We start from the raw sequence: 112,695 nt of genomic DNA on the forward strand, positions 1-112,695 counted from the left end.
CATCATATCTTTGAATAAGAGGATCTCAACTCATTCAAAGAAGGTGCACAGCATGATAATAGGCGGGTTTATACTCTGTGGAATCATTCTCGTGCTCATTGTCGTCGCAGCCTCTGAAAAAGCAGAATCTGTGTCCAAATTTATCGATAAATAGACACCTATGGAACCTGTAAAGGTTTCTTTTTTTTGATTCGATTTGGTAGAATATAAAGATAGAGTCGAAAAGATGGCAGTTAAGAAAAAGGAGCTGTAACATGCTGCAATTAAGCGATAGTCAGCTTGCAACAATGTGGACTCAAGGGGATTCCAAAGCGTTCAGCCGACTTCTTGAGCTGTATAAGGACAGAATTTACCGGTTAGCCTATCGGATGCTGCGTAACAAATCGGATTCGGAGGATGTCGTACAAGAGACGTTTCTACGGGCGTATCAGCACTCCCATCGCTTTGACGCAAGTAAAAATTTCTCTACTTGGATTTTTAGCATTGGCAAAAATGTGACCATTGATTTTTTGCGTAAAAAGAAGTCGGAGTTGTCCATGGATACCAATCCAAATCCATTTCAAGATGCGCTGCCTTTTTATGATAAGCTGACAAGCCTTGAGAAAACACCTGAACTTCAATTAATTGAGCAAGAAACAGCCGAACAGGTAGAGCTGATGATTCGCGAGCTGCCCGATAAATATAAAACGCTGATCGTGTATAAATACTTTCTAGATATGTCTCTGGAAGACATCAGCAAAGAAGTGAACTTACCGGTTACGACGATCAAAACAAGGCTATTTCGCGGCCGAAATTACATTAAACGTAAATGGGGCTCGCTATTCTTTATGCTGCAAAGCCTGACATCCGTTATCATTTTTTAAACATAATCATTCTAGTAGACAGAGGAGCATCCGAATGAGCACTTCCAAAATTGAAGCACCAAAGATGCCGAAAGAGTTGCCTTCGATATCACTGCCCGATGAAGGGCTGAACTCGGAAGATAGCTTTCACACTGGAATTATAAGCGATTGTACAATGGATAATCAGAAAGCGTCAAAAGTTGCTTTTGATAAAATTATTTTTCGAAATGTCACCTTCACACGAATTGCTATGAAAGACATTGAGTTAACCGACGTCATCTTCGAGAAATGTGATTTATCGAATGTAGATTTCGGAGAAGCTACAATTCACAGAACTGAATTTAGGAATTGCAAAATTATCGGGATGGATATGACAGGAGCAACCATTCGTAATGTGCTGTTCGATTCCTGTTTAGGGGATTATGTTAATTTCCGAATGGCTAATTTCAGACAAGTTGCTTTTGAAGGGTGTTCGCTTTTAAGTGCTGATTTCTATGAGACAACGCTGCAAAAGATGTACTTTGAGACATGTAAGCTGGATCGTGCTCAGTTCACGGGAGCCAAATTGGCTGGAATCGATCTTAGTTCCTGCGATTTCACTAGTCTAGGCGTGGGTGTGGAAGAATTACGCGGCTGCATCATTTCGAGAGGGCAAGCTTCTGTATTCGCAAGTCTTTTTGGGCTTATACTAAAGGAATAAAGGTACTAGTGAAATGAGGGGCAACGGTGAAATTTGGTTTTGATATTGATGATACACTCATTAATTTAAGAGAACATGCTTTTCACATTTATAATCGCAAGCTGAATCAAAATATCGGGTTGGACGTGTTTCAGGCTCTAACTACCATGGAGATTCATGACGCTTTCGGGTTGACGAAAGAAGAGGGAGGGAAGCTCTGGCTGAGCCTCCGCGATGATATTTATTACTCCGACTGTGCTCCATTCCCGCATGCACGTGAGATCTTACACGAGTTAGTTAAGCAGGGCCATGAGGTTTACTATATTACGGCAAGAGCTAAAGAGCATACGGAACGGACGCGAGAGTGGCTTATTAAAAATGATTTTCCCGTTGCGGAAGGTCATTTCTATTGCGGAATGAGTGATTCCGAGAAAGTACATATTATCGAGGACTTGCAATTGGATTATTATTTCGACGATAAGCCGAAAGTGCTTGAAACTTTATCTCAATTGCCAGTGAAAGCTTATGTAAAAGACCGATCCTACAATCAGCATCTCAATTTGCCTCGGATAACTTCTTGGGATCAGTTGTGGGAAGAGCTGAAATCATAATAAGCGGTATAGCTACAAATTGACTGTATCACCCGGTTGTAAGGAAAGTAAATGCTCAATACCTTCAGATGCTAACTGCTTAAGCAGGGCATCTGTTTCTTTTTTTGGAGCATGGACTAGAAGCTTATGTTTGCTGCGTAACAATTGCGTCATCTTGCGCACATCAGGCAACCCTTGATGGATCTTGTATCGAACCATTTTCAATTGACAGCCGCGTTCTTCATCGCTCATCGTTAGAAGCCGTTGTGCTCTTGTTCCCATAGCGACGTGTCCGGTTAAAAGAATGCTGTTCGTCATGTTTGTACGAAATTGCTCGTAGTACCATTGAGATTTGGGAGATTGCATCATACCATCACTTGTGAACCAGATAGCTGCCCGTGAATTGGCCATATCCTCATGGAATAATCGTTCACGTTGACCCTCATTGTGGATGAATTCAAAGGATCCATTACTTAAAGCCTCTGTAAGGATACGTTCCATACCTGGTTTCAACCAATCGGCGTGTTGCAGCATTAGCTCCATAGCCTGAATGAGCTCATATTCGGCCCGTATCGGCGTTGCCGGGAAACGCTGACGCATAAGCAGGAGCAGGTCTTGCCCTCTACCGCAAACAGGAACAGGCAGCAGCAGCTGACCACCTTCATTTAAAATCTCCTCAGCCGCAGTGAAAAGCTTCTCCAGCTTCTCGTTTTGGTATTCGATATCGGTGCTATAAGCGGCATCAATAATTGCTGCATCTAGAGGAATGCCTCCAGTGATGATGTCCTCTGGTACATCTGTGCCCAGAAGCAGGGCATCTTCGCTGTAATCTCCGGAAAAAAACAATCGCTTCCCATCAATTTCTAGAAGCATCCATATCGAACCCAGCATATGACCGCTGCGCCCCCAACATATGCGAAGTGTTGAAGAGAACTCAATCCATTGCTGAGGCGGGGCCATGTCTTCGATGAAAGCGTATTGGACTTGAGCGATATCCGCTTCATCGTAGGGCAATTCTCCACCTTGCAGTTTGACATGTTTCTCCCAAGCTGCATAATACCCAGGAAGCTGTTGTGCGGTTAGGCGGGTCGTATATACTTTGCCTGAATAACCTAGCTTGTATAGGGAAGGGATAGCGATTGAGTGATCCTCATGCGCGTGAGAAAGAAATACCGCGTCCAATTCCGCTACCTTGGTCGGGTCGATCAGCGGATATTCTCCGAATCCCTCCCGTTTTACACCACAATCGAGCAAAATGGATGTCTGTTCATTACCTATCCAATAACAGGAGCGGCCGTGCTCGCCAGCGCCGCCCCAGACGTTCAATTGCATCATTCCACATTCCACTTTCTGTTCGTATTCATGTTGTTCACAATAAGCAGCAGCACCGTTGTGAGACCGACGGAAACGACGGCCATCGCCATGCCGAGCGAAATTTGACCTTGTTCAAATTGAGCAAAAATATAGGTGGCCGACGTTTGCATCGACGGCGGAAGCACCATCAGCGAGGCGACTAGCTCTCTAAGCGAGATGGTGAAGGTCATCATCCAGCCGGCGACAATACCCGGCAGCAGCAGTGGCAGGACAATACGTCGGAACACGTACAAGGGCTGCCCGCCGAAGACTTGCCCGGCTTGCCGCAAGGATTCGTCCAACTGGCCGTTACGTGCCTTGACGTATTGGACCGTATACGGCAGGAAGAACACCACGTAAGTGAGGACGACCATGCCGTAGGTATTGTAGAGATGCAGCGGCATCCATGGCGCATTCCATAACATAATGAGTCCAACGACGAGGACCATATCAGGTACTGTGTTCGGCAGCAGGCTGAACATATCAGTTATGCGCTGCGGCAGACGCTTGGCGCGGCCGATCGTTAAGGCGAACCAGGTGCCAAGCGCGGCTGCTAAGCAAGCGGCGAGCAGGGCGAGCCCGAGGCTGTTCAGCAGCGCTTTCATGCTTGGTGAGCCCCATTTCAGCAGCTCGCCGTAATGAAGCAGCGTCAGGTTGTTCCATGCCAGCCCACCTCCGCGGAGCTTCATCAGCGAAGCTGAAATGATGGAGAAATACGGGATGCCAATGGATGCAGCGAGTAACAGAGCTACATAAAGCCAGGCTATCGCTTGCTGCCAGCCGAGATAGAAGGAAACTTTGTCACGGGTGCCTTTGCCGCCGACAAGATTATAAGAATTCCGGCGAACTACTACCGATTGGATGTACCAAAGTACAAGACAAGCCAATAATAATAGGGAAGCTAGCGATGTTGCTTTCCCAAAGTCGACAGGCCAACTAGAGATTGAGGCTTGGATTTCGGTCGTTAACACGAAATACCCGATTCGCCGGCCGAATGTTGCCGGTGTGCCGAATTCAGCCAATGTTTTGACGAAGATTAGCAGTGCGCCCATGATATAGCTGGAGAACACTAGCGGCAGCATGACACGGCGTAGCGAATAAAAGAAGCTAGCCCCGTGAACAGCGGCAGCCTCTTCTTTGTTGCTGCCAATTTGGAGAATTGCATTACGTAAAATTAAGTAGAGAAACGGAAACAAATGAAGGCTCATGATCGTAATCATTCCAAACAAGCTGAAGAACTGGCTGCTAATCCATTGCGCCCCTGGAAAAAATTGCTCAAGATAACCGCGAGGCTGCATAAATAAGATCCATCCCATGGAGCCAATATACGGCGGTGTCATGAAAGGTATGAGCAGCACAATATCGAGCCAACGATGCTTGCGAAGCGGTGTTTTGGCCATGATCCAAGCTAAGGGCAGCGCAAGCAGCGTACAACCAACCACGACCCATATACCGAGCATTAAAGAGTGACTGAATACACCAGTCAGATCCTTCTCCAACACGACCCGAATGGGTGCCAATAAATCGAGTGAGCCATTCACCCAAATACTTTTGAACGATACAAATAAAAGAGGAAGGACGACCAGCATTGCTAGAAGCAGCAATGCCAGAAACGTCCCCGTACGTTTGAATACCATTTAATCGTCATCCCCGTCCGGAGCTTACTTTTTGAACAATTGCGTAAATTTCTGTGTCACGCCGGCTTGATTATCATTCATCCAATTCCAGTCAACCTTAATGGCAGGAATGTCTTTCGCGCTTACTCTTCCTTGTACTTGGATATCACTGCGCCCGGAAAGCAGGTAGGAGTCAGTAACCATTTTTTGTGCTTCGTCAGAAAGTAGGTATTCAATAAATGCCTTAGATGCATCTACATTTTTACTGGACTTCATAATCATGGCAGGGCGTGGTGAGATGACTGTACCACTTGCAGGATAAATTAAATCAATTGGCTCGCCTTTTGCTTTGGAGGCATATGTCATGTAGTCAACGCTTGCCATTACGATGCTTTTAGCACCGGAAATAACAGGATCCATAGCTTCTTGGTTTGCACCTGCAATAATAGCGCCATTAGCTTTCACTTTACCAAACAAGTCCCAAGCAGAATCACCGTTTTTATTCGCGTAGCCTGTCATGAAATCAAGTGCTGAACCAGACTGAGCAGGATCCGGAATATTCACTTTATCTTTCCATTCTGGTTTGGTTAGATCGCTCCACTCTTTTGGAGGGTTAGTAACCGTCTTGGTGTTGTAAGCAATACCTAGTGCAGACAGGCTGTAGCTGAAATAATTTCCATCTTTATCGGAATAATCCGTAATCAACTTATCGGCATTTTTAGCTTCTTTGAAAGGTAGAGTTAATCCGCTTTTTGTCATACCGATTGCTGAAGGAAGGGAAGCTAAGACAACTACGTCAACAACAGGATTTGCTTTCTCAGCTTCCATACGAGCTAAAATTTTACCTGTTGTGCCTTGGAACATTTCAACTTCCACACCTGTTTTGGCTTTAAAGCCTTTTTGGATATTGGTAGCTAGATCAGCCGGGCCTGCACTGTAAACAACAATTTTTCCGCTAAGCTTCTTTGCCTCAGGCGTTGGTGCCACTGTTGCAGCAGCCGTTGAAGCAGTTGGCGCAGCTGGAGTAGCCGTAGATGGGCTTGAATTGGAGGTTTTGCTTGCTGTGCCGCAGCCAGTTAAGCTAACACCTAATAGAACGGACATCAAAGCTATGGTACTCATTTGAAAGTTTTTCTTCATTTTCGTTTTCATTTTACATACACCCTCTCAATTTTGGTTGATGTCAACTCACTACAATTCATGAATCTGTTCTTTTGAAATATAAAGGTTTACATTTTCACCTATTGCCAACCGTGATGGATGATAGGCCATCCAAACTTCCTTTTCACCAACATCTACACTGATTTCATAGCGCTCGCCGATATAGCTGACAGCTTGTACTACCCCTGAATACACAAGGTCTTGTTCCGTCAAGCGTTCCCAATGGATATGTTCAGGGCGAATGAGTCGCTTGTCCGTCTCCAACCAGTTGGTCTTACCGATAAAACGGGCTGTAAACGGGTGGGTAGGCTTACGATAAATGGCCTCAGGTGTGTCTTTTTGCAAAATGACCCCGCTTTGCATGACGACAATTTCATCCGACATGGACATGGCTTCGATCTGGTCGTGTGTTACATAAATGGCCGTGAAGCCAATATTTCGTACCAGATTCATAAGTTCGATACGCATTTCTTCGCGCAATAGAGCGTCTAAAGCACTCATGGGCTCATCGAATAAGACAAGCTGTGGACGAACCACAATGGCCCGGGCAAGTGCGACCCGCTGTTGTTGGCCGCCGGACAGTTGGTGGGGATATCGCTTTTCCATTCCCATAAGTTGAACCAAGTCAATAGCTTCCATTGCACGTTGATGCCAATTTGTTGTATCGCCTTTTGCCTTGAGTCCAAAAGCAACATTCTCCAAGACCGTCAAATGCGGCCAAAGGGCAAAATCCTGAAACACCATACCAAAATCTCTTTGATGAACCGGGCGGTTAATTCTGCGGCTCTTGGAGAAGAGACAAACATCTCCCAAATGAATCTCACCTTGATCTGGAGACTCTAGACCTGCAATGATTCGGAGCAATGTTGTCTTACCGCACCCAGATGGTCCTAACAAAGTTGTAAATTTCCCTTTGGCAAGGGTTAGTTGAATGTCCTTGAGCGCCGGCGAGGCGCCGAAGGATTTGTTGATACCGTGAAGTTGTAAAGTCATCTCAAGCTTCCTTCCGTTCTTAGGAACAATCTTAGTTTAGGCGAGCAAAATTAGCGGAGTGTCAACTTAAGGTAAATCTATTGTTAAGTTTTTGTTGGGAAACTATTATTCTCCATAGATTTTTTCTATAATGATTTTGCAGGCCATGATGGATAAGGAGAGTTTCGCAATGAACTGGAATTTAATTAAGCTGCAAATCGTAGAGCTACTGGATAAACACAAACGAATTACCACAGTTGCCGATCAATTAGGGTTGAAGCAGCCGACGGTTTCCTTTCATATGAAAAGCTTGGAGCAAGAGTTAGGCGTAGGTTTATTTTATTCAAAAGCAGGAAAAGTGCATTTGACAGAAGCGGGACAATCCTTGAACCACTATGCAAAGAAGATTAATGCGTTGGCTCAAGAAGCGGAGAGAGTTGTGAAGGAGTTTGATGAGAGAGGCAGCGGACATTTGAAGATTGGAGCAAGTTACGTGCCTGGCACGTATGTGCTTCCGAGCATTTTAAGTGGTTTCTCTAAACTTTATCCGCAAATTTCAATTTCGCTTACTATCAGGACCTCTCCTGTCATTCAAGAAATGCTTTTGAATCATGAAATCGATATTGGCATTATGTCGGCGGAGCCCTTTCAGTGGGCGCCCCTGATCGGGGAAACGTTATGTGAGGACGAGCTGGTTTTCTTTTTTAACCCGAAACATCGCTTGGCGAGGCAACCTAATCTTCATCCAGAGGTATTAAAGGACGTTCCTTTTATTTTGCATGGACAAGAGTCTAGCACGCGCACCATGACATTAAAATGGGCCAAAAGCTTAGGCATAGAACTGAAACCCGTCATGGAGATGGACTCCTTGGAGGCCATCAAGCAAGCGGTCTTAACCGGCGACAGCGTCTCGATTATTTCAAAGATGGCGATTGCAAAAGAGATGCAGCGAGAAGAGCTGGTGTATCGTGAAATCCCCCAAAATCCCTTTAAACGTTATATCTATTTCACATACAACGAAGATCGGATTCGGTCCTCATTCTTTGATAGTTTTTTCCAGTACTTGCGTGATTCTGTCCAGAGTGAGTAAATTCTTTTACAAAAAAGACACGTTCAGCTGACAATCCAATGACAAAACTTCTTTATGCTCTTGTCTGAGAGGGAAACCTTTCCAAAAACGTAGAGGAGTTGAAATAATGTTTAAGAAAAAGGCATTAAAGTTGGTCATGGCTGCACTCGTAGGAACAAGTGCATTAGTTGGATTTGGGGGTGCCCCTCAATCTGCATCGGCTGCAAGCAACATGGTTCCGGATTATGAGGTCAAGCTTCTTCTTAATCCGAGTGCCGTTCTTGGGTCGGACTTCAAGCTAACAAGCACCGTGAGATCAGCTTTTGGCATGCCGGAAACCGTAACGAAAATGAATGTTCAATTTCTCGACACGAATGCTGAAGATATTTACAACAATGGATGGAGTCCGAGAATTCGCAAAACAGAAGGCGAGAACGATTTCGAACTTAGTTATAAAAAACGTTATGCTATCACAGGTAATGATATCAATGGCGCGTTAACTTTAGCTAACCAAGAGGGCTTCAATTCAGGGGATACAGGATATGAAGCTCAAGTTGAATGGGGTTACCAAAAGAAAACCTTGAGTATTACTCGTACGAAAAGTGGCAGCAAATCAGGTTATAGCGGTATGGATCTTCCTAACCAAGCTGATTCACGCAGTCTTCTTATCAACAATGCTCCTGATAAATTTAATAACTGGGTCTCAAGCGGATGGGGGACTAGTAAACTGTCTTCCTCTCGTATTTATGGCCCTGTACTTGCCAAACGTTCGATTGGTACTTGGAGCGGTCAGCAACTATACATCGAAGTATGGCCAATTCGGAATGCAGCAGGCACAGGGACAGAATATGTTGTAGAAGCATCTTTCAAAACAACTAGTCAATCGACAGCTTCAGCCAAGCATGATGAACTCATTACGTATTTGCAAGGTAAAGGATGGTTTCTAGCTCAAGATTCTTTGAAAACTCAGCTGATTATGGATCGTTACTAATCATTTAAAACTATGATAAATCATGGGAGATGAAGAAATGATTCATATGAGAAAAACGTCTAAGACGATCTTAGCGACTACGGCTGCAGCTATTCTTTTGACGGGTGGAATGATTTCGCCTAAATTAGCTTCCGCTGCGAATGGAACACCAAGCTATGAAGTCAAACTTAATCTGGCGCCAAGCATTGTTGTTGATTCGAGCCATAACTTAGTGAGCAGTGTGCGTAACCAATTCTCAACAGGTTCCTCGGCCAAAAGCTATCGTGTCCAATACATGGATACTGCCGGACGCACGATGGATGGTCAAGGTTGGAGTGATCGAATCCGTAAGAGAAGTGACGAGAGCACGCATCAGCTCCAATTTAAGAAGAGATATCCGGTAACCGGCGGGGATATTAACGCTGCGTTAACGACAGCAGCCAGTGAGGGGTTGGATAGCTCAGCATCCGGGTTTGAGTTTCAAGTTGACTGGACGCTTAATAAACAAACATTAAGTGTACAATATGAAAAAGACTTAACGGTGTCCGGCTATAGCGGTAGTGGATTGAATGCACCTAATTTGACCACATCTCGCTCCATTTCTGTTGCCAATGCGCCGGCCAAATTTACGAATTGGACTAGCGCGGGCTGGGGAACTGCACAGTTAAACAACTCGGTAGTTTACGGGCCTATCGATTTCAAACGGTATAAGGGAGACTTCGATGATCTAGAATTAGACATTGAAATCTGGACCATTTTAAATGCAGATAAAACAGGTACAGAAGACATCGTAGAAGCCTCATTTAAAACAGATAGTTTAAGCGAAGCAACGAGTGCACGAACTGATTTAATAAATTTGCTTCGTACAAAAGGCTGGTTAGTGGAGTCCGATATTCTTAAAACAAGCTTGATTATGGAACGTTATGCACCAGTGGCACCAACCCAAGATACCACTGCCCCATCCGTCCCAACAGGCTTAACAGCTTCAGCAGCTTCCAGTACCCAAGTAATACTGGGGTGGACGGCCTCTTCTGATAATGTTGGCGTTACAAGTTATGAAGTTTATCGCAATGGTGCTTTGGTTGGTTCAGCCAACTCCAACACGTACACTGACACAGGTTTAACTGCCTCAACATCATACACATATACGGTTATTGCAAAGGATGCGGCCGGTAACAAGTCGATCGCAAGTAATGCAGTCAGTGCAACTACACTTGCTGATGGTGGCACTGGAACAGGCGCACTTTACTACAACGTGAATGGAAGTGCTGTATCGTATATTGAAGCTGAGAAATTCACTGCTAAAAACGGGACATTCATTGAAGCAGCTTGCTCTGCCTGTTCAGGGGCAGTGAATATGGAAACGCCTAATGGCTCCGGCGATAGTGAAACGAACTACATTAAATATGATCTTGAGGTCACAAATGGTGGTTCATTCTATATCTTCTTACTTTCACAAGGACCTGATGGCAGTTCAGACAGCTTTAATGTGGCGGTTGATGCTGGCAGCAGCAAACAAGTAACAACAGGAAGCTCCAGTTGGGCTTGGAAAAAACCTAGCAGTTCAATTTCATTATCAACAGGTTCACACACGCTTTATATTAAAGTGAGGGAAGATGGGGCTAAAGTAGATAAAATTGCCATTAGCAAATCAAGCAGCACACCATCTGGTCTGGGTGGCACTGCCCTTGTACCTTCCTATCAATAATACATGTAAACTCCTGAGCCACCTTCTTTGAAGGTGGTTTTATTTATGTTGGCTCTGCATATGGCCACTATCCCCGTGACTCAGATCATGTGTATGTGTGTGCCGATTTGGAGAAACAAAGTCCGCTTAAATGAGTGAAAATAGAAATGTTCCTTGCGGTGAGGTTCCTGCGATAGCAAAATTCATCAAGATATGTTTGCAAATGTTTGGCTCCAAGACCATGGAAGGTTTGGTTAATCCAGCTGCTAGCTTGTTTGGCAATTCCGAGCAATGGACGAAGACGTTGTGGAGTGTAGAAACCAGTAATAATTTCGACATTCTGTGTGTCAGTTTCAATATGCTGTTTGCGAAATGTATGAATTTCGTTACGAGAAATATGCCTTTCCTTAGGGGAAGAAAGCTGGACATGTTTGATTTTGATGTAGCTTGAGTCGCACGATTCACTACTTGATGAACCTACGAGAAGAAGGTGCTCTTGTGGGTGCCTATGGACAGAAGGATTGAATGGGCGGCCATAAATGGCAGAATGAATACGAACGGAGCCTGAGAGGGGACTCTGTGTGTCGGAGTTTTGAATAAAGGACCGAATCTTATGTAAGATTAGCCAAGCGGTTTTGTAAGTAACCTGAATGAGATTGGAAAGACTCATAGCTGTAGTTCCCTGATCGGTACGGGAGACGAGGAATATGGCTAACAGCCATTTGCGCAGCTCGGTTCGGCTACCTTCCATAATGGTTCCTGAGATTAGAGAGGCTTGATAACGACAATCGCTGCATTCGTATAAAGGATGTTTACGAGTTTTGGTTATATAGGCATGCCGATGGCTGCACTTTGGGCAGATAAAGCCTTCAGGCCATCTCATGTGAAAAATATATTGCGCGCAAAGATCTTCAGTGGAGAAACGACTCTTAAACTGCTCGAAAGACATATGAGAAAAATCCATCCAGCCCTCCCTGAAATGAAAGAATTAAGAACTTATGTTCCTATTCAGATAATATCAAACATATGTTCTTCTTGCAATACATTTTTGGAAATAATTATATGTTAAATCATTTTTATACTTCTGAGTGAATGGGATAGTGCCCATAGCATATGAACATTGGAACAGTAGAGGGGGGGCGGGATTCAGCGGGAAAGAGGACAGCTCCTAGGCTTCTTTTTCACTCCATGTCCGCATAAGGTAGTACTAATGACAAGCGGTGCAAGGGGGGAATGGGATGCTGCAAAGGCGACGGTGGAGAAGCAGACCTACAGGGAAATCAAGCCGCAAAAAGGTGCTGTTAATCAGTCTTCTCATCTTTGTCTTATTTTGTGTGCAGTTTTTTATCTATGTTGAACACAATCTTAGACCACCACTGATGAACTTGGCGAAAGTTCGAATTAAGCAGATTGCCACACAGGCAATCAATAGCGCCATTGCGGATCATGTGGCAGGGAATACGAAAGCAGAGCAGCTTATTGATTGGAAGATGGATAAAAACGGAAAAATAACAGGTTTCATGTTAAATTATAATGAACATATGCGCATCACGTCAGATACGATAAAAACCGTGCAAGGCGAGCTTGATCATTTACAATCCATCTCTGAGCATATTCCAGTTGGGCAAGCGATGAACAGTGCGATTCTCGCTTCGTTTGGTCCTGATATTCCGATTAGGCTGCTGCCGGTTGGCAATGTGAAAGTTGATTTAAACACGCGCTCCCAAAATGCAGGGATTAATATGGTGATGTTTGAAGTTTATGTCCGCATTATTGCTGAAGTATCAGTTATTATCCCCTTTGACTCAGATACAGAGATTGTAGAAACGGAGATACCAATTTCATACTCCCTTGTAGTAGGGGATGTTCCAACTTATTATTACGATAACAAAGGCAATCCTGTAGGAGGGAGTAAGGACGCAGGACTGCCCAGCTTATCGCTTCCGCAGGTTCCGAATGTCGGAACAACGGTACCAAAGGGAGACGCAATTCAATCACAAGAAACGATACAAAAAGAGCCGACTCCATAAGGGAGCGGCTTATTTTCTTCTTTTATTTCGATCTTCGCGTTCCCATTTTCGGAGAGAAGGGTAAGGGTCGAAGCTCCATTCCGTTAACCCATTATCCCGATAAAGACCAAAATGGAGATGTGGCGGAAATTTCCCTGACGTTCCAGGTTTTCCGTAACCCGAGCTGCCAACCCAACCGATGGTTTGCCCGGGTTTGACAATATCATTTTCTTTGAGACTTTTTTGAAAGCCGGAAAGATGGGCGTAGTAATGATATATATTGTTCACATCGCGAATCCCAATCCGCCAACCGCCGTATGGATTCCAACCTTTGACTTCTACTATACCGTAGCAAGTGCTTCTGACAGGCACTCCATGCCGAGCAAATAAATCCGTTCCTTCATGAGAGCGGTGCCCTCCCCAGCCGCGGCTGTCTCCCCAAGTGCTACGATAAGAGTAGTCCGCGCTCACTGGAAGTGGGAAGGCATGTTCTCCAAGGTCGAGTGTGCCAAGTGTGTTATAAATAGTAGCGAATTGTTTGATGCGCTCGACGCTGCGTGAGTTTTGATAATAATTCCATAAGTTAATGAGTAAATTTTCCTCTTTCGTTCCGTTTCTGCTCATGAGAAAGGCCATTGAAGCTAATAAATCCAGATCGTTGTTTCGTTCTGCGATCCCATCCCCCGAGCCATCTCGTCCGTAGCCGTGAAAAAAGGAAATGCTTTTTGGATTCGTATCCTGTTGGTCTGGATTCAGCATGCCGGCCCAATCCGACTCAGGGAAGTAGATGCTTGTAATTCCTTTGTGCACAGGCCTTTTCTTAGCAATATTCATTGTTCTTTCATATTGATCTACAGCAGCTAAGTAAGCCCAAGGGATATCAGAAATTATACTCGTTTTCTCAAATAGTTCTTTCCGCTCAGCGTTCAGGTTGGGGTTAACCTTTGACGGAGCTGGGGCATAAGACTGTTCAGATGCAGCAGCTTGGGAAGCCGCCATACGTGAGTGAGTCCCTGATTCGGCTACTGATAGGAGGAGGCAACAAGCTAGAACCCGCGCCCAAAAAGGTTTGCTTTTCATCACTATCATCCTTCCTGAAATGTTAGTTCTTAGGATGTACTCTTCTGTCGATGTTTATCCTTACAACTTTCGTATTCAACCATTTTTTGCTATGATGCCTGTATGAGGTGAGAAGGGTGAGCTTTAATCACAGGGAAGAGCATGTTGACGATGGGATGTTGTTAATTCAGGCGAACTTGGATGATATGAATCCAGAGTGGGTTTCTTATATTATGGACAAGCTCTTCGATGTTGGAGCTAATGATGTCTATGTGGTACCGATTATTATGAAAAAAGGGCGGCCAGGCATTATGTTGAATGTGCTGGTTGAAGCGGCACGACTTTCTTCCATAGAAGACGTAATCTTTAGCGAAACAACGACCCTGGGCATTCGATATATGCACGCTTCCTGCCATAGATTAGGTAGAGAATTCGAGCAAGTGGATACCAAATGGGGATTGTTAACGGTAAAAGTAGGTTATCACCAAGGTAAATTGGTGCAGTATGCCCCTGAATTTAAAGAATGTGAACGGATAGCCAAAGAGTATCAAGTGCCGTTGAAATTGGTCTATGAAGAAGTTAGAATGCAGTTTATGCTGCAGCACAAAAAAGCCTCCTCCTAAAATTTAGGAAGAGGCTTTTTGCTATTATTGATGATCGTGCGTATGCGGGTGATGATGATCATGATCATGGTGGTGATGGTGATCGTCATGAGAATGGCCATGTGAGTGGTTATGTTCATGCGCGATGTGCTCATGACCGACTTGCCATTTGCCAATGAAAGGATCCACTTTACCGACCACGACACGAAGCACGTTAGGTTGATTAGGCAAATCCCTTGTGCCTGCCCCGTATCCGATGGTGTCTACGATCATAGGCGGAAAGCTTTTGGAGAACTCGTCCACTATTCCGGAAATAATACCAGCGCCAGTTGGCGTGGTCATCTCAAGGCTATGGTTCGTTGAAGCGATAGGTAAACCACGCATCATTTCCAAGGTTGCCGGAGCAGGAACCGGGTATGTGCCATGATCAATATGAATGATTCCTGAGCCTAATGGTACAGGGGATGCGAAGATGCGCTCGATTTGCAAAGAGTCGATAGCCAAGGCTACACCCACGATGTCGACAATGGAGTCGATAGCTCCGACTTCGTGGAAATGCACTTTTTCAACTGGAATTCCGTGGATTTTCGCTTCAGCGATGCCAATTTTCTCAAAGATGGCTAAGCTGAGCGATGTGACACGATCATTAAATCCAGCTCCTTGAATGACTTTGACAATTTCTGAGTAATGACGATGTTTCTTAGGCGGGAACTCCGGATCTAGGATGACGTCCAATTTAAGTGCGGAAATTCCACGCTTAATTACACGCTTCCATTCCAGGACATACGGTTCAAGCTTAATTTTGGTTAGCTCGCTTTCAATATAAGCCCGGTCTGCCCCTGCATCAACCAAAGCGCCAAGTGTCATATCGCCGCTGATTCCGGAGAAGCAGTCCAAATATAGAATACGCATGGTACGAATCTCACGCTCGTTTCGACATATTTTTGTTAATGAGCCCTGCATAATAGCCGGCTCCAAAGCCGTTGTCAATGTTTACGACAGAGATACCAGGTGAACAACTGTTTAACATGGACAAGAGCGGAGCCACGCCTGCAAGGTGTGCGCCATACCCGATGCTCGTCGGCACAGCGACGACAGGTTTGGATACGAGCCCGCCAAGCACGCTGGCGAGCGCGCCCTCCATGCCGGCAACGACCACAATCGCGTTAGCACCGCGAATAAGTTCCAGCCGGCGAAAGAGCCGGTGAATGCCGGCTACACCAACGTCGAAAACGCGTTCGACGTGGCTGCCCAGGCATTCTGCCGTAAGAGCAGCCTCCTCCGCCACGGGGAGGTCGGAGGTCCCTGCGCACACGACGGCGATGTAGCCGTCGTGGACTTTCAACATCGGTCGCTTGAACCAAGTGAGCGCCCTGGCTGTTTCGTGGTAGGTGACACCTTCCACGGCAGCAATAACATGGGCGGCTTTGACTGCGTCGACCCGCGTAGCCAGCACGCGGTCGGTGTGTTCCATGAGCCGCCGAAAGATGGCCTCGATCTGCTCGGCGGTTTTGCCTTCCCCGAAAATAACCTCGGGGAAGCCAGTGCGCTTCTCGCGATCGATGTCCAGCTGGGCAAATCCGAGATCAAGGTTGCCGGGGCCTTCGCCGCCGCCTTCCTTGATGATTTGCCTTTTGGCTTCTTCGACGTCCAGATCGCCCGTCTGTACGAGCTTCAAAATCTTTTCCAAGTCCATCATAAGGATGCTTCTTTCACCTTTTCTTTGGTTTCCTTAGACAGCACTTCGTTCATGCTGCCAGTTCGGTAGCCTTGCAGATCCAGCGTTACGTAAGTAAAGCCGAGCTTACTGAACTTTTCATAGATTGCGTCGCGATGCTCCACCACTTTATGTATTTCATCCGGCATAACTTCGATCCGGGCAATTTTCTCATGGTGACGTACGCGTACTTGATATAAACCAAGCTGTGAAAGGAAGTACTCGCCCTCGTCCAGTTGGTCAATCTTCCACTTCTCAATTTGTGTTCCGTAGGGGATACGGGAGGACAGGCAAGCAAAAGACGGTTTATTCCAAGTGCGTAAACCTAACTCTTTGGAAAGCTGTCTGATTTCATCTTTGGTCATCCCAGCCTCTTGTAGCGTACTGCGGACGCCCTGTTCGTTCTTGGCTTGCAGCCCCGGTCTGTAATCACCGAGATCGTCCATATTGGAACCATCCAGAATATAGGGATAACCTAATTCTTTGGCTAATTGCTGCAGATGTGAATAAAGACCCGTTTTGCAATGGTAGCAGCGGTCCGGATTATTGGCAACAAAATTGGCATTCTCCAATTCTTTGACCTCTGTTTTGTACAGGGGGACACCAATTTGTTCAGCAAGCTCGACGGCTGCATCGAATTCCCGTGACGGGAATGTTTCGGATGCGGCTGTGACGGCCAGAACTTGATCACCGAGCTCTTGCTGTGCACGCTTAAGGACAAATGTGCTGTCTACTCCGCCGGAAAAGGCGATCAATACTCGGCCCATGCCTCTTAAAATCTCGCCAAGCTTGCGATCCTTCTCTCGCGTTACTTCTTGTATGCTCATGTTTCTTTCCTCCCATACAGCCTATATGTAAATAGCTGAGCTGTTTTGGTCCATCTAGATAAGTGTATCACAACTGGCTGGCAAAGTGGATTGTTTTGTCAGGCATTCATGATATAATAACAACATTGAGAAACCAAATAAAAGGCGGGAAATATAATGCCTACAAAACCATTAGAGAGAAAACCAGACTGGTTAAAAATTAATCTGAAAACAGATGAAAATTTCAAAGAAATTAAATCAATGATGCGTTCGAAGACGCTGCATACGGTCTGTGAAGAAGCTAAATGCCCAAACATTCATGAGTGCTGGGCGAATCGAACGGCTACGTTCATGATTTTGGGTGACATCTGTACGCGTGCGTGCCGTTTTTGCGCTGTGAAAACAGGGCTGCCTACGGAGCTCGATCTGCAAGAGCCTGAACGCGTGGCTGACGCTGCTTTACAAATGGGGCTGCGCCATTGCGTTGTAACTTCTGTTGCACGCGATGATTTGCAAGATGGCGGCGCGATGATCTTCGCGGAAACCATCAAAGCGATTCGCCGCAAGCTGCCACTTTGCACGGTAGAAGTGCTGATTCCGGATTTCTTGGGCCGTGAAGAATCTTTGGTTACGGTTCTTGAAGCGAAGCCGGATATTCTAAATCACAATATGGAGACCGTAGAACGCATGTCAGACCGCGTCCGCTCCAAGGCGAAATATCGCCGTTCATTGGAGCTGCTTCAACGTTCCAAACGCATAGCCCCAAGCATCCCAACCAAATCCAGCGTCATGATTGGCGTAGGGGAGGAATGGGACGAGTTGTTGCAGACGATGGACGATTTGCGTGCCGTCGATTGCGATATTATGACGATTGGGCAGTATTTGCAGCCGTCGACAACTCACCTGGCGGTGTCCAAATACTACACACCTGAGCAATTTGCTCTTCTAAAAGAAGAAGGCATGAAGCGCGGATTCAAACACGTTGAGTCTGGGCCATTGGTGCGCAGCTCCTACCATGCCCATGAACAGGTTAAATCCGCTTCGAACGTTTAGAACACGACCGAGTCATAGAAAGGAGAGCTTCCTACCATCATGATTCATATTGCCAATAAAACATACGAGCTCGTTACCGACCATAAAAATGGCTGGAACTTTGAAGTATTCAAAGAACGCTTCAGCGAAGTTTTAGAGCGTTATGATTATATTGTTGGCGATTGGGGATACAGCCAATTAAGGCTGAGAGGTTTCTTCAAGGAAATCCACCCCAAAGCAACGAAGGAAACCTCCATTGCCGCACTTCAGGATTACTTGAATGAATATTGCAACTTTGGTTGCGCGTATTTCATTATTGAAAAAGTAAATGGAAACAAGCAGCAACAGCAGGTTCCTTCTGAGCCATCGACGACTACGTCATAGAAGTTAAGTGAGCAGTTAATTAAAAAGACGCCATTCCCACTCGCAAGAGGAAGGAAGGCGTCTTTTTTTGGCTTATTTTAACTCTAATCCTACAAAAGCTTCGCGAACCCTGTTCCAGAAAGGGAAAGGACGGAATCTGGCAAACTTTACTTTGACATGGGAAGCAACGCGGCAGCGAATAGAAACGACATCGTTGCGCTGCATGTACTTATGATCAAGGGAAAGCAGCATATTCTGATGTGCTTTGGGATAAATATCACAGTGATGGTGCGCTGGCAAAATCATGGACGAGCCTAAAGTTCGGTAGACTCTATTGTTGATTGAAGCAATCTCTGCAACCTGAATGGCTTCCAAAGAAGGATGCACCATGGCACCGCCTAAGCTTTTGTTGTAAGCCGTACTCCCCGCCGGCGAGGATATGCAGATGCCGTCACCACGGAACATCTCGAACATTTCGTCGTTGATGTGCAGACGTGCAACGAGCGATACTTCAATGCCCCGCAGCGTAAATTCGTTGAGAGCCAGATGCGTCTCCACGCCATTTTCAGTCGTGATTTCGATCTCGACAACGGGATACTGGACAACATGAAGGTCCTCAGGGGTGCTCACATTGAACACGAGTGAAGCTAGATGATCTAATTCGTGCGGCTTCCAGTCTGCGAAAAAGCCAAGATGTCCGGTATGAAGCCCGACGAAAGCAATGTGATCCAGTCGATGTACATAATTGTGAAAGGCTTGCAGCATCGTCCCATCTCCACCAATGGAAAGGACAATGTCGGGATTCTCTTCATCCCTTGGCATACCTTGTTCAGCGGCGAGCGCGTGGAACCGTGCAGTCAGCTCCTTGGAGATATCATCGCCTCGTTCAATGACGTTGTATTTCAATCGTTTTCCTCCTATTGAAGCGTGCAGTATTTGTCAATTTCTTGCAGGATAGATTCAGGTGTATGCCGAAATTTGGCAGCGACACGATAGGAATCGTTGCTGAAATTTGTCACCCTTATGATCTCGCCATAAGCGGTAATGGGGTGGGGAAACCCTGATAGTAAAAAGCTGAATTCCAGAAATAAGGGATAAAAAAGCCGATTTGTCGTAACAAAAGAAAGACCCCCTGCACTGATATCAAGCAGCTGTCCGGAGAAAGCGACGCCCTTGCGTGCGGATAAGCCGCGAATGCCGACAATTTGAAGGGTAATGGGTGTTCGAAGGGAGATCTTGGCCCGGTTGTGCTGTCGGTTCTGATGCTGCTGAATCTCTTCGGGAATAGATAGCGTGAGGTAACAAATTGCTTTTTTTAACTCAAGTTGAAGTAACTCCACGTGCGTATAGTATAAAATTCCACGGTCTTTAAAAGAAAATTCAATAAAAGAAACATGTTCAAGTTTGTCGAATGGAAACACGCCCACGAGCTCTAAACAAACTGTGAAGGAATCTTCTCCAATTTTATCAATGTAGAAATTATCTTCATAGCAAAAAGGCTGTCCATCTTTGGACTCACCGACAACAATCAAATGACAATCGGAGTTCGGTGCGATATATGCCAATTCTAGTGCCTTATTCCAATCCATAGCATCACCAAGTGGTTAGATTTGCATTCATGAACGCATACACATACCGTAAGTTCTCTTTTCATAATAATTTATAAAAGAAAATAAGAAAAGCCCCAAAAGGGGCTTAATAGAGGGATTCATACATTTATTGCCATGATAATGTGCTCGTTACGAGTGAAAGCTCAAAAGAATGGGCAAAATTTGTCGAAATGGGTCGAACGCGAATAGAAAAGTGAGGCCCATGGACGAGATGTCCGGGTATGCTTGCTTTATAGCTCTGCACGTGCTCAATCAGTTCGCCTGATGACTCCATCGGGATGTTTTTTTGTTCCCATTTTTCACCATTGTCCTCGTAATAAATGATCTCTACCGCTGTATCCTGCGGCCAAATAGATCCGAAATAAATCTGCGCGCTCACTTCTTTGGTTGTTGGTTTGATTTCACTTAAAGGCACTTCCGTAGATAATTTGGCAGAACGGTCATCGATCCCAATGATTTTTACTTGATACCAGTTATTACGGATGAACTGCTTATAATCGGCAACCTTCGTCGCAACCTCATAATGATTAGCCACAAATAAGCGTGCTCGATCCGCTGTCGGCAAATAGGTCTCTTCCGTATAATCCTGTACCATGCGGTGTGTGTTATAAACAGGGCTGAGCGATTGGATAGAGCGTTTCATCCGGCTAATCCATTGATGAGGGAGACTTCCTTGGTTGTAATACAAGGGAATAATTTCTTTCTCCAGAATGTGATAAATGGACTGGGTATTTTCTTTCTCCTGCACAGCCCAATCGGCCGTACCTGTTGAACCAATCGCCCAACCGTTCGTTCCGTTGTAGCCTTCCTCCCACCAACCATCCAGCACGCTAAAATTAAGAACACCGTTCATTGCCGCTTTTTGTCCGCTAGTTCCGCTGGCTTCAAGGGGTCTTCGAGGGTTATTCAGCCAGACGTCTACACCCTGTACGAGATAGCGAGCCATATTGATGTCATAGTTTTCGAGCATTACGACTTTACCTTCGAATTCTTTCATTTTCGAAACACGGTAAATTTCACGGATAAGCTCTTGGCCGGGATAATCGGCAGGGTGAGCTTTGCCGGCAAAAATGAACTGGACCGGCCGTTCAGGGTCATTAATTAATTTCTTAAGCCGGTACAAATCGTTAAAAATCAGATTAGCCCGCTTGTAGGTGGCAAACCGTCTCGCGAATCCGATGGTTAAAGCTTTTGGATTCAAATAATGTCTAACTTCTTCAATCCGCTGCTCGGATTCTCCATTGCGCCTGCGCTGCTCCATCAAATTCTGGCGAGCGAAGCTCACTAAATCATCTTTCAATTGCTGGTGCACTTTCCAGATGGATTCATCGGGGATGACCTCCACTTGCTGCCATTGGTGCTTGTTGGCTTGCTCTTCTCGCCATGTGCCGGGCAGGAAGCGGTCCAGCAGTTCTTTCCAGCTTGAAGCTGTCCAGGTTTCCAAATGAACACCATTCGTTATGGAACCGATTGGGACTTCGCTAGCGTCAATGTGTCCATGAAATTCTTTGAACATTTCACGGGATACTTGACCATGCAGCTTACTGACGCCATTGCGGAGTCCGGCCGTATTCATGGCCAAATGCGTCATATTAAATTGACCTGTATGATGGTCAAGTCCGAGTGCTATAATCGCCTGCTTATGGCGTGACAGCTCATTGAACAGCGGTCCTAGATAATGCTCCAACATCCCGATCGAGAACGTGTCATGGCCCGCAGGAACTGGTGTATGTGTGGTAAAGACGGTAGCCGAGCGGACAGTTTCGACGGCCACGTGAAAAGGCAGACCAAGATGCAGCAGATCTTTTAAACGCTCCAAAGTAAGGAAAGCTGCGTGACCTTCGTTAATGTGGTACACATTGGGGTAAATGCCAAGCGCACGAAGCGCTTTGACGCCGCCAATGCCGAGCACGATTTCTTGCGCAATTCGTGTATCCTGATTCCCGCCGTATAGCTGTGCGGTCAGTTCTTTATCAGCGTGCTGATTGGCTTCATGATCGGCGTCGAGTAAATAAATCCGATTGCGTCCGACCTGCACCTGCCATATTTGCAAGGTGATGGCCCGGCCCGGCATATCAATCGAAACGGTGAGCGGTGCGCCTTGGTGAAGAACCGGCGCAATCGGAAGTTTGGCAAAGTCATAATCGTATAAGTGGCTTTGTTGTCCGCCTGAAGCATCGATTTTTTGCGTGAAGTAGCCTTTTTTATAAAGAAGGCCAACACCAACTAAGGGAATGCCCAAGTCGCTGGCTGATTTCGCGTGATCGCCTGCCAAAATGCCAAGGCCTCCCGAATAGATCGGCAATGATTCATGGAAGCCGAATTCGGCGGAGAAATAGGCGACTTTGACGTAGCCTCGATCTCCGTGTTTTTCTTGAAACCAGGTGGGTCCGTTTAAATAAGCGTCGAACCTGTCGATCACCTGTTGATACCGGGTTAGGAATTCCACATTATGACTTAAAGCATCAAGTTTAGCATCGTCCAATTCATATAGGAGACGAACGGGATTATGGCCGGTTTGAGCCCATTTGACAGGATCCATTTGTGCAAAAAGTTGCAGCGCATCATAGTTCCAACTAAACCATAGATTAATGGCCAGCTCGGATAAACGTTCAATCGCAGTAGGCAATGTTTTGGCTACACGGAGGACGGAGTTTTGCATACGGTATGTTCACTCCCTTTTATCATCATGATTGTAATTATCATTGTCATGGTAATTACCCCTATTATCTTGTTCCACCAACTTTTTCATACACGAGTCTAAGTAAGGAATATGCAGCAAAGAGCCCCGCAATGACAGTAAAAGCAGCCAAGATAACGGTTCCGCTCATAGGGAGCAGGAGCCTGAGATAGCTGAGTACGGGAGATGTTGGATCATACTGCGGCATGAAAACCGTTTTGGCGTCTCGGAAGACCTGCAAAGGCTCCCAAAAAATAATCACAATAGCTGCGGAAAGCAAGGCATGGATGAAACGGGAGATTAAAAAAGGCATATAGCGCAAGTTGGTATGACTTAAAAGACTTACGATCTGCGCATGTACCGACAATCCTCCCCATGACAAAATGAACGCTCCAATGGCAACTTTGCTGGAAAGCGCCAGTGCAGCAGGAGCATTGCCAGCAGCTTTGGCCCCGATCGTCACCTCGAATAGACCGTTCATGACGGCTTGTGACAATTCAAGGGGAAGTCCGGTAAAGCGCAAGAGGGAATCGATGAGCATGTATATGGCATTCATGACCTTAGCTTGAGTTAAGACTTCCAAGGCAACGGAGAAGAAGACAACAAGTCCACCTACAACGAAAATTAAATTTACCGATTGAAGGACGGATTGGCTGAGAAGCGTACCGATGGATCTTCCATCGGACATGCGGGCATCATGCATGGATTCAAAAGCGCGCTTCCATATCCAGCCTTGGCTGGCGCTCTTCTGCTTGGTAGGGCGGCTCTTCTTGCCATGGAATCGCATCATCAATCCAATCATGAGAGAGCCTCCGTAGTGAGCTACTGCCAGAATGATAGCGAGTGAGGCGTCATGGAAGAAGCCTATTGAAACAGCTCCAATCAAAAAGATGGGATCAGAGCTTGTTGTAAATGCGACGAGCCGTTCGCCTTCCTCGCGGTTTACGAGCTTTTGGGTCCATAGCTGGCCCGTCAATTTGGCGCCGACAGGATAACCAGCTGCGAAGCCCATAGCCACGACGAAGCCGCCGATGCCCGGGATACGGAAGACGGGGCGCATCATCGGATCCAGCAGTGTGCCGAAGAAGTGAACGATACCGAAGCCAAGCATAATTTCGGAGATGACGAAGAAGGGAAAGAGTGCGGGAAAGAGCACGTCCCACCAAATGGAAACACCGCGCAAGGCTGCTTGAAGTCCGGCATGAGGGAAGGCAAATAAGCATAGAATAATGGCAATAACAACAAAGGCCATAAGTAGCGCCGCGGTAAAGTTTCTTTTCTCCATGGAACTCTACACCTCCTCCTCAACTATATGAAGGAAATGGGACAGACATGCCGGCCTAAAAAACTTAGACTTTGGTACTGTTATGTAAATGTATTTATGGTAAAATAGGACTAGTAATAGTCTTATATCCTAGGCCGCGGGAGTGATTCAAATGACAAGTGTCATCGTCGGTTTGGTCGTTTGTATGTTCGTGTTTGTCATTCGAGAAACGCTCATGCATGCAGGGGATGAGGATGTAGAAAATTATTAAGTCATTACGATCAGAGAGGTTCTCACCATGTCAGAGCAAGAACGCAATACGCTGTATGAATTGATGGGGGGAGCAGAGACGGTTCGCCGGATTGTGGAAGCATTTTATCCTAGAGTGCTGAAGAATCCTTTGTTGGCGCCTCTGTTCCCTTCGGATATTGAGCCCGTTATGGATAAACAATATATGTTTTTAAGTCAATTTTTTGGGGGTCCAACGCTGTATTCCGATGTCCATGGACACCCTATGATGAGAGGAAGGCACATGCCTTTTCCTATCACAGTGGAACGTGCAGACGCATGGTTAGGCTGTATGGCCGGAGCTATGGAGGAAGTGGGTTTGCCGCAGGATCTACGGGAATTTTTACTGCAACGCTTGAAAGGTTCCGCTTATCATTTTGTGAATACACCTGAAGAAGAATAGTTCTTCTTTCCTATACTTTCCAGAGAAGAGGCGGGGTTTCAAGATGGTTGAACCTTTGTATGAGATTTCAGTGAAATGTACGTATTGCGACAATTCCTTCAAATCCATGAAGGTTCGTCCGAGTTTCAAAAAAGCGAGCAAAACAGACGCGGATTTCTGCGTACACTATAAGGGCATCAACCCTGATTACTATATCGTGAGGATTTGTCCTTACTGCGGTTATGCGCATACGGAAAACTTTTCAGATAAGTGGAAGTCAGCGCAACGTGAAGCCTTTCACGAGAAGATTGCGAAAAACTGGACGATGCGCAGCTTTGGCGGCGAACGAACGTGGGAAACTACCCTGCAGGGTTACAAGCTGGCGCTGGTCAGCGCGCAAATTAAAGAAGAGAAATCCCGCGTTGTAGCAGGACTTCTTCACCACTTGGCGTGGCTATACAGAACTAAAGGCGATTGGGAGCAAGAGAAGCGGTTCTTGGCTTTTGCCTTGGAAGCGTATGTGCACGTATATGAAAATGAAGGCATGGAGCTCAATAATGCAAGGCTAATGTTTCTGATGGGGGAACTCAACCGCAGATTGGGCCGTTTCAGTGACGCAGTCAAATGGTTTTCTCGCATTATTAACGACCGTAAAATCATGGACGCTGCGATGATTCGAGCAAGCCGCGAACAATGGATTGTAACTCGCGAGGATATGCTCGCCATCCGTATGGAACTGCCGGACGAAATGAAACAAGCTACTTAATAGCTCGAATAAAAAATGAGATGAACGCTTGCCTATGTGATTGGCGATTGCTTGATTGCGATCCCTTGCATAGTTAAGCGTTCATTTTTTGATCAAGCACTTGAAGTTCCTTGTAGTGGGTGAACCGATTTTTTCCTTGACGTTTGGATTCATAGAGGGCTTGATCGGCTTCATAGATCAATTGAGTTAATTCAGCCTGGGGCGATTTAGCGGTAGAAATGCCAATAGAAATCGTAATAGGTGTTGCGACGTTTTGGTTTTTATGAAGGAACGATTGGGCAGCCATAAAGCATAGGCGTTGGGCATATAAACTAAGTTTAATCGGATCAGTCTCTGAACTGAGAAGAATGAACTCTTCCCCGCCGTATCTGGCGAGATAATCCTCTTCGCGGATATGGTGCCGAAGAACATGGCTGATTTCTCTCAGGAGTTGATCACCTTCCAGATGCCCGAAGAGATCATTATATTGTTTGAAATTATCCAAATCGATCATCATGATAGACATTTGCCTTCGATGGAGGGCGTTGTTGGCAATAGGCATAAAACTACGCAGATTAGGAAGTTTGGTTAAGCTGTCTTGATTGGCTTGCAGCTCCATCTGGCGTTGTAAGCGCCAACTTTTATTCTCATCATTAACCATAATGATAAGCGTGATGAAAGTAGCGGACATGATAGCCAGCATGAAAAGCTGATCACCGACATAAGGCCAGGACAATCGGCTTATGAGCAATCCATGAATCAGGAGGCGCAAGAGAAAGACATACGAGCATATTTGGAGACCGTGTCGAATAGGAATGTCCAAGAAGCCATTGCGGTATTCTTTATTATGAAACAGGGAGCTTATTAGTGCAGGGGCGAGCAAATCTTGTGCGATGTTGAACCAGGCATGATTTTCATGTGAAATGAGGCTGAAGCCCGTCGGTAAGACGGTTGAAAGAAGGGCAATCGGCATTCCGTAACGTAAGCCGGCCATGAAGATAGGCAAGGAGCGTAAATCTATGAGACCGAGCGGCTCAGGCAGAGGTTCGAGCATCATGATGATACAAGCAAGACCGGTGAGCAAAGGCGCAAGAAGCTGCTCGAAGGAATCGGTCAGCATCTTGCTTCGTACTTTCATAGCCACGTAATTCAGTGTGACTAGCGTGCATGCACTTGTCAAAGGAACGAGATACTCATTCATAGGAACTCTTTCTACTCCTTGCGCTTGAAAGCTACGATTGTTTCGTTCTTATAGCGGTGTCCGCCAATAAATAATCGCGGTCTGTGTCAATGAGCGTCAGCTTGTTGTGACAGCAAGGAAACACAAGCAGCTTTTTTTTACCTTCGTGAATGGATTTCAGTTCGTGGATTTTCAGCGGCAGCAGCACATTGGAGCTATGGCAAAACGGACATTCGGCCACATAAACGTCCTTCATTACAATGTCATAAGGCCAAGTGTTGGCAAAAGGAAACAACACAGCTTACTTCGATTCCGGTTCGCTTGTTTCCGAAGTGGAAGATTTCGCGAGCTCTGCTAATTTTTGAAGTAAAATATGTTGTGGCATATGCATGAGATGTTCCAAAGGTACTTTAAGCTGCTCAGCCAACTTGACGGCTGTTTCTGGAGAAATTTGTAACGGTTTCATTATTGTTATCACACCATCCCGTTCCGATTTTTTTGCAGGAACTTTATTTTATTGAATCATACTTCTTACCTATAAGCAATGAGGAAGATTACGATGATTGCTCCTGATAGACCGTTTATGATTTAATAAAAGCAGGAAAGGAAAGGTGATAGCTTTGCTTCATTTACCTCTTAATCAAACGTGGAATTTAGAAACTTTTTTTCCTGGTGGAAGTGAGTCTCCTGCATTCGCAGCACATCTGAAGGAGCTTCAAGCTTCGATTGCGGCTTTCCAAGAGCAGGTGCGGAACACACCATCCCCACAGCAAGCAGCAGAAACGGATGGTCTTGCGAAGCTGGTTGAATTGTTTCAGAGTAATTTGAAAAATATTCACGAGGCTGATTCTTTTGTAGGCTGTCTGCTTGCCGATAATCAGAAGGATAAGAAAGCGCCTGTATTGAATGGACAGGTCAAAAGCTTATACGCTGAGCATCTGTCGTCACTTACACATTTTGACCAAGTGCTTACAGGTATTCCGGACGCGGTGTGGTCAGAGATTTTGAAGAAAGAACCGTTCCAAGCGATCGCATTTCCGCTTCATGAACGTCGTGCGTTGGCACAAGAAAAGCTGTCGCCGGAGCAAGAAGCATTAATCAATGATTTAGCCGTAGACGGCTATCATGGGTGGGGCGACTTGTATAATTCTACCGTAGGTCAATTCCGTATGCCTGTGGAGGTTGACGGAGAAACGGTTGAGCTTTCTGCCGGCCAAGCGTTTAATAAGCTGCACACAGAGAACCGTGAAGAACGGCTTGCTTTGTTTGACAGTTGGGAAAAGGCCTGGACAGACAAGGAAGATTACTGCGCAGAAGCGCTGAACCATCTGGCCGGATTCCGCCTTCAAGTGTACAAATACAGAGGCTGGAACAGCATACATAAAGAGCCGCTCGCGATTAATCGCATGGAAGAGAAGACGCTGAATGTCATGTGGGAAGTCATCGACCGCAACAAAGCGATCTTCGTCGACTATTTGAACCGCAAAGCGAAGCTGCTTGGCGTTGAGAAATTGGCGTGGGTGGATGTCGATGCACCGCTGGGCGACTCCTCGAAGAAAATTTCATACGATGAAGGCGCAAGCCTCATTATCGAGCAGTTCGAGCGCTTCAGTCCGAAGCTGGCAGCCTTCTCGGAGCAAGCCTTCGAGAATCGCTGGATTGAAGCTGAGGACCGCGCTGGGAAGCGCCCAGGCGGCTTCTGTACATCGTTCCCTGTCGCGGGAGAGACAAGGATCTTCATGACGTATGGCGGCACGCTGAACAACGTCTCAACGCTTGCGCATGAGCTTGGCCACGGCTACCATCAGCATGTTATGACGGATATGCCGGCCCTCGCGCAAGAGTACGCCATGAACGTGGCGGAAACCGCGTCTACGTTCGCGGAAATGATCGTTGCGGACGCTGTTGTGAAGAGCGCATTGACCGATGAAGAGCGTATTATTTTGCTTGAAGATAAAATCCAGCGGGCGATCGCTTTCTTCATGAATATTCATGCGAGATTCATTTTTGAAACGAACTTCTATGCCGAGCGTCGTCAAGGACTCGTAAGCGTGGAGCGTCTGAATGAGCTGATGGTAGACGCGCAGAAGGTTGCCTACCAAGATGCGCTGAGCAGCTATCATCCGCATTTCTGGGCGGCTAAATTGCATTTCTATGCAACGGATGTGCCTTTCTACAACTTCCCATACACTTTCGGCTATATGTTTAGCGCCGGTATTTATGCGAGAGCAGTGCAAGAAGGCGCGGCTTTCGAAGATAAGTACATCTCTCTGCTGAGAGATACGGGCAGCATGAACGTGGAAGAGCTTGCGCAGAAGCACCTTGGTGTTGATCTGACTGAGCCGGACTTCTGGCAAAGCGCTGTGGACATGGCGATTCAAGATGTGAAGGAATTCATGCGGCTGACAGAAGCGAAAGTTCAGGTTTAAAAGAAAAAGGGATGCCCTGGAAGTAGATCGTATCTACGCCAGGGCATCCCTTTTGTGTATATAAGATTAATCTTACAGCTTGAACACTTGAATGGTTTGCTGCAATTGGGTGACAACTCGCGTCATTTCCTCAGCCTGAGAGACAATGCCTTGGACGGTAGAGATCTGTTCGTTCATGGATGCCGAAACCTCTTGTGTTCCTGCAGCAGATTCCTCCGTGATTGCCGAGATGTTCTCCATGGCAGCAGCAATTTGCTCGGAGCTGACTAGCATTTGTTCGCTTTCTTCGGCAAAGCGGTTAATTTCTTCCGAGATAAAACCAACGCTATCGACAATCTGAGCGAAGACAGTTTCCGTTTGATCGATAAGTACGGTTTGCTTTTTAACGACATCTTCGTTGACTTGAATGCTGCGAATAGCTTCCTGAATACCTTGCTCAATGCTCTTGACGAAGCCAAACACTTCACGAGTAAGAGACGTGGATTCCTCAGCAAGCTTGCGCACCTCTTGTGCGACGACTGCAAAACCTCGGCCGTGCTCGCCGGCTCTGGCGGCTTCAATGGAAGCGTTAAGCGATAGCAGGTTCGTTTGCTCAGCAATCTCCGAAATGGAGCGGGTTACGTTGGTAATACCAGCCGCTTGACGAGCCAACATGTCAATGGTTTCGGAGACCTGCTGTGTGACTTCCACATTTCGCTTCATGCCGACGCCTTGGCTTTCAACGGATGTACGCCCCTTCTCAACCAGCGTCATCATCTGATCGGAGCGATCTTTCATTTCTTTCGCGGAACCTGCGTAATTGACAATCTTCACTTCTATGTCTTTGGTCGTAATCGATACACCGGATACTTCTTCTGAAATTTGACCGGCACCGGCAGCTAGCTCATGGGCCGAAATACTCACTTGTTCCAGGACCGTACGAAAGTTTTCATTCTTGGAGTAAATATCGCGGCTGGTTTGGAAAACTTGCTTGGATATGGATCCTGTATCGCGAAGAATATCACGCAGTTTGTCGATCATTTTGTTGAAAGACTGGCCAAGTTGACCTAGTGTATCGTCGGACGTTACCGTTACCTTTTGAGAAAAGTCGCCTTTGGAAATGTTGAGTGCAATGCGGGACAGGTCGGCCACAGGTTCTGTCAATTGGTTTTCAAACCATCTAATGAAAGGGTAGCTTAACGCAAGGAGTAAAATTAGGAAAATAATTCCTAGTAAGCGATTCCATTCTGATGATATTGTAAGGACTAGCAGAAATACACAGTTTAAACCTATTAACCCGTAGCAGCCTAACTGTAATTTCTTTCTGAAAGATAAAGTTGACATTTTATCCAAATTGACCGACTCCCTTGCGAAATTTGTTATGTATGCAGGAATAATGGACTATGTTTGAAAATTATAACATTGAATCTGGAAATATTCTACACAAATTCGACAAATATCGTTCGGATTCGATGAATACAAGTAGTATATATAAAGGGTGAATTAAGAATAGTAGAAATTTTAAGAATATTAAAATAAATTGTTGAAATTTGTAAATTATGTCGATATAATAGGTCTACAGTCGTAATTTACATAATAAGTAAAATTTAAAAACTTAAGGGGGAAGATGATGAGTTTGGATCAAATATCACTTGCAAGACAAATCGATTTGGTGTTTAGAAGGATTAAAGATGAGCTATCGCATGTAAGTTCAGGTACAGTGTTTGTGCACATCAGGAATAATGAAATTGGCAAATTTGGCGTGAAGCATCTCCCGTTCGAAAGCAAGGACGGCGTACTTCCAGAAATTAAGGTCAAAGGTCTCACGGAGATTCAGTATCAATCTTTTCGTCAGATGGCGCTTGAATCGTTGAAGCGTAAGAAAAGTTGGACACATGGAGAAATTTACTTTGATTTCACGGTTAGGCAAGGAATATTGTCGGCAAGCATTACTTTTGAAACCAATTATAATATGGCTAGCATGGCCAAGACGATTTAGCACTTATCCTATAATAGAAACACCCCCGGTCGCATGGATGACCGGGGGTGTTTGCTGTTTTTGATAGTTAACCGCGATTTCTGCTGCGATACAAGACATAGATAAACAATGGAGCTCCAATGGCAGCTGTGAACACGCCGGCTGGAATATCGAGTGGTTTGAATACGAATCGTCCCGCTAGATCGGCAAGAAGTAGGAGTAAGGAACCAGTTAACGCGGAAACGGGAATCAGCGATCCGAAGCTGGGTCCTACCAACTTACGGGCGATATGTGGAGCCATGAGACCGATGAAATTAATGGCTCCTCCGAATGCGACAGCGGCGCCAGAAAGGGCTACGCTCAAAATGATGAGCAGAAAACGCTGGCGTTGCACGCTGCTGCCCACATTGCGGGCGATGTCTTCGCCTAGGGATTGCACCGTAATATGACGCGCATATAAGAAGATGATCGGGATCAGCACCGATACCCAAGGTAGAAGCGGGTAGACCGCCTTTTGCCAAGAGACGCCGTAGATGCTCCCAGTCATAAAGGTTAGCGACTGATTCGCAAGAATGATAGGTCCGGATATCATCATCAAATAAGAGAGCGCGCTCATCGCGGCTGTGAATCCTGTGCCGATCAGGACAAGGCGAAGCGGGGTAATCCCATTTTTCCATGAGAGGGAGTAGACCAGCAAAGTAGCGATGAAGGCGCCGAGAATGGCGGCAACAGGCAGCCAGTGAATACTGATTTTATCCGAGAAAAAGAAGAAAAACGAAACCGCTCCGAGTGTAGCTCCACCCGTGGAACCAATCGTATCCGGCGAGGTTAACGGGTTTCGCACAATCCCTTGCAGGATGGAACCGGCAACACCCAGGGATGCGCCGATTAACACAGCGACAATCACCCGAGGCAAACGCAAGGATCGGACAATCATGTTGCTGGGATCCGTCCCATAGCCGAAAACGGCACGTACAACCTCAACTGGCTTGATATAAATACTGCCGATTCCTGTGCTTAAGATCATGACAATAATGACTGCTAGAAGCAAGATCAGTGATACAAGGAGAGATTTCTTGCTGACTCTATAGGAAAAACCTTTGTTTCGAAACGTCATATGTCGATTGGAATGACTCATTTCAGCAGCCCCCCTTTGCGAGCGATGTAGATGAAGAAGGGAACTCCGAGAATGGCTGTTGTTACGCCAACATGAACTTCCTTCGGCATAACGATGAAACGGGCGATGACATCAGCGCCAACGAGCAGGATGCCGCCTAGAATGGCACTGTAAGGAATAACCCAGCGATAATCGATGCCTACAAGGAATCGGACGATATGCGGGATGATGATCCCGACAAAAACAATCGGGCCAGCTACAGCGACGGAGCCCCCTGCCAATACGACGATAACGACTGCGGTAATAAATTTTACATAAATCGTGCGTTGTCCCAGCCCTTTGGCCACATCGTCCCCCATGGACAGGATGTTGATGTGCGGCGCAAGTAAAAATGCTCCTACCCAGGCAATTAAGATATAAGGATAAACCGATTGGAGCATGGCCATGGTTCTTCCTTCAACCGATCCAACAAGCCAGTAAAGGACTTGGTCAAACGCTTTACCATTTCCTAGCAAAATGCCTTGGGTCAGCGAAGCGAAAAAGGCTGTCATCGCTGAGCCCGCCAGCGTAATCTTCATCGGCGTTAAGCCATCTCTGCCTAAGGAGCCGAGTCCATAGACGAGGGCCGAGCTCACAGCAGCGCCTAGAAATGCGATCCATGTGAACTGTGTCAGACTAGATACATTGAAAAATCCAACAGACAACACGATGGCAAAGGCTGCGCCTGAGTTAATGCCAAAAATACTTGGCGACGCAAGTGGATTTCGTGTCATTGCTTGCATAAGCGCCCCTGCAACAGCCAGGCTTCCACCTACGAGTGCGGCGATTAACGCTCTTGGTATTCGAACGGTCTGAATAATGATGGATTCGTTCGAAGGATTCATTAAATGGTCAAATGATTGCATGACCTGTGTCCAAGTATAGCTATGTAGACCGAATCTGACGCTGCAAACCATCATCCCGGCAAGCACGATAAGGGCTGCCAGCAGTCCAATACCTTTGTACAAAGGATATAGACGTTCGTTATTTGAAGAATTCATAGATAAGTGCCTGCTTCCTTATTAGATGCTTCGTTTATTTTAAAGAGAAAGGCAGGGGAAGTCAACGATTTTGAGAATCATTATCAATTTCGATTGACAGAACCCGCGGAAGCGAGTACCATGTACGTTAGATAATGATAATCGTTATCACATCATCAATTGAACGTGTGGAGGGAACATAGTAAGATGTTTGGGAAAAAAAGACAGTTAAAAAGAGCTTGGGCTCTTGTTGCCATTATGTTTGTTGTATCTATTGTTTTAGCAGCATGTGGAGAAAAGCCTAGCGCTCAGCCAGCAGCATCCGCATCTGCAGCACCGCAAGAAGCCGCTAAGTCCGATGCTCCTCGTACGATTAAGCATGCGATGGGGGAAACCGCTGTACCTGCGCAGCCGAAGCGTGTAGTTATTTTGACGAATGAAGGAACAGAAGCTCTTCTCGCTCTTGGCGTTAAACCGGTGGGTGCCGTTGAATCCTACTACGGAAATCCATGGTTTGATCATATCAAAGCCGATATGCAAGGTGTAACAACGGTTGGTGGAGAATCACAGCCAAACCTGGAGTTGATTGCATCCTTGAAACCGGATCTAATCATCGGTAACAAAATGCGTCATGAGAAAGTGTACGACCAACTTAAAGCAATTGCTCCAACGGTTTATTCGGAGACATTACGCGGTGAGTGGAAAAGTAACTTTGCCCTGTATGCTGAAGCGCTTAACAAGAAAGCAGAAGGCGACAAAATTATTGGCGACTTCGACAAACGCATTAACGATTTCAAAAGCAAAGCCGGCGATAAGCTGAAAGAGAAAGTCGCTGTTGTCCGCTTCATGGGCGGTAAAACGCGTTATTACTATGGAAATATGTTCACAGGTGTAATTTTCCAACAAATTGGATTCCCGCGTTCGGATCCGAAAAGCGATGAGAAATCATTTGAGGATATTACCAAAGAGCGTTTGACGGAATTGGATGCTGCGGACCGCGTGTTCTACTTTACATATGAGCTTGGCGATGGTAAAGGAACGAAGCAAGAGCAGGAATGGATGAATGATCCGCTTTGGAAGAACCTCAAAGTTGTGAAAGAAAATAAATTGGTAAAAGTGAACGATGCAACATGGAATACAGCTGGTGGTGTGAAAGCAGCTAATCTCATGCTTGATGATCTGTACAAGATCTATGATGTAAAACCTTAATGACTGAGGGGACTGCTTCTTGCGAGCAGTCCTCTTTCGATTCCGGACGCAAAAAGGAGGGCCTCATATCAGTTGCTACTGATAGTGAAGCCCTCACTTGCTTAAGTAAGGGAGAGATGTTATCTGCTAAATCTGTTAGCGCTGCCGCCTGCCAGCTGTTGTTCAGCAATTTGAACGAGGCGACGTGTGATGCTGCCCCCAATGGAGCCTGTATCACGGGACGTCATGTAGCCATAGTAACCGTCTTGAGGAATCTGGATACCTAGTTCTTGAGCAACTTCGTATTTCATTTGATCCAAAGCTGCTGTAGCTTGTGGAACAACTAAAGAGTTGCTGCTGCGAGATTGTCCTGCCATCTGATATCACCTCCAGTAATAGGTAGTATAATCTCTTTTGTAAAATATACTCATCAAATTTACTGGAAATTTTAGGTAACATTTTAGGGGTGGAAAAGCAGGATTGGACAGTCTTTGTTATAATAAGAAAAGCAATGGGAGATCGGAGGCGAAATCATGTTTGAACTATCTGTAAAGGGCTGGTCCCTTGATAAAGACTTGCAAATCATACAGGCGGATGTCCGCATGGCGGTGGACGACAGCGTTATTATTGAAGAGCCGCTATGCGTCGATGTGGGGCTCCCTGCGCTGCTGTACAGTGCACTCAGTGATACGGAGCCGAATCGCTTTGCACCGCCGGATCAATGGGAGCAAATGCCCTTTTTTGTTTGCGGCTGCGGAGACCCGGAGTGCAGGGGATTTTCATTTGTCGTGCATCATTTGCCGGAGGAGCAAATTCAGCTGATCTCGGTTGAAGAGCGAACAAACGGTACATACCGCGAGCTTGAGACCCACAACATACCTGCTGATCACTACAGGAAAGAGGTCCTGGAGATCGGAGAAACCTATTTGGCATTCATCAAAGGGTTGGACTATAGGCCCTATTTTGCAGATACGGTGAAAGTAGTTGAAGGGCTGGTACATCAATTACATCAACAACGACGGAGTGAATAGGATGGCAGCAGTAAAATATTATGTCGTTTGGGTGGGGCATAAGCCAGGGATCTATCGATCGTGGGCAGATTGTCAGGCGCAGACCAAAGGATTCCCGCAAGCGAGATTTAAATCATATGAGTCCGAAGCGGAGGCGCGTCAAGCTTTGGAGAAAGGCTGGCAGAAATCGCTGAATTTCGGAGGAAAGCCTGGCGCGTCGTCATCTTCTGCTTCCGGCAATAAGTCGGCGACCCCTGAAACAGCTCCGGAAGTGGACTATGACAGTCTGTCCGTGGATGTGGGTTGCTCCGGGAATCCGGGGATTGTGGAGTACAAGGGAGTCGATACGCGGACGGGGGAAATTCTTTTTTACCAAGGTCCCATTTCCAAGGGTACGAATAATTTGGGCGAGTTCTTAGCGATCGTGCATGGTCTGGCTTATTTGCAAAAGCAAGGCAGCAACAAAACCATTTATACGGATTCGGTCACAGCTCTAAGCTGGATTCGCAAAAAGGAAGTTTCGACCAATTTGGTTCGGGACGCTTCTACAGAAGAAATTTGGACGCTGGTTGACCGGGCGCTGAAATGGCTTCGGACGAATAGCTACACGAATAAGATCGTGAAATGGGACACGAAAAAGTGGGGAGAAATCAAGGCTGATTTTGGCAGAAAATAAACCCTTGCTTTTACATTGACGCGTCAGTACACTAAAGGAAGAATTTTGACGAAAAGTGTGATATGATAGATTCATTGTTTTTACAAAAGAATTGTAATCTAGGAGGAATAGAGAATGGCTCATCCAAAACAGCGTAGCGACATGATTAAAAAAGGATTCGACCGCGCTCCACACCGCAGTTTGTTGCGTGCAGCCGGCGTTAAAGAGGAAGATTTCGGCAAGCCGTTCATTGCGGTTTGTAACTCTTATATAGACATTATCCCTGGGCATGTCCATTTGCAAGAATTCGGTAAGCTGGTGAAAGAAGCGATCCGTGAAGCAGGCGGCGTTCCTTTCGAGTTCAACACGATTGGTGTTGACGATGGTATCGCAATGGGTCATATCGGTATGCGTTATTCCCTGCCAAGCCGTGAAATTATTGCGGACTCCTTGGAAACCGTCGTAAACGCGCACTGGTTCGATGGTCTTATCTGTATTCCTAACTGTGATAAAATTACGCCGGGTATGATCATGGGCGCGCTTCGCGTTAACATCCCTACGATGTTAGTCAGCGGTGGCCCAATGAAAGCCGGTAAAGATAAAAACGGCAAATCCATTTCCTTGTCCTCCGTTTTCGAGGGCGTAGGTGCTTTCCAAGCAGGTAAATTGGATGAAGCTGGTCTGGAAGAGCTTGAGCAATACGGTTGTCCGACTTGCGGATCCTGTTCCGGTATGTTCACAGCGAACTCCATGAACTGTTTGGCAGAAGGTCTAGGTCTTGCTATGCCAGGTAATGGTACGATCTTGGCTGTTGCTGAAGAGCGTAAGCAATTCGTGAAAGACTGTGCGAAACAATTGATGACATTGATCGAGAAAGACATTAAACCGCGTGATATCGTAACAATTGAAGCGATTGACAACGCGTTTGCACTGGATATGGCGATGGGCGGTTCCACGAATACGGTTCTTCACACATTGGCTATCGCTGCAGAAGCTGGTATCGAATACCCGATTGCCCGTATTAATGAAGTGGCAGAGCGTGTTCCTCATCTTGCCAAAATCGCTCCGGCTTCCGATTATCACATTGAAGATGTGCATTTAGCCGGCGGCGTTAGCGCGGTTATTAACGAGCTTTTGAAAAAGCCAGGCGCTTTCGATGGCGATCGTCTTTCCGTTACTGCACAAACGATTCGTGAAAACGTAGCTGGTTGTGAAATTCAGAATACGGACGTTATTCGTCCGTTAAGCAACCCGCACAGCGAAAGAGGCGGACTGGCTGTTCTGTTCGGTAACCTTGCTCCAGAGGGCAGTATCGTTAAAGTCGGAGCGGTAGACAAATCCGTAGGTGGGCGTCACGTAGGTCCTGCGATCTGCTTTGATTCCCAAGACGAGGCGCTTTACGGCATTGCCAATGGCAAAGTGAAAGAAGGCCACGTTGTTGTAATCCGCTATGAAGGGCCTAAAGGCGGACCTGGTATGCCGGAAATGCTAGCTCCAACGTCCCAAATCGTTGGTATGGGTCTGGGCGCGAAAGTTGCCTTGATTACAGACGGACGTTTCTCAGGGGCATCCCGCGGTATCTCCATCGGTCACATGTCTCCTGAGGCTGCTGAAGGCGGACCACTTGCATTCGTTCATGACGGCGACATTATCGATGTCGATATGGATGGCCGCAAAATCAATTTGCAAGTCAGCGATGAAGAGTTGGCTAAGCGCCGCGAAAGCTGGAAAGAGTTCCAACCGAAAATTAAAACCGGATATTTGGCGCGTTACACGAAAATGGTAACGAACGCGAGTGCCGGAGCTATTCTGAAATGGTAAAATAATAAACGGCCAGGGCTTATAAGCTCTGGCCGTTTTTATATGCTTTTTAGAAAAAGAAATGCATAAACAGCAAGGAACCGGTCAATACCGTAATCGCGACAACGATGGAAAGCGTAAGCACGAAACGGGCTTTAAAGATGGATAACAGCATCAGCGTGCTTTTGACATCGATCATTGGGCCGAAGACGAGAAATGCCAGCAGAGAGCCTGGAGAGAACGTTTTGGCGAATGAGGCGGCCACGAAAGCATCTGTTGTGGAGCATAACGAAAGTAAGTAGGCAAAACCCATCATAAAGACATGAGAGACGAAAGTCCCTTGGCCGATGGCGGATAAGCTGTCTTGGGCGACGAAGGTTTGAATTAATGCGGTTAGGAAAGCGCCGAGCATTAGGTACTTGCTCATTTCATACAGCTCAGATGTGCCGTGGCTGAGCATGGTGGCAATTCGGCTGTCACCGTGAGAGTGGTTGTGGCCGTGTTCGTGGTGATGAGCATGATCATGCGTATGGACATGGTCATGATGATGATCGTGACTGTGACCGTTATGTTCATGCACGTGGATGTGCTCTGCCGTATGCCCGCTATTGGCGTGGCGCAGCGGACTGCTTTTCAGAAAGCGGGTTAAGAGGAGACCGACAACGAGCGCAACACCGAAGGTGAGCCCCATGCGTGAATAAGCCATTTCCGGCGCGCTGCGGAAAGCCATGAAGGTAGACGCGAACACGATCGGATTCAGAATCGGTCCGACGAGTATGAAAATAACGGCGATGTACACAGGCATTCCTTTGCGCATAAGCCGGCGAACGAATGGTATCATGCCGCACTCACAGAGCGGGAACATAATACCCAGCACACAGGCAAACAGGATGCCGCCAAGCGGGTGCTTGGGTGTCATACGCCGGATGAACGCTTCCGGGATGAAGTTTTCAACGACGGTGGAGAGCAGGACCCCCATGAACATAAACGGCAGGGCGTCGAGGAAAATGTCCATAAAAGCAGCAAATACATGCTTAATATCTTTCAGGATCGGCGCCATCGGCGGAAGCTCTCTCGTCGTAAGAATGAGGATGAGAAGACATGCGCAAATCACCGTGGAGATGGGAAGACTCCACCGGTATAGTGTTGATGACAATGCAGTGACACCCCTTTGCCCGTTGATGATAGGATCGTATGTTATCTATCCTATGTCCATGCAGGCAAAGATAGGACAAAGACCTTGGTTGACAATGGAAAGTCAAGGTGTATAATTATATAAAATCAATAAGCGATGACAGGAACAAGTACGTTTGTATCCCGTTACTCAGAGAGCCGGTGGTTGGTGCGAACCGGTGTAACGAGCAAACTGAATGGATCCTTGAGCTTGAGGCTGAACACAGATGAAGGTTGCCGGAACCTAGGCCGGAGGAACATCCGAATCTGACAAGTATGCCGAACGGCTGCTCTCCGTTACAAGAGCCTGAAGGTCTATGCGGCAATCTATGCTCATACATGGACAAATTAGGGTGGTACCACGGTCTCTCGTCCCTTGCGGGGAGAGGCCTTTTTGTTGTCTTTTTTGACTGTTAAACGTACAAAAAAAAGCAAATTTTATGAGGAATGTGGAGGGATTTTCACAATGAAACGAGTATTATCAGGCATGCAATCCAGCGGCCAGCTGACAATTGGGAATTATATCGGCGCTCTTCGCAACTATGTGAAGCTGCAGCATTTGCACCGTTGTTATTTTATGGTGGTGGATATGCACGCGATCACGGTGCCGCAGGATCCTGCAGCGTTGAAAGAACAAACGGAGTCCATTGCTGCGCTTTATATTGCGGCGGGGCTAGATCCGAATAAGGCATCCATCTTCCTGCAATCCCATGTTCACGCACATGCGGAGCTCGGCTGGATTATGACGACACTGACGCATATGGGCGAGCTTGAGCGCATGACGCAATTCAAAGATAAATCGGAAGGCAAGGAATCCGTTGGCGCAGGCCTATTTACGTATCCATCGCTTATGGCGGCAGATATTCTCTTGTACAATGCCGATTTGATCCCGGTTGGGGACGATCAGAAGCAGCATTTGGAGCTTACTCGCGATCTGGCTAACCGCTTTAACAACCGTTTTGGCGATATGTTCGTGATGCCGCAGCCTTATATGCCGGAGATTGGCGCAAGAATCATGTCCTTGGACGACGCTTCCAAGAAGATGAGCAAAAGTAGTCCAAATGCTGGAAGCTACATTGCCATGCTCGATGACCCGTCTGTCATCCGTAAGAAACTTAGCCGTGCCGTGACAGATTCTGGCCGTGAAGTGAAATACGATCCGCAGAATAAGCCGGAGGTTAGTAATCTGATCTCGATCTACTCGCATTTTGCTGAGATGAGTGTAGCTGAGATTGAAGCCCGATATGATGGCCAAGGTTATGGTCCGTTCAAAAAGGATTTGGCTGAGCAAATCGTGGCTGTCCTTGAGCCGATTCAACAGCGCTATCAGGAGATTCGCCGTTCCGGTGAGATTTTTGATATTTTGAAAAAAGGTGCGGAAGAGGCTGCTGAAGTCGCTAACGAAACCTTGCTTGAAGTGAAGAAGCGGATGGGCTTCGTAGTCATCTAAAAGAATACGAAAAGAGCTCAAACAGCGGTAATTGCTGTTGAGCTCTTTTTTTGTGCAGCCGTCGTGGTTACGGCCGGGAATTTCTCTTGCGAATCTTTGCTTTAACCGCAAAGCCATAACCGATAAAGCCTAATGCGATTATCGTGCAAACGAGAATCATCCATGGCTGCCGGAGTGCGATAAATAGGGAGATGGAGGCAAGCAGAAGCGTGCCAATTATAGCGAATAAAAGCGCGAGCGGTTTACTCATGAACGTGACCTACTTTCTAGAAGTTTAAACAGTGTCTTCTTATTCTAAACTTTTTTGAGCGCTGTGCATATAAATTCATTTCCTCCACATACTATGTTTGCAAGCTTGCAAATACATCAAAGATCATAGCTGACTGAAAGGAGTCTGATCCTTATGGCACAATCTCGTAACAGCAACACTTTGGCCGTTCCACAAGCTACAGCAGCTCTAAATCAATTGAAATATGAGGTAGCTCAAGAACTGGGCATCCAAATTCCTCAAGATGGTTACATGGGCTATATGGCTACTCGCGATGCAGGTTCAATCGGGGGTAACATCACTCGTCGTCTCGTGCAAATCGCTGAGCAAACGTTGGCTGGCCAATCCGGCTTCCGCAGCTAAGAAGCGATAACCCGTTATTAGTTTTCCCGATTATTGTAATATAAAAGCTCAGAGGCCTAAAAAACCTCTGGGCTTTTTTTCGCGGAAAAGAAAAAGACGCGTCATGGCACGCGCCTCTTTGCTTAATAGAGATCAACTCGAAGTTTCTTTTCCAGTCTGGTGTCGTTGACCCAGCCTACGTAAGAATCGAGCGTTTTGAAATTGTGGTCCATATGGATGACGCCAACGAACGGGTATTGCTTACGGTGGCGATAACGCACATCGGCCCATCTGACTTCGTAACCCCAGCGATGTTCTTTCACTTCCGCACAGGTGAACGATGAGAAATACAGCAAAGCTTGAATATCTTCATGTTTCTTGGAAGCTTCGACGGCTGGATGATCCTCACATCTCACGGTATCCAACCATTTGAGCTTGGAATTTTTAAGCTCGCCCAGCTGGAAAGTACCGTCGGCTCTTCTTTTTACGACATTCCAGACGTAGAGGTTGAATGTTACAATAAGTGTGTACTGATCGCCATGCTGGAAAGTCGGGTCCTTCCGGTAAAGGCCTTTTTCTACAATGTAATGGTCAAGCGTGCGCCAAATGTAGTAAAGGGCGATGATGCCATATAAGGTTGGGAAAACAAGCTTTGGACTAGCCACGTGGAAGGACCACATGAAGATAGCCGCAATGTGGCTCGAAAAGATAAAGGGATCGAAGATATGGATGATGTTCCACGATACCCACTTTTCAGAAAAAGGCCGAATGGCTTGTGTACCATATGTGTTGAAACAATCGCTGAAAACGTGAAAACAAACCGCGATCCCTACCCACATTCCTAGATGCAGCAGAGGGACTCCGTGAAAAAATAAAGCGAGTGCACCAGTGATCAATAGCGTCCAAATCAATAAAGCCGGCAAAGAGTGGGAACGACCGCGATGATTGCGGATGTACGTGGCATTGTTCTTGAAACGAAGCAGCCCGTCCACATCCGGAATCTGTGAACCGATAACGGTTCCGATGAAGACAGCAGTTGTAGCGGCTGAATCCGCGGAAACGCTGGGATCAATCTGCGACAGTCCTGCTAACCCTAAGCCAATAACAAGATGTGTTCCTGTGTCCAAGTGGGTTTCTCCTCCTAAGGTCATTTTCCGTCTTCTTATTAGTTTACCATTTTGGAGTAAAAAATAAATCAGAGGGAGATCTAAAAATGTCTAAAGTTTTTGTAGAGTATGCCATAAATCCCGAATATCGGGACTCTTTTCTCATCTATATGCAGGAGTGGCAAAAGCGGGAAGGGCGTTTGGAGGTATTGGAGGGAACGGACCAGCCAGGACTTTTTGTAGAAATTTGGAGCGAAGTGAGCCGAGATGAATATATCGCTATGAAGGAAGAACGATTGCAGCAAGGCGAAGGGCAGGACAATCTGGCAGCGTGGGAAAAGTGGGTCAAAGGCGGATTAAGCAAGCTGCATATGTGGCATTTTACACCAATTAAATAACAAAAGAAAACCGCTGCCTTGGTTAAGGTTAGCGGTTTATTAAGGTGTGGCATCCGTATTATTTTCTGTTGGCATAGGGATAGTAGTAATTTAATTCCTCGTCAAATGTAATGTAGTCCAGGTTCACCATAAGCAGTAAGTAGCGCATGCCTGTAGCCGGATCGCTGATGATGATATGGTCGCGTCCTGCTGCTTCCAATTTGCCTTTGAAAATTTTGGCATTCCATTGCGAGTTATTTTCGTATGTCATGTAGAGCGTAGCCATTTTGCCAAGATTAAGCCGCAGAATATTCTCGATATAAGATTCTTCCATCGGTAAGCCAGGCACGTTTACACCGGTTTGCAGGCCAGTTCCTGTAGATGGCAGCGTGGAGCCGTTAGGCTGCATAGGAACCATTTTGTTCGTAATTGCTGTTGGAACCGGGTAGGCTGGGTATGGAGTTCCGCTGAATGTTGGCATTTGCGCTTGATTGCCAATTTTGTAAGGGTTATTCAACATAACTGTAAATCCTCCTTGGAGCTTTCCTTGTGGAAGCTTTCTTCTTGTGAAGCATACACCTCATCATATTGTGCATTCGCCTATTTGGTGACTGATTTCCCCGTTCATCTGCAAAATAAAAAAGCTCCAAAAGGGAGCTTAACTCAGTAAAAATTTATATCCGACACCCCAGACGGTTTTAATATATTTCGGTTCTTTTGGGTCGGTTTCTATTTTTTTGCGAAGGTTTGCGATATGTACATCTATGGCGCGCTCGGTAACATAGGAATCGAAACCGCGTACCCGGTTGAGCAGCTCCTCGCGGCTGTAAACACGGCCTTGATTTTGCCATAATAGCTTCATAATCTCGAATTCGGAGAACGTGGTCTCAATTAATTTGTTATGTACAAAAAGACACCGTTTCTCGAGATCCAGGTAGACGATCTGATTGGTTGAGGGCTCGGCTGCGGCAGCAGCGACATGGGCAAAAGCGGTCGAACGGCGCAATAAGGCTTGTACCCGTGCAGCCAATTCTCTCATGGAGAAAGGCTTGCATAAGTAATCATCTGCTCCCGTTTGCAGACCCTTGATTCGGTCGGAAACTTCACTTTTGGCCGAAACCATGAGAATGGGTATAGTCGAAGCTGTTCGGAAGGAAGTGCATAGCTGGATTCCGTCAACATCTGGCAGCATGATATCAAGAACAATGACATCAGGATTGAAATCCCGGAATAAGGTTTCTCCTTGGCGGCCATTCTCCGCCCGCATGACTTGATAACCTTCTTCGTACAAATAAATGGACATCATTTCACCAATGCTTAGATCATCTTCAATAATTAAAACTTTAGACATAAACGTTCCCCTCCTTTTCCTTCAAAAGGCTCGGTGCTCGATATGCCGGACGCAACATTCGATCCTATATGTAACATGTTATCATTATCCATTTTGTGCCGTCCAGTTTTTAGGCAATAATTTCGATTTCTTTTCAAAAAAGAAAAAAGGAAGCTGGATGGTACTTGATGCCTAAAGTTAGGTCAAGTAATCCAGCTTCCTATGGTAGGGTGAGCTTCCAGGAACGAATTCATACGGTTAAATGCTTTCGAACTTGATCTTCGCTCAACTGCTCGGCATGACCTTCGGCGGCAACCGTCCCCCGGTCTATGACATAATAATAATCCGCGATGCTTGTGGCGAACTCCAAGCTTTGCTCGACTAATAAGACGGCTATCTCCCTTCTCCGTTTAATGGATTCGATAATGGCCTCAATCTCCATCACGATGGAAGGTTGGATGCCCTCCATAGGTTCATCCAGCAGCAGGAGTTTCGGACCGGCAGCCAGAGCACGGGCGATTGCCAGCTGCTGCTGCTGCCCGCCGCTGAGGTCTCCCCCTTTGCGGTACAGCATTTGCCGCAGAACGGGGAAGGTGTCAAAGAGGGACTCGGGCAGCTTCTTTCTCCCGTCTGTCGCGGCTTCGAGGCCGAGCAGCAAGTTTTCCTCAACCGATAACTGAGGGAAGATTTCTCGGCCTTGCGGCACATAACCGATGCCCGATTTTGCGCGTTGATCCGGAGGAAGGGCCGTGATGTCCCGCTCGTTATAGTGAATGGAACCGGACTTGGGCTTAACCAGACCCATAATGCTCTTCATGAGCGTTGACTTGCCTACGCCGTTACGTCCCATTAGACAAACGATCTGTCCAGGTTTCACAAGTAAGTTTACTTGGCGAACGACCATACTTTCCCCATAACCGGCCTCGATATTTTGAAGATTAAGCACCGCGCTCCACTCTCCTTCCCAGATAAACCTCAGCAACCCTATCGTCATTCTGGATATCCAGCATCGTGCCCTCGCGAAGGACGGTACCTTCATGAAGCACGGTGACTGTTTTGGCAAATTGGCGAACAAATGCCATGTCATGCTCGACCACAATAATCGTTTGATCCGCTGCGATTTCATGGAGCAGCTCGCCCGTCTTCTCGGTTTCGCTATCCGTCATGCCGGCTGCCGGTTCATCGAGCAGCAGAAGATCAGGCTCCTGCATCAGCAGCATGCCGATTTCGAGCCACTGCTTCTCCCCGTGAGAAAGGGAGCCGGCGCGTTCTTTGGCCTTGCTTTGCAGGCCGATCATAGCAAGTCTTTGGTGCAGACGATCCCGCTGCTCGCTGGTCGTTTTGGCCCAGAGCGCGCTGAGAAGTCCGCGCTTTTGTTTCATGGATAAGGCTAGATTTTCAAATACCGTTAAAGTTGAAAAGACAGAGGGAGCTTGGAATTTGCGTCCAATCCCGAGCTGTGCGATTTGGTGCTCTTGATGTTTGGCTAGATCAATGGTGTCTTTGAAAAAAACTTCACCTAGCGAAGGTTTCACTTTCCCGCAAATGACATCCAGGAGCGTTGTTTTACCGGCCCCGTTGGGCCCGATGAGAAAGCGAAGCTCGCCGTATTCCAAGGAAAAGTCGAGATTGCGCAAGGCTTTAAAGCCGTCGAAGCTGACCTCGAGCCCTTTTACGCTTAATATTTTTGCGCCAGGCACAGGTTGTTGCTCTGCTAATTGTCCAAGCATGGGAGGTTCCTCCTTCTTTTATTCATAAAACAAATGTCTGGCCAGCTTATCTGGCTTCTTGCGAGGAAGAAATCGGCTTAGGCAGCACGGGCTTCTTCCAATTGGATGTGTAATGGGTAATGGTGCCGACAATTCCTTTGGGGAGTAAAAGCACGACAATAATGAACATCGCGCCGAGCATGATAGGCCACCAAGCGGGATAGGCTTCACTGAACGTTGTTTTGGCTGCGTTGGTCACGAGAGCCCCAAGAACGGCGCCTCCGATGGTGGAACGTCCCCCGATAGCGACCCATAACACCATTTCAATAGAGGGAACAATCCCCATCTGAGCGGGGGAAATGATTCCTTCTTGAAGTACGAAGAGCACGCCGGCGAGTCCGGCCAATCCTGCAGAAGCGCAGTATATGAAAACTTTGTACGTAACCGGATTGTAGCCGATGAAACGTACCCGGTTTTCTCCATCGCGGATGGCGGTCAGAATATTTCCCATACGGCTGGTGACGAGCAGGCTGCATAGGATTAGCACGATGGCAACGACAGCTAAGGTGAGATAGAAGAAGAGCAACTTTGTTGACTCTGCTTGCAGGTTTAAGCCTAAAAAGGAGTCGAAATTCGTAAGCCCGTTCGTTCCCCCGGTGTAGCCTTGTTGGCCAACAAATAAGGTCACTGTAATAATGACGAGAGCTTGCGACAGGATGGAAAAAAAGGCGCCTTTTATCCGGTTGCGAAAGGTAAAATAACCTAAAATGAAGGCGACCATCATAGGAATGATGAGGGCCAGCAGAAAAGCTGCGCCTGCCGAATGGAAGGGAATCCAGAACCAAGGCAAGCTTTCGACACCGCTCCAGGACATGAAATCAGGCAGCTCTCCCGGATTCGCGGCTAGTTTCAGATGCATCGCCATACAGTAGGCGCCGAGCCCGAAGTATACGCCATGACCGAGACTCAAGATGCCGGTGTAACCCCAAATCAGATCAATTCCCATGGCAATAATGGCATAGGCGAGAAATTTGCCGAGAAGCGAAAGGCGGAAGTCAGACAAATACAGCGGCGCAAAGGCCAACACGATTAAAAAAACGGTGTAAACCATCAGTTTCAACTTGGATTGTCCGGCGAAAAGCATGGAAGATGCCACATCCTTTCTTCAATCTAAGGATCTTGAACGGATCGTCACAAGTCCCATCGGTTTCCATTGCAAGAAGGCGATGATAAGTGTGAAGACAAGTACTTTGCCAATTGTCGCGCTGGTTGTGTACTCCAACGCGGTATTGAACACGCCAATGCCCAAAGCTCCGGCGACTGTACCAATCAGCTTGCCGATGCCGCCGAGCACAACAACCATGAAGGCGTCAACGATGTAATACGTACCGATCGTTGGTCCAATAGGTCCGACCAAGGTTAGTGCACATCCGGCAATGCCGGCCATTGCAGAGCCAAAAGCGAATGATTGTGCATCTACTCGGCGTGTAGAAATGCCAAGGCAGGCAGCCATTTGGCGGTTCTGCATCACGGCTCTCATCCGTCTTCCGCCTGCTGAGTGATATAAGTACATATAGATCACGAAGATACAGAGCGCGACCAGCGCAATAATGAAGAGGCGCTTGTAAGGCAGCGTGAGGTCCGCTGTAAGTTGGAGTCCGCCTTCCAACCACTCGGGAGCTTTCACCGCGACGTTAGGCGCGCCGAATATGGATCTGGCCAGCTGCTGCAGGGCTAAGCTGACGCCCCATGTGGCAAGCAGGCTATCTAAAGGTCTGCCGTACATGAACCGAATGAGGCAAACTTCCAGCAGCCACCCGACGAGGAAGGCTACAGCGAAGGCGACCCCGAGCGAAACGACGAAGTACCAACCGAAAGCTGAAGCGGGCAGGAATTTCTGGAAGCCATGCTGGACTAGATAGGCCATGTAGGCTCCAATCATAATAAACTCGCCGTGGGCCATATTCATGACATTCATAAGCCCGAATGTAATGGCGAGCCCAATAGCGATCAGGAGCAGGATAGAGCTGAGACTTAGGCCGTTGAATAACTGAAGCAGCAGCAAACTCATGACGATGCTTCCCCCTTAGTGAACCCCGAGTAAAATAATGAAATCCAGGGCTGCCGTCAGGCAGACCTGGTTTCAAGAGCAATCCTATCGGTGAGCCTTATTTCTTCGTTACTTCGCCGCCCCATGGATACGTTTTGAGGAAAGGATCCGGCTTGAGCGGTTGACCGGAATTCCATACTTCTTTAATGAGCCCGTCAGCGCCAATTTGGCCGATACGCGCTGTTTTGGAAATATGCTGATTCTCGCCATCAATGGTGACTTTGCCTTCCGGTGAATTCCATTCGATGCCTTTGGCCGCCGCTTTTACCTTTTCTACATCAAAAGAGCCTGCCTTTTTAACGGCTTCTGCCCATAGGTACACGGCGGTGTAACCAGCTTCGATCGGATCATCCGTTACGCGGTCTTTGCCGTATTTCGCTTTGTAGGCTTCAACGAATTTTTTGTTCTCCGGTGTTTCCGTTGTTTGATAGTAATTCCAAGCGGTGTAGTGTCCATCCAGAACGGAAGCTCCAATACCGCGAACTTCTTCCTCGGCGATACTAACCGACATGGTTGTTAAGTCCTTGGCCGTAATGCCAGCGTCTTTCAATTGCTTGAAGAAAGCTACGTTACTATCGCCATTGAGTGTATTGAAAACAACATCCGGCTTCTCTTTTTTAATTTTGCTAATAATTGTGTTGTAATCGGTGTGACCAAGCGGCGTATACTCTTCCGCGACAAGGGTGCCGCCCTCGGCTTTCAGCTGTTCTTTAATAATTTTGTTGGCTGTTCTTGGGAAAACATAGTCAGAACCGAGGAGGTAGAACTTCTTGCCTTTGTTTTGGAGGAGCCAGGTTACAGCGGGGATAATTTGTTGGTTCGTTGTTGCGCCTACATAGAAAATGTTCGGTGAAGATTCTACGCCTTCATACTGAACCGGATACCACAATAATCCTTTGTTTTGCTCGACGACCGGAAGGACCGCTTTACGGCTGGCTGATGTCCAGCAACCGAAAATCGTCACAACACTGTCTTTCTGCAGTAACTTCTTAGTTTTCTCTGCAAAAGTAGGCCAATCGGATGCGCCGTCTTCAATGACGGGCTTTAGTTTTTTGCCTAAGAGTCCCCCAGCTGCATTAATTTCATCAATCGCCATTAACTCCGCATCTCGTACAGATACTTCACTAATGGACATCGTGCCCGTCAGAGAGTGAAGAATACCAACAGGTACAGTCTCGTCTTTCGATTCCGCTTTGACTTCTGCCGCTTTCGTTGTTGCGGTGGATGCAGTAGGCTCCGACTTTGCACAGCCCGTTGCGACCAACATCAATGCCATGCTTAAAGCGACGGTGAGTTTCCCTTTGTTTCTTATCTCTCTCATTCTTCGTCCCACTCCCTTACTTACAAGATTTGGATTACAAGGCTTATGATAAAGTGGGTAAAAGGATAATGTCAATATTCATGACATATATCGGTTTTCATTTTGTGATCCATGCACAGAATAATGCAAATTCTTTGTGCTTGATATATAAAATGTGGAAATTTATTAGAAAAATCAAGTTGTTTATGTTAATTAATATGACATTAAAGATTTACAAGCATGAAATATCCGAATATAATAAGTGTAAAAGAATCCCATTATTCGGTTTTTGAAGAGGTGATGATGTGCATTTAACCGAACGTGAGAAAGAAAAGCTCCTCATTACAGTAGCTGCAGACTTAGCAAGGCGGCGACTGGCCAGAGGCGTAAAGCTGAATTATCCCGAAAGTATTGCACTAATTACATCTGAAATTATGGAAGGCGCCAGAGATGGCATGACGGTTGCCGAGCTGATGACGTTCGGTACGACCATTTTGAAAGCCGAGCAGGTTATGGAAGGTGTTCCTCAGATGATTCATGACGTACAGGTAGAAGCTACATTTCCCGATGGCACGAAGCTGGTGACGGTTCACCAACCCATTACCTAGCGAAATGGATGAATCGATCGAAAGGGGCGAGAAGATGGTTCCGGGAGAATATCGAATAAACAAAGGCGTTATAGAAATGAATAAAGGCAGACAAACCGTCGAAGTCATCGTCACGAACACAGGGGATCGACCGATTCAGGTGGGCTCCCACTATCACTTTTTTGAAGTGAATCGAGCGTTGGCTTTTCCAAGAGAACTGGCCTTCGGCATGCATCTGGATATTCCGGCGGGGACGGCCGTTCGGTTCGAACCCGGCGAGGAAAAGCCGATTCAGCTTGTCGAGCTTGGCGGAGCCAAATTGTCCTATGGACTCAATAACTTGAGCGAAGGGCCGGCGGTTAAGGACCAGATGTCCAATGAGACGAGAGCTAGATGGCAGGCATGGGAGGGAAAAAGCGTGTGAGTCAAATAGATCGTAAGAGCTACGCGCTGATGTTCGGACCTACGACCGGCGATGCTATTCGGTTGGCGGATACGGAATTGTGGGCGCAAATTGAGCATGATTACACTGTCTATGGGGACGAATGCAAATTTGGCGGTGGGAAGGTCATCCGGGACGGCATGGGACAGTCCAGTGGCGCCACCCGGGATCAAGGCGTGCTCGACACGCTGATCACGAACGCTGTCGTTATCGATCATTGGGGCATTGTGAAAGGCGATATCGGCATCAAAGATGGACATATCGTCGGAATTGGCAAAGCCGGCAACCCCGATATTATGGATGGTGTGCACCCCAATCTGATTGTCGGAGCAAGTACGGAGGTCATTGCTGGCGAAGGTAAAATCGTGACGGCTGGAGGCATTGATGCTCACATTCATTATATATGCCCTCAGCAGATCGAAACGGCGCTGTCCTCCGGTGTGACGACGATGATCGGCGGCGGTACAGGACCGGCAACCGGCACGAATGCGACAACCTGCACGCCTGGCGCCTGGCATATGCAGCGGATGCTGGAAGCTGCTGAAGCGTTCCCGATGAACTTGGGATTCACAGGGAAGGGAAATTCCTCCTTCTTGTCGCCATTAATCGAACAGATTGAAGCTGGCGCCATCGGTTTGAAGCTGCACGAAGATTGGGGAACGACACCGGCGGCCATCGACACGTGCCTGAAGGCAGCCGATCAATATGACGTTCAGGTTGCTATTCATACGGATACATTAAATGAAGCGGGATTTTTGGAGGATACGCTGGCGGCCATCAAAGGCCGTACCATCCACACGTATCATACGGAAGGAGCAGGCGGAGGGCATGCGCCGGATATCATCCGGGCTGCTGCTGAGCTGAATATACTGCCGTCTTCGACTAATCCGACACGCCCTTACACAATTAATACAATTGAAGAGCATTTGGATATGCTGATGGTTTGTCATCATTTGGACAGCCGGATTCCTGAGGATGTGGCTTTTGCCGATTCGCGGATTCGCCCTGAAACGATCGCTGCCGAGGATATTCTGCATGATCTCGGAGTGTTCAGCATGCTGAGCTCGGATTCGCAGGCGATGGGCCGGGTTGGCGAGGTCATCATTCGTACCTGGCAAACGGCGGATAAGATGAAGAAACAGCGGGGGCCGCTCGCTCCGGATACGGAGGAAGGCGACAATTTCCGCATCAAGCGATACATTGCCAAGTATACGATTAACCCTGCGATTACGCATGGCGTTTCGCATTTGGTTGGTTCCATCGAGCCGGGCAAATTCGCGGATCTGGTGGTTTGGAGCCCGATGTTTTTCGGGGTTAAACCCGATTTGGTACTCAAAGGCGGCAGCATTGCCTACGCGCAAATGGGAGATCCCAATGCGTCCATTCCAACACCACAGCCCGTGTTCGGAAGGCCGATGTTTGCGGCTTTCGGCAAAGCTCTGACCCAAAGCTCGATGACGTTCGTTTCTCAAACGGCTTATGACAATGGCATCGCGCAGAGGCTCGGTCTTCAGAAGCGAGTTGAGCCTGTGAAGGGCTGTCGCGAAATTTCGAAGAAAGACATGATTCATAACAACGAGACGCCTTCCATAGAAGTGAACCCAGAGACTTATGAAGTCAAAGTGGATGGCGAAGCCATCACCTGTGAGCCTGCGACGAAGCTTCCGATGGCACAATTATATTTCCTATTTTAAAAATTGTAGGTGATGCTCATGGATGAGGCGCAGCGGGCAACTGCAACGCAGCAAGAAATAGCAGCCCCAAAGTTTCACTGGCTTGCCTACCAGCAGCTTCTAGATTCAGCATTGCCGATTGGGGGATTTTCACATTCCTTCGGCTTGGAAACGCTCGTTCAGCAAGGACGTTTGGAAACCGTCGATGAGCTTGAGGCCTATATCAGCACCATGCTCCTCCACAGCTGGTCATCGTCTGATGCGATGGTGATCAAAGCAGCCTACATTCATATTCCCGAAGGGGATTGGGATCAGCTTTGGGCAATCGATCACATGCTGTACGTGCAACGGGTATCAAGTGAGGCGAGAAGCGGTGTTCAAAAGATGGGACGCAGGCTGCTGCAATTATCCCGGGCTATGTATCCCGAGCTAGATTGGGAGTCATTAGACGAAGCCGTGAAAGACGGGCGCTGCAGTGCCAATCATCCGATGGTACATGGATGGGTGAGCTATCACCTTGGCGTTCCGCTGGATCAAGCGGTGGAAGGATACCTGTACAGCTGTGTAATGACTTGTATCAACAGTGCTCTCAGGCTCATGTCCATGGGGCAAACGCAAGGCCAAATGCTGCTCGCCAAGGTGATTCCGTTGATCGGAAGCCAGTGGCAGCGTGTAGCTCATTTAGATCCTATGGATGCATATACAAATTCACCCTCGGCTGATCTGGCGATGATGCAGCACGAGACCCTCTATTCGCGATTGTTCATGTCTTAAATCAAATTCAAGGAGGAATGACTATGTGTCAAGGACAAGGTCATCATCATCACCATCAATGGGAGAAACCGTCTATCGATCGAAGCCGTCCAATGCGTATTGGTATCGGAGGGCCAGTCGGCTCCGGCAAAACAGCTTTGGTCGAGCGTCTGGCACGCAAACTCAACGACCGTTTCAGTATTGCGGTAATTACGAATGATATCTATACGAAGGAAGATGCGCGGATTCTAATCAGTTCGGAGGCGTTGCCCGAAGATCGTATTATCGGGGTGGAGACCGGAGGATGCCCACATACGGCGATTCGCGAAGATGCTTCCATGAATTTCGAAGCGATTGAAGAGTTGGAGCAGCGTTTTGAGCATCTCGATATCATTTTCATCGAGAGTGGCGGCGATAATTTGGCTGCAGCCTTTAGCCCGGAATTAGTGGATCGCTTCATCTATATTATCGATGTTGCTCAAGGGGAAAAAATTCCTCGCAAAGGCGGGCCAGGCATTATGAGATCCGATATGCTCATCATTAACAAAATCGATTTGGCTCCGTATGTCGGCGCCAGCTTGGAAGTCATGGACTCGGATACGAAAAAAATGCGCGGCGACCGTCCGTATATTTTCTCCAACCTGATGGGCGGCACAGGTCTTGATGATATTGTGACATGGGTGGAGCAGGAGTTCAGCCATGCCTAAGGTGACCGGGGAGATCCAGGCAGCATTTGCGGTACGCAGCGGCTTCACGCAGCTGGTTCACAAATATCACGCCTCCCCGCTTAAAATCGCCAAAACGTTCCGCTATGAGAACGATACGTTCACCGGAGACCAGCCCGTGGAACAACTGGGCGTTTATATGATGGACTGCTCCCCGGGACTGATGTCAGGGGATCATTACGAAATCAACGTGCGCCTTGAAGAGGGCGCACGTGTTTTTCTAACGAACCAGTCGTTCACGAAGGTTCATCCTTCTATAGGGGCGCAAGGAAGCACGCAGCGCCAGTCGCTGCATGTGGAGGCGGGGGCGCTGCTGGAGTACATCCCCGAGCCGCTCATGCTCTACAAAGATGCACAGTTCTTCTCCGAAACGGAGGTGCATCTTGCTCCGGGAGCTGTGTGCATATTCTCTGATGTGCTCTGCCCGGGACGAACGCAGAGGGGAGAGATTTTTCAGTACTCGCGTTATACCAATCGAATGAAGGTTTGGTACGGCACGGAACTGATTTATTATCAGAACCAGAGAATCGAGCCCGGACATATGCAGCTCACAGCCCCAGGGAGTTGGGAGCAGGAAACGCATCTGGGGAATTTGTATATCTTCTCAGATCAGCTTGGGCAGAAGCACCTGGATGGCCTGTTGACTTGCCTGGAGAAGATAAATGACATTAAACAAGTACGCGTCGGTGCCAGCCTCACTTATAAACACGGGATCATTGTCACGGTCATGGGGCGGCATGCCTGGCAATTGCAGCATGTCCTTGCCCAAGCTTGGCAGGAATTACGCCGCAGCTTGCTTGCTTTAACCCCATTAATGGTTAATAAATAAGTTGGAGGAGCCCTGAGGGCTCCTTTTTTTACGTGAGTTTCTCCTCCTACAAGGACGACGAAGTCACTTTTCGCTACCGCGCGATGTGGCGACACCTGCGTTCGTTGGCGGGGAACTGGAATTTTACACAACGAAATGGCTCGGTATGACCGAGAGTGCGGTCTTTTTTCCATTGGGAGAGAATGGCAAGTTTAATTTACACGCATACTGGAAGGAGAATCGACAATATCATGACAACTGCCCCCACTTCATTGTCAAACCGTGTAGGGGTTGGTATGATAAATAAGATTATAATTGAATGAGCTCGGAAGTTCGATATAGAGGAGGGCAAGACGTGGAAAATCAAGCTAGTTACGAAAGCGTTTCTAACGATTCGACACCAGGTTCCGCTCGGAACGAAGCCATAGATGCGGTTAATAAGTCAACATCTGCAGAGCCTGTGACGTTAAAGGATTTTTATCGCCTGGTGAAGCCGGGGATTATTTATTCCAACCTAATGACGGCTTTCGCCGGATATTGGATGGCCGCTCGCTGGGACGTAAGTTGGGCCCATTTATTTTTTACCATGCTCGGAACGGCTCTAGTTATGGCTGGAGGTACGGTGCTGAACAATTACTTGGACCGTGAAATGGACGCCAAAATGGAGCGGACGCAGAACAGAGCGCTGCCTAGTGGAAGACTCGGACCCAATGTCGTGTTATGGTACGGCATAATTCTGGGAACGATCGGACTGGCTGTCCTCTACTTTGGAGCAGCATCCCCACTGGCAACGTTGATCGGGTTAATCGGCTTGTTCCTGTATGTCTGGCTCTACACCGCATGGTTCAAAAGAACCTCCGTCTGGAGTACGTTTGTAGGCGCATTCTCTGGTGCGACGCCACCGGTCATCGGCTACTGCGCAGTTAGCGGTACGGTTGATTTAGGTGCTATCCTGGTGTTCCTCTTCTTATTTCTATGGCAGCCGCCGCATTTCTGGGCGCTGGGCATTCGCCGCATGGAAGAATATCGGGCTGCTGGATTCCCGCTTTTACCGGTCGTCAAAGGATCTTACGTGACTAAGATTTCCATGGTCCGTTATGTGGTCCTGCTCGTTCCGGTTACCGTTATGTTGACCGCTTACGGATATGAAGGATACCTCTTCTTAATTGGCTCCACAATTCTCGGATTAATCTGGGTGTTCATGAGCGTGAAGGGTTTCAAAGCTACAGGTGAAGCTGAAGTTGTATGGGCGAAACGCATGTTTCTTTTCTCGATTATGTATCTAACACTTTTATCGATCCTCATGGTCATTGATACGGTAAAGATTAGCTAGTGAAGGACGGATGACAAGAATGAGTACATTTTTTGAAAAAAATTGGTTCAAGCTGGCGCTGGGCGCTATCTTGATTGCAATGATTGCTTCTTTTGCTTATAAGCTTTGGGTGAACAGCAGCGAACCGGATCAACGCTTGACGGCGATGAAGCAATCTCCATCTTTTCAACTGCAAGACTTGGATGGGAAAACCGTTGCTTCCGCTGATACGGATGGCAAAGTAAGGCTCGTTTATTTCTTCTATTCTTTTTGCCCGGACGTTTGTATGCCGACAACTTTCCTGCTGACGCAAGTCCAGGATGCTTTGAAGAAAAAAGAGCTGTTCGGCACAAAATCCGAAATTATCTCGATCACCGTCGATCCGAACCGGGATACACCGGCTGTTCTGAAGGAGTTCGGAAGCAAGTTTGAGTCCAAGCCTGATCCAAGCGGATGGATGTTCCTCCGTGGGGAAGAAGCGAAGACCCACAAGCTGGCTGAGGACTTCGGCATCATGGTCATCAAGGAGAAGGACGGAAACTTCTCTCACTCCAATGCTATTTTACTTGTTGATAAAAAAGGGAAATTGCGCAATTATTATGATGCAAGCAATCCGGAACTCGATGCGGACCATATTGTCAAAGATGTGGTGACCTTGTCCAAAGAGAAATAAGTTAACGGCATGAACTATTCAAGAGCAGGATCTGGTGAAGGGTAGATAATATACTCCTCCAGGCCTGCTTTTTCTAATTGCTGAATCAGGTATTCCTCAGGCGTTCCCTCGACCCCCGCATATCCTTTACGCGTATAGATTTGCTCGGCATCCGGAAACGTATCCCTCAGCAGAAAGCGTATTTTTTTACCCGAAGAGTCATTATCCGTAAACAAATAAACCTGCTTGTCTCCAGCTTTTTTTCGTAGTTCTTCCAAGGTTTGCGAGCTAGGAGTTCCGAAGGTGCAAAGAATCTGGACGCTATCGTCAACGACGCGCTTTAGGCGGCTTTTGTCGTTTTTGCCTTCTACAATGATTGTGATCGACATGGGCTATCCTCCATCAGGTTTTTTTGTAGTATAACCCGTTTTTGGCACTGATCCAAGGATTCCATTCGACGTTTGCCTAAATAATACGCTGCCATTTCCCGGGAAATGACAGAGATTGACAGCACAAAGACGACTTGCACAGGTCAAGCCGCCATGAACAGGAAGCGTTATGTCGTAACTGGCGCTTTAAACGAGCGCAAGGGTAAAAGCGAAAGTGCCAGCATGAGGATGAAGAAGGCGATGAAATAAGAAGAAATATGGTCGCGAAGCTGCCCAGCCATCATAGGGCCGATAAAAGCGCCAACGGAATAAGAAATCGAGAGCAAAGAAAAGACGCGGCCATACCGACTGCTGCTGGTAATGCTGGCAAGCAAGGCAGCTAATGCGGGATAAATAACACCTTTGGCCATTCCGATCAGGAAGAGGGAAACAGGTAAAGGGATAGGCCACTGAATAGCTAAGCCGAAGAAAACTACAGCTAACGACAAGCTTCCACAGACAGTCCGGATAAATGGCGATACTTTGTTAAGGAACCAGAATGAAATACTTAGCAGAGCGCCCAAGCTGATCAGTGTAAAAAAGACGCCAGAGGTGAGAATGGATTCTCTAGCGGATTCCATCAGCGGCAGCTCAAAGAATAAAATGCCTTGCGAGCAGGAAAGCGCCATTGGAATAAGAAAAAATAGCCAAGGAACGGACGCACCGACAGGAAAGTTGGCCTCTTCATCTGGCATTCCGTGGCCGTGATGATCCAAAACGGGAAGCTTGCCGGCGGATTGGCTCAGCAGCTGCTTCTCTTTGACACCAAAGATAGCCAAGAATCCCGTTATGATCAGAATCCAGCCCAACACGGAAAAAGCGGTTGTAAAACCGATTTTGGCAACCAGGATGGCTCCGGCAGCAGGAGAAACCACGGAAGCTAACGTGTGGATCAGGCCGTTCCCCGCCATCAGCTTACTTTGTTGGATGCGGTCTTTGGCGATGCGTGCCAGCAGTGACAAGCAGGCCGGAGATAAGAAGGCAAGCACAAATCCGCTTATGGAACGAATGTAGAGCAGGTGCCATGGATCTTTTACATTCGATTGAAAAAGTAAGATGATCCCTGCTACAATCAGGCTAAAGACAATGAAAAATTTGCTGCCGTATTTGTCCACGCCATAGCCAGCGATGAGATTGCCAGGCAAGTGCGTGATCGAGTATACGCCCATGATTAGCCCTATAAAGGAAGGAGCGGCCCCTAAGGATAAGGCGAAAGGTGACAGAATCGGGTACTGTGCGTGCAAATCAAAAAAAGCCACAAACATAAATAAGTACAGCCAAAGGGCTGTTCGCATGTGCTCACCACCTTGTTTAGACTTGTCTCTTCTTAAGATGTACGCCGCTCGTCCGATGGATATGACCTTTCCGTATAATTTGACACAATTGGGATGGAGGAAGTTATGGATGCTTATGTGATTCTTTTGCTTGCTTGCGTCGCTGTATTTCTGGTATTCCGGCTCCGTCAGTCCTTTCGCAAAACGAGAGGCAGAGTCGATCAAACGGATGAAATTCAGCGAAAACTGGCGCAGTTAAAGAAAAAAAGGGATGAAGACTAAGGATTCCCTGTAGTATGATAGGGATGGACTTTTGGATAAACAGGAGGGGTTCTTTTGGATCAGTGGATTTCATTCGCACAGGATCGTTGGTATTTACTAGTTGCTGCTATTATTGTTTTATTTATTGTTATCGGGATTGTAAAAACGGTCGTTAAATGGATTGTTGTCCTTGTCGTAGTTGGTGCTCTTGTCGTTTATGGAGCAAGTTATAAGGATAAAATAAAGGATATTGGGACAAGCGTTGTATCCCAGGTTGGCGATGAGGTCAAAGATAAAGCGATCAATGCGTTAACTTCGGAAGCCAAAGAAGCGCAATTCAAAGCAAATCCTGACGGTTCTTTTATCGTTTCAACGAAGAGTCTGAAAGTTGAAGGCAAGGCAGGAAGCGATGAAGTGCAGGTTACTTTTCTAGGCAAAACTTTTAAAATGAATGCGAATGCGGCAGTGAATGCTTTCATTGAGCAAGCGAAGAAAAACGCAGGTTAGTAGAAAAATAAGTAAGGATGGTGAGCAGTCATGACGGATATTACCTGGTTCAAAGCCAATTCAATAAACTTCATATCCATTGTGATTGTGCTCACTTTCGCAGGCTCTGTCCTTCAGGGCTTTTTCCGAGGCGGGTCTGGGTCCGCCAAACATCTGCTCTCCATGCTCGTGGAAGCGGTGGTCGTCATCTTGTCCATGTTTGTTGCGTGGAAAGGTGTGCAGCTCGTATCCCCTTTGCTTCAAACCTGGCTGAAGGGCCAGAATCTGCAGGTGCCATCCGTAGAGATTAGCGCTCTCAAACAAGCGTATTATACGGCTCTGACAAGCATTCGAGATTTCGCGTTATTGCGTTTCGGCGTATTGTTCTTGCTCGGTTACATGATTGTTAAGCAGCTCCTGAACCTGCTAATTGATCCGCTCATCGGACCATGGCTGGTTCATCGTGACCCTTATCGGGAACGCAGCCATTCGTTTATTTCGTCGATTTCCGGTGGCGCCATCGGCTCTGTAGCAGGTTTTGCTCGTGCGCTCATTCTTATTGCCGTTTTGTTCATTTATGTCACTCTATTCCCGCATTCGATGGTCACCCCATATATCGAGTCTTCTCAGATGTATCAAAAAGGGGCGAAGGAAGTCATTTCTCCCTTCACCGGGGATTTCATCGCCGATAAGGTGCCGGTATTTACCCGGGCGGTGGAGCAGGAATTTACGAATATTTTACAGCGAAAATATGAAGTTCTGGATGCGAAAGTCCCAGGCAACATCGTAGATGCGGCCAAAGAAGTCACCTCCAGCGGAACCACGGACGAAGAGAAGGCGAAGCTGCTGTACCAATGGGTGGGCACCCGAGTCCACTACGATTGGGATAAAGTGAAGCTGTATGAAGAACAGCGCATCTGGAAGGAACAGACACCGGAAGATACGTTTAACACCAAGGAAGGCGTTTGTATTGATTATTCCAGGCTATACGCTCAAATGGCAAGGGCTGTAGGGCTGGATGTGAAAGTTGTCACGGGACTTGGCTATGACGGGCAGGGCAGCTATGGACCTCACGCTTGGAACGAAGTGTATCTGAAAGAGTCCAAAATTTGGGTGCCTCTGGATTCCACTTGGGTGGCCAGTGGGGGCAACTGGTTTAATCCGCCGAATTTTGACCAAACGCATATTAGAGATGTTTAATCCTATTTAAGATTAACAAAAGGAAGTAAACCGCCTTCTCACGGACATCCGGGAGGAGGCTTTTTTGTGGTTTTTCTCATCCATTCGTAAATGTGGTAAACTATTAAAAGTGCTATTTTTGAGAACATGAAGGAGTTTGTATGTCTAAATCCATTCAGGAATATCCAATGATTTACTTAGATGCTGGGGACACATTATTAACGATTCCTGCCGCCCAGACCATTTTGAAACAGTACCTGCAATTGCGCGCTGTGGAGCGGGATGAGGATCATATCAGTGAACTGTTTACGGAGGCTTTCCGTCTATTTTATTATGTGAACAAGCAAGATAACTTTATTGTATGTTCTCCGGAGTCAGATCGTGAATTCTGGGTCAACCTATATAAATATGTGCTGCATAAGCTGGGTATCCATGAGGAATGGACAGAGGAAGAGATTTTCAACTGCTGCCACGAGCTGTACGACATTTATACTGCACCTGAGTATTACGAATTGTTTGATGATGTTAAGCCTTTTCTCGAGCGGCTTCAAGCCCAGGGTTTTCGAATAGGAATTATTAGCAATTTTGCACCGACATTGAAAGCTATTTTAGAGGATAAAGGAATTCTGCACTATTTTGATCCTGTCCTCGTGTCTACAGAGGTTGGTCTTGAGAAGCCGGATCCGGCTATTTTCCAACTTGCCCTGGAGCGTGCGGGTGTAGCGGCCAAGGATGTCCTTTATATTGGTGATCACGAAACGAACGATGTGTGGGCGCCGAATCAAGTCGGCATCGATGCGGTTCGCATTATCCGTTACGACTATCATACCGGGGAGGGTATCCGATCCCTGCTAGAGCTTTTTGATGATCAGCAAGCTATTGTGTAAGAAAGGATCTGAGTGTGATGAAACCATCCATAATGGATGATCCAAAGAAAAAAGAAATCACGAAGAAACGGCATTTTTCGTTTCGGATCAATATCTTTTTCTTTATAACGTTCTTATTGTTCTCCGTACTTATCGTGCGTTTGGCCATTTTACAATTCGTGCAAGCCAAAGATTTGAAGGCAGCAGAGAATACAAATACGAATCAGACGAATAAAATTGCACCCATCCGCGGCAACATTTATGATTCTACGAAATCACCTCTTGCCTACACCATTCCAGTGCAGTCCTTATTTTTCCGAATCGAGCCCTCTCAGCAGGATAAAGATGAAGTCATTCGCATGGCGAACAAGCTGAAGACTGACGTTTTTGATAAATACGGCAAACCGGATTCCAAGAAGCTGGAGCCCGCGGATATCGTGCTTGCCATGGATTTGGGGTATGACATCAATAAAAACAAAGTGAAGGATCCGAGTTATTACTGGGTTCCGCGTAAAATCAAAACAGATTTGTCCAAAGAAGAAATCGCCTATTTATTAGAGCACCGGGATGAATTCAAGTGGCTCGAAGTGACAGAAGAAAGCATCCGTACTTACGAATTGGACGACATGGATACGGACGGATCGCCGTCGACCATCGCTCCGCAATTGATTGGCTACCTCAAAAGCTATTCGACTGAAAAGGCCAAAGAGATGTACCAAGATAATGAAAACAGTAAAGAGTATCTCGATACAGAAAATGTTGGCTTTGATGGCATCGAGAGGATGTACCAAGATGAGCTTCGCGGGAAAAATGGTTATAAAATTTACCCCGTTAATGCGGCCATGAAAATTATCGGGCGCGCCACGGTAACGAAGCCGACCAAAGGGAACAATTTGTATCTGTCGATCAACAAAGATATTCAAAAAACGGCGGAGAAGGCGATCGCCGATCAGATTGCTTTTCTACATACACCGTACGCGCGGAATGACGCCTTTATCAAATACGGGGCGAATGCGCAGGCCGGTTATGCGGTAGCTATGGAAGTAGATACGGGGCGCGTCGTTACGATGGCTAACTACCCGGACTACAATACGAATGAATGGACGGGCGGAATTTCGCAAGCAACCTTAGACGAAGTTGGCTCCTATATTGCGAATGGTTCGATTACAACCGCGTACCCGAAATACACAGATAAAGAGCGTCCGAAACATCCGTCTTCCATCGTTTTCATGGGTTCCACGATTAAACCATTGTCCGTTCTGATTGGTTTAACAGAGAAGTTGATTACTCCTTCCAATCAGTACTATTACGATTCAGGTACCTTCACGTTTGGTAAAGCGAATTCGACAAGTTCGATTTCCAACTCAGGGAGAACGGCATATGGCAACTTGGATGCCTCCAGCTCCATCGAACACTCGTCCAATACGTACATGTCGGCCAAAGTCGGCATTCCATTTTATCAGAAATACGGTGGGGAAAATCCTGCTGTAACGGATAAATGGGCGGAATATTTGGCGAAGTTCGGCTTAGGCGTCAAGACGGGGAGCGGCTTGCCTGGCGAAATTGCCGGTTCGAATGACTTCTCCAAGAACGCCAAAAAAGACAGTTATCAATCTGCCATGGTTTATGCTTCATGGGGACAGAATGAGAAAACAACGACGCTGCAGCTCGCGCAGTTTGCCGCAACCCTAGGCAGCCGCGGCAAAAGGATGAAGCCGTTGTTCGTTGACGAGATTCGAAGCTTTGAAGGTGAACTAGTCAAAAAGGTAGAGCCGGAAGTGCTGGAAGATAATACCGCTATGTTTGCCAAAGGGGATTGGAACACCATCATTCATGGGATGAAGAGTGGCGCGGAAGGCATTGATGAACTGCCTTATAACGTGGCTCGGAAGACAGGGACTTCGACACAAGCCGTCTCAGGCGGAACGATCGATAACGCCGTGTTCATCGCCTTCGCGCCGGTCGAGAATCCGAAGCTTGCTGTGGCGGTCGTCGTGCCGGAAGGCGGCTACGGACGTTATGGCGCATCTCCGATTGCGGCAAAAATCTTTCAAGCTTACGATGCAGCCAATGAAGGCATATTGACCAAGCTTGGCGGCGGGAAGAGGCCTTGGTAGAAGCAGAAGCGAGTAAAAAACCTTCAAATCCACTTCATTAGTGGGTCTGAAGGTTTTTTTGTGAGCTTATCTTGGGAATGAGCCAAGTTTTCCAAATTTTAGTGAACTTATTTCCGGGCCGCTGCGTCTGTTTCAGGATACATCCTGACACAGAAGGGGGCCTTACAGTGATGAAATCGCCGATCGCGGATGATCCGAGGAAAAAAGAGCTTGCTCAAAAGAGACATTTTTCGCTGCGGATCAATCTTTTTTTCTTTGTAACCTTTGTCTTATTTTCCATCCTGATCGTGCGATTGGCTATGCTGCAGTTTGTTGAAACGAAAATACATAAAGCCGCAGAGAATAGAAATGGCACACAAACGATACAAATTGCTCCCATTCGCGGCAACATCTATGACTCCTCGAAATCTCCGCTTGCGTATACCATTCCCATGCAATCTTTATTTTTTCGAATTGATCCCAGCGCGCAAAAGTTAGATGAGTTAATTGCTATTGCGGATCGGCTGAAAGCGGATGTTTTCGACAAGTATGCCAAACCAAACTCGAAAAGTCCGACGCCAGAAGAAATCATTTTAGCCATGGACATTGGCTACGATTACCATAAGGCTGAAATTAAGAAACCGAGCTATTACTGGGTTCCACGAAGAATTAAGGCGGATTTATCCAGCGAAGAGATCGCCTACCTTTTAGAACATCGGGATGAATTTAAATGGCTGGACGTAACGGAGGAAAGCATCCGCACCTATGAACTGGATGATGACGGCAACACGACCATTGCCACGCATTTAGTGGGATATACGAACTCTTTTACTTCTCCGACAGCCAAAGAAATCTACAAAGACAGCCCTATGGTCCAGGAATATTTGAGCTCGGAAAATGTAGGATTCGATGGCATTGAACGCATGTATCAGGATGAGCTGCGCGGCAGAAACGGCAGGAAGACATACCCCGTGGACGCCGTTAACAAAATCATTGGGAGAGCCGATGTCACGGCTCCAGTCAAAGGAAATAATTTATATTTGAGCATACATAAAGATATCCAAAAAGCGACAGAACGCATGCTGGAGGAGCATATTCGTTACTTGCGCAGCCCATCGCACGCCAATGATTTGTACTTGAGTGTTGGGATGCAGGCAGCTTCCGGGTTTGCAGTGGCTATGGAAGTGGATACGGGACGCGTGGTTACGATGGCGAACTATCCGGATTACGATGCAAACGCGTGGACCGGCGGCATGTCGGCAAGCGTCTACAAAGAAATCGAGAGCTTTATTCCTAATGGCAGCATTCGAACGGCAAAAGCCAAATATCCAGACGAGAAAGAAAATGCGAAACATCCATCGTCGATTGTGTTCATGGGTTCCACGATTAAGCCTATGTCCGTGTTGATAGGGCTTAAGGAGAATTTTTTCAGCGGGAATGGTTATGTTTATAACGATACGGGGTCGTTTAGTTTTGGTAAAGGAGGCAACAGCACCATCACCAATTCGGGAAAAGCGGCTTACGGGGCGATGGATGCTGCCGGGGCGATTGAACATTCCTCGAACACGTTCATGTCTGAAAAAGTCGGGATTCCATTCTGGGCCAAATACGGCAGGGAGAATCCGGAAGTGACGGCCAAATGGGCGGAATACATGGCGAAATTTGGAATGGGCGTCAAAACAGGCAGCGGCTTACCGGGCGAGCTTGCAGGCTCTAACGATTTTATCAAAAATGCTGTGAAAGACAGTTATCAATCCGCGATGGTTTATGCATCCTGGGGACAAAACGAGAAAACGACAACCTTGCAGCTCGCTCAGTACACCGCTACTTTGGCTAGTCGGGGGAAGCGGATGAAGCCGCTATTTGTAGATGAGATACGCGACTACCAGGGCCAGCTGGTTAGAAAAATAGAGCCCGAAGTACTGGAGGACTTCTCCGCCGAATTTGCTAAAGAGCATTGGAACACCATTATCCACGGGATGAAAAGCGGGGCTGAGGGGATCGAGGAGCTGCCTTTTAATGTGGCGCGCAAAACAGGCACATCCACCCAAAGCGTGTCGGGAGGCTCGGTTGAAAATGCTGTGTTCATCGCCTTTGCACCGGTCGAGAACCCGAAGCTGGCCGTCGCGGTTGTCGTGCCCGAAGGCGGCTTCGGGCGTTATGGCGCCTCTCCGATTGCGGCGAAAATCTTTCAAGCTTATGACGCTGCCAACGACGGCGTTTTGACGAAGCTTGGCGGTGGGAAGCGGCCTTGGTAGGTCCGGGTCGTCTCTTCGCTCACGAGGGAACTACAGTCCCCTATTTGAGCGAAAAGGGCTTTTTTCGCGATTAAGAGGAACTGTGGGGTCTTATTTGTTCGCAAACTCCGCTTTTTCAGGGGAATACATCGAAATAAGGGACTGTAGTTCCCACTAAGACTTCAAATAGTGGGAACTTGGCAAAATAGCGTACCAGAGTTCCCTCTAACTGAGAATTCAAGGAACCAAGACCAAGTAAAAGCACAAAAAAAGAGGCCGCCTCAAAAAGCAGCCTCTTTCCTAACTTCACTGTTGTACCCGAATCCACACCGCCATCTCGCCAACCCCACGATTCCCCCATTGGAAATAGGGAACCGCCTGCAAGGCGACGGGGTCCGCCGATGGCGCCCAGCGACGGTACGACTCTGCCGAAGCCCAAGCCTCAGGCGTCGCATCCCTAAAGCCTTCTGCCTCAATCCTCACTGTGCCACCAAGCGCACTAGTGTCAGCCTCCACTTTCAGTTCTGTTCCACTCTGAAGGCTAAGTGTTGCGAGAGGAGCGCCATTATCGACCTGCTCAACGCAGTACACTAAAGGCCCTCTTTGAATAGCGGCTTTCCCGGCATTGCTGCGGATAAGCGGATTCGCTTGGATGAGGTGTGCCTCCATCGGAAGCAGCCAAGTGACGATGTCACCATCCGTCCAAATGCGATCGATAATCGCATAGCCATTCTCAACCGCGTACGCATCCTCTTTTTCACCGTTGATGAGCAATTGAGGTTGGCTGTCGCACCAGTAAGGCACGCGCAAAGCCAATGTGAACGAGCGTGGCTGAGCCAAACTTAGTTCAAGCGAAGTATCCCCACTCCAAGGCAACGAACTGACTTGTTTCAACCCAACTTGTGTTGCATCGTCCAACGTAATCGTACTTTCGCTGCCGATAAACAAATGGCAGTTGATTCGTCCTGGTTCAGTCGTATAAATATACTCCCCAAGCGAAGAGAGAATCCGCGCCAAGTTGGGAGGGCAGCAAGCGCATCCAAACCATTTCTGACGCTCAGCTTTCACATGACGTTTGCCGGGATTGTTCGCAGAAGCTTGTGGCCAAACCTCCAACGGATTCACATAAAAGAATCGTTTGCCATCCTGACTCATACTGCCGATGATGATGTTATATAGCGCCCGCTCGATCACGTCGGCATACTCGCTCCGCGATTCTAGACGCAGCATACGCTGAGCAAAATACACTAAACCGATGGAAGCGCAAGTCTCGGCATACACCGTATCATTCGGCAAATCATAGTCGAACGAGAACGCCTCCCCATGGTGCGTCGAACCGATGCCTCCCGTGATGTACATTTGCTTCTGCGTCATATTCGCCCAGAGCTTCCTGCATGCGGCAAGCAGCTTCTCGTCCCCGGTCAATCTGGCCAAATCAGCCATGGCCGTGTACATGTAAACGGCTCTAACCGAATGTCCGATAGCCGTATCTTGCTCACGAACAGGCAGATGGCTCTGATTATAAATGCTGCTCAGACTCGGCAAAGGGGTTTCACCTGCGCGATAGATAGAGGTTTTTCCCCTGCGCTCCCACTCCCCATCGAAGAAATCCGGCCGTTGTCCTCGCTCATCGATGAAATAGCAGGCAAGCTGGAGATATTTCTCCTGTTTCGTTACCGTATACAATTTGACCAGCGCCAATTCAATCTCTTGATGCCCGTCATAGCCTCGAATTTTTCCTTCTTCGGGGCCGAATACATCCTGAATATGATCCGCAAAACGGCACATCGCATCCAGCAGCTTCCTTTTCCCTGTAGCCTCAAAATATGCAACGGCAGCTTCAATCATATGGCCTGCACAATACAATTCATGGCACTCGTACAAGTTCGTCCAACGCTTGCCAGGCTCTTTAATCGTAAAGTATGTATTTAAATAACCATCGCTTTGCTGCGCTTGTACGATCAGGTCAATGGTCTCGTCTGCGGTCTGTTCCAATGCTGCATCAGGCTGTTGTTGAAGGGAATAGGCGACAGCCTCGAGCCACTTGGCGAGATCGGAATCCTGAAACACCCAACCGTGATATTCCCCTGTTTCCAGCCCTGCGGCAATTCGGAAATTATGGATGGCATGGCTAGGTTCGGCATCGGGAACACGATCATTCAGGGCTTCCCATTGATAGGGAATGACCGTATTGCGAACAAGACTGACGTAATGATTCCAGAAGTCATCGTTGATTTGGATTTGATTCAAGGACAATTTGTGCTTGGCCTGCAGCAGTGCATTTGACATGAAGCAACCTCCTGAATTTGCGAAATAGGCTTTACTTTCTCCAATTATATGAGGGATACTGGGGAAGAAACAGGTAGAAATGCAACCAGTTATTTATAAAATTTCACACAACTTTTTAAAGGAGACGCCGCCTAATGAAAGAGATATCGTTCGCTGCACCGCCTCTTCCTTATTATTTGGAGAGCGGGTTCAGGGCGTACCAGGCAGGGGACACGCATCCGGATCGCGCAGGGTTAGGGATGTATGATCTTCTTCTCATTACGAAGGGTACGCTACATTTGGGGGAAGAGGAGTTGACGTGGAGCTTGACCGAGGGCCAATACGTGCTGCTGCTTCCGGATAAATATCATTATGCCGTGCGTCCGTGCGAGGCGGAATGTCATTTTTATTGGCTTCATTTTCAAACAAGCAGCCCTTACACGATCAGAGAGAGCAAGCCCTTTCCGCGCAGCGAATTCGTTTTACCTCAAAAAAATGAAATTACCCTTGCTCAACAAGGCGCAGCATCGGACCCCGAGCGGATCCAAGAGCTTTGGCACCAACTCCTACAAATGTCCGTCTCGGAAAGGTCTGTATCGTTCTGGGAAGAGCAGCGCATTTTTACGGAAATTTTGCGTGCGTTAGATATTGGAAGTAAACCTGATGAGCAATCCAAAGTACATAGGTTGGCTGAGCGAATCGAAGCTTATCTTAAGCAGCATTACTCGGCTGATTTGACCAATGAGCGGTTGGCTGACGAGTTCCATTTTCATCCGAATTATTTGAGCCGCTGTATGAAAAGTGTGTATGGCTGCACGCCACTCGAGTATTTGCTTGCCTATCGAATTGAACAATCCAAGCTGCTGCTGCTGAAAACGCAGTGGTCCATTGAGCGCATCTCTGAGGAGGTGGGCTTCCATCATGCCGCTTATTTCTCGAACTGTTTTCGTGCCAAAATAGGTCTCTCACCGCTTGCCTACAGGAAGCAATATATAAGAGGTGGAACCGTTAATCATTCCTGAGCATATGTTGAGGTAAGGAGGAGAACCCTCCTATACGCCAAAAGTTGCATGAGGTAAACTTTTGTGCGTAGAGAAAAGAAAGGTGGGGGACAGCATGAAAACGACGCGATTCACAGCTTCATTAAAAAGACTGATCATTACCTTCATTTTCCTATGATAGACAGCTGAATGCGTACTTTCATCCTATTTCCAGTATGGCGGACGGATATGGTATACTAATGTATCGGTATTCGCGAGAGATAGTTTGATGAATGGTACGGAGGAGTGAGTTTCACCATGTGTGGTATTACGGGTGTGATGTATTTTGAAGATAGAGAACCAACAGTTGCCATGCTGCAGCAAATGACGGATGTGATTGTGCATCGGGGACCGAACGATTCCGGTTTTTGGACGGATAATCGAATTGGTCTCGGCTTTCGCCGGTTGTCCATTATTGATATTCAAGAAGGGCATCAGCCGCTAGCCAATGAGGATGATTCCGTCTGGATCATTTTTAACGGAGAAATTTATAATTACAAAGAGTTACGCGGAATGCTGCAGGAACGCGGGCACCAATTCCGCACGCATAGCGATACGGAGGTTATTGTTCACCTTTATGAGGAGTTCGGAGAGGAATGCGTCAAGCATTTGCGCGGCATGTTCGGATTCGTGATCTGGGACAAGAAAAAGAAGCAGCTGTTCGGAGCGAGAGACCATTTCGGCATTAAGCCGTTTTATTATCATGTCAACGACCGTCAGTTTTTGTTTGGCTCGGAAATTAAGAGCTTGCTCGCTGCGGATGGCATGAACCGGTTGATCCATACGGACAGCTTGCTGAACTATCTGACCTTTCAGTATGTTCCGGAGCCGAACACGATGTTCCACGGCATCCACAAACTGCCGCCGGCCCACTATGTCAAGGTAACCTTCGATGGCGAAATGTCCATACATAAGTATTGGGATCCGATGTTCGAACCTGAGGAACGTCCTTTTGACTATTACGTGGAGCAAATCCGCGAAACGTTGAAGGACTCCGTCAAGCACCACATGGTCAGTGATGTGGAGCGCGGATGCTTCTTGTCCAGCGGGATTGACTCCACGGCCATCGCCACCCACATGCGGAACATTGAACCGATCCGCACGTTCTCCGTTGGCTTCGAAGGCGCCAACAACGAGACGCCAATCGCCGCCCAAACGGCTGCGGCGCTTGGCACAGAGCACTACGACAAAGTCATCACGAAGGATGACTTCTTCAGCACGATGCCGAAGGCGATCTGGCACCAGGACGAGCCTGTTGCCGATCCTTCGGCCATTGCCCTCTACCACGTGGCGCAGCTTGCGCGCGAGCACGTGACGGTTGTGCTGTCCGGCGAAGGCGCGGACGAGCTGTTCGGCGGCTACCGCATCTATCGCGAGCCGCAGTCGCTGCGGCCGATCGATCAGCTGCCGCATTCGATCAAGCGCATGCTGAACCGCTTCGCGCGGATGCTGCCAAGCAGCGTGAAGGGGCGCAACTATGTGTTGCGCGGCACGACGCCGCTGGAGGAGCGCTTCCTTGGTAACGCGAAGATTTTCACAGAGGATATGAAAGCGGAAGTGCTGCGTCTCGATACGGAGATGCTGCGGGCCTATAAGAATCCCGTGCAGATCGCTGGAGACTATTACAACAAGACCAAACATCTTGATCCGGTCAGCCGGATGCAGTATATCGATATGAATCTGTGGATGCCCGGCGATATCCTGATGAAAGCCGATAAAATGACGATGGCGCATTCGCTTGAACTGCGCGTTCCTTTCCTGGATAAGGAGCTGTTCGATGTGGCACGCCGCATCCCGGCGAAATATCGCATTGCCAATGGAACGACCAAATATATTTTCCGCAAAGCGATGGAAGGCATTATCCCGGACCCAATTCTGAACCGTCCGAAGCTGGGTTTCCCTGTACCTTTGCGTCAATGGGTACAAGGTCCGATGGGGGATGTGCTGCTTGAGCAGATCAAAGCCAGCGGAATTGAAGATTATATTAATATGAACACGGTAGAGCGGATGCTTCAGAAGCACCGTAACGGCCAGGGCGATTATGCGCGCCGGATTTGGACGATCTATATTTTTGCCCTCTGGCATATGACTTTTATGGAAGAGCTGCCTAAGAAAGTGCTCGCTGCTTACTAGGTCTATCAAGGACGACAACCGTATAGACAGGAGATGGGGAACGTGGGACTTTATAAGTTAATTGCCCTCGATATGGACGGTACCTTACTGGATGAGGAGAAAAAAATTTCGCCGGAAAATCAATCCGCCATTCGTCAAGCGACGGAGGCTGGCAAAATCGTCATCATGTCGACTGGCCGCGGAGCCATCAGCGCCTTGCCTTACATTCAGGAGCTGGGGCTATCTACGCCTATGGTTATGGTAAATGGCAGTGAAGTATGGGAGTCGCCGGACAAATTGCTTCGGCGGACACTGCTTCCGGTTGAAACCGTGAGCCGATTACATGCGCTCGCTGAGGAGCATGACTGCTGGTGGTGGGCTTACTCTGTCGAAGGTGTCTTCAACCGCGAGCGCGAAGGTCTGGACATCCCGAACGGCGAATGGCTGAAGTTCGGTTTCTTCACGGAAAACGCGGAGAAGCTGCAGCGTATTCGCGAAATTGCAGAGAGCTGGGGAACGCTTGAAATCACCAACTCTCATCCGTCGAACATTGAATTAAACCCGCTTGGGATTAGCAAAGCAAGCGGTGTGGAGGCAGTCTGTCAGCTTCTGGGGATTCAGATGTCGGAAGTGATTGCGATGGGGGACAGCCAGAATGATATCACGATGATTCGTGAAGCGGGTCTTGGCGTTGCCATGGGCAATGCGCAGGATGAAGTCAAACAGATTGCGGATATCACGACGGTGACGAACGAAGAAAGCGCGGTTGCCAAAATCATTCACGCTTATATGCTGTAATTAGCCGGTTTAGCCAGTACAATATCGGACGGAGATGAGCCTATGATCACGTTAGCCTGGAGCTTGGTCATTCTTTTGTTTGTTGTAGGTATGATAGGTGCGGTTTATCCAGTGCTGCCTGGTGTTTTGGCTATCTATGCGGCGTTCTTCCTATATGGCTGGCTGATCAGCTTTGAGCCGTTTGGCTGGGTGTTCTGGACCACGCAGACCCTGATTGTTCTTATTATTATGGTTGCCGATTATGCTGTGAGCGCAATGGGAGTCAAGAAATTCGGGGGTTCGAAGGCGGCTGTGATCGGGAGTACGATTGGCCTTATTGTGGGGCCTTTCGTCATTCCGGCTTTCGGGTTAATCATAGGACCTTTCTTAGGCGCTGTGATTGGTGAAATCATTATCGGCACGAAATGGCAAAATGCGATCAGCGCCGGGATAGGCTCCGTGATCGGTTTCTTTGCCAGCAGTGCTGTCAAAATTGTGCTGCAACTGGCGATGATTGTTCTCTTCTTGATTTGGGTTTTTTAATTGAACATGATGTTGTTTGAATAAAGGATTAGAGAGTAGGAACACATTTGACGAAGGAAACCAAAGATTCTCTTGTAAAAGGGACGCTCATTCTCACCGTAGCCGCGCTCGTAGCGCGGTTTCTCGGCGTTTTTCAGCGTATTCCGCTCGTGCACTTGTTGCACGAGGGGGGAATGGGCAGTTATTCGATAGCTTTTAATTTGTACTCTATTCTTCTTGTTGTGGCGACAGCAGGGATTCCCAGCGCGTTAAGCAAAATGGTATCGGAAAAATATGCGATCGGACGACCTGACGAGGCAGAGCGAATTTATCGCGCAGCTATTTTATTTGCCATCGTCGCTGGCGTATTCATGACCGTGCTGTTATATGTGTTTGCGCCGATTTATGCGGAACAAATATCACACGGGGGACCCGATGCTACGCTGGCAACCCGTGCTATCGCGCCGGCCATGCTGTTCTTCCCGCTTATTGCGATTATGCGCGGTTATTTCCAAGGCCGACAAAACATGATGCCTAACGGAGTCTCGCAAGTGGTGGAACAAGTTTTCAGACTGGTCACCTCGATTGGTCTTGCCTTTATTCTTTTAAATATTAGCTTGGGCTGGGGAGTTGCGGGAGCATCTTTCGGCGGGGTTATGGGCGGAATCGCCGCGCTTGCCGTTATGCTTTACTATGCGATGAAGCTCAAACGCAGGGACGCTCAAAGGCTGAAAGAAAATGTGTCTTCCGCCGCGGCTCATGAAACTGCAGCCGGGCACTCCTCGGCGGCTGCAACAGCACCTGCAAGGTATAGGGACATTTACCGCAGCCTGCTGAAGCTCTCGATCCCGATCGTCATCTTCTCAGTGACGGTTACTTTGGTCTATGCGATCGATACGTCGATCATCATTCCCCTCTTGGAAGGGAAGATCGGCAGCAGCGAGGCGCTTGGTTTGGTCGGGATTATCGGGGGCCGGGCGCAATCTCTGGCGGGTATCCCGATTATTTTGGCGATTGCGCTCAGTCAATCCGTTGTGCCGATCATTTCAGCAGCGTACTCCCGCAAAGATCTGAAACAGGTAGGGCATCAAACAACCAGAGTGCTGCAGCTGTCTATTTTATCGGGCTTGCCTGCGGTGCTCGTTATCGCGATTGCTGCCCGTCCGCTTGATTTCTTCATGTTCGGACATGAAGATACAGCCTATGGGATGAGTCATGGACCTTACATGATCTCCTTGCTGACTTTGGGCGCTATGTTCCAAATTGTCATGCAAACCTCAGGTGCCGTATTAATGGGCATGGGCCGTATGAAACCGCTGATGCTGCATGTTGCTGTTGGTATTGCGGTTAAGCTTGCCGGCAGCTTCTTGCTCGCTCCATGGTTCGGCATCTATGGGATCATTGGTTCCACAGGGCTTTGCTTCATTGCTATGTCATGGCTCAATTTGCGCACGCTGCGCAAAGAAGTGAGCTTCACCATTCTTGGCCGGCGCTTCATCGGTTTAACGATTTCAATTGTGGTCATTGCCGGCTTAGGCTTCGCGGCTGAGTGGTTGACCCACACGTATGTACATCCAACCAGCTTGTACAGGATCAACGAAGGAATCAACGCAATACTTGTTTGCGGCTTCACGGCTGCTTTATACCCGCTGATGCTCATGGCGACGCGTGTGGTTACGAAGGACGATGTCAAGAATTTCCCAGCGCCTGTTCAAAAGCTGATCGGCAAAGCAAGCCGCCTTATCGGACGACGTTCATAGCCTGCGCTGCCAGTATGGCGAGCTCAATGCTATTAAGCCCTTCGCTCATGGCGCGGGTTAAATCAAAGGTCTGCGGCACTTCGATAGGGTGCATATACCCCATTGGCGTTTCAACATCTTGAAACCAGTCGCCAGGTTCCACAGGCAGTAATGGCCGATCCGGCCATACAGTTTCAAGTGTAGGACTATACAAAGGCGAGCTTCCCTTCTTGAGGAAGCAGCCATCCAGCCTCTCCTGATAGAGATGATCAGGGGGGGCTTTTTGTATGGGTGTAAATAAGTGAGGCCAATAGTCAGCGCGTGAACCCGTATGGGGCGTCGATGCAGCGAAGCGGAGTACACCTTGCAGCACTTCTGGCGCTCCGATTAGAACCGCGTAAAGGCCTTTCCCAAGGGCTATGCGTTCAGCTAAGTCGGCAAAATTCTCGAGAATGAGTCCAGCCAGACGAGGCTGGGGGGAGCCGGCTTCGGCGGACGGGGACCAAAAAGGGAAAGCAATTTGATTCAGCTGCATCCAGCCTTGAGCTTTAAAAAGTGTCTTATCTAGAACGGTTTCTCGGAACGTGCCCTTCTGGACAATTCGCTGCTCGATGTAATTTTGTTCATTCACAATAAGAGCAATCGTCAGCGCGGTGGAGTCCGGGTTCGTCCAAAACTCATGCCAGACAGGGACCATCCAGATGGAAATATTGAAATGGGGAAGCAAGTGAAACAGGTTCTTCTCGCGCTTCTTACTTTCGTCATAAAGCAGTAATTGTGGATAAGCATCTTGAAAAATAAGCCCATTTGCGCGTTCCAAAAAAGCAAACAGATGCTCAACTTGATCACTGTCAATAAGGTGCGGCAGGAGATCGCCATGCAGATCGGTCATGTTCCAACCACCGTTGCGGGAGACCATATGTGCTAACAGAGCCCAGTGCAGCTCGGGGTGCTTCTGGTAACAGGCCCAATAGGCCATTGTGCGTGTTACGTTATTACGATTCTCCTCCCGGGTTCGCGCCCGTATGTCCTCCACGATCCGTGTCTCCTCCGCTGTAAGAGGAAATGGCTGAACACCGCCTCGAAGAAGCTCTAATTGTTGGGTGAGCCCCTTTTCAAATCGTTCTGCGATGTTTTTGGATAAAGGGATGATCTCCAACTGTGTTGATCTCATAATAACCTCCTCGACCTCACCTGCATCATCTCCTTATTGTTAGCCCGTTTACTCGCAGGTATGTGAGGATACCGCGCATGTAAAGCTGCTTTTTTCCATAAATGGGGGAAGCACCTGATAATTTAATCCAATTACTGGCATTATTTTATGCATAAAATGAACTAACAGAAGTCAGCGTTGGCGGGGTGATTTACATCAGCATGAACTTGTATGTGGCAAGTTGTCGTCCATGCCCTAAGAAGGCGTCTAAACGGCGAAAAAAAAGGTCCAGGCATAGAACCAAACGTCTAGGCGTCAAGTTTTTGGCGCAGACCTATTTCTTCTATGCCATTTCCGATGGGGAAAAAAGGGAGTATACCAACGAAGATCAGACTCCCGGATACGGGATTCAATCTATTCCAAGTCCGAAGATGATCTCGTATCGACAAGTCTTCGTGAACGGTGTTCTGCAGCCTCGAACGTTATACCATATACGGGAAGGAGCTTTAACTTTAACTTCAGAGGATGTTCCAGAAAAAGGGGTCCCCATCATTGTCCAAAGCGTCCGTATCTATAGATAGCCATTGGGAATTAGGGAAGGGGGTGAAATGATGGCAGCGTCTCTGATTAAACTTTTTGTGACCGCTACAGCTTCCGCGCCGGTTGCTACTGGGGGTACCGTTGAAACAACGGTAGATCCTGCTGTAACAAGATATAGCGCAGTTCTTACAGCAGGTATGATTACGACGGATACAACGATTCCAGCAGCAAGCTTTTTAGATGATAACGGCAATGCGATTACAGACCTTCCAGCACCTCCGACAGACGGTTACTACAACGTATATGTCAACGGTGTGCTGCAAGTGGCTGGATTGTCTACCCTTACAACGGCATCCCTGGTTTTAGCTACGACAGCAACTACAGCTGGTGCACCAGTCGTTCTCGAAGTCTCTGATTTCTCCAATACGACTTCTGATATTACTGTAGAGCCGACAATTTCTGCACCGACAATTACAGTTACTGTATAATACGGAAAACATCCCTCTAGCTTAGGCTAGCAGGGATGTTTTTTTGTTGTACCTGATGTGATCTATTAGTCGTATTGAAGAAGAAATTGGTGATTACAATTCATAATAGTAAATATATAGAAGTTATTTGTTGACAAAAGAAGTGTATGAAGGGTATAGTACACTTAGTGTATGAGTCAATTAATACACACACTATAATTATCCAGATTTACTAAGGAAGTACATAGGAGATGGGTAGATGAACATTACGTTTAACAATCGCGATCCGGTTTATCTGCAGGTTGTCCGACATTTTAAAGAAGAAATGGCAACAGGCAAGTTGGCTGCAGGCCAGGAAATTCCATCTAGACGCGAACTTGCAGGTTTGCTCCAAATTAATCCCAATACGGTACAGAGGGCGTATAAAGAAATGGAGGAGCAACATTTGATAACAACCGCGGGTAATTCCCCTAGTCGGATAACGACGGACAAGCAGGTTTTAAATTCGATTCGTCAAGAGCTTATTCAAGAGGCTGTGGAGGTTTTTATACAATCCATCAAAAAGATTGAACTCCCCACGGATGACCTGCTTCGTTTTGTCAAAGAGAAGTACGAAGCAGAGCGAGCAAGGGAGGTTAAAGAATGATAGAAGTCGATCAAATTGTTAAGAAATATGGGAGAAAAAATGTGCTGGATGAGGTCTCTTTCACAGCGGAAAAGGGAGAAATCACTTGTCTTATTGGCATTAACGGCGTCGGCAAATCGACAATCATGAAAGCCATTATGGGGCTAACTCCCATTGGAAGTGGTCGAATTCGAATTGACGGCCAGCCTGTTAACAAGATGGCCTATGAGAAGGTTGTGTTTATTCCTGATACGTTGACGATGCCTTCTTCTATGAAAATAGGAGATGCCATGCAGTTTATGCAGGACTTCTATACGAACTGGAATGAGAAGCGGGCACAGGATCTGCTAGCTTTTTTTAAATTGAAAAAGGAAGACCGGCTAGGCAGCTTGTCCAAGGGGAATTCGGCGAAAGCGAACTTATTGCTCGGACTCTCCTTGGACGCTGATTACCTGCTCATGGACGAACCTTTCTCGGGGATTGATATGTTCAGCCGTGAGCAGATCGCGGCTGTGTTCACCAGCCATCTGATTGAAGACCGAGGAGTTCTGATAACGACGCATGAAATCCACGATATTGAACATTTGATTGATAAAGTTGTGCTGCTTGAACAAGGCCGGGTGTTGAAACAATTTTATGCGGAGGAAATGCGGTCCAAGGAAGGGAAATCCGTCGTAGATGTTATGAGGGAGGTGTATTTGGCATGAGCAACTTTGGAAAATTGCTGAACTGGGAGATTACCCGTTTTAGCAAATTTTATGGCGCATTGTTTGTTATTACTTTGCTTTTGCAATTATTGGACGTTTGGTTATATACGCATGATTATATGAATAATGCCGAAAGAGCGATGGAGAGCCAATCAATGACTGCTGTCCAATATGTCCAGAATTATAGCAAGGCCAGCTTGAATGGTTATGATAATATCCTATTTGATTGGTCTATTAGTCTATGCGGTGTGACGCTTCTCCTCTATATTTTTCTGATTTGGTATAAGGAATGGGTTGGGAGAAGTACGTTTGCTTACAGGCTGCTTATGCTGCCAACTTCGAGAATGAATGTGTATTTGGCTAAATTGAGCGCCATCCTCTTGTTTGTTTGGGGGCTTGTTGCTTACCAATTCCTACTTATATACGTTCAGATTGCGGCATTCGAAGCTTTGATTCCAAGTGAATTCAGACAAGACTTAACAGTAACGGAAATCATCCGGCAACACCCTTTACTCAAAATCCTGCTTCCCTCGTACTTCAACGAATTTGCTCTGTACTATGGAGCAGGCTTGGTGAGTGTGATCATCTTGTTTACAGCCGTTTTACTGGAACGCAGTTATCGTTTCAAAGGAATTGGAGCGGGTATCCTCTATAGCGGTGTGGCAGCGTTTCTTATCATACTTCCTCAAATCATCTCCGAAGTATGGTTCCCGGATTTCTTTTTTCCAAGCGAACTTATTCTGCTGGAACTTGTGATGGGCATCCTTGTCACTGCTTTTTCAGTATGGTTCAGTTCCTATTTGCTGCATAAAAAAGTAACCGTTTAAGGAGGCGCCCCCGACAATGAAACGTTATTGGATACTTATAGTACTTATTCCATTTAGTGTATTAACGATTAGTATGTATTATGCTGCAGCGTCTCAATTCGACAAACCCGATTATTATCTCAAAACATTGGGAGGCCGCGAAGAGGAAGCTTCTCATTTAACGGTAAAAGGACAATACATATCTGAGCCGATTGCCATACGTTCCTCCGGGAGCGTCTACCCGTACGAAAAGGATTCCTTCTGGGAAAAGATGGATTCATCGTATTTCTACCAAGAAGAACTGAGGGAATTATTTCATGATTACCGCTCTTTTATGAGAGGGAAAAAGAATCCGAATGCTTTTTATGTGGACGAAAAGCAGATTGTCTATGTGAAATATGATTCACGTTTTCATGAAGACGAGGCCCAGTCGAATATAATTGACATTTCTGTGATGGAGAGAGAGAAGAAGAGCAGCGTATCATACGAGGTGAAGCTGCCTAAAGAACAGAATGAATATATCTTTGTAGCGGATGTCTATGTGGAAGACCAGACCATGAAGTTGTTGGTTAATCTTTATCAAAAGTCCGGTAAATATTCGCAGCCTAAGGACTCTAAATATGTCATGTATACCGTGGATCTGGATAAGAAAATCGTAGAAGGAAAGCAGGTAATTGCAACGGGTGTTTCTCAGGATAATACGTTACATACCTTGACGACACTTATATCGTCAAACGAAGTGATGAAGCCGAACCGTTATTTGCTTTTTGACCAGACCTCCTACGCAATAAATGGTGCAAACGATGACTCCGCAGATGGGAAGAAGAAAGACATCGTGAATCGGGAACTTTTGTATTACGATATTTCGAAGGGCCAAATGAAAACCGTTCAAAACGAACTTGTTCATGACCTGCTCATGAACGGAAAACCCGGGGAGCTTAGAATTAATTATATGGGCGACGATGTGTATTTTTCTCCTTCTATGATCAATCGCGGCTTGTTCGTTTTAATTTGACGGAGAGGAAGCTAATGAGCGACGTAAAAATTGATCTGAGAGATTGGCTGAAGGATGGGCCGCAGGGCGGGTTGCAGGTTCAAATGGGACAGATTACCGATAGCCGGCTTTATATGAATGTTTACGGCAGGAGAGCTCCCGGTGTGGCTGTGGTTGATTTAGATACCGGCAAGCTCGTCTATGAAGGCGAGGTTGCGCGTAAAGATGGGTTGAAACTAAGTAATATTATTTTCGATGGCCTGTCTGTAAAGTAGTAAAACCCCCTGACCTTACGAAGGTCAGGGGGTTTGTTATTGGTGAGGGTGCCTGCCCGGCATACCTTCAAGAATCAACTTGCTCATCTTTTTCCGAGTCAGAACCGTAGGGTCGGACCTTCGGCAATCGTCCCGCCCGCTGCATCGATTCTCGAAGCAAATACTCAATATGGCTGTTAACGCTCCGGAACTCATCCTCCGCCCAGCGCTCCAAAGCTTCATAGAGCTTGGGATCGAGTCGGAGCGCGAAGTTTTTCTTAGGAGCCATAGCGGTGTCCGTTTAGTATAGCGAGCCGGTATTAATGACCGGATTCGCTGAGCGGTCCGATACAATGGCTACAAGCAAATTGTTGATCATGGCCGCCTTCCTCTCTTCATCGAGCTGCAAGCCTTCGGCTTCGAGGCGGGCGATGGCCATCTGAACCATGCCGACAGCTCCGTCAACGATCGTTTGGCGGGCGGATAAAATAGCTGAAGCTTGCTGACGCTGAAGCATGGCGCTTGCAATTTCGGTTGAGTAAGCAAGGTGAGTGAGACGAGATTCCATGACCTCGACACCTGCAACCGAGAGACGATGCTGAAGCTCAAGGCTAAGCTCAGCGGCTACTTCATCGGCATTCCCCCGGAGCGAATAACCTTCGCTGTCGAATCGGTCGTAAGGATATTTACTTGCTACATGGCGAAGCGCCGTTTCACTTTGAATTTCGACGAACTTCTCATAGCTATCTACATCAAATAGCGCTTTGTACGTATCTACGACTTTGAACACGACGACGGCGGCGATTTCGATCGGATTGCCCTCGATATCGTTGACTTTCAATTTGACGCTGTTAAAATTGCGAACCCGCAAGGAAATTTTCTTGCGATTTGAAAATGGAACAATGAGCCACAAGCCGCTCTTCCGGATCGTACCTAGATAGCTGCCGAAGAACGTGACGACGGAGGCTTCGTTCGGCTGTACGGCTGTAATGGTCGAAACAAAGATAACGCCAAGTATGATTAAAATGACACCCGGCAAGATACGTTCCTGTGTCAGGAGTAAAACCCCTAATCCTCCGCCAATAATAAATAACAAAATGCCAAGAAATCCATTAATGGACCAAGCTTGTTTTTCCTTCATGTAATCAACATCCTTTCAAGTTGGAGTAGCCATTTCATTTGAATATCTATTTGATATAATTATGATATCACTTTTTACTAATAATGTAAATACAGGCGAAGAGGAAGATGCTGTCATTCGTAAATCTTGACACGCTTTTTGGGGCATGCTATAAGTTAATAAATTCCTAAGCAGTGAGGTGCTCATCATGTTGAAAATTTCCAATGAACAAGCTTTTCAAGAACAAATCTCACAACCGGTATTAACGATCGCTGTATTTAAAGCTACTTGGTGCAAAGACTGCCACTTTATTGAGCCATTCATGCCGGCTGTAGAAGAAGCTTATAAGGGGCGGATTACTTTCGTTGAGCTGGATCGCGACGAAGTGCCGGATTTGTGTGAGCAGCTGAACATTCTCGGTATTCCAAGCTTTATCGCCTTCCGCGACGGCAAAGAGCTTGTTCGTTTCGTCAGCAAATTGCGTAAAACGCGTGAAGAAATTGAGCAGTTCCTTGATCGGGCTCTCGAGGTATCAGGTGCTCTTGCCCCATAAATAGAAGGAAGAGAAACGGCTCTTTTCAGAGTCGTTTTTTTAGTAGATAAGGAAGTAAAAGTTTTTTACTTTTGCTTCGCTCTACCTTGATAAACCCTCTCGTCCTAAAGGACGACGAAGTCGTTTATCCTTGGATATGGCATGAAAATCACAACTTCGCCATGAGTTTGGCCGAATAGCGGTGGTTTCGGAGCTTTGTAACAATTGCGAATGGATTTGCCAACTTTTTAAAGATATAATTGAAAACGAACGAAACGAATATTCGACAAGATCCACAGAAGTCACGACGTAAAAGTAGGTGCAATCATGCAAAAACTGATTCAAAGGCTAGCGAATTTGTCCGCCATCGGCATGTTTCTCATTCTTGCAATGGGGGCCTTGGTTACAAAGGCTGACGCAGGAAGAGGCTGCGGAGACGAGTGGCCGCTATGTCATGGGAAATTCGTCCCGGCGCATACGATATCATCGTTTATCGAATACAGTCATCGACTGGTTGTCGGTATCGTGACGCTAATCCTGATTGCCACATTCATCTTAGTGTTTCGTTATGTTAAACGGAAAGATGCGAAATACTTCATCACTGGAACCGTTGTTATGACGTTGGTACAAGCGGTAATGGGCGCACTCGCCGTCGTTTGGCCGCAATCTTCACTCGTACTGGCGCTTCATTTTGGCTTATCCCTCCTGGCGTTTGCGTTTTCCCTGCTGCTTGCGCTTGTATTCACACCATGGGGCCAATTTCAAAGAGATACAGCCATTCGCAGTTCCTTTAAGGCGATCGTATGGATTACGACGATCTATAGCTATATTGTTGTTTACTTGGGTGCTTTCGTTCGTCATACGGTATCATCAGGCGGGTGTTCAGGCTGGCCGTTGTGCAATGGGCAAGTCATCCCTGAGCTTAGTGGTGCGACGGGCATCGTTTTTACACACCGGATTGCGGCTTTACTGCTATTCCTGTGCATTCTCTTTCTTTACTTTCAGGCAAAACGTTACTACCAGAGCTCAGACAAATTGCGCTTTGGCAGCAAATGGGCACTCATTCTAGTATCCCTGCAAGTTATCAGCGGAGCTGTCGTCACTTGGTCGATGGGGAATGAACTCGCTTATTTGCTAACTGGCATGGTGCATGCGGTAATCGTTGCCGGTATGTTTGGTTTTCTATGTTATTTATGCGTGCTTACGCTATATGATCGCAAAGCATAAGGCCCTGACAGGGCTGACTTCTGGCAATAGGACAGAACGGTTTTGTGGGAGAAGAGGCCTTCTTACTATAGAGAGGGCTATTTCTTTTTATTTATGCCCATACTTACTTCTATTGTTGTTCATCCATAAAGCTTACTAAAAAAGGGGGTGTACCCATGCTGCGAGCATTATTCCATGAACCAGAGCGGGTAGACAGCGGGCTCCTGCTGGAGGCTGGCAATGCAGTACGAGTGTTTATCGAGCATCTGGAATCGAAGGAACATCACCACACGGCCTCAGACTACCCGAAATACCACCGGCAAGCGATCTGGAGTAAAGGGTTCATTGATGCATTAGACGAGCTTGAGCAGAGCAAATACTGCTGCGAGCGTTACGCTGAGCATATCAATAAAATGTTTCTCGAGGATATGAACGCGCAAGAGATGGAAGCCTATCGCCTTTTCGTTTATTTTTTCAAAAATGCCTTCATTCGGCTGTTTTCCATTTTGGACAAATTGGGTACATTCATGAATGATTTATTTGAGCTCAAGACGGAGGTGCTGAAAGCGCGGTATTCGTACTTTACGGTATTGCGCAGGATGCATGAGAAGAAAATTCACGGGGCGTTAGAAGTTCAGCTGTATACGCTCAAAATGGATTATAAATCTCCGCTCGATCGGCTGCGCAATCAACGCAATATGGAGATTCACTATATTAATGCCGAAATGCTGGATGATCTGATGCAAAAGGAGCCGTATCCGGGGGATCGGATTCATGTCGAAAATGTAAAATCAAATGTCGCCGATCTTCAGCAGGGATTTGATATGGTTTGCCGAACCTTAACTATAGCATTCTCTTATATTACGGCTAGTATTGCAAAGGGGTAAGAGGACCATGGAATTAAGAGGCCGAACGGTTCTTATTACAGGCAGTGCGAAAGGACTCGGCAAAATGACCGCCATCACCCTGGCTAGACAAGGGTGTCAGGTGGCTGTCAATTATGTGAATAGTGAAAGGGAAGCCGCTGAGCTTGTCCATCACTTGCAAGATTTTGGTGTTCGCAGTATAGCCGTCCAAGGCGATGTCGCTAAGCGGGAAGACATAACACGCATGGTGGAACAAACAGCGTCACAGCTGGGACCGATCGATATTCTCGTGAATAATGCGGGGCCTTTTTTCCGGGAACGGCGATTTTTTGCTGATTATGGTGTCGATGAAATTGAATATTTAATGCGCGGCAATTTGCTTGGCGTTATGGAACTTGATCAATTGGTTTTACCGATGATGAGGGAGAAGCGGTGGGGGCGGATTATCCATTTTGGATTTGGACGAGCCGCTGAAGCCAGAGGCTGGACACATCGCGCTGTCTACGCGGCAGCGAAGGTAGGCTTAGTCTCCTTCACGAAGACATTGGCTGAAGAAGAAGCCAGCCACGGGATCACCGTGAATATGATTTGCCCAGGCGACATTCGCGGGAAAAATAAAGAGCGCACGATGCAGGAGGCCCGTCTGGAGGTCGACGGCGAAACGCCGGTAGGTAGACCGGGGACCGGCGAGGATGTAGCCAGGGTTATCGAATTCTTATGCTTACCGGCTTCTGATTTCATCACAGGCAACATCATGGATATATCTGGAGGGCTCGACCCCATCCAGCCGCTGCCGCTGCTTAATCAACGCAAATAGATTAGCAAAAAGAGCTTACCATAGTGGTAAGCTCTTTCTTATGATATAGTCGTATTAGAACACTTGCACGACTTCAGTTATACCTTCAACTTCTTCAACAAGTGCACGTTCGATACCGGCTTTCAACGTAATGGTTGAACTCGGGCAGCTTCCACAAGCACCCATCAGTTTCAGCTTCACAATACCATCTTCTACGTCAACGAGATCCACGTCGCCGCCATCGCGTTGTAGAAAAGGACGAAGTTTATCTAAAACCTCAAGGACTTCATCATAAATAGCTTCTTTTGTTTTTTCAGACATTTGATTCATCTCCTTTCTTTTAATATTATATTACAATAATGATTAAATGAAAATGGTTTTCAACTTGAATATATCGACATAAGGTGGAATTTTTATTATGAGACCAATCATAGAGTTTTGCGCCAGCAACATGCACAATGGAACAGAGAAAGTCATGAAAGCACTAGAACAAAATCCCGACTATGATGTCATCGAATACGGCTGTCTTGGTAATTGCGGACAGTGCTACATGGAGCCCTATGCCCTATTGAACGGCGAAATCATTGCCGCAGAGAACGCAGATCAACTTCACGAACTCATTCTTGCTAAGATCAAAGAGATTGAAGCGATGTACGATCTGCTAAGCGATTGAGCCTGAACTTACCCGAAGTGGCGTTTCGATTTCCAGAGAACGCCACTTTTTAGCATACGGGCGATTTTGCCTGTCATCAATGTGCGTTTACCCATGATACCGAACCCGGCTTTTTTACCAAGTGAACCTAATGTACCTCTGAGCTTGATTTCACCCAGCCGCGGCGTTTCACCTTTCCAAATCGCTTGCATGACTTCAGCAATCTGTTTCCCTTGTGCTTGCGCAGCTTGCGCACTTGGTGAGAAAGGCAGGGAAGCACAGTCGCCGACAACGTACACGTCTTTATGATCTGGGATTTGGTGATATTCATTTAACATAATACGCCCTTGACGGTCTTTGGGGACGTTCAGGGCTTCAACAATTGGATTCGGCTGAATGCCTGCTGTCCAAATAGTCGCATCAGTTTGAATGATTTCATCCCCGTTGTACAAATCTCCACCATCCAGACGACATAACGAAACGTTCGGACGAAGCTCGATATGATGCTGGGCCATCCATTCCCGCACATATTGCTGCAGGTTGCTTGGGAAAGCGGACAGCAGACTTGGACCGCGGTCGATGAGTCGAATGTTGAGATCAGACCGGCTTTCTCTTAACTCCGCAGCCATCTCCACACCGCTTAAACCGCCGCCGATAATGGAAACTTGTCCATAAGGCGCGATGTTATTGATGCGTTGGTACGTAGCGCGAGTTTGCGCCAGCGTTTGAATGCTGGAGGAGAACTCTTTGGCACCCATGATGCCATGATAGCTATCTACACAGCCTAGACCAATTACAAGCCAATCATACGTGACAGGTTCTCTATCTTCGAAAAGAATTTCCTTTTTCTCCAAATCCACCGAGGACACTTCTCCGTAAGTCAGCAATAAACGAGGATCATCTGGATAAGCTACTCGAATATGCGTTTCTGCAATTGTCCCTGAAGCAAGTGCGTAATATTCCGTTTTGAGCCCTTGGAAAGGACTCCGATCGATCATTTCCAGTATGGTATCCTCCGGCAAATCTTTCTCCAGCATGTTCAAGGCTATGGTCAGACCGCCATAACCTCCTCCGAGAATCACAAATTTTTTCATAACACTCCGTATCCCTTCTTGACTATTCTCTCTTCTCTAGTATGACTAATACACTTTGATTTCATTATAAAAGGTATCGCGTTCAACGGCTGTACGTCCAGCACCTTGAATTAACCAAACAAGCTCGTCCCTAGTAAGACCTTCAGGGGATAGCGCGCCAGCTGCGTGTGAAATCTTCTCTTTCACGATCGTGCCGTGGGCATCAGAAGCGCCGAAGGTAAAGGAAAGCTGAGTCAATTTCGTACCAATATTAATGAAGTAAGCTTTGATATGAGGGAAATTATCCAGCATTAAACGGCTGATCGCGATGGTTTTCAGCTCGTCCCAAGCAGGTACGCGTCTTTTGAGACCCGCGTTTTTGCTGGCAGGTTGGATGGAGTTCGGAATGAAGACCAAGAAACCGTTCGTTTCGTCTTGCAGTTCGCGTAAAAGCATCATATGTCGGATACGTTCTTCTTTTGTCTCAATCGAGCCGTATAGCATCGTGGCGTGAGTTTTCATGCCAAGCAAGTGGGCATTACGATGAACGTCGAGCCATTCTTCCGAAGAAGCTTTTTCGACTTTCATTTTGGACCGGTAGCGCTCCGTAAGAATCTCGGCTCCGCCACCTGGCAGTGTGGATAGGCCAGCATCCATCAACGTCTTCAAGACATCTCGGTAGCTTAAGCCGCTAATCCGTGAGAAAAATTCAATTTCTGCCGCGGTATGCGCCTTAATGGTCACATCAGGGTAAGCATTTTTCAATTGGCGAATGCAATCAACGTAATATTCAAAAGGCAAATGAGGATTATGCCCTTGGCTAATATGGAACTCTCTGATTTCCGGGTTATAATGTTCAGCTACATACTCTAACATTTGGCTTGGCGTAAGCGTGTATGAACCTTCTTCGCCCTCATCGCGACGGAAATGGCAAAAAGCACAATGCTCCTCACATACATTCGTGAAATACAAACTCATATTTTGCACAAAATAAACCTTGTTTCCGTTCAATCGTGTGTTTACTTTGTTTGCCATTTGACCTATGCTCAAAAGATCGTCCGATTCATACAAAAATAATCCATCCTCCAAGGATAGACGTTGACCGTGTTCAACTTTTTCGGCAATTTCCGCCATCCGTTTGATCGGGTCTGTGGTGATTACACTCATTTTCATTCCTCCTATGAAATCAAAATAAAGCACATAAAGAATCGACGCATCCATCTGCAGATGATTTCATGCGCCTTAGCGGTGTGAGTGGCTCGCCTACCTGTCAGCCAGTTCGGTTCAGGAATTCACACATATAGGGAGCTCTGAGTTGGCTCAAAGACTCTCTAAGTTTTCAATAAACGTACAAACTTTCCTAATCATTATAAACCTCCCTGTGGGAGGGGGCAATATGATGAACATGGACATAAATTGACAATCTAGGAAATCTACAAATTTTGCTATCAAAATTCATAAAAGGTTATTCCCAATATTAACAAATTCCTGTATACTATTGCAATGTGATTACGTAGGGTTAAAAGGTGATTATATCGTGCCAACATATTTCGTGACCGAACTGCAGGAGCGATTAGATATAGCAATCGAACAGCTTCGAGACCAAATGGTGGCTTTAGGCACTGAATATGGTTTCCTGCATCCTGAAGTGCAACAGTGTAGTCGAGAATTGGATCAGTTGATCTTGCAATATTATGCGATGCAACGCAAGCAGTAAGCCTTTGGGAACTTTGCTAGTCATGTATGCGCACCTGCCCTTGAGCAATGCATGGAATAGGAGTATACTTGATAGTAAGCATTACGAAACTTATGGATAATGCCAGTTTTCCACAATGGGAAACATCAAGGAGGGATTTCCGTTATGATTAACATTAGCGAATCTGCGAGTGATAAAATTAAAGAACTTTTGGCTTCGGAAGAATCACCGAACCTGTTCTTGCGACTAGGCGTCAAAGCTGGCGGTTGCAGCGGGTATTCTTACGGAATGGGCTTCGACGATGATCAAAAGGCTGACGATAAAGAATTTACCATTCACGGCGTGAAAGTGGTTGTGGATGAAGAAAGCGCCAAATATCTATACGGTGTCCAAATCGACTTTGAAGACAAGGGCATGGGCGGCGGTTTCACCATCAACAACCCGAATGCAGTAGCATCCTGCGGTTGCGGATCTTCCTTCAAACCAGCGGATTATGAAGGCACACCTGAGCCTTGCGATGATAAGGTTGAGGCTTAATCAATTAAGATGAGAGCGGCTTATAGCTGCTCTTTTTTTTTTGCCCATTTTTGGACAAGCAATGAAAGAATTAATCTTATTTTCATAAAACTTCGTTAGAGAAGGAGTATAATTGAAGAAAGTTCACAATCTTGACGAATTTAGATGGGAGTGATTTTGGTGAAACTGTTCAGAAACTTTTTGCAAGGATTTTTATATGCGTTTATCTCCATTGGCGCTCTTCCGTTCTTATTGGTCAAAATTATCCTCGAATCATTTTCCGGCTAATGGATAGAAGCATTGAGTCTTCTTTTATAATAAGTAAGAAGCAGCGGATCATCTTGCTGCTTCTTTTTTTTGATTTTACGGTGCCACACGATGAGGAACAGGGCGAGGGAACTCTGAGCTTCTCTAGCGCAACCACCAAACCCCCGCGCACTCCGGAAGCTGTATCCACCCTTCTTTAACAACTTGCTGGGCCAGCTCATCACCAAAGAAAAAACGACTCAGCCGCTCCGCCTCCTCCAAGCTGTCAAATTGATAATCCGTCCGAATCCAAGTGTGGGACATCCCAAATTCGTTTTCAAGCAAATCATAGTAAGCACGCAGAAAACTCGGGGGATTAGGGACTGTCGAACCCGTTCCGAAATTCTCGAAAATAATGGCGCAACCTCCAGGGTGCAGCACTCGCTTTATTTCCGCCATCACCTGGCGGATGTTTTCTTGCCAACTTGGAATGTCAGAGCTCCCTAAATAACAGATACTCCAGCCTGATACGATTAAATCGTAGCTATTGTCAGGGACAGGGAGGGCTCGATGGTCAGCCACCTGAATGCTCCAGTTGTGCAAGCCGGCTTTTTGAAGACTACGTGCCGTTACTTGCAACATGGCTTCTGATGCATCGACGGCCAAAATGGATTTGGCCTTAGGGGCAAGTACACGGGTCAATCTGCCAGAGCCAGCCCCTAGATCTAGGATGTCAAGATCTTCAACAGGATGGATGCTTTCGATTACCTCTAAGAGACTCGGCTGCTTAGAAATGAGCAGATCGTAAGTTTCTGCTTCTAGTTTGTAAATTTCATCATGGTTAGGCATAGTTCAAACTCCTTCTTAAGTTACGTTACAAATCCATCGTAAGGATTGACGTAAGGAGAAGGTCAACTATTTATTTAGCGGATTGGGACGGCATAAACTATAGTGAGCAGCTCATTCAGTTGTTTAGACTTGGTGATATACCCGTTTTCGTCAAACCAGCTGAGTAGCGTAGAGCTTGTTGCGTAATACGCATTCAGAATCAGCTGGATGTCATCCGTTCTGCCTTGGCGCTCTAAATCAGCTATGTACTGTACTTTTTGATCATCATTTTCAAACATTAAATCCGTGATGCATATTCGACCGTGGGGTTTCAATACGCGGCGCATTTCGTCTAAAGCCAGTATTTTTTGTTCATCGGAAATATGGTGCAGGGCAAAGCTGGTTACAATGAAATCAAATTGTCCATCCAGATATGGAATAGCAAGAAAGTTCCCCAGCTTAAGTTCCATCTGCGGATGCTTGCGCCCACAGAGCTTCAGCATTTCCTTGGATTGATCAATCCCGGCGATAGGAGTTCCCTTATCCAGAAACTTGCCTGCTAAATTTCCCGTCCCTGTTCCAATATCAAGTCCCCGTTCACCCGCCTTGGGAGCAACCCAATCGATTGTAGTTTGCAGAGCTTTCTCATAATCCTTATATTCTCTATCATTATTGACTACATTGTTGTCATGGGTTATGGCTTGATGGTCGAAATTCCATTTATCATTCCAATTTTTTCTCGTTTCTCTCAATCGTTTGGATCCTTCCGCTAGCAAGAAAATATCATCTAATGGAAGTGTTTGTTGATATTTTAAAAGATCAATCATTGTATCCGTCGTTTCAATAATTTGTTTGAGCTCCAGCCACTGAGAAAAGATGATGGACCGCTGCATTTCCAAATAATACTGCAGTTGTTCGGTATCTTCGTCGCCGGCTAGAGGTAACGCTTTTTTAATATCCTCAATCGTCATCCCGGCTTCTCTCAGCGAAATGATCGTTTGTAACCGCCATACTTCCTTTTCCGTAAATCTTCTATATAAATTGTGTTCTTGCTTGTGGGGAGAAATCAGCCCTTTTTGTTCATAAAAGCGAATGGTTCTTGGAGAAATGTTAAGCTTCTCTGCTAATTCTTTGATTTGCATATTCAATCAGCCCTCCTTTCCTTACTAAACCTTAACCTAAGGGAAAAGTAAAGTGGGACTGAGACGGAGTCCTCATAAGGGGAACCTTTTGCTCACGGAAGAATAGAATAGATTGAAAGAGTACTAGCTTAAACTAGGAAAAGGGGGTGAGTGCATGGTAACTAGACAAGCATTTATCGAGCTGATTGCTCCGATTGCTGTAGAACTTCGTTTGGATCATTCTCCGATCTTCCCTTCTGTTCGTATTGCACAGGCGATTCTGGAGACGGGTGGAAATGTGAATGCGTGGAACAACTTGGTAGGATATAAGGTTGGCAGCGGTGTGCTTACACCTTATTGGACAGGGGACAGAGTATCGGCCTTGACTTGGGAGATGGTAAACGGTGTGCGTTACGATAATGTGCCTAGTGATTTCCGCGCATATCGATCGATCGAATTCTGCTTTCGGGATCAAGATCTCCTCTTCCAGCTGCCCCGATATGTGAATGTAAGGAACGCCAAAAGTTCAGGAGAACAAACACAAGCCTTGCAGAGCAGCGGCTACGCCACAGATATCGCTTACGCCAGTAAGCTGAATAATTTGATACAAACTAATGGATTAACGAGATATGATGAGGAGGTTGTGAAAATGTTGGAACAGCTGCAGGCACAAATTGCTGCCTTACAGACCAGAGTAAGCGCATTAGAAGGACAAGCGGCGCTAAAAGAAGTGCCCGAGTGGGCCAAAGCTGCGGTTGATGCGGCGGTTAAAGCGGGTCTTATTGATACCCCGAGAGACGGAAGTTATGACTTTTACCGCTTGTTAACGGTGCTTCATCGTAAAGGGATTATCTAACATAGCAAAAAAAAAGAGCCGCAAGTGACGGGGATTCATTCCTAGTACACGATGCGGCCTTTAATTTTTACGTTGTCACCATATTTGTCTTTCATAACCTTTGTTTGTTCTAGCATATACGAGTAGATTTCTTTCAAGCGGTTCTTTTTGGGCTTAATCGTTTCTTTGATTTCACCATTCAGTACAATATCGTAGACGATCATGTCTATCACTCCTTTGATTAACTTTCTAATCGTATTATAAACAATGAATATTAACGGGCGATTAAAAATTCTTTTCAAATTTGTGAACTTCGTTAAGGAAATATTAAGTATTACACGGAATTTTACAAATTAAGTGATCAATTTTTTTTATCAGTATACGCATAGTCTAGCATGTGTATAACTTTATACACAATATCCCCCAAGCAATCATACCGTTTAGGGGGGATATCAACAATTTACCCACAGGATATACACAATTTTCTGTGGATAATGGAACAGTTGTTCTATTTTTAACCCCATGATAATATAATTACAAATTATAGAATAAAGGTGATTTCAGTGAGACAAATTAGCGACGAAACATTGATCGACTCTTATTACAAAGCACTGGATTTGAGATTAGAATCAGATTTTGTTGATCTATTGCTCGCCGAAATCCAGAGACGGAACTTGAAGCTGCAAGTCTACATCAAGGATGAAGCTCCGCTCAACTAATGGATTAACAGATACATATCTAAGAGAGTTGATGCTCATAGATTCGGTATCTGAATGGTTAAACTGTGCATACAATCGGGGCAATTGAGCAAATGAAGGCATTCACCACCATGACCCGACAACGTGCCGTCCGAATCGGACATCGAGTACACATCAATCTCCCGATAAGGGGAGTAGGGACCAAGGTAGTCGCTTAGTCTGCCGCCATCACACATGGCATGTGAGCACACGGGGCAGTCGGTGGTTAATTCCTGCAGGCCATTGCAAACCGGACATATAGATGACAAAGGGGTATTCCTCCTAATCCGAAGATTAGGTATAGAATACCCCTTTTTATGTAGAAAGATTATGATTTAAAATTTCAAATTGGAGCTGTGTCCTGGTGAAAGCTTAGCAGTCGGGTCGATATAAACTTTGGCATTATTAATCGCCGTAGGTGCTTCGCCGAAGCCAACAGCAATCAATTTCAATTTGCCCGGATATGTCGTGATATCCCCTGCAGCAAAGATACCTGGAATGTTCGTTTCCATTCTGGAGTCAACAACGATCGAGCCGTTCTCAATGTTAAGTCCCCACTCAGCAATCGGTCCGAGGGAAGATACGAATCCGAAGTTAACGATAACAGCATCCACATCATGCACAGTTTCTTCGCCCGACTTGATATCTTTGAGCGTAACTTGCTCAATGCGGTCGCTGCCTTGAAGCTTCGTAATTTCTGTAGGCGTTACGATGTTTACTTTGGAGTTCATCAGGTTCTCGACACTGTGCTCGTGTGCGCGGAATTTATCGCGACGGTGAATCAGCGTCACTTTCTCAGCAATCGGCTCCAACATAAGCGCCCAGTCTACCGCGGAATCGCCGCCTCCGCTGATCAACACTTTTTGACCGGCAAATGCGTTCAAATCGCTTACGAAATAGTGTAAGTTCTTTTTCTCGTATTGTGCGGCTTCCGGAAGTTCCAAGCGACGCGGTTCGAATGCGCCAACTCCGCCTGTGATAATAACGGCGCGGCTAGTGTGCGTGCCTTTGTCCGTTGTGATTTCGAAAAGACGCTCTTCTTTTTTAACAACTTGATGTACTTTCTCTTCTAGGCAAACATCTATAGGAAAGTGTTTCATTTGAGCTAGTAAGTTATTGACTAAATCTTGCGCCGTTACTTTCGGGAATCCGGCTACGTCATAAATGTACTTCTCAGGGTAAAGAGCGGCAAGCTGTCCACCTAGTTGCGGCATGCTTTCAATAATTTTCACGGACGCATGGCGCATTCCAGCGTAGAAGGATGCGAACATCCCGGCAGGTCCACCACCGATGACAATAATATCAACGATGTCTTGATTAGTTTCTTTCTCGATCATTGTTAAACTCCTCCGATTCATTTCCTTTGATGTGCCATTATTCTCAGAATTGCAAGAATTGCCACAATCATTATTCCATTATAAACGTCTCTTCTAATGAAGGAAACAGAAAAGTGTGAATTCTTTATATAAATCGCTTATAAATATGATAAGTAATGCTTACAATGGTTGGACAGGGCTGAAGCGGCTGTAAGCTTGATTTTAAGCCAAAATAGCACTTGATCTTTACTAATTTAAATTATATTATATCATGAGAATCGGTTTACCATGTTGTGACGAAATTCGTGCTTTTTGATGCATTTTTTGATCATCATAAATCATTGCGTGAGAGAGCAAACTAGAGGCAGTATACGACTTTTGAAACTGTTTGTGTAAATTTTCACAAGATAGAGAAACCATGGGACAATAAAATCGGATATGGAAGTGAGAGAGACATGAGTAGAATACCAAGAATCGTTATTCTAGGAGCCGGTTACGGCGGGATTCTTTCTGCAATTCGATTGCAAAAAGAATTAAATTACAATGAAGCTGATGTAACGCTCGTAAACAAGCATGATTACCATTACATTACCACGCATCTCCATATGCCTGCTGCAGGGACAGATAATCCTGAAAATGCACGCGTGAACATTCTGAAATTGATTGACGAGTTCAAAGTGGATTTCGTGAAATCGACTGTTACTCAAATCCGTCCGCATGAGAAAAAGGTTATTCTCGAAGACGGTACGCTTTCTTACGACTACCTAGTTATCGGTCTTGGCGGCGAAGCTGAAACGTTCGGAATCCCTGGACTTAAAGAATACGCGCTGAATATTCGCAGCATCAACAGTGTTCGCTTCATCCGCGAGCACATTGAGTACCAATTCGCGAAATACAAGCGTGAACCGGATCGCAAAGATTACCTGACATTCGTTATCGGTGGAGCAGGATTTACTGGTATTGAATTCATTGGTGAACTTGCAGACCGTATTCCGCAGCTTTGCAAAGAGTTCGACGTCGATCCTTCCCTCGTGAAGATTTATAATATTGAAGCGGCTCCAACAGCACTGCCAGGTTTTGACCCTGAGCTGGTTGAGTATGCGATGAAAATTTTAACGGACAAAGGCATCACGTTCAAAATCGGCACAGCGATTAAAGAATGCACTCCGGAAGGCGTTCTGATCGCGGGCGATGAGTTTATCAAGGCTGCAACTGTTGTATGGACGGGCGGTATCCGCGGTAACCATATGCTCGATGAGGCAGGATTTGAAACGATGCGCGGCAGAATTAAAGTTGATGAGTACCTGCGTGCTCCTCAATTCGACAATATCTATGTTGTTGGTGACTGTTCCATCGTCATGAACGATGAAGGCCGACCATACCCTCCAACAGCACAAATCGCGATGCAGCAAGGGGAAGCTGTGGCTCATAACCTGATTGCTTCCATTCGCGGTTCGCAAATGAAAACTTTCAAATTCTCCAACAAAGGTACAGTGGCTTCCTTGGGTAAAGGACAAGCCATCGGGATTGTTGGTTCCCGTAAACTCAAAGGTAATGTAGCAGCCATGATGAAAAAAGTGGTTGATATGAGATACCTCTACATTATCGGCGGAATTCCGCTCGTTATTCGTAAAGGGCGTTTCTAGTCATCATTCGTAAACGGGGGGATCGCTATGCGGCACTGCAGTGTCCAAGTAAGAGGACTTCTTACCCGGGATGAACTGGATCGTTACAATGGACTGATTGAAGTCGGTCATTTTCTGGAGACGGAGAAACGTTACGATCATGTAGCAGTTGTACAAAAGGAAATTGATATACTCATTCTTCCAGCCATCGAACGGTTGAAAGAAAAGAGTCGGCAGCGTGATCGTGATACCGAAGCGTATCTCGCACGCAAAGCGCAGATGGAAGCCGAACTTGCCGCTGCGCTCCGCGACGACGATGATGAGGATTAATTGGAGAAAGCTTGTCCTATAGAGGGCGGGCTTTCTTTTTTTACTTGGCAGAATGAAAAAAAGAAGGATAGGCCAGAGGCCCATCCTTCGATGTTCTATAAAATTAAACCGTAATGAGTTTAGTAAACTTCTCAGGTGTAAGCAAGTTACCCACGTAGAAATCACCGAATTCACCGAAACGTGCGCTCACTTCGTCAAAACGCATTTCATAAACGAGCTTTTTGAAATGCAGAGGATCGTCGGAGAACAGCGTTACGCCCCACTCCCAATCATCCAGACCAACAGAACCCGTGATGATTTGTTTCACTTTGCCAGCGTATGTACGGCCAATCATGCCATGGCTGCGCATCATCGTTTTGCGATCGTCCGCAGGGAGCATGTACCAGTTGTCATTGCCTTCGCGACGCTTGTTCATCGGATAGAAGCAGATATGCTTCGCTTTAGGCAGCGTAGGCTTCAAGCGCGCTTGAATCTCTGGATCATCCGCAGGATCGACGCCAGGTTTAGCTAAGTAACTGCTTAATTCAACGATAGAAACATAGGAATATACCGGGATTGTAAAAGCGGCGAAGCTGGATTTATTAAAAGCATTTTCCAAATCATTCAGTTCTTCTAACGTTTCGCGCAATTGCATGAATACAAAGTCAGCTTTTTGTCCAACGATGCTATATACGGCAGTGCTGCCTAATTTATCGTTTTCAATTTGCTGCCATTCGGACAAGAATGTATTCAGCTCTTCCGTTGCATGTTTACGCTCTTGTGGGGTTGCGGCATGCCATGCGTTCCAGTCAATCATCCGGAAATCATGGAGCGCATACCAGCCTTCCAGCGTTTGTACGGCTTCACTCATGGGTGTTCCTCCATTCAAGGCTAATATCCCCTACATTGTATCCAATTCATGGGGAAAGGGCAAATGAACAAAGGGTGAAGTGGGAAATGTTCAATTTGTGTACACTTTACCTGTGCGATCTCGTGGATTACAATGAGAAGAAAGCGGAAGATGAGTTTCATAATTAGGGGGATCAGACATTGCTGCAGATGATTATTGCCACTGTCTTAATGATGGTGTTATTTTTTGGAATCGGTTTTATTTTGAACATGCTGATGAAGACGACATGGTTTCCACTCTATGCGTTCATCGCACTGGTGATTGGCGTTGTGATCTACGGGTCAATGGGGTCGGCCTCTTTTTTATCCAGCGGGGAAAGCTTTACGATCGTTGATATCGTTCCGGCTATCGGCGGATTAGTTGGCGCTATTCTTAGTGGATCAGCAATTAAAACACTGCGTGTCAAAGGCTTCAAAATGTTCTAGTGTAATAATAAAAGGCAAAGCGGGCTACGATAAGGTGAAGTTCTTGAACATGACCTGACGGAGGAGACGACTTTGCCTTTTGCCCATTTAAAAGGGACGATTCTGAATTATGAGATTTCAGGAACCGGCACCCCGATTGTGTTTATCCATCCGCCTCTGTTAACCTCAGAGGCTTTCTTTTATCAACAAAAGCAGTTATCCCCCCATTTCCAGGTGATTACATTTGATATTCGCGGCCATGGGTCCAGCCAAGCATCAGAACGCCCGCTCAGTATGGAGTTAATGGCACGGGATGTTCGCATGCTGCTCGATGAAATCGGGATTGAACAGGCTTATCTCTGCGGGTATTCCACAGGCGGGATGGTCCTTCTGGAAGCGCTTTTAGCTTATCCTGAGCGATTCCTTGGAGGAATCGTGGTGAGCGGCATGTCGGAATTGACCGATGTATATAACAAAATCAGGGTATGGATGGCGTGTAATATGACCGGCCCGGTTATGCTGATGAATCTGTTGAAAAAAGCCATCACGAACGGAAACGCAGACAATCCCACCACTTACCGCCATTTGTATGAAAGCTCGTTGAAAGACTCTTCCAGTGATGTCTGCATGTATTTTAAGCAAACCATTGCCTATTCCTGCACGCATCGACTCCGAAATATCAAGCATCCGATTTTATTAATGTTTGGTGGCAAGGATCGTTCATTTCATCGGTATGCCCATTTGCTTCACCAGAGTCTGCCCTATAGTTCTCTCTATTTCATAAAAGACGCGAAACATGAAATTCCGATCAAAAACGCAGCCAAGATGAATGATCTGATTCGCTTGTGGGTGGAGAGTTTGGAGGATCAGCAAACAGAGCGGGGACAGCTCGATTTGGCCATCGCGAGAAAAATGAACCCTGCCATGTATGGAGAAGACACCCGGGCCAGCGAGGAAGCCGAAGCTTCCCCTGACTGAACCCGGCGTGTGTGAAATAAGTCTCATAAGGGGATGTCCACAGGTCATATTCAGACCTGGAGACAACCCCATTTTCCTTTTATTCAAAATGTTCCAGAACAATTTTACCTATCGTATGGCCTTCCTCAAGCATGGCATGGGCCTTGCGAAGGTTTGCTGCATCGATTGGCGTTAATCGCTGAGTCACTGTGGTGCTTAGTAGTCCGTTATCGACTAGATCGGCTACTTCATTCAGTAGATTGTGCTGTTCGATCATGTCCGATGTTTGAAACATCGCGCGTGTGAACATAAACTCCCAAGCGAACGTGACGCTCTTATTTTTCAGTAGATTCATATTTAGTGGTTGACTAGTTTCTACAATGGAACAGATGATCCCTTGTGGGGCAATTGCGTCCGCCATATTCTGCCAATGCTCAGCTGTGCTGTTTAAGCAGAAAATATAGTTAACATCAGTTAAGCCAAGTGAATTTAATTGCGGCACGAAAGCATCATAATGGTTGATTATATGATCCGCTCCCATTTTCTTCACCCATTGCACAGATTCAGGGCGTGAAGCTGTACCGATGACGGTAAGCCCGGCAAGTTTCGCTAGCTGCGTGGCGATAGAGCCAACTCCCCCAGCAGCGCCAAGGATCAGGACGGTTTTGCCGGCATTATCCTCTTTATTCCGTGATACGCCGAGCCGCTCAAACAGGCCTTCCCAAGCGGTGATGGCTGTTAACGGCAGCGCGGCTGCATCGGCGAAATTCAGCGATTTCGGTTTCCGGCCGGCGATGCGTTCGTCAACGAGATGATACTCGCTGTTGCCGCCAGGGCGAGTGATGCTTCCGGCGTAATAGACCTCGTCCCCTGGCTCAAACAAGGTGCAGTCAGGTCCGGTTTGCTCTACGATACCTGCGACATCCCAACCCAGAACGCGAGCTGAGTCTTCGGTTTTCTCTTTCGGAGCACGCACTTTCGTATCTACGGGATTTACGGAAATGGCTTTGACCTTAATTAATAGATCCTTGCCAGTGGGCACCGGTTTCAGGGCATCAACATGAATAAGGCTTTCAGGATGCTCAATAGGAAGATAACGGAATAATCCTATGGCTTTCATCGTTTCTTGGGAACTCAATATGCTCATCTCCTATGAATGAAAGTTATGATGTTGTCAGTGTAGCCCATTCATTTTAAAATAGGAAGTACGCACATTCGTGTGGTATAGTATCAATTTGTATACTAAGGAGGTGCCAAGGCATTATGCGTGATCGAGAAAGCGGCTATGGCAGCACAGGAGACCGGGAAGGTTGCCCAGTTGAATATACATTGGACGTGATCGGGGGCAAATGGAAGGGCGTGCTGCTCTATCACATGATCGATGGATCCAAAAGATTCAATGAATTCAAACGAATTTGTCCATCCATTTCACAAAGAATGCTGACCTTGCAGCTGCGTGAGCTGGAGGAGGACGGCATTGTCCATCGTGAGGTGTACCACCAAGTGCCGCCGAAAGTGGAGTATTCTTTGACGGAGTTTGGCCAAACCTTGACGCCGATTATTTTGCTAATGAAAGAATGGGGCAAAAAGTATCAACAAAATTCGGAATGTTCCATCGAAAGCTAAGCGGCATGTACAAGGCCAACCCAGCCAGCCGAAAGGTTGGTTTTTTCATTTTAGGTAATATTATCTTTCTCTACTAGATACCAAGCATGTCGATTTTTGTGGTAGACTAATAGAGAGAGAAACCGAGATGCCGGCAAGGTGGCAGGCAATCGGTTGAGCCTAGGCAGGATGGTGCTGTAAACGGATGAGAATGACGAATATGCTGCATTTCACGGAGAATCACAGGTTTTGTGTAGGCCGTGAATTTTCTTTAAGCAGTTTGGATTTTAAAATGTTGGCGATGATGTATCAGCCGATGATCGGTGGTTTGGCAATAAGTCTCTATCAAGCTCTCTATCAGCAGATGAGTGCGGAAAAGGTCGGATTTTCGCCTTTGGAACAGCAGCGTAAGTTATTTCTGCTGCTAGATCTGGAGCAGGGAGAACGAGGCCGGAAGTATTTGATCGAGCAATCCTCCAAGCTTGAGGCGGTTGGCCTCTTGCAGACAACCCGCAAGTTTTTGGCGGATGAAGAAGATTATATTTTTGTCTACACATTGTTCCCACCGCTTGGGCCCAATGAATTTTTCAGGAATCAACATTTGACGCTGCTGCTACGCGATAAGGTCGGTAAGTTCATGCTGCTCTCTCTTCGGGAAGACTTGCTGGCGCCGGAGCCGGAAGAGTGCCGCGAAGCAAGCGAAGAGAATTTATCCGTTCCTTTTTATGACCTGTTCAGGCTGAATACCCAGGTGGTTGACTATGAGTTGGAGCAGGCGTTATATGAAGCATCTGTGAGCAAACAGGGTGAGGCCCGGTTGGATGTCACAACCAAAGGCTTCCAGTATGCGGACATTATCATGAGGTTCCCACGCGGAGCGAGCAACCGGATATTCGTTGAGGCGCTCAAGCATAAGCCTGATCAGATGGCAGCCATTAATATTGTGGCCAAGAAGTATAATCTTTCCTTGCAGGAAACATGCCGGCTGCTCGATGAAGACGGCGTCTTTAGCGAAGATGGCGAGCTGCAGATGGATCTCATGCAGTACAACGCGAATCTCTTTTACAGGCAAAGCAAGAAGCGTGACGAGGAAAGAGAGCGAACCTTGTCCAGAACGGAAGAGACCGGAGCCGAAAACGCGACAGATCAGGCGGAAGAGAAATCCGTGGAGATGGCGTATTATTTGGAAGTGCCACAGCAGCTGCGCGGCGAATGCACGGATCATCAATACAACTACATTATGCGTAACGAGCCGTATACGGCAGTCCTGAAAATGTTTTTTACGCAGGGCTCAATTCCCGACGGCGTACTTAATATATTTGAGAAAATTGATTTGAATTATAAGTTAAACGAAGAAGTCATCAATGTATTGATCCACTTCCTGCACATCGATCGCCGCTCTTGGGCGAAGTCTTCGATAGAAGCGGTCGCCTCGGATATGCTCGGCAAACAAATTGTTACTTACGAGCAGGCCGTAGAGTATGTGCGCGAGAAAATCAGCTACAAACAGAAAGCTGCATCCAAAGTGGAGGCCGCCAAAGCCGGCGGCGGATCTGTAACCAGGGGCCGGCAGGGCAAGACGCAAAAGCCGCATATCCCGATGGTGGTGCAGGATGCAGGCGCTGCAGCTTCTTCCAGATTGACCGAAGAAGAGCTGGAGGCTGCGAGAAGGATGGCTCAGAAGCTGGATGAGCGGTTTAATCGGAAGAGCTGACGAGAGCTAATCTAATAGCAAGAGATCACAGATATAGGAGGTGCCGCAATCATGGAATCGCTGTCGCACATTCTTAAATCCATGCCGAACTCGGAATGGAGACGCAAGGCCGAGGTCAAAATCAAGGCGGTCATGGATGACGCCTTAGTTCATAAGTTTCGCGAGAAGTACCCGTTTGTCGATGATTATGCCGTCAAGATTAACATGAATAAGCTGTACCAATATGTGACCGAGTACAAAACCTGCTCCAATTGCCCAGGCTTGGAGAACTGTCCGAATGATATGACAGGTCACTATACGATGCTAACTGCCGATACGGATAACGATAGAGTGTATATACATGAAGAAAAAGTGGCGTGCAAAAAGTTTACCTCCAAGCAGCTCCAGGATGCGATTTCATCTCGGATTCGTACGTTCCACGTAGATCCACGGATGATTTCGCGCAGCTTCTCGTTTGGCGATATTCTGGAAACGGATTTGGACCGGGCGAAAGCCGTCATGCAAATCAATGATTACGTCAATCAAACCATGGAAACCGGATTGCAAACACGCGGGCTTTATTTATGCGGATCGTTCGGTACGGGGAAAACGTTCCTCATGGGCTATATGCTGCATCAGCTGGCCAAAGTGGGGATGACGGGCGCCATCGTGTATATGCCGGATTTTGCTGAGGACTTGAAAGGCATGTTCCAAGAGCCCGCTAAGTTGAAAGAGACGATCGATCTTCTGAAAGAAACGGATCTGCTTGTTTTCGACGACATTGGGGCGGAGAATCTCAATCCGTGGCTCCGCGACCATGTCATTGGGGCGATTGTGAATCACCGGATGAACCGGAAGCCGACGTTCTTTACATCCAACTATGCGCTGCATGATCTTGAGAAGCATTTCAGCTTCACGAACAAGGATGGCGACGAGGAGTACAAAGGACAACGGATTATGGACCGTATTCGTCCTTTCGTTGAGGTCGTTGAAGTGACCGGTACGAATAAACGGGGAAGATAGTAAGATTTGAGGAGTTCAAAAAGACCCTTCTACCACAGATAATGTGGATGGAAGGGTCTTTCTCGTATCAATGAATGTTATGATTTCTTTAGACGTTCCAACTGGGTAGTTACACTTTCAATCATTTGAACGAAGGAAGTAAGCTCTTGCGCACTGGCGGCTTGTGTACGCGCGAAGTGAGTCGTTTCCTCGGAGCCCTTCTGCACGAGTTCAAGCTTCTGCGTGATCAGCTTCAGCTTCTTCTGGATGGTGTCGAGCGCTTCGCGTGAATGCGAAGCCAGTTTGCGCACCTCGTTGGCGACAACTTCAAAGCCGCGGCCATGCTCGCCAGAGCGTGCAGCTTCAATAGCTGCATTAAGACCAAGCAGATGCGTCTGGTCGGAAATTTCTTTCATGACGGAACCCATTTTCGAGATATCTTTGATCTCATGTTGGAGTTCGTCAATACGATGGTTGGATGAATCCTGCGATTCCGCCGTTTTTATCGCGGTATCGGCTACGGTTTGACTGCTGCCGCCAAGCTCCACCATCATGGAAGCAAGGTCCTGCACAACACTGGAGATGGTCGTCAGCATAATATCCTGCTCGTCCACCAAGGTTTGAATTTTCAGCTTCTCATCCTGCTCGTAGGCTTCCAAAACAAGCTGGCTGTCCAGGTTGAACATTTTACTTAACGCATGGAGCACTTGCGTCCACTCGTCAGGCATGATTTCTTTGAAATGCTGAGTAGCGATGTCCGTATATTTTAAATAGGTACCTAAGTACCAAGAAGTTGTCAGGCCGATGCGGGAGTGTACTTTTCCTATGTATAAACGTTTCGTTATGTATTCATCGTCAATAAGTCCGGAGGCCATGGATAGAAAGTACCAACGCTGCGTCTCTTTGAGGCGCTCAATCGTGCTGTGCTGCTGAATAATCGCAACAAGCTCAGGGACCTGGGTGATTTCGGCATACAGTTGGTCGACCAGTTTTTCTACAACACTTTGGAAGGCTTCTTCTTTACTTTTTAATAATTGTAAGTCTGCGTTCGTTAAACCGATAAAAGAAATGAGCTTTTGGCGATCTGGATGAACTTTAATCATTTGAATCGTAATTCCCCTTTGCAGTGTGGTCTAATGAAAAAACCGCCCTACACTAACAGTGCAAAGCGGTTGATTTATGGGCTTGTACAAGTTCTACTTCATTACCTGAATAGCAGTTGCAACGGCTGCAATGACAAACAAGATCGCGAAGAACACGCCAAATCCGATACCAACGTCCATGAAATCGTTACGCGGTTCTTCATACACGTGAAGCTCAGGGTGTTTAGGATCGCTCATGTGGTTACCCCCTAACGTCCGACATTCTAAAGTTTAAACTTAGTATACCCAAATTCCTCGAAACTTGTAAAGATAATGGAAGTGACAATTATGCAAACAATAACAGACAGGAGCGGAAAGTATAAAATAAGTCTTGACTCTAACATTAGTGTTATGGTTTACAATAAAGTCATCCTTACTTGATCAAGGAAAAGGAAAAAGGTGAAAGCCATGCGGATTAGTGAATTATCCAAGCTGACAGGTGCCAGCATTCGTTCTTTGCGGTACTACGAGGCCAAAGGGCTTATCGCAACGCAGCGCGAAGAGAACGGTTATCGGGTTTTTAACCAAATGGCTGTTGAACGCGTGAAAACCATTCAGTTTTATTTGAGCCTGGGTTTTACGACCGAACAAATTGAAAGCTTTCTAAACTGCGTCATGAAAAATCAGGAGTCGCAATGCGATGATCTGCTGCCACTCTACACGGAGAAGCTGCAGGACATTGAGCGGCAAATGGAAATGCTGCAGATGCTGCAAGCGAATTTGAAGGATCGTATTGCTTATATTGAGCAGCAAAGGCTTCAGGGGCTGCCGGTAGGCGTGCCATCCAAGTAGGTTCCAGAGCCAGCCGGATTGCTAAGTTATGGTTTGGTTGAAATGGCCTATGGGTGTGGTATACTTTACATGTTGACGTTCATCGGTAGCAATTAACTACTTGATGTTATAAATCCATTCTTAGAAGGAGGAACTATCATGGCAATCGTGAATGTTTCTGATAACAGCTTTAAAGCTGAAGTTGAAAGCGAAGGTACAGTACTTGTAGACTTCTGGGCACCTTGGTGCGGACCTTGCAAAATGATCGCTCCTGTTTTGGAAGAGCTTGATAAAGAAGTAGAAGCTTTGAAAATCGCAAAAGTGAACGTGGATGACAATCCAGAGTCCGCTGCGCGTTTCGGCGTAATGAGTATCCCAACACTGATCGTTTTCAAAGACGGACAGCCTGTTGATAAAGTGGTTGGTTTCCAATCCAAAGAAGCTTTGAAAAATGTTGTAACTCGCCATCAATAAGTTGTTTCTGAATTCGAATTAGAAACAATTGTTCGTGAGAAAAAGCTCATTTTCTGCTATGCTGAAAATGAGCTTTTTTTGTGCACGAAAGGAGATAGGAATCATGACGGAGTTTGACCATGAGCAAGAGGACGCGGCCGTCCGTGAACAGCGTCTGGAAATGATTAAACATAAGCTTTCCCTATTACCGGATAAACCTGGTTGCTATATTATGAAGAACCGCGAAGGTACGATCATTTATGTAGGAAAAGCAAAAGTGTTGAAAAACCGGGTGCGCTCCTACTTTACAGGAAGCCATGGTGCCAAGACGCAAAGACTAGTCAGCGAAATCCGCGACTTTGAATATATCATCACCTCCTCCAATGTGGAGGCGCTCATTCTCGAGTGTAATCTGATTAAGCAGCATCATCCGCGGTACAACGTACTCCTCAAGGATGACAAGACGTTCCCTTACATCAAGATTACCCATGAGGCGCAGCCGCGTCTGGAAGTCACGCGGCGGGTGTATAAGGATAAGGGCAAGTACTTCGGCCCTTACCCGAATGCTTTTGCGGCCCAGCAGACTAAGAAGCTGCTGGACCGGTTGTATCCGCTGCGCAAGTGCAAGACAATGCCCGATAAAGTATGCCTATACTATCATATCGGACAATGTCTGGCGCCTTGCGTGTATGAGGTATCCGCTGAGCAGAATGAGCGGATGGTGCAGGAGATCACCCGTTTTCTGAACGGGGGACACGATGTCATTAAGGAAGAGCTGACGACCAAGATGCTGGCGGCAGCGGAAGAACTGAACTTCGAGCGCGCGAAAGAGCTGCGCGATCATATTATGAGCATCGACGCCTTGATGGAGAAGCAGAAGATCAATGCGGTTGACGCGCAGGACCGTGATGTGTTCGGTTATGCGGTGGATAAGGGCTGGATGGCGGTACACATCCAGTACATGCGTCAGGGCAAGCTCATCGAGCGGCACGTCTCGCTGTTTCCGTATTATGGCGATGAGTACAGTGACTTCATCACCTACGTCACGCAGGTCTACATCGACAATCCTGCGCTGCCGAAGGAGATCTTCCTGCCTGGCATGCCTGAGGCAGAAGCAGGCGCAGCTCCAGCAGTGGACGTTGTCCCTGCTGATCAGCCTGTGCAGTCCTCTGCGCAAGCGGAGGCTGAAATGAAAGATGTCCGCGAGGCGCTGGAATCATGGCTGAAGGTCAAGGTCCACATCCCGCAGCGCGGACTGAAGAAGCAGATGGTCGATATGGCCAAAGATAACGCCCGCAACGCGCTGGATGAGAAGTTTCGTCTCGTGGAGCGGGACGAAAGCCGGACGACCAAAGCCGTGGAAAACCTCGGCGAATGGCTCGGTATGGGTAAGATTCGCCGGATCGAAGCGTTCGATAACTCGAACATTCAAGGGACGAATCCGGTCTCGGCGATGGTCGTTTTTGTGGACGGGAAGCCCGATCGCAAAGAGTACCGCAAGTACAAAGTGAAAACCGTTGTGGGCCCGGATGATTACGAGACGATGCGTGAGGTCATTCGCCGCAGGTATGAACGTGTGCTGAAGGACAATCTGACGATGCCGGATCTTATCGTCGTCGACGGAGGCAAGGGGCAGATTTCCGCCGCGGTCGATGTCTTGGAGAATGAGCTTGGGCTGTACATTCCGATTTGCGGCCTCGTGAAGGATGCGAAGCATAAGACGGCGCAGTTGATGATGGGAGATCCTGCGGAGATCATTCCGCTGCCGCGGGACAGTCAGGAGTTTTATCTGCTTCAACGGATCCAAGATGAGGTCCACCGCTTTGCCATCACGTTCCACCGGGAAACGAGGGCGAAGTCCATGGTAGCCTCACAGCTCGATGCCATCCCGGGTATCGGGGAGAAGCGCAGGAAGGCCCTCTTGAAGCATTTCGGCTCCGTGCGCAAAATAAAAGAGGCTGAAGTCCAAGACTTCAAGCCTCTGGGTATAGGTGAGAAATTAGCAGGCGAGATTCTCAAAGCGCTCCAAGGCGAGGCGGCGGTTCCCCAGGAATAAGGGGACCCCGCCTTTTTCCATGCAGCCAAGTTAGGAAATAGCCGACGATGGCTGGGAGCAGGAGGTACAAGATCCCGCACAGCACATCGCTTACGTGTCCTAAGGAGAAGAGCGACATCCCCATCAGGATGCTGTCCATGCTGGCATGAGCGAAAACGGCGGTAATGAAGCCATATTTGAGGAACACATAACCAAGAATAATACCGATAATGGTTACTTCGATTAACCGCGTATAGACCGGATAAATCGGATACTGGGTGTGGCTGGCCGCCCAAATCACACTAGGAATAAGAATCGCAATGAAATTATTGCGGAACAGCTTTTTGAATAAGATAATGCCCAGCAGCCGGTAAGTGGCTTCCTCCGAAATCGCCGCAACCCAAGCCATCAAAGGGAAGAGGCGGGGTTCCACCATGTTGAGCACGGAATCGGTTGGATCATTGACCGCCCATACATCAAATTTGACATCCCCTGTATAGAACAGGACTTGTTGAATGCCAAGGATGAAAAGCGCCAGTAAATAGCCTCGTCCCATGCCATAAAATACCTCTGTGCCATACATCTGTTCCTTCCAGGTTGGCCATTTGGGCTGCCCCATCGAATTCCATAGGCCATTGCCGGCTACAAGAGAGAAGTAGAGTGAAATGGCGAGTCCAACCGCCAGTACGTTCATGAAAATAATCGTTGCCCATGTGGCGAACTCAGCACTCGGGCCTGCGCCGCTAATCAAGCGGAAAGCAGGGTACATATTAAAGTTATTGGCGATGTAAATGGCTAAGAAAATAGCCGTCAGCAGCAGTCCGCTGCGAAATCTCATTTGCTTCCGATAAATGATGACAAGGACAATGGCGGCAATGGTCATGAGAATGGAGAAGCCCATTGAAATCCAGGTCATCACGGAAGCGGAATGATCCTGTGCGTCAAGCCAATCCAGATGCGAAGCCGGCAAGCTGAAAAGCACGGTGTAGCCGACTAAATTCTTCTCATCGAATTGCGTGCGAACTTGTAATTTCGCTTCTCCCATAGGTTGAGATTGTTTTTCATAGTATAGAACCAAGCCGGAGTCTTTCTGCGCTGCGCCATCATCTTTATCGATGGCTTTCATGTCATCGGGATCAAGCCCGCGAGTCCGCATTTCCTGCTTGGCCATAATGTCAGCCTTCTGTTTGCTGATAAGAGCACTCTCGCTCTCAGCGTTATAGACTTCACGCCATCCGATCACGGAGCCGTCCGTGTAGTTGACTTCAACTTCAAACTGACGGTTCTTCTTGGCATCACTCACGTTGACCTGGTAATAGTCCAGCGGATAGCGTTTGCCGAACGCCGCGTCATAGCTTTCGGATAAATGCTCTTTCTGCAAATAGCCGCTGCGTTCTTTTTTAGACTGATACGCTACAAAAGTGTTGCTCCCTTTGATCGCATATCGCTCGTTGATGAAGGTAGAAGCATGTTCTGCGGCCTGCGCTTTGGTGATGGAAGGATTCTCGCCCGCCGGCGCTTCTTCCGTTTGTAAGCCATACAAAGCTGTTATGCCCGCATAAAGGGCTATGCCTATACAGGCTAGGAGGAGGAGAAATCGGTTAAATTTCGGCCTTGGCATCATTCAATTCCCTTCTGAATTCACGAGTATGAAACCTTCATTTCCACGTTACCATGAGTTTTACAAGAATGCGAATTTTAGGTGGAAATACAAATCAAACAGTTATATAATACCTATATTTGCAAGTGAAGCCGAATGACTATAGATGAACGGGGAACGAGGTTCTATGCGTAAAAAAATAAGTGTTTGGCAGATGACACCGCCACAGATTCTGGTTCTTGGCTTCGCCGTCATCATCTTTATCGGAGCAGGGCTCCTCACACTGCCGATTGCTTCAGCGACCGGTCAATCCGTCCCATTTATTGATGCGCTGTTTACTTCAACTTCTGCGACTTGCGTGACAGGACTCGTTGTTGTTGATACGGGAAGTACGTATACCATGTTCGGACAGATCGTCATCGTCTCCTTAATTCAGATTGGCGGATTAGGGTTTATGACGATGGCTACACTGCTTGCCCTTGTTTTCCGCAAGAAAATTACCCTCAAGGAACGGTTGGTGCTTCAAGAGGCTTTCAATCAAGGGAGCATGGAAGGCATTGTCCGTTTGATCCGTAAAGTGATTATTTACTCCTTATCCATTGAAGCAATTGCGGCCGTTATTTTCACGATCCGTTGGAGCTTTGACCTCGGCTTCTCTAAAGCACTGTATTTCGGCATTTGGCACGCGATCTCCATGTTTAACAATGCAGGGTTTGATTTATTCGGCACAGTCGATGCTCCTTTCGTTTCCTTTACAGGATATGCAGACGATTTTGTTGTTAACTTTGTCGCGATGGCTCTTATTGTCTTAGGGGGATTAGGCTTTATTGTGATGTCGGATGCAATGGATTATCGCAAAACAAGGAAGCTCTCTTTGCACTCCAAGGTTGTACTAAGCATGACCGGCCTTCTTATCGTTGCAGGAGCTCTTATCATCTTTATATTCGAATATACAAATAACAGAACTTTAGGTTCGCTTGATTTAGGCGGCAAAATACTAGCTTCCTTCTTTCAATCCGTCGCGCCGAGGACCGCAGGACCGAATACAGTGGATATTGGCGCGCTTCGTCAAGCTACGCAATTTTTCATGGTCATTCTCATGTTTATCGGGGCATCTCCAGGTTCCACAGGCGGCGGTATCAAAACAACGACCTTTACCATCTTGATCGCAGCCATTGTCACGATGATCCGTGGGAAAGAGGATATTGTCATTTTCCGCTACCGTTTGGCAAAGGACCGTATCCTTAAAGCGATTACGTTAACGATGATTGCCTTATTTCTGGTCATTACGGTTACCATGCTGCTATCGACCACGGAAGATTCACAGCTGCTCAAAATCTTGTTTGAAGTCACTTCCGCGTTCGCGACGGTAGGACTGACGATGGGACTCACGCCCGATTTAACACTTTTCGGTAAAATTCTCATCAGCTTGACGATGTTTGCCGGGCGCCTTGGCCCGATCACGCTCGCTTATGCGCTTCAGCCGAAACAAGAGAAGGAATTATATAGATACCCAGAGGGTAAAATCACGATTGGATAGGGGAAGCTTAACAAATGAAGAAAACGCAATATGTGGTAGTCGGGCTTGGGCGATTCGGAGCCAGCATTTCCAAAGAGCTTATTAAGCTGGGCAATGAGGTGCTTGGCATCGATAAGGATGAGGAAGCGGTAGACGAAATGAGCCATGAGCTTACGCATACCGTTGTGGCGGATGCCACGGATGAAGATGTGCTGAAGTCTCTGGGAGTGCGTAATTTTGATTGCGCAGTCGTAGCGATCGGGGACGACATTCAGTCCAGTATTTTAACAGCAATTGTCTTGAAAGATTTAGGGGTTAAAAAGGTGGTAGCCAAAGCCCTGTCTGAATTGCATGGGAAAGTTTTGCAGAAGCTAGGGGTTGACCGCGTCATTTATCCGGAGCGTGACATGGGGATACGCGTAGCTCATCAGCTCAATTCACCGAATTTATTGGATTATATTGAAATTTCCAAAGATTATACGATTGCAGAGCTCTCCGTGCCGAAAAGGTTATGTGGTCTTACGATTAAACAATTAGATCCACGTGCCAAATACGGCTGCAGTGTGGTGGCGGTTAACAAGCAAACAGGTGTTATTATCGCGCCTACCGCTACTGATGTGGTGAACGAAAATGATATCATGGTGATCATCGGAACGAACGATCAAATCGAAGAATTTGAAAGTGAAGTTATCCGATAAGATGGAGAATTCAACCTCTCAGCTCATCGAACATGTCATTGTGCTGCTCGTGCTCATTTTCGGATTAGGGATGTTGTTCGGGAAGGCGGCCAATTGGCTTAAACTTCCTGATGTTGCCATGTTTCTTGTAGCAGGAATGATCGCGGGACAAGCTTTCCACTGGATTTATGAGCCAAGCGCCTCGTTTACGAATCAATTCATTCTCGTTATCGGTTCCGCGCTAATTCTCTTTGACGGGGGACGCAACATCAAGCTCACCGGTTTGCGGCAAGTCTGGGTTACAGTCGGCATGCTTAGCATTCCCGGTGTGATCATCACCTGCGTGGCCGTTGCAGCGGCTTCGCATTTCCTTCTGGAGCTGCCATGGTTGTATGCTTTGCTCCTTGGGGCAATTATTGCATCAACAGATCCGGCAACGCTCATTCCGGTATTTAAACAAGTGAAAATCCGCCGCAAAGTCAGAGAGACCGTTGAAAGTGAATCGGCTTTTAATGATGCGACGGCGTCCATTCTGACATTTTCGCTAATTGCTGTCATCCTGGGCACGCAGGAAGTTTCGCTTCTTTCAAGCACACTTGATTTTGTTAAAACGGCACTCGGAGGGCTTCTGCTTGGGGCTGTTATCGGCTATGCGATGACCTTTCTTACCGCCCACATGAAACTTGGCATGTTGAAGGATTATGCAACGATTGCGATGGTCGTTACTTCGTTAGGAGCATATATCGCAGGAGAAATGCTAGGTGTTAGCGGCTTTATGGCGACTTTTACAGCGGGACTGATCTGGGGGAACGCCGGCACGTTCAAGCTCGATTTGGAAGATAAGCGCCATGAAATGGAGCATTTTTCCGAAAATATTACGATTATCATGCGAATGCTAATTTTTATTCTTCTGGGAAGCCAAGTGAATTTCCCGGTCATCCTCGAGCATTTTTGGACGAGTTTGGGTGTCATCTTCGTATTTATTTTTATCGCACGTCCGCTGACGGTGTTGATCTGTACGTGGCCGGATCGTAAAGCGAAGTGGAAATGGAATGAGATTTTATTTATGTTCTGGGTTCGTGAAACAGGTGTCATTCCAGCGGCTTTATGCGGAATGGTGGCTGGCATGGGGATTGCGCACAGTGATCTCATAGCGAGTGTGACTTTTATGGCTGTGCTGATCACCATCCTGTTCCAGGCAAGCACAACGGCTTTTGTAGCGAAAAAGCTGGGACTTGAAGTGAAGTCGGACGGGCCGGAAGCTGATGGTTCCGTCTTGTAAGTCTCAACGAGAGAATTTCGAGGCGAAGGTGGACTCCGAATGTACAAAGTATTAATAATCGAAGACGATCCTATGATCGGCGATATGATCTCCATGTATTTGGGTGAAGAAGGCTTTGAAGTCATTCGAATGGAGACGGGGCAAAAGGGGATTGAAGCGGTTAAACCATTTGCTCCTGACGTCATTTTGCTGGATCTTATGCTGCCGGATATGGACGGACTTGAACTGTGCAGACAGGTGCGAACTACGTTGAGTGTGCCGATCATGATTGTCTCGATGAGAAATAAAGTGGTTGAACGGGTGGCTGCGCTGGGGGCTGGAGCCGATGACTATATGTGTAAGCCGTTCAGCATGCATGAAATGAGCGCTAGAGTCCATGCTTTGATTCGTCGTTCCAATTTGTATCAAAATGCGGGTGACAACACACGTATGAACCAGGCGGTACGCTACGATACAAAGCCAGAAACAGATGAGGCGCTGCTCGCGGATAAAAACAAGATTACCCTCGATCTTCAAACCCGTTCGATGATTGTTCAGGGGCAGCTGGTCGAGACGACGTATTCGGAATTTGAAATTATGAAATGTTTCGTCAATCATCCTGGTCGCGTGTACACGCGAGAAGATTTATTGCAAACCGTCCGGGGCTTCGATTCCTATGTCACCGATCGTGCGATTGATGTGCATATTGCCAATCTTCGCAAAAAAATCGAAGACAATCCCAAAGAGCCTAGGCGGATCCGAACGGTCTGGGGCGTGGGTTATAAGTTTGTCTATTAGCATAGAACCTCTAATTTGCTCGATATGCCGAGCGAATTGGAGGTTTATTTGTGTTTGGCAAAGTAGTTGATCGTTTGTTCGATGAATTTAAGGGACTCCGGGTTGTCAGTTGCCTGGTCCGAGTAGATCAGCGAAGTGGTTCGCTTCGTTTGCTCTAGTTCTACTAAATAGCGCAGAATTAACTCATTATTCTGAATCAAATCTTCTCGCAGATACGACTTAGGAAGCAGCGTCGCGGTTTTGCAGGTAGATACGAGCCGAATGATCGCCTCGAAAGAATCGATTTCCATTTGGACATTAGGAAAAATCGTATACCGATGGAAGAGCTCATCCATCAGGATGCGATACCAGGTGCCTTTGGAGAAAAGGATCATCGGCAGATCGTTCAAATCGCTCATCGTAATTTGGGCTCGATCAATGAATGGATGCCCCAGCGGAAGCACCAGACAAAGATGATCATCGAACAACGGCTCGCAGTGCAGGCTTGATGCATTGATTTGGGAAGCGACGATACCGATGTCGACTTTATTTTCTTTGACCATGGTCACGATTTCATGCGTTTTGCCTGTAAGCAGTTTAATCTCTGTGAGCGGATAAACCTGCAAGTAATCTGTTATCAGATCCGGCAGTGTAGCCTGCAAAGTTGTTAAACTGGCGCCAACCGTAATCGAAGAATGCGTGCCTGCAGCTTTGTACATTTGAAGGGTTTGCTTGAATTTCCGTTCCACGTGGCGAAGCTCGAGCGCATGATCGTAGCAGATCTGACCTGCTTTGGTCAGCTCAAGACGTTTTCCTTTGCGGATGAATAGCTCCACGCCGAGTTCTTCTTCCAGCTTCATGATTTTGCGTGAAAGAGCCGGTTGTGAGATATTCAGCAGCTGTGACGCTTTATTCAGGCTCACTTGTTCGACAACAACAGCGAAAACATCCAAGAGTTCCATGTTTTTTTCATCTCCGTATTCATTCGTATATGCAAATTAGTTATAAGTATATATAAAAAAACGGCACTTCCATTATAAGCGTAGAAGAGGTACGATGTACATGTCACTTTTTATTCACATTTATTGGACGACCGTGTATATTCGCTTACTAATTAGGTGTAAAATAGGCGTGGATGATTATGGGTTGACGCTCGTTTGCGGCGAGAGTAGAATGGTATGTGGCTTGTTTTGTCAGAACATGTCGGATGGTATTTATGAAATTTTGTTGAGGGGGGAATTGGTTACATTATGGGTAATTCGTATTACTTTCGAAAGATCCACTCTTTGCTTGGTGTAATTCCAGTGGGCTTCTTCCTTATTGAGCATTTGCTCACTAACTATGAAGCAACGAAGGGTCCTGAAGCATTCGTGGATCAAATTAACTGGTTGAACGGTCTGCCGTTGGTCCTGCTGTTAGAAATCGTGGGCATCTGGCTTCCGCTTCTTTACCATGCCGTTTATGGACTTTATGTGGCTTATCAAGCACGTAATAACGTCTCGAACTACAGCTATTTCCGTAACCAAATGTTTATGCTTCAACGGGTAACCGGCGTTATTACGTTCCTGTTCGTAGCGTGGCATTTGTTCGAGACTCGTCTGCAAGTTGCACTGGGC

General features: G+C 46.9%; 121 protein-coding genes and 1 other annotated feature (1 of these 122 only partly in view). Of the genes, 71 read left to right on the forward strand and 50 right to left on the reverse strand.

Annotated features, from left to right (window positions below; translation table 11 throughout):
• The first annotated feature begins 254 nt into the window (after positions 1–254).
• From ACKTT9_RS06370 to ACKTT9_RS06380, 3 genes are read left to right on the forward strand one after another with little or no spacing between them, the layout of a single operon-like run.
• Entirely contained in the window at positions 255–863 is a 609-nt protein-coding gene (locus ACKTT9_RS06370) for a sigma-70 family RNA polymerase sigma factor (protein ID WP_407870911.1), read from the forward strand.
• A gap of 34 nt (positions 864–897) precedes the next feature.
• The gene (locus ACKTT9_RS06375) at positions 898–1,542 is read left to right on the forward strand and encodes a pentapeptide repeat-containing protein (protein WP_407870912.1); all 645 of its coding nucleotides are present in this window, start codon (positions 898–900) and stop codon (positions 1,540–1,542) included.
• Positions 1,543–1,568: 26 nt separating this feature from the next.
• Positions 1,569–2,132: a 5' nucleotidase, NT5C type gene (locus ACKTT9_RS06380; protein ID WP_407870913.1), complete on the forward strand. Its 564-nt coding sequence runs from the start codon at positions 1,569–1,571 to the stop codon at positions 2,130–2,132.
• 12 nt (positions 2,133–2,144) lie between these two features.
• Here the strand turns inward: ACKTT9_RS06380 and ACKTT9_RS06385 are convergent, their stop codons facing one another.
• The 4 genes from ACKTT9_RS06385 to ACKTT9_RS06400 are packed head-to-tail and all read right to left on the reverse strand — an operon-like array spanning position 2,145 to position 7,234.
• Entirely contained in the window at positions 2,145–3,446 is a 1,302-nt protein-coding gene (locus tag ACKTT9_RS06385) for an MBL fold metallo-hydrolase (RefSeq protein ID WP_407870914.1), read from the reverse strand.
• Entirely contained in the window at positions 3,443–5,101 is a 1,659-nt protein-coding gene (locus ACKTT9_RS06390; RefSeq protein WP_407870915.1) for an ABC transporter permease, read from the reverse strand. The genes ACKTT9_RS06385 and ACKTT9_RS06390 overlap by 4 nt, the downstream gene beginning before the upstream one ends.
• A 24-nt stretch (positions 5,102–5,125) precedes the next feature.
• On the reverse strand, positions 5,126–6,232 hold the full coding sequence (locus ACKTT9_RS06395; protein WP_407870916.1) for an ABC transporter substrate-binding protein: 1,107 nt from the start codon (positions 6,230–6,232) through the stop codon (positions 5,126–5,128).
• Positions 6,233–6,271: 39 nt separating this feature from the next.
• A complete protein-coding gene (locus ACKTT9_RS06400) occupies positions 6,272–7,234 on the reverse strand; it encodes an ABC transporter ATP-binding protein (RefSeq protein ID WP_407870917.1) in 963 nt (320 codons plus the stop codon).
• A 169-nt stretch (positions 7,235–7,403) separates the two neighbouring features.
• Between ACKTT9_RS06400 and ACKTT9_RS06405 the strand changes: the two genes are divergently transcribed.
• The 3 genes from ACKTT9_RS06405 to ACKTT9_RS06415 all read left to right on the forward strand — a co-directional run bounded on the left by ACKTT9_RS06405 (position 7,404) and on the right by ACKTT9_RS06415 (position 10,960).
• A complete protein-coding gene (locus tag ACKTT9_RS06405; protein ID WP_407870918.1) occupies positions 7,404–8,303 on the forward strand; it encodes a LysR substrate-binding domain-containing protein in 900 nt (299 codons plus the stop codon).
• Between the two features lie 106 nt (positions 8,304–8,409).
• Positions 8,410–9,273, forward strand: coding sequence for a hypothetical protein (locus tag ACKTT9_RS06410; RefSeq protein WP_407870919.1), 864 nt, complete (start codon positions 8,410–8,412; stop codon positions 9,271–9,273).
• A 37-nt stretch (positions 9,274–9,310) separates the two neighbouring features.
• The gene (locus tag ACKTT9_RS06415; protein WP_407870920.1) at positions 9,311–10,960 is read left to right on the forward strand and encodes a fibronectin type III domain-containing protein; all 1,650 of its coding nucleotides are present in this window, start codon (positions 9,311–9,313) and stop codon (positions 10,958–10,960) included.
• Between the two features lie 85 nt (positions 10,961–11,045).
• Here ACKTT9_RS06415 and ACKTT9_RS06420 read toward each other — a convergent pair whose 3' ends face one another.
• Positions 11,046–11,903 (reverse strand): transposase, encoded by an 858-nt coding sequence (locus ACKTT9_RS06420; protein WP_407870921.1) that lies wholly within the window; start codon positions 11,901–11,903, stop codon positions 11,046–11,048.
• Positions 11,904–12,177: 274 nt separating this feature from the next.
• Between ACKTT9_RS06420 and yunB the strand changes: the two genes are divergently transcribed.
• The gene (yunB, locus tag ACKTT9_RS06425) at positions 12,178–12,969 is read left to right on the forward strand and encodes a sporulation protein YunB (RefSeq protein WP_407870922.1); all 792 of its coding nucleotides are present in this window, start codon (positions 12,178–12,180) and stop codon (positions 12,967–12,969) included.
• 9 nt (positions 12,970–12,978) lie between these two features.
• Here the strand turns inward: yunB and ACKTT9_RS06430 are convergent, their stop codons facing one another.
• Complete coding sequence (locus ACKTT9_RS06430) at positions 12,979–13,947, reverse strand: M23 family metallopeptidase (RefSeq protein ID WP_407870923.1); 969 nt, start codon at positions 13,945–13,947, stop codon at positions 12,979–12,981.
• Positions 13,948–14,144: 197 nt separating this feature from the next.
• Here ACKTT9_RS06430 and larC point away from each other — a divergent pair, with 197 nt between their 5' ends.
• Entirely contained in the window at positions 14,145–14,630 is a 486-nt protein-coding gene (larC, locus tag ACKTT9_RS06435) for a nickel insertion protein (protein WP_127453044.1), read from the forward strand.
• Between the two features lie 24 nt (positions 14,631–14,654).
• On the opposite strand, the gene ACKTT9_RS06440 is transcribed toward larC, so the two are convergent.
• From ACKTT9_RS06440 to larE, 3 genes are read right to left on the reverse strand one after another with little or no spacing between them, the layout of a single operon-like run.
• Positions 14,655–15,572, reverse strand: a complete 918-nt coding sequence (locus ACKTT9_RS06440) for a LarC family nickel insertion protein (protein ID WP_407870924.1) — start codon at positions 15,570–15,572, stop codon at positions 14,655–14,657.
• Complete coding sequence (larB, locus tag ACKTT9_RS06445) at positions 15,532–16,308, reverse strand: nickel pincer cofactor biosynthesis protein LarB (protein ID WP_127453042.1); 777 nt, start codon at positions 16,306–16,308, stop codon at positions 15,532–15,534. The genes ACKTT9_RS06440 and larB overlap by 41 nt, the downstream gene beginning before the upstream one ends.
• A complete protein-coding gene (larE, locus tag ACKTT9_RS06450) occupies positions 16,305–17,153 on the reverse strand; it encodes an ATP-dependent sacrificial sulfur transferase LarE (RefSeq protein WP_161408632.1) in 849 nt (282 codons plus the stop codon). The genes larB and larE overlap by 4 nt, the downstream gene beginning before the upstream one ends.
• Before the next feature lie 156 nt (positions 17,154–17,309).
• Here larE and lipA point away from each other — a divergent pair, with 156 nt between their 5' ends.
• On the forward strand, positions 17,310–18,185 hold the full coding sequence (gene lipA / locus ACKTT9_RS06455) for a lipoyl synthase (RefSeq protein ID WP_407870925.1): 876 nt from the start codon (positions 17,310–17,312) through the stop codon (positions 18,183–18,185).
• Between the two features lie 39 nt (positions 18,186–18,224).
• A complete protein-coding gene (locus tag ACKTT9_RS06460; protein ID WP_127453036.1) occupies positions 18,225–18,548 on the forward strand; it encodes a YutD family protein in 324 nt (107 codons plus the stop codon).
• A 72-nt stretch (positions 18,549–18,620) separates the two neighbouring features.
• On the opposite strand, the gene ACKTT9_RS06465 is transcribed toward ACKTT9_RS06460, so the two are convergent.
• The 4 genes from ACKTT9_RS06465 to ylbJ all read right to left on the reverse strand — a co-directional run bounded on the left by ACKTT9_RS06465 (position 18,621) and on the right by ylbJ (position 24,102).
• Positions 18,621–19,433, reverse strand: a complete 813-nt coding sequence (locus tag ACKTT9_RS06465) for an NAD kinase (protein ID WP_127453034.1) — start codon at positions 19,431–19,433, stop codon at positions 18,621–18,623.
• 11 nt (positions 19,434–19,444) lie between these two features.
• Entirely contained in the window at positions 19,445–20,116 is a 672-nt protein-coding gene (locus tag ACKTT9_RS06470) for a PilZ domain-containing protein (RefSeq protein WP_407870926.1), read from the reverse strand.
• 127 nt (positions 20,117–20,243) lie between these two features.
• Positions 20,244–22,799, reverse strand: coding sequence for an alpha-glucan family phosphorylase (gene glgP, locus ACKTT9_RS06475; RefSeq protein WP_407870927.1), 2,556 nt, complete (start codon positions 22,797–22,799; stop codon positions 20,244–20,246).
• Between the two features lie 64 nt (positions 22,800–22,863).
• Positions 22,864–24,102 (reverse strand): sporulation integral membrane protein YlbJ, encoded by a 1,239-nt coding sequence (ylbJ, locus tag ACKTT9_RS06480; protein ID WP_407870928.1) that lies wholly within the window; start codon positions 24,100–24,102, stop codon positions 22,864–22,866.
• Positions 24,103–24,379: 277 nt separating this feature from the next.
• Between ylbJ and ACKTT9_RS06485 the strand changes: the two genes are divergently transcribed.
• Together ACKTT9_RS06485 and ACKTT9_RS06490 are read left to right on the forward strand one after the other, a co-directional pair.
• Entirely contained in the window at positions 24,380–24,772 is a 393-nt protein-coding gene (locus ACKTT9_RS06485; protein ID WP_157319671.1) for a globin, read from the forward strand.
• Between the two features lie 43 nt (positions 24,773–24,815).
• Positions 24,816–25,517 (forward strand): DUF2225 domain-containing protein, encoded by a 702-nt coding sequence (locus ACKTT9_RS06490; RefSeq protein WP_407870929.1) that lies wholly within the window; start codon positions 24,816–24,818, stop codon positions 25,515–25,517.
• Between the two features lie 73 nt (positions 25,518–25,590).
• Here the strand turns inward: ACKTT9_RS06490 and ACKTT9_RS06495 are convergent, their stop codons facing one another.
• The 3 genes from ACKTT9_RS06495 to ACKTT9_RS06505 are packed head-to-tail and all read right to left on the reverse strand — an operon-like array spanning position 25,591 to position 27,142.
• On the reverse strand, positions 25,591–26,697 hold the full coding sequence (locus ACKTT9_RS06495) for a GGDEF domain-containing protein (RefSeq protein WP_407870930.1): 1,107 nt from the start codon (positions 26,695–26,697) through the stop codon (positions 25,591–25,593).
• Positions 26,698–26,728: 31 nt separating this feature from the next.
• Positions 26,729–26,971: a hypothetical protein gene (locus ACKTT9_RS06500; protein WP_127453219.1), complete on the reverse strand. Its 243-nt coding sequence runs from the start codon at positions 26,969–26,971 to the stop codon at positions 26,729–26,731.
• A gap of 6 nt (positions 26,972–26,977) precedes the next feature.
• Entirely contained in the window at positions 26,978–27,142 is a 165-nt protein-coding gene (locus tag ACKTT9_RS06505) for a YycC family protein (RefSeq protein WP_407870931.1), read from the reverse strand.
• Positions 27,143–27,287: 145 nt separating this feature from the next.
• On the opposite strand from ACKTT9_RS06505, the gene ACKTT9_RS06510 reads away from it, so the two are divergent.
• Complete coding sequence (locus tag ACKTT9_RS06510; protein ID WP_407870932.1) at positions 27,288–29,105, forward strand: M3 family oligoendopeptidase; 1,818 nt, start codon at positions 27,288–27,290, stop codon at positions 29,103–29,105.
• Between the two features lie 72 nt (positions 29,106–29,177).
• Here ACKTT9_RS06510 and ACKTT9_RS06515 read toward each other — a convergent pair whose 3' ends face one another.
• Positions 29,178–30,248 (reverse strand): methyl-accepting chemotaxis protein, encoded by a 1,071-nt coding sequence (locus ACKTT9_RS06515; protein ID WP_407870933.1) that lies wholly within the window; start codon positions 30,246–30,248, stop codon positions 29,178–29,180.
• A 466-nt stretch (positions 30,249–30,714) separates the two neighbouring features.
• Between ACKTT9_RS06515 and ACKTT9_RS06520 the strand changes: the two genes are divergently transcribed.
• Positions 30,715–31,083 (forward strand): O-methyltransferase, encoded by a 369-nt coding sequence (locus ACKTT9_RS06520; protein WP_127453016.1) that lies wholly within the window; start codon positions 30,715–30,717, stop codon positions 31,081–31,083.
• A 67-nt stretch (positions 31,084–31,150) separates the two neighbouring features.
• Here the strand turns inward: ACKTT9_RS06520 and ACKTT9_RS06525 are convergent, their stop codons facing one another.
• Both ACKTT9_RS06525 and ACKTT9_RS06530 read right to left on the reverse strand, forming a co-directional pair.
• A complete protein-coding gene (locus ACKTT9_RS06525) occupies positions 31,151–32,200 on the reverse strand; it encodes a FecCD family ABC transporter permease (RefSeq protein WP_407870934.1) in 1,050 nt (349 codons plus the stop codon).
• Entirely contained in the window at positions 32,197–33,219 is a 1,023-nt protein-coding gene (locus tag ACKTT9_RS06530; protein WP_407870935.1) for a FecCD family ABC transporter permease, read from the reverse strand. The genes ACKTT9_RS06525 and ACKTT9_RS06530 overlap by 4 nt, the downstream gene beginning before the upstream one ends.
• Before the next feature lie 186 nt (positions 33,220–33,405).
• Here ACKTT9_RS06530 and ACKTT9_RS06535 point away from each other — a divergent pair, with 186 nt between their 5' ends.
• A complete protein-coding gene (locus ACKTT9_RS06535; protein ID WP_407870936.1) occupies positions 33,406–34,407 on the forward strand; it encodes an ABC transporter substrate-binding protein in 1,002 nt (333 codons plus the stop codon).
• Between the two features lie 119 nt (positions 34,408–34,526).
• On the opposite strand, the gene ACKTT9_RS06540 is transcribed toward ACKTT9_RS06535, so the two are convergent.
• The gene (locus ACKTT9_RS06540) at positions 34,527–34,763 is read right to left on the reverse strand and encodes an alpha/beta-type small acid-soluble spore protein (protein WP_127453012.1); all 237 of its coding nucleotides are present in this window, start codon (positions 34,761–34,763) and stop codon (positions 34,527–34,529) included.
• A 156-nt stretch (positions 34,764–34,919) separates the two neighbouring features.
• Here ACKTT9_RS06540 and ACKTT9_RS06545 point away from each other — a divergent pair, with 156 nt between their 5' ends.
• The 3 genes from ACKTT9_RS06545 to ilvD all read left to right on the forward strand — a co-directional run bounded on the left by ACKTT9_RS06545 (position 34,920) and on the right by ilvD (position 37,872).
• A complete protein-coding gene (locus tag ACKTT9_RS06545) occupies positions 34,920–35,417 on the forward strand; it encodes a hypothetical protein (RefSeq protein WP_407870937.1) in 498 nt (165 codons plus the stop codon).
• A 1-nt stretch (position 35,418) separates the two neighbouring features.
• Positions 35,419–36,072 carry a ribonuclease H gene (gene rnhA / locus ACKTT9_RS06550; RefSeq protein WP_407870938.1) on the forward strand — a complete coding sequence of 218 codons (654 nt, stop codon included), beginning with the start codon at positions 35,419–35,421 and terminating at the stop codon, positions 36,070–36,072.
• 114 nt (positions 36,073–36,186) lie between these two features.
• Positions 36,187–37,872 carry a dihydroxy-acid dehydratase gene (ilvD, locus tag ACKTT9_RS06555; protein WP_127453007.1) on the forward strand — a complete coding sequence of 562 codons (1,686 nt, stop codon included), beginning with the start codon at positions 36,187–36,189 and terminating at the stop codon, positions 37,870–37,872.
• Between the two features lie 49 nt (positions 37,873–37,921).
• Here ilvD and ACKTT9_RS06560 read toward each other — a convergent pair whose 3' ends face one another.
• Positions 37,922–39,007 (reverse strand): permease, encoded by a 1,086-nt coding sequence (locus ACKTT9_RS06560; protein ID WP_407870939.1) that lies wholly within the window; start codon positions 39,005–39,007, stop codon positions 37,922–37,924.
• Between the two features lie 126 nt (positions 39,008–39,133).
• Positions 39,134–39,404: a binding site (T-box leader), on the forward strand.
• 86 nt (positions 39,405–39,490) lie between these two features.
• Here ACKTT9_RS06560 and trpS point away from each other — a divergent pair.
• Entirely contained in the window at positions 39,491–40,474 is a 984-nt protein-coding gene (trpS, locus tag ACKTT9_RS06565; RefSeq protein ID WP_127453005.1) for a tryptophan--tRNA ligase, read from the forward strand.
• A gap of 67 nt (positions 40,475–40,541) precedes the next feature.
• Here trpS and ACKTT9_RS06570 read toward each other — a convergent pair whose 3' ends face one another.
• Positions 40,542–40,724, reverse strand: a complete 183-nt coding sequence (locus tag ACKTT9_RS06570) for a DUF5325 family protein (protein WP_127453004.1) — start codon at positions 40,722–40,724, stop codon at positions 40,542–40,544.
• 153 nt (positions 40,725–40,877) lie between these two features.
• On the opposite strand from ACKTT9_RS06570, the gene ACKTT9_RS06575 reads away from it, so the two are divergent.
• Positions 40,878–41,105: an alpha/beta-type small acid-soluble spore protein gene (locus ACKTT9_RS06575; RefSeq protein WP_127453002.1), complete on the forward strand. Its 228-nt coding sequence runs from the start codon at positions 40,878–40,880 to the stop codon at positions 41,103–41,105.
• A gap of 122 nt (positions 41,106–41,227) precedes the next feature.
• Here ACKTT9_RS06575 and ACKTT9_RS06580 read toward each other — a convergent pair whose 3' ends face one another.
• Complete coding sequence (locus tag ACKTT9_RS06580; RefSeq protein WP_157319661.1) at positions 41,228–42,211, reverse strand: metal-dependent hydrolase; 984 nt, start codon at positions 42,209–42,211, stop codon at positions 41,228–41,230.
• Positions 42,212–42,297: 86 nt separating this feature from the next.
• On the opposite strand from ACKTT9_RS06580, the gene ACKTT9_RS06585 reads away from it, so the two are divergent.
• Positions 42,298–42,588, forward strand: a complete 291-nt coding sequence (locus ACKTT9_RS06585; protein ID WP_407870940.1) for a hypothetical protein — start codon at positions 42,298–42,300, stop codon at positions 42,586–42,588.
• A 58-nt stretch (positions 42,589–42,646) separates the two neighbouring features.
• On the opposite strand, the gene gerQ is transcribed toward ACKTT9_RS06585, so the two are convergent.
• The 7 genes from gerQ to urtA form a co-directional block, all read right to left on the reverse strand.
• Positions 42,647–43,087 carry a spore coat protein GerQ gene (gene gerQ, locus ACKTT9_RS06590; RefSeq protein WP_407870941.1) on the reverse strand — a complete coding sequence of 147 codons (441 nt, stop codon included), beginning with the start codon at positions 43,085–43,087 and terminating at the stop codon, positions 42,647–42,649.
• Positions 43,088–43,225: 138 nt separating this feature from the next.
• Positions 43,226–43,918, reverse strand: a complete 693-nt coding sequence (locus ACKTT9_RS06595) for a response regulator transcription factor (RefSeq protein ID WP_127452996.1) — start codon at positions 43,916–43,918, stop codon at positions 43,226–43,228.
• 229 nt (positions 43,919–44,147) lie between these two features.
• Positions 44,148–44,843, reverse strand: a complete 696-nt coding sequence (gene urtE / locus ACKTT9_RS06600) for an urea ABC transporter ATP-binding subunit UrtE (RefSeq protein ID WP_407870942.1) — start codon at positions 44,841–44,843, stop codon at positions 44,148–44,150.
• Entirely contained in the window at positions 44,836–45,627 is a 792-nt protein-coding gene (urtD, locus tag ACKTT9_RS06605) for an urea ABC transporter ATP-binding protein UrtD (RefSeq protein ID WP_407870943.1), read from the reverse strand. The genes urtE and urtD overlap by 8 nt, the downstream gene beginning before the upstream one ends.
• A 46-nt stretch (positions 45,628–45,673) precedes the next feature.
• Positions 45,674–46,750, reverse strand: coding sequence for an urea ABC transporter permease subunit UrtC (urtC, locus tag ACKTT9_RS06610; protein WP_407870944.1), 1,077 nt, complete (start codon positions 46,748–46,750; stop codon positions 45,674–45,676).
• 21 nt (positions 46,751–46,771) lie between these two features.
• Positions 46,772–47,677 (reverse strand): urea ABC transporter permease subunit UrtB, encoded by a 906-nt coding sequence (gene urtB, locus ACKTT9_RS06615; RefSeq protein WP_407870945.1) that lies wholly within the window; start codon positions 47,675–47,677, stop codon positions 46,772–46,774.
• A gap of 97 nt (positions 47,678–47,774) precedes the next feature.
• The gene (gene urtA / locus ACKTT9_RS06620) at positions 47,775–49,037 is read right to left on the reverse strand and encodes an urea ABC transporter substrate-binding protein (RefSeq protein ID WP_407870946.1); all 1,263 of its coding nucleotides are present in this window, start codon (positions 49,035–49,037) and stop codon (positions 47,775–47,777) included.
• 284 nt (positions 49,038–49,321) lie between these two features.
• Here urtA and ACKTT9_RS06625 point away from each other — a divergent pair, with 284 nt between their 5' ends.
• From ACKTT9_RS06625 to ACKTT9_RS06660, 8 genes are all read left to right on the forward strand, one after another.
• Entirely contained in the window at positions 49,322–49,624 is a 303-nt protein-coding gene (locus ACKTT9_RS06625; RefSeq protein WP_326060405.1) for an urease subunit gamma, read from the forward strand.
• A gap of 34 nt (positions 49,625–49,658) precedes the next feature.
• A complete protein-coding gene (ureB, locus tag ACKTT9_RS06630) occupies positions 49,659–50,027 on the forward strand; it encodes an urease subunit beta (protein WP_407870947.1) in 369 nt (122 codons plus the stop codon).
• On the forward strand, positions 50,024–51,739 hold the full coding sequence (ureC, locus tag ACKTT9_RS06635; protein WP_407870948.1) for an urease subunit alpha: 1,716 nt from the start codon (positions 50,024–50,026) through the stop codon (positions 51,737–51,739). The genes ureB and ureC overlap by 4 nt, the downstream gene beginning before the upstream one ends.
• Positions 51,740–51,757: 18 nt before the next feature.
• Positions 51,758–52,492, forward strand: a complete 735-nt coding sequence (locus tag ACKTT9_RS06640) for an urease accessory protein UreF (protein WP_407870949.1) — start codon at positions 51,758–51,760, stop codon at positions 52,490–52,492.
• Positions 52,493–52,515: 23 nt separating this feature from the next.
• Complete coding sequence (ureG, locus tag ACKTT9_RS06645; protein WP_407870950.1) at positions 52,516–53,178, forward strand: urease accessory protein UreG; 663 nt, start codon at positions 52,516–52,518, stop codon at positions 53,176–53,178.
• Entirely contained in the window at positions 53,171–54,025 is an 855-nt protein-coding gene (locus ACKTT9_RS06650) for an urease accessory protein UreD (protein WP_407870951.1), read from the forward strand. Before ureG ends, ACKTT9_RS06650 begins: the two co-directional genes overlap by 8 nt.
• Positions 54,026–54,359: 334 nt before the next feature.
• Entirely contained in the window at positions 54,360–55,337 is a 978-nt protein-coding gene (cyoE, locus tag ACKTT9_RS06655; RefSeq protein ID WP_246069033.1) for a heme o synthase, read from the forward strand.
• A gap of 19 nt (positions 55,338–55,356) precedes the next feature.
• A complete protein-coding gene (locus tag ACKTT9_RS06660) occupies positions 55,357–55,989 on the forward strand; it encodes an SCO family protein (protein WP_127452973.1) in 633 nt (210 codons plus the stop codon).
• A gap of 14 nt (positions 55,990–56,003) precedes the next feature.
• Here the strand turns inward: ACKTT9_RS06660 and ACKTT9_RS06665 are convergent, their stop codons facing one another.
• Positions 56,004–56,357 carry a toprim domain-containing protein gene (locus ACKTT9_RS06665; protein WP_407870952.1) on the reverse strand — a complete coding sequence of 118 codons (354 nt, stop codon included), beginning with the start codon at positions 56,355–56,357 and terminating at the stop codon, positions 56,004–56,006.
• A 167-nt stretch (positions 56,358–56,524) separates the two neighbouring features.
• Positions 56,525–57,691 carry an MFS transporter gene (locus ACKTT9_RS06670; protein WP_407870953.1) on the reverse strand — a complete coding sequence of 389 codons (1,167 nt, stop codon included), beginning with the start codon at positions 57,689–57,691 and terminating at the stop codon, positions 56,525–56,527.
• Between the two features lie 105 nt (positions 57,692–57,796).
• Between ACKTT9_RS06670 and ACKTT9_RS06675 the strand changes: the two genes are divergently transcribed.
• From ACKTT9_RS06675 to ACKTT9_RS06700, 6 genes are all read left to right on the forward strand, one after another.
• Positions 57,797–57,952 (forward strand): hypothetical protein, encoded by a 156-nt coding sequence (locus tag ACKTT9_RS06675; protein WP_181646396.1) that lies wholly within the window; start codon positions 57,797–57,799, stop codon positions 57,950–57,952.
• Positions 57,953–58,006: 54 nt separating this feature from the next.
• Positions 58,007–58,438, forward strand: coding sequence for a hypothetical protein (locus ACKTT9_RS06680; RefSeq protein ID WP_127452967.1), 432 nt, complete (start codon positions 58,007–58,009; stop codon positions 58,436–58,438).
• Between the two features lie 30 nt (positions 58,439–58,468).
• Complete coding sequence (locus ACKTT9_RS06685) at positions 58,469–59,617, forward strand: transglutaminase domain-containing protein (RefSeq protein WP_407870954.1); 1,149 nt, start codon at positions 58,469–58,471, stop codon at positions 59,615–59,617.
• Positions 59,618–59,757: 140 nt separating this feature from the next.
• Positions 59,758–60,483 carry an HAD-IA family hydrolase gene (locus tag ACKTT9_RS06690; RefSeq protein ID WP_157319648.1) on the forward strand — a complete coding sequence of 242 codons (726 nt, stop codon included), beginning with the start codon at positions 59,758–59,760 and terminating at the stop codon, positions 60,481–60,483.
• A gap of 17 nt (positions 60,484–60,500) precedes the next feature.
• A complete protein-coding gene (locus ACKTT9_RS06695; protein WP_157319647.1) occupies positions 60,501–62,579 on the forward strand; it encodes a penicillin-binding protein 2 in 2,079 nt (692 codons plus the stop codon).
• Positions 62,580–62,749: 170 nt separating this feature from the next.
• Positions 62,750–64,816, forward strand: a complete 2,067-nt coding sequence (locus tag ACKTT9_RS06700) for a peptidoglycan D,D-transpeptidase FtsI family protein (RefSeq protein ID WP_407870955.1) — start codon at positions 62,750–62,752, stop codon at positions 64,814–64,816.
• 285 nt (positions 64,817–65,101) lie between these two features.
• Here the strand turns inward: ACKTT9_RS06700 and ACKTT9_RS06705 are convergent, their stop codons facing one another.
• Entirely contained in the window at positions 65,102–67,084 is a 1,983-nt protein-coding gene (locus ACKTT9_RS06705) for a glycoside hydrolase family 127 protein (protein WP_407870956.1), read from the reverse strand.
• A 134-nt stretch (positions 67,085–67,218) separates the two neighbouring features.
• Here ACKTT9_RS06705 and ACKTT9_RS06710 point away from each other — a divergent pair, with 134 nt between their 5' ends.
• The 5 genes from ACKTT9_RS06710 to ACKTT9_RS06730 all read left to right on the forward strand — a co-directional run bounded on the left by ACKTT9_RS06710 (position 67,219) and on the right by ACKTT9_RS06730 (position 73,274).
• Positions 67,219–68,085 (forward strand): AraC family transcriptional regulator, encoded by an 867-nt coding sequence (locus ACKTT9_RS06710; protein WP_407870957.1) that lies wholly within the window; start codon positions 67,219–67,221, stop codon positions 68,083–68,085.
• Positions 68,086–68,361: 276 nt separating this feature from the next.
• Positions 68,362–70,236: an asparagine synthase (glutamine-hydrolyzing) gene (gene asnB / locus ACKTT9_RS06715; RefSeq protein ID WP_157319643.1), complete on the forward strand. Its 1,875-nt coding sequence runs from the start codon at positions 68,362–68,364 to the stop codon at positions 70,234–70,236.
• A 42-nt stretch (positions 70,237–70,278) separates the two neighbouring features.
• On the forward strand, positions 70,279–71,013 hold the full coding sequence (locus ACKTT9_RS06720) for a Cof-type HAD-IIB family hydrolase (protein WP_407870958.1): 735 nt from the start codon (positions 70,279–70,281) through the stop codon (positions 71,011–71,013).
• Positions 71,014–71,055: 42 nt separating this feature from the next.
• Positions 71,056–71,535: a DUF456 domain-containing protein gene (locus ACKTT9_RS06725; protein WP_127452951.1), complete on the forward strand. Its 480-nt coding sequence runs from the start codon at positions 71,056–71,058 to the stop codon at positions 71,533–71,535.
• Between the two features lie 47 nt (positions 71,536–71,582).
• The gene (locus ACKTT9_RS06730) at positions 71,583–73,274 is read left to right on the forward strand and encodes an oligosaccharide flippase family protein (protein ID WP_407870959.1); all 1,692 of its coding nucleotides are present in this window, start codon (positions 71,583–71,585) and stop codon (positions 73,272–73,274) included.
• On the opposite strand, the gene ACKTT9_RS06735 is transcribed toward ACKTT9_RS06730, so the two are convergent.
• Complete coding sequence (locus ACKTT9_RS06735) at positions 73,255–74,427, reverse strand: DUF2515 family protein (RefSeq protein WP_407870960.1); 1,173 nt, start codon at positions 74,425–74,427, stop codon at positions 73,255–73,257. The genes ACKTT9_RS06730 and ACKTT9_RS06735 overlap by 20 nt on opposite strands.
• Before the next feature lie 302 nt (positions 74,428–74,729).
• Between ACKTT9_RS06735 and ACKTT9_RS06740 the strand changes: the two genes are divergently transcribed.
• The 7 genes from ACKTT9_RS06740 to ACKTT9_RS06770 all read left to right on the forward strand — a co-directional run bounded on the left by ACKTT9_RS06740 (position 74,730) and on the right by ACKTT9_RS06770 (position 78,820).
• A complete protein-coding gene (locus ACKTT9_RS06740) occupies positions 74,730–74,987 on the forward strand; it encodes a DUF4183 domain-containing protein (RefSeq protein WP_407870961.1) in 258 nt (85 codons plus the stop codon).
• A gap of 27 nt (positions 74,988–75,014) precedes the next feature.
• Positions 75,015–75,434, forward strand: a complete 420-nt coding sequence (locus tag ACKTT9_RS06745; protein WP_407870962.1) for a DUF4183 domain-containing protein — start codon at positions 75,015–75,017, stop codon at positions 75,432–75,434.
• Positions 75,435–75,672: 238 nt separating this feature from the next.
• A complete protein-coding gene (locus ACKTT9_RS06750) occupies positions 75,673–76,059 on the forward strand; it encodes a GntR family transcriptional regulator (protein ID WP_127452941.1) in 387 nt (128 codons plus the stop codon).
• Positions 76,056–76,745: an ATP-binding cassette domain-containing protein gene (locus ACKTT9_RS06755; RefSeq protein ID WP_407870963.1), complete on the forward strand. Its 690-nt coding sequence runs from the start codon at positions 76,056–76,058 to the stop codon at positions 76,743–76,745. Before ACKTT9_RS06750 ends, ACKTT9_RS06755 begins: the two co-directional genes overlap by 4 nt.
• Positions 76,742–77,572, forward strand: coding sequence for a hypothetical protein (locus ACKTT9_RS06760; protein ID WP_407870964.1), 831 nt, complete (start codon positions 76,742–76,744; stop codon positions 77,570–77,572). The genes ACKTT9_RS06755 and ACKTT9_RS06760 overlap by 4 nt, the downstream gene beginning before the upstream one ends.
• Before the next feature lie 16 nt (positions 77,573–77,588).
• On the forward strand, positions 77,589–78,566 hold the full coding sequence (locus tag ACKTT9_RS06765) for a hypothetical protein (RefSeq protein WP_407870965.1): 978 nt from the start codon (positions 77,589–77,591) through the stop codon (positions 78,564–78,566).
• A 14-nt stretch (positions 78,567–78,580) separates the two neighbouring features.
• Complete coding sequence (locus ACKTT9_RS06770) at positions 78,581–78,820, forward strand: hypothetical protein (protein WP_407870966.1); 240 nt, start codon at positions 78,581–78,583, stop codon at positions 78,818–78,820.
• Between the two features lie 67 nt (positions 78,821–78,887).
• Here ACKTT9_RS06770 and ACKTT9_RS06775 read toward each other — a convergent pair whose 3' ends face one another.
• Positions 78,888–79,088, reverse strand: a complete 201-nt coding sequence (locus ACKTT9_RS06775; RefSeq protein WP_157319634.1) for an Arc family DNA-binding protein — start codon at positions 79,086–79,088, stop codon at positions 78,888–78,890.
• Between the two features lie 12 nt (positions 79,089–79,100).
• A complete protein-coding gene (locus tag ACKTT9_RS06780; protein WP_157319633.1) occupies positions 79,101–79,940 on the reverse strand; it encodes an SPFH domain-containing protein in 840 nt (279 codons plus the stop codon).
• Between the two features lie 187 nt (positions 79,941–80,127).
• On the opposite strand from ACKTT9_RS06780, the gene ACKTT9_RS06785 reads away from it, so the two are divergent.
• The 4 genes from ACKTT9_RS06785 to ACKTT9_RS06800 all read left to right on the forward strand — a co-directional run bounded on the left by ACKTT9_RS06785 (position 80,128) and on the right by ACKTT9_RS06800 (position 83,340).
• Positions 80,128–80,472 carry a thioredoxin family protein gene (locus ACKTT9_RS06785; protein WP_127452929.1) on the forward strand — a complete coding sequence of 115 codons (345 nt, stop codon included), beginning with the start codon at positions 80,128–80,130 and terminating at the stop codon, positions 80,470–80,472.
• 306 nt (positions 80,473–80,778) lie between these two features.
• Positions 80,779–81,678, forward strand: a complete 900-nt coding sequence (locus tag ACKTT9_RS06790; protein ID WP_157319632.1) for a heme A synthase — start codon at positions 80,779–80,781, stop codon at positions 81,676–81,678.
• Positions 81,679–81,833: 155 nt separating this feature from the next.
• Entirely contained in the window at positions 81,834–82,544 is a 711-nt protein-coding gene (locus ACKTT9_RS06795) for a Cthe_2314 family HEPN domain-containing protein (RefSeq protein WP_127452925.1), read from the forward strand.
• Between the two features lie 7 nt (positions 82,545–82,551).
• The gene (locus ACKTT9_RS06800) at positions 82,552–83,340 is read left to right on the forward strand and encodes an SDR family oxidoreductase (protein WP_407870967.1); all 789 of its coding nucleotides are present in this window, start codon (positions 82,552–82,554) and stop codon (positions 83,338–83,340) included.
• Positions 83,341–83,394: 54 nt separating this feature from the next.
• Here the strand turns inward: ACKTT9_RS06800 and ACKTT9_RS06805 are convergent, their stop codons facing one another.
• Positions 83,395–83,640 (reverse strand): NifU family protein, encoded by a 246-nt coding sequence (locus ACKTT9_RS06805; RefSeq protein ID WP_157319629.1) that lies wholly within the window; start codon positions 83,638–83,640, stop codon positions 83,395–83,397.
• 97 nt (positions 83,641–83,737) lie between these two features.
• Between ACKTT9_RS06805 and ACKTT9_RS06810 the strand changes: the two genes are divergently transcribed.
• The gene (locus ACKTT9_RS06810; RefSeq protein WP_127452918.1) at positions 83,738–83,992 is read left to right on the forward strand and encodes a YuzB family protein; all 255 of its coding nucleotides are present in this window, start codon (positions 83,738–83,740) and stop codon (positions 83,990–83,992) included.
• 8 nt (positions 83,993–84,000) lie between these two features.
• Here ACKTT9_RS06810 and ACKTT9_RS06815 read toward each other — a convergent pair whose 3' ends face one another.
• Both ACKTT9_RS06815 and mqnE read right to left on the reverse strand, forming a co-directional pair.
• Positions 84,001–85,065 carry an NAD(P)/FAD-dependent oxidoreductase gene (locus ACKTT9_RS06815; protein WP_407870968.1) on the reverse strand — a complete coding sequence of 355 codons (1,065 nt, stop codon included), beginning with the start codon at positions 85,063–85,065 and terminating at the stop codon, positions 84,001–84,003.
• Between the two features lie 45 nt (positions 85,066–85,110).
• Complete coding sequence (gene mqnE, locus ACKTT9_RS06820; RefSeq protein ID WP_407870969.1) at positions 85,111–86,211, reverse strand: aminofutalosine synthase MqnE; 1,101 nt, start codon at positions 86,209–86,211, stop codon at positions 85,111–85,113.
• 370 nt (positions 86,212–86,581) lie between these two features.
• Here mqnE and ACKTT9_RS06825 point away from each other — a divergent pair, with 370 nt between their 5' ends.
• Entirely contained in the window at positions 86,582–86,761 is a 180-nt protein-coding gene (locus ACKTT9_RS06825; RefSeq protein WP_246069031.1) for an aspartyl-phosphate phosphatase Spo0E family protein, read from the forward strand.
• A gap of 144 nt (positions 86,762–86,905) precedes the next feature.
• Complete coding sequence (locus ACKTT9_RS06830) at positions 86,906–87,277, forward strand: iron-sulfur cluster assembly accessory protein (RefSeq protein WP_127452912.1); 372 nt, start codon at positions 86,906–86,908, stop codon at positions 87,275–87,277.
• A 390-nt stretch (positions 87,278–87,667) separates the two neighbouring features.
• Here the strand turns inward: ACKTT9_RS06830 and ACKTT9_RS06835 are convergent, their stop codons facing one another.
• Positions 87,668–88,351, reverse strand: coding sequence for a class I SAM-dependent methyltransferase (locus tag ACKTT9_RS06835; protein WP_407870970.1), 684 nt, complete (start codon positions 88,349–88,351; stop codon positions 87,668–87,670).
• 74 nt (positions 88,352–88,425) lie between these two features.
• Complete coding sequence (locus ACKTT9_RS06840; protein WP_407870971.1) at positions 88,426–89,472, reverse strand: MerR family transcriptional regulator; 1,047 nt, start codon at positions 89,470–89,472, stop codon at positions 88,426–88,428.
• A 154-nt stretch (positions 89,473–89,626) separates the two neighbouring features.
• Between ACKTT9_RS06840 and ACKTT9_RS06845 the strand changes: the two genes are divergently transcribed.
• Complete coding sequence (locus tag ACKTT9_RS06845; protein ID WP_407870972.1) at positions 89,627–90,307, forward strand: glycoside hydrolase family 73 protein; 681 nt, start codon at positions 89,627–89,629, stop codon at positions 90,305–90,307.
• A 41-nt stretch (positions 90,308–90,348) separates the two neighbouring features.
• Here the strand turns inward: ACKTT9_RS06845 and ACKTT9_RS06850 are convergent, their stop codons facing one another.
• Positions 90,349–90,510 (reverse strand): mechanosensitive ion channel protein MscL, encoded by a 162-nt coding sequence (locus tag ACKTT9_RS06850; RefSeq protein ID WP_127452904.1) that lies wholly within the window; start codon positions 90,508–90,510, stop codon positions 90,349–90,351.
• Between the two features lie 339 nt (positions 90,511–90,849).
• Between ACKTT9_RS06850 and ACKTT9_RS06855 the strand changes: the two genes are divergently transcribed.
• Positions 90,850–91,005, forward strand: a complete 156-nt coding sequence (locus ACKTT9_RS06855) for a sporulation histidine kinase inhibitor Sda (RefSeq protein ID WP_127452902.1) — start codon at positions 90,850–90,852, stop codon at positions 91,003–91,005.
• Between the two features lie 35 nt (positions 91,006–91,040).
• Here ACKTT9_RS06855 and ACKTT9_RS06860 read toward each other — a convergent pair whose 3' ends face one another.
• Positions 91,041–91,292 carry a hypothetical protein gene (locus ACKTT9_RS06860; RefSeq protein ID WP_407870973.1) on the reverse strand — a complete coding sequence of 84 codons (252 nt, stop codon included), beginning with the start codon at positions 91,290–91,292 and terminating at the stop codon, positions 91,041–91,043.
• A 66-nt stretch (positions 91,293–91,358) separates the two neighbouring features.
• Complete coding sequence (locus ACKTT9_RS06865; RefSeq protein WP_127452898.1) at positions 91,359–92,360, reverse strand: NAD(P)/FAD-dependent oxidoreductase; 1,002 nt, start codon at positions 92,358–92,360, stop codon at positions 91,359–91,361.
• 434 nt (positions 92,361–92,794) lie between these two features.
• Here ACKTT9_RS06865 and ACKTT9_RS06870 point away from each other — a divergent pair, with 434 nt between their 5' ends.
• Positions 92,795–93,985 carry an NAD(P)/FAD-dependent oxidoreductase gene (locus tag ACKTT9_RS06870; protein WP_157319622.1) on the forward strand — a complete coding sequence of 397 codons (1,191 nt, stop codon included), beginning with the start codon at positions 92,795–92,797 and terminating at the stop codon, positions 93,983–93,985.
• Positions 93,986–94,012: 27 nt separating this feature from the next.
• Positions 94,013–94,294, forward strand: a complete 282-nt coding sequence (locus ACKTT9_RS06875; protein WP_127452894.1) for a hypothetical protein — start codon at positions 94,013–94,015, stop codon at positions 94,292–94,294.
• Positions 94,295–94,397: 103 nt separating this feature from the next.
• Here ACKTT9_RS06875 and hemQ read toward each other — a convergent pair whose 3' ends face one another.
• Positions 94,398–95,144: a hydrogen peroxide-dependent heme synthase gene (hemQ, locus tag ACKTT9_RS06880; RefSeq protein WP_157319621.1), complete on the reverse strand. Its 747-nt coding sequence runs from the start codon at positions 95,142–95,144 to the stop codon at positions 94,398–94,400.
• Between the two features lie 179 nt (positions 95,145–95,323).
• Here hemQ and ACKTT9_RS06885 point away from each other — a divergent pair, with 179 nt between their 5' ends.
• Both ACKTT9_RS06885 and ACKTT9_RS06890 read left to right on the forward strand, forming a co-directional pair.
• Positions 95,324–95,608 (forward strand): YuiB family protein, encoded by a 285-nt coding sequence (locus ACKTT9_RS06885; protein WP_315953257.1) that lies wholly within the window; start codon positions 95,324–95,326, stop codon positions 95,606–95,608.
• A gap of 72 nt (positions 95,609–95,680) precedes the next feature.
• On the forward strand, positions 95,681–96,565 hold the full coding sequence (locus ACKTT9_RS06890) for an alpha/beta fold hydrolase (RefSeq protein WP_407870974.1): 885 nt from the start codon (positions 95,681–95,683) through the stop codon (positions 96,563–96,565).
• Between the two features lie 79 nt (positions 96,566–96,644).
• Here the strand turns inward: ACKTT9_RS06890 and ACKTT9_RS06895 are convergent, their stop codons facing one another.
• Entirely contained in the window at positions 96,645–97,691 is a 1,047-nt protein-coding gene (locus ACKTT9_RS06895; RefSeq protein ID WP_407870975.1) for a zinc-binding alcohol dehydrogenase family protein, read from the reverse strand.
• 116 nt (positions 97,692–97,807) lie between these two features.
• On the opposite strand from ACKTT9_RS06895, the gene ACKTT9_RS06900 reads away from it, so the two are divergent.
• The 3 genes from ACKTT9_RS06900 (at position 97,808) to dnaI (ending at position 100,865) form a co-directional block, all read left to right on the forward strand.
• A complete protein-coding gene (locus ACKTT9_RS06900; RefSeq protein WP_157319619.1) occupies positions 97,808–98,170 on the forward strand; it encodes a helix-turn-helix domain-containing protein in 363 nt (120 codons plus the stop codon).
• 184 nt (positions 98,171–98,354) lie between these two features.
• Positions 98,355–99,863: a helicase DnaB gene (locus ACKTT9_RS06905; protein WP_407870976.1), complete on the forward strand. Its 1,509-nt coding sequence runs from the start codon at positions 98,355–98,357 to the stop codon at positions 99,861–99,863.
• 51 nt (positions 99,864–99,914) lie between these two features.
• Positions 99,915–100,865 (forward strand): primosomal protein DnaI, encoded by a 951-nt coding sequence (dnaI, locus tag ACKTT9_RS06910; RefSeq protein ID WP_407870977.1) that lies wholly within the window; start codon positions 99,915–99,917, stop codon positions 100,863–100,865.
• 77 nt (positions 100,866–100,942) lie between these two features.
• On the opposite strand, the gene ACKTT9_RS06915 is transcribed toward dnaI, so the two are convergent.
• On the reverse strand, positions 100,943–101,947 hold the full coding sequence (locus ACKTT9_RS06915) for a protoglobin domain-containing protein (RefSeq protein WP_407870978.1): 1,005 nt from the start codon (positions 101,945–101,947) through the stop codon (positions 100,943–100,945).
• 93 nt (positions 101,948–102,040) lie between these two features.
• On the reverse strand, positions 102,041–102,184 hold the full coding sequence (locus ACKTT9_RS06920; RefSeq protein ID WP_157319615.1) for a YqzM family protein: 144 nt from the start codon (positions 102,182–102,184) through the stop codon (positions 102,041–102,043).
• Positions 102,185–102,394: 210 nt separating this feature from the next.
• Here ACKTT9_RS06920 and ACKTT9_RS06925 point away from each other — a divergent pair, with 210 nt between their 5' ends.
• The 3 genes from ACKTT9_RS06925 to uvrC all read left to right on the forward strand — a co-directional run bounded on the left by ACKTT9_RS06925 (position 102,395) and on the right by uvrC (position 105,266).
• Positions 102,395–102,778 (forward strand): MerR family transcriptional regulator, encoded by a 384-nt coding sequence (locus ACKTT9_RS06925; RefSeq protein ID WP_127453203.1) that lies wholly within the window; start codon positions 102,395–102,397, stop codon positions 102,776–102,778.
• 138 nt (positions 102,779–102,916) lie between these two features.
• The gene (gene trxA / locus ACKTT9_RS06930; protein WP_127452876.1) at positions 102,917–103,231 is read left to right on the forward strand and encodes a thioredoxin; all 315 of its coding nucleotides are present in this window, start codon (positions 102,917–102,919) and stop codon (positions 103,229–103,231) included.
• Positions 103,232–103,334: 103 nt separating this feature from the next.
• Positions 103,335–105,266 carry an excinuclease ABC subunit UvrC gene (uvrC, locus tag ACKTT9_RS06935; RefSeq protein WP_407870979.1) on the forward strand — a complete coding sequence of 644 codons (1,932 nt, stop codon included), beginning with the start codon at positions 103,335–103,337 and terminating at the stop codon, positions 105,264–105,266.
• Here the strand turns inward: uvrC and ACKTT9_RS06940 are convergent.
• Entirely contained in the window at positions 105,226–106,869 is a 1,644-nt protein-coding gene (locus ACKTT9_RS06940; protein WP_407870980.1) for a CPBP family intramembrane glutamic endopeptidase, read from the reverse strand. The two genes, uvrC and ACKTT9_RS06940, sit on opposite strands and share 41 nt — an antisense overlap.
• Before the next feature lie 163 nt (positions 106,870–107,032).
• Between ACKTT9_RS06940 and ACKTT9_RS06945 the strand changes: the two genes are divergently transcribed.
• From ACKTT9_RS06945 to ACKTT9_RS06960, 4 genes are read left to right on the forward strand one after another with little or no spacing between them, the layout of a single operon-like run.
• Positions 107,033–108,385 carry a TrkH family potassium uptake protein gene (locus ACKTT9_RS06945; RefSeq protein WP_407870981.1) on the forward strand — a complete coding sequence of 451 codons (1,353 nt, stop codon included), beginning with the start codon at positions 107,033–107,035 and terminating at the stop codon, positions 108,383–108,385.
• Positions 108,386–108,399: 14 nt separating this feature from the next.
• On the forward strand, positions 108,400–109,062 hold the full coding sequence (locus tag ACKTT9_RS06950) for a potassium channel family protein (RefSeq protein WP_407870982.1): 663 nt from the start codon (positions 108,400–108,402) through the stop codon (positions 109,060–109,062).
• A gap of 1 nt (position 109,063) precedes the next feature.
• Entirely contained in the window at positions 109,064–110,323 is a 1,260-nt protein-coding gene (locus tag ACKTT9_RS06955) for a cation:proton antiporter (protein ID WP_407872981.1), read from the forward strand.
• Positions 110,324–110,362: 39 nt separating this feature from the next.
• Positions 110,363–111,100, forward strand: a complete 738-nt coding sequence (locus ACKTT9_RS06960; RefSeq protein ID WP_407870983.1) for a response regulator transcription factor — start codon at positions 110,363–110,365, stop codon at positions 111,098–111,100.
• Positions 111,101–111,144: 44 nt separating this feature from the next.
• Here the strand turns inward: ACKTT9_RS06960 and ACKTT9_RS06965 are convergent, their stop codons facing one another.
• The gene (locus ACKTT9_RS06965) at positions 111,145–112,041 is read right to left on the reverse strand and encodes a LysR family transcriptional regulator (protein WP_407870984.1); all 897 of its coding nucleotides are present in this window, start codon (positions 112,039–112,041) and stop codon (positions 111,145–111,147) included.
• Between the two features lie 288 nt (positions 112,042–112,329).
• On the opposite strand from ACKTT9_RS06965, the gene ACKTT9_RS06970 reads away from it, so the two are divergent.
• Positions 112,330–112,695: the 5' portion of a succinate dehydrogenase cytochrome b558 subunit gene (locus ACKTT9_RS06970; protein WP_315953269.1), read on the forward strand. The gene runs 288 nt beyond the window's last position; only the first 366 of its 654 coding nucleotides appear in the window; its start codon is at positions 112,330–112,332; the stop codon falls past the right edge of the window.

The organism is Paenibacillus sp. P36, from assembly GCF_045866505.1.
GTDB lineage: Bacteria > Bacillota > Bacilli > Paenibacillales > NBRC-103111 > Paenibacillus_E > Paenibacillus_E chondroitinus.

Coding starts and splice junctions, on each gene's coding strand:
- ACKTT9_RS06370 (WP_407870911.1), top strand. CDS start 255: ATGCTGCAATTAAGCGATAGTCAGCTTGCAACAATGTGGACTCAAGGG.
- ACKTT9_RS06375 (WP_407870912.1), top strand. CDS start 898: ATGAGCACTTCCAAAATTGAAGCACCAAAGATGCCGAAAGAGTTGCCT.
- ACKTT9_RS06385 (WP_407870914.1), bottom strand. CDS start 3,446: ATGATGCAATTGAACGTCTGGGGCGGCGCTGGCGAGCACGGCCGCTCC.
- ACKTT9_RS06390 (WP_407870915.1), bottom strand. CDS start 5,101: ATGGTATTCAAACGTACGGGGACGTTTCTGGCATTGCTGCTTCTAGCA.
- ACKTT9_RS06395 (WP_407870916.1), bottom strand. CDS start 6,232: ATGAAAACGAAAATGAAGAAAAACTTTCAAATGAGTACCATAGCTTTG.
- ACKTT9_RS06400 (WP_407870917.1), bottom strand. CDS start 7,234: ATGACTTTACAACTTCACGGTATCAACAAATCCTTCGGCGCCTCGCCG.
- ACKTT9_RS06405 (WP_407870918.1), top strand. CDS start 7,404: ATGAACTGGAATTTAATTAAGCTGCAAATCGTAGAGCTACTGGATAAA.
- ACKTT9_RS06410 (WP_407870919.1), top strand. CDS start 8,410: ATGTTTAAGAAAAAGGCATTAAAGTTGGTCATGGCTGCACTCGTAGGA.
- ACKTT9_RS06415 (WP_407870920.1), top strand. CDS start 9,311: ATGATTCATATGAGAAAAACGTCTAAGACGATCTTAGCGACTACGGCT.
- ACKTT9_RS06420 (WP_407870921.1), bottom strand. CDS start 11,903: ATGGATTTTTCTCATATGTCTTTCGAGCAGTTTAAGAGTCGTTTCTCC.
- yunB (WP_407870922.1), top strand. CDS start 12,178: ATGCTGCAAAGGCGACGGTGGAGAAGCAGACCTACAGGGAAATCAAGC.
- ACKTT9_RS06430 (WP_407870923.1), bottom strand. CDS start 13,947: ATGGCGGCTTCCCAAGCTGCTGCATCTGAACAGTCTTATGCCCCAGCT.
- ACKTT9_RS06440 (WP_407870924.1), bottom strand. CDS start 15,572: ATGCAGGGCTCATTAACAAAAATATGTCGAAACGAGCGTGAGATTCGT.
- larB (WP_127453042.1), bottom strand. CDS start 16,308: ATGATGGACTTGGAAAAGATTTTGAAGCTCGTACAGACGGGCGATCTG.
- larE (WP_161408632.1), bottom strand. CDS start 17,153: ATGAGCATACAAGAAGTAACGCGAGAGAAGGATCGCAAGCTTGGCGAG.
- lipA (WP_407870925.1), top strand. CDS start 17,310: ATGCCTACAAAACCATTAGAGAGAAAACCAGACTGGTTAAAAATTAAT.
- ACKTT9_RS06460 (WP_127453036.1), top strand. CDS start 18,225: ATGATTCATATTGCCAATAAAACATACGAGCTCGTTACCGACCATAAA.
- ACKTT9_RS06470 (WP_407870926.1), bottom strand. CDS start 20,116: ATGGATTGGAATAAGGCACTAGAATTGGCATATATCGCACCGAACTCC.
- glgP (WP_407870927.1), bottom strand. CDS start 22,799: ATGCAAAACTCCGTCCTCCGTGTAGCCAAAACATTGCCTACTGCGATT.
- ylbJ (WP_407870928.1), bottom strand. CDS start 24,102: ATGGAGAAAAGAAACTTTACCGCGGCGCTACTTATGGCCTTTGTTGTT.
- ACKTT9_RS06485 (WP_157319671.1), top strand. CDS start 24,380: ATGTCAGAGCAAGAACGCAATACGCTGTATGAATTGATGGGGGGAGCA.
- ACKTT9_RS06490 (WP_407870929.1), top strand. CDS start 24,816: ATGGTTGAACCTTTGTATGAGATTTCAGTGAAATGTACGTATTGCGAC.
- ACKTT9_RS06495 (WP_407870930.1), bottom strand. CDS start 26,697: ATGAATGAGTATCTCGTTCCTTTGACAAGTGCATGCACGCTAGTCACA.
- ACKTT9_RS06505 (WP_407870931.1), bottom strand. CDS start 27,142: ATGAAACCGTTACAAATTTCTCCAGAAACAGCCGTCAAGTTGGCTGAG.
- ACKTT9_RS06520 (WP_127453016.1), top strand. CDS start 30,715: ATGAGTTTGGATCAAATATCACTTGCAAGACAAATCGATTTGGTGTTT.
- ACKTT9_RS06525 (WP_407870934.1), bottom strand. CDS start 32,200: ATGAGTCATTCCAATCGACATATGACGTTTCGAAACAAAGGTTTTTCC.
- ACKTT9_RS06530 (WP_407870935.1), bottom strand. CDS start 33,219: ATGAATTCTTCAAATAACGAACGTCTATATCCTTTGTACAAAGGTATT.
- ACKTT9_RS06535 (WP_407870936.1), top strand. CDS start 33,406: ATGTTTGGGAAAAAAAGACAGTTAAAAAGAGCTTGGGCTCTTGTTGCC.
- ACKTT9_RS06540 (WP_127453012.1), bottom strand. CDS start 34,763: ATGGCAGGACAATCTCGCAGCAGCAACTCTTTAGTTGTTCCACAAGCT.
- ACKTT9_RS06545 (WP_407870937.1), top strand. CDS start 34,920: ATGTTTGAACTATCTGTAAAGGGCTGGTCCCTTGATAAAGACTTGCAA.
- rnhA (WP_407870938.1), top strand. CDS start 35,419: ATGGCAGCAGTAAAATATTATGTCGTTTGGGTGGGGCATAAGCCAGGG.
- ilvD (WP_127453007.1), top strand. CDS start 36,187: ATGGCTCATCCAAAACAGCGTAGCGACATGATTAAAAAAGGATTCGAC.
- trpS (WP_127453005.1), top strand. CDS start 39,491: ATGAAACGAGTATTATCAGGCATGCAATCCAGCGGCCAGCTGACAATT.
- ACKTT9_RS06570 (WP_127453004.1), bottom strand. CDS start 40,724: ATGAGTAAACCGCTCGCGCTTTTATTCGCTATAATTGGCACGCTTCTG.
- ACKTT9_RS06575 (WP_127453002.1), top strand. CDS start 40,878: ATGGCACAATCTCGTAACAGCAACACTTTGGCCGTTCCACAAGCTACA.
- ACKTT9_RS06585 (WP_407870940.1), top strand. CDS start 42,298: ATGTCTAAAGTTTTTGTAGAGTATGCCATAAATCCCGAATATCGGGAC.
- gerQ (WP_407870941.1), bottom strand. CDS start 43,087: ATGTTGAATAACCCTTACAAAATTGGCAATCAAGCGCAAATGCCAACA.
- ACKTT9_RS06595 (WP_127452996.1), bottom strand. CDS start 43,918: ATGTCTAAAGTTTTAATTATTGAAGATGATCTAAGCATTGGTGAAATG.
- urtD (WP_407870943.1), bottom strand. CDS start 45,627: ATGCTTGGACAATTAGCAGAGCAACAACCTGTGCCTGGCGCAAAAATA.
- urtC (WP_407870944.1), bottom strand. CDS start 46,750: ATGCTTTTCGCCGGACAATCCAAGTTGAAACTGATGGTTTACACCGTT.
- urtB (WP_407870945.1), bottom strand. CDS start 47,677: ATGAGTTTGCTGCTGCTTCAGTTATTCAACGGCCTAAGTCTCAGCTCT.
- urtA (WP_407870946.1), bottom strand. CDS start 49,037: ATGAGAGAGATAAGAAACAAAGGGAAACTCACCGTCGCTTTAAGCATG.
- ureB (WP_407870947.1), top strand. CDS start 49,659: ATGGTTCCGGGAGAATATCGAATAAACAAAGGCGTTATAGAAATGAAT.
- ACKTT9_RS06640 (WP_407870949.1), top strand. CDS start 51,758: ATGGATGAGGCGCAGCGGGCAACTGCAACGCAGCAAGAAATAGCAGCC.
- ureG (WP_407870950.1), top strand. CDS start 52,516: ATGTGTCAAGGACAAGGTCATCATCATCACCATCAATGGGAGAAACCG.
- ACKTT9_RS06650 (WP_407870951.1), top strand. CDS start 53,171: ATGCCTAAGGTGACCGGGGAGATCCAGGCAGCATTTGCGGTACGCAGC.
- ACKTT9_RS06660 (WP_127452973.1), top strand. CDS start 55,357: ATGAGTACATTTTTTGAAAAAAATTGGTTCAAGCTGGCGCTGGGCGCT.
- ACKTT9_RS06665 (WP_407870952.1), bottom strand. CDS start 56,357: ATGTCGATCACAATCATTGTAGAAGGCAAAAACGACAAAAGCCGCCTA.
- ACKTT9_RS06670 (WP_407870953.1), bottom strand. CDS start 57,691: ATGCGAACAGCCCTTTGGCTGTACTTATTTATGTTTGTGGCTTTTTTT.
- ACKTT9_RS06675 (WP_181646396.1), top strand. CDS start 57,797: ATGGATGCTTATGTGATTCTTTTGCTTGCTTGCGTCGCTGTATTTCTG.
- ACKTT9_RS06685 (WP_407870954.1), top strand. CDS start 58,469: ATGACGGATATTACCTGGTTCAAAGCCAATTCAATAAACTTCATATCC.
- ACKTT9_RS06690 (WP_157319648.1), top strand. CDS start 59,758: ATGTCTAAATCCATTCAGGAATATCCAATGATTTACTTAGATGCTGGG.
- ACKTT9_RS06695 (WP_157319647.1), top strand. CDS start 60,501: ATGAAACCATCCATAATGGATGATCCAAAGAAAAAAGAAATCACGAAG.
- ACKTT9_RS06700 (WP_407870955.1), top strand. CDS start 62,750: ATGAAATCGCCGATCGCGGATGATCCGAGGAAAAAAGAGCTTGCTCAA.
- ACKTT9_RS06705 (WP_407870956.1), bottom strand. CDS start 67,084: ATGTCAAATGCACTGCTGCAGGCCAAGCACAAATTGTCCTTGAATCAA.
- ACKTT9_RS06710 (WP_407870957.1), top strand. CDS start 67,219: ATGAAAGAGATATCGTTCGCTGCACCGCCTCTTCCTTATTATTTGGAG.
- asnB (WP_157319643.1), top strand. CDS start 68,362: ATGTGTGGTATTACGGGTGTGATGTATTTTGAAGATAGAGAACCAACA.
- ACKTT9_RS06725 (WP_127452951.1), top strand. CDS start 71,056: ATGATCACGTTAGCCTGGAGCTTGGTCATTCTTTTGTTTGTTGTAGGT.
- ACKTT9_RS06735 (WP_407870960.1), bottom strand. CDS start 74,427: ATGAGATCAACACAGTTGGAGATCATCCCTTTATCCAAAAACATCGCA.
- ACKTT9_RS06745 (WP_407870962.1), top strand. CDS start 75,015: ATGATGGCAGCGTCTCTGATTAAACTTTTTGTGACCGCTACAGCTTCC.
- ACKTT9_RS06750 (WP_127452941.1), top strand. CDS start 75,673: ATGAACATTACGTTTAACAATCGCGATCCGGTTTATCTGCAGGTTGTC.
- ACKTT9_RS06755 (WP_407870963.1), top strand. CDS start 76,056: ATGATAGAAGTCGATCAAATTGTTAAGAAATATGGGAGAAAAAATGTG.
- ACKTT9_RS06760 (WP_407870964.1), top strand. CDS start 76,742: ATGAGCAACTTTGGAAAATTGCTGAACTGGGAGATTACCCGTTTTAGC.
- ACKTT9_RS06765 (WP_407870965.1), top strand. CDS start 77,589: ATGAAACGTTATTGGATACTTATAGTACTTATTCCATTTAGTGTATTA.
- ACKTT9_RS06770 (WP_407870966.1), top strand. CDS start 78,581: ATGAGCGACGTAAAAATTGATCTGAGAGATTGGCTGAAGGATGGGCCG.
- ACKTT9_RS06775 (WP_157319634.1), bottom strand. CDS start 79,088: ATGGCTCCTAAGAAAAACTTCGCGCTCCGACTCGATCCCAAGCTCTAT.
- ACKTT9_RS06780 (WP_157319633.1), bottom strand. CDS start 79,940: ATGAAGGAAAAACAAGCTTGGTCCATTAATGGATTTCTTGGCATTTTG.
- ACKTT9_RS06785 (WP_127452929.1), top strand. CDS start 80,128: ATGTTGAAAATTTCCAATGAACAAGCTTTTCAAGAACAAATCTCACAA.
- ACKTT9_RS06790 (WP_157319632.1), top strand. CDS start 80,779: ATGCAAAAACTGATTCAAAGGCTAGCGAATTTGTCCGCCATCGGCATG.
- ACKTT9_RS06795 (WP_127452925.1), top strand. CDS start 81,834: ATGCTGCGAGCATTATTCCATGAACCAGAGCGGGTAGACAGCGGGCTC.
- ACKTT9_RS06800 (WP_407870967.1), top strand. CDS start 82,552: ATGGAATTAAGAGGCCGAACGGTTCTTATTACAGGCAGTGCGAAAGGA.
- ACKTT9_RS06805 (WP_157319629.1), bottom strand. CDS start 83,640: ATGTCTGAAAAAACAAAAGAAGCTATTTATGATGAAGTCCTTGAGGTT.
- ACKTT9_RS06810 (WP_127452918.1), top strand. CDS start 83,738: ATGAGACCAATCATAGAGTTTTGCGCCAGCAACATGCACAATGGAACA.
- ACKTT9_RS06815 (WP_407870968.1), bottom strand. CDS start 85,065: ATGAAAAAATTTGTGATTCTCGGAGGAGGTTATGGCGGTCTGACCATA.
- mqnE (WP_407870969.1), bottom strand. CDS start 86,211: ATGAGTGTAATCACCACAGACCCGATCAAACGGATGGCGGAAATTGCC.
- ACKTT9_RS06830 (WP_127452912.1), top strand. CDS start 86,906: ATGATTAACATTAGCGAATCTGCGAGTGATAAAATTAAAGAACTTTTG.
- ACKTT9_RS06835 (WP_407870970.1), bottom strand. CDS start 88,351: ATGCCTAACCATGATGAAATTTACAAACTAGAAGCAGAAACTTACGAT.
- ACKTT9_RS06840 (WP_407870971.1), bottom strand. CDS start 89,472: ATGCAAATCAAAGAATTAGCAGAGAAGCTTAACATTTCTCCAAGAACC.
- ACKTT9_RS06845 (WP_407870972.1), top strand. CDS start 89,627: ATGGTAACTAGACAAGCATTTATCGAGCTGATTGCTCCGATTGCTGTA.
- ACKTT9_RS06850 (WP_127452904.1), bottom strand. CDS start 90,510: ATGATCGTCTACGATATTGTACTGAATGGTGAAATCAAAGAAACGATT.
- ACKTT9_RS06865 (WP_127452898.1), bottom strand. CDS start 92,360: ATGATCGAGAAAGAAACTAATCAAGACATCGTTGATATTATTGTCATC.
- ACKTT9_RS06870 (WP_157319622.1), top strand. CDS start 92,795: ATGAGTAGAATACCAAGAATCGTTATTCTAGGAGCCGGTTACGGCGGG.
- ACKTT9_RS06875 (WP_127452894.1), top strand. CDS start 94,013: ATGCGGCACTGCAGTGTCCAAGTAAGAGGACTTCTTACCCGGGATGAA.
- hemQ (WP_157319621.1), bottom strand. CDS start 95,144: ATGAGTGAAGCCGTACAAACGCTGGAAGGCTGGTATGCGCTCCATGAT.
- ACKTT9_RS06895 (WP_407870975.1), bottom strand. CDS start 97,691: ATGAGCATATTGAGTTCCCAAGAAACGATGAAAGCCATAGGATTATTC.
- ACKTT9_RS06900 (WP_157319619.1), top strand. CDS start 97,808: ATGCGTGATCGAGAAAGCGGCTATGGCAGCACAGGAGACCGGGAAGGT.
- ACKTT9_RS06905 (WP_407870976.1), top strand. CDS start 98,355: ATGAGAATGACGAATATGCTGCATTTCACGGAGAATCACAGGTTTTGT.
- dnaI (WP_407870977.1), top strand. CDS start 99,915: ATGGAATCGCTGTCGCACATTCTTAAATCCATGCCGAACTCGGAATGG.
- ACKTT9_RS06915 (WP_407870978.1), bottom strand. CDS start 101,947: ATGATTAAAGTTCATCCAGATCGCCAAAAGCTCATTTCTTTTATCGGT.
- ACKTT9_RS06920 (WP_157319615.1), bottom strand. CDS start 102,184: ATGAGCGATCCTAAACACCCTGAGCTTCACGTGTATGAAGAACCGCGT.
- ACKTT9_RS06925 (WP_127453203.1), top strand. CDS start 102,395: ATGCGGATTAGTGAATTATCCAAGCTGACAGGTGCCAGCATTCGTTCT.
- trxA (WP_127452876.1), top strand. CDS start 102,917: ATGGCAATCGTGAATGTTTCTGATAACAGCTTTAAAGCTGAAGTTGAA.
- uvrC (WP_407870979.1), top strand. CDS start 103,335: ATGACGGAGTTTGACCATGAGCAAGAGGACGCGGCCGTCCGTGAACAG.
- ACKTT9_RS06940 (WP_407870980.1), bottom strand. CDS start 106,869: ATGATGCCAAGGCCGAAATTTAACCGATTTCTCCTCCTCCTAGCCTGT.
- ACKTT9_RS06945 (WP_407870981.1), top strand. CDS start 107,033: ATGCGTAAAAAAATAAGTGTTTGGCAGATGACACCGCCACAGATTCTG.
- ACKTT9_RS06950 (WP_407870982.1), top strand. CDS start 108,400: ATGAAGAAAACGCAATATGTGGTAGTCGGGCTTGGGCGATTCGGAGCC.
- ACKTT9_RS06955 (WP_407872981.1), top strand. CDS start 109,064: ATGGAGAATTCAACCTCTCAGCTCATCGAACATGTCATTGTGCTGCTC.
- ACKTT9_RS06960 (WP_407870983.1), top strand. CDS start 110,363: ATGTACAAAGTATTAATAATCGAAGACGATCCTATGATCGGCGATATG.
- ACKTT9_RS06965 (WP_407870984.1), bottom strand. CDS start 112,041: ATGGAACTCTTGGATGTTTTCGCTGTTGTTGTCGAACAAGTGAGCCTG.